At 70.0% G+C, this 109,915-nt stretch carries 112 protein-coding genes and 1 riboswitch (2 of these 113 running past the window's edge); of the genes, 54 read left to right on the forward strand and 58 right to left on the reverse strand.

The window, feature by feature from the left end; genetic code table 11:
* On the forward strand, positions 1-1,181 hold the 3' portion of the coding sequence (locus SY84_RS14330) for a glutamine synthetase III (protein ID WP_046844565.1). It extends 976 nt beyond the left edge of the window; the window shows 1,181 of its 2,157 coding nt (coding positions 977-2,157); its start codon lies beyond the left edge, outside the window; its stop codon occupies positions 1,179-1,181.
* A gap of 130 nt (positions 1,182-1,311) precedes the next feature.
* A complete protein-coding gene (locus SY84_RS14335) occupies positions 1,312-2,124 on the forward strand; it encodes an AAC(3) family N-acetyltransferase (RefSeq protein ID WP_046844566.1) in 813 nt (270 codons plus the stop codon).
* Positions 2,125-2,188: 64 nt separating this feature from the next.
* Here SY84_RS14335 and SY84_RS17045 read toward each other — a convergent pair whose 3' ends face one another.
* The 5 genes from SY84_RS17045 to gyrA all read right to left on the reverse strand — a co-directional run bounded on the left by SY84_RS17045 (position 2,189) and on the right by gyrA (position 8,435).
* Complete coding sequence (locus tag SY84_RS17045; protein WP_281174732.1) at positions 2,189-2,314, reverse strand: hypothetical protein; 126 nt, start codon at positions 2,312-2,314, stop codon at positions 2,189-2,191.
* 11 nt (positions 2,315-2,325) lie between these two features.
* Entirely contained in the window at positions 2,326-3,468 is a 1,143-nt protein-coding gene (locus tag SY84_RS14340; protein ID WP_046844567.1) for a hypothetical protein, read from the reverse strand.
* Positions 3,469-3,563: 95 nt separating this feature from the next.
* Positions 3,564-4,925, reverse strand: a complete 1,362-nt coding sequence (locus tag SY84_RS14345; RefSeq protein ID WP_046844568.1) for an FAD-dependent oxidoreductase — start codon at positions 4,923-4,925, stop codon at positions 3,564-3,566.
* A 145-nt stretch (positions 4,926-5,070) separates the two neighbouring features.
* Complete coding sequence (locus SY84_RS14350) at positions 5,071-5,685, reverse strand: helix-turn-helix domain-containing protein (RefSeq protein ID WP_046844569.1); 615 nt, start codon at positions 5,683-5,685, stop codon at positions 5,071-5,073.
* Between the two features lie 314 nt (positions 5,686-5,999).
* Positions 6,000-8,435 (reverse strand): DNA gyrase subunit A, encoded by a 2,436-nt coding sequence (gyrA, locus tag SY84_RS14355; RefSeq protein WP_046844570.1) that lies wholly within the window; start codon positions 8,433-8,435, stop codon positions 6,000-6,002.
* A 226-nt stretch (positions 8,436-8,661) separates the two neighbouring features.
* Here gyrA and SY84_RS14360 point away from each other — a divergent pair, with 226 nt between their 5' ends.
* The 9 genes from SY84_RS14360 to SY84_RS14400 all read left to right on the forward strand — a co-directional run bounded on the left by SY84_RS14360 (position 8,662) and on the right by SY84_RS14400 (position 13,461).
* Entirely contained in the window at positions 8,662-9,351 is a 690-nt protein-coding gene (locus SY84_RS14360) for a tyrosine-protein phosphatase (protein WP_046844571.1), read from the forward strand.
* Positions 9,352-9,444: 93 nt separating this feature from the next.
* Positions 9,445-9,795 carry a roadblock/LC7 domain-containing protein gene (locus SY84_RS14365; protein ID WP_046844572.1) on the forward strand — a complete coding sequence of 117 codons (351 nt, stop codon included), beginning with the start codon at positions 9,445-9,447 and terminating at the stop codon, positions 9,793-9,795.
* Entirely contained in the window at positions 9,792-10,127 is a 336-nt protein-coding gene (locus SY84_RS14370; protein ID WP_046844573.1) for a roadblock/LC7 domain-containing protein, read from the forward strand. The genes SY84_RS14365 and SY84_RS14370 overlap by 4 nt, the downstream gene beginning before the upstream one ends.
* Positions 10,124-10,444, forward strand: a complete 321-nt coding sequence (locus SY84_RS14375; protein ID WP_046844574.1) for a roadblock/LC7 domain-containing protein — start codon at positions 10,124-10,126, stop codon at positions 10,442-10,444. The genes SY84_RS14370 and SY84_RS14375 overlap by 4 nt, the downstream gene beginning before the upstream one ends.
* Before the next feature lie 94 nt (positions 10,445-10,538).
* Positions 10,539-11,540 carry a porphobilinogen synthase gene (gene hemB, locus SY84_RS14380; RefSeq protein WP_046844575.1) on the forward strand — a complete coding sequence of 334 codons (1,002 nt, stop codon included), beginning with the start codon at positions 10,539-10,541 and terminating at the stop codon, positions 11,538-11,540.
* 58 nt (positions 11,541-11,598) lie between these two features.
* Complete coding sequence (locus SY84_RS14385) at positions 11,599-12,138, forward strand: cyclin-dependent kinase inhibitor 3 family protein (RefSeq protein WP_046844576.1); 540 nt, start codon at positions 11,599-11,601, stop codon at positions 12,136-12,138.
* Between the two features lie 13 nt (positions 12,139-12,151).
* A complete protein-coding gene (locus tag SY84_RS14390; RefSeq protein WP_046844577.1) occupies positions 12,152-12,454 on the forward strand; it encodes an antibiotic biosynthesis monooxygenase family protein in 303 nt (100 codons plus the stop codon).
* Positions 12,455-12,482: 28 nt separating this feature from the next.
* The gene (locus tag SY84_RS14395; protein WP_046844578.1) at positions 12,483-12,977 is read left to right on the forward strand and encodes a hypothetical protein; all 495 of its coding nucleotides are present in this window, start codon (positions 12,483-12,485) and stop codon (positions 12,975-12,977) included.
* A 133-nt stretch (positions 12,978-13,110) separates the two neighbouring features.
* Positions 13,111-13,461, forward strand: a complete 351-nt coding sequence (locus SY84_RS14400) for a hypothetical protein (protein ID WP_081424618.1) — start codon at positions 13,111-13,113, stop codon at positions 13,459-13,461.
* Between the two features lie 4 nt (positions 13,462-13,465).
* On the opposite strand, the gene SY84_RS14405 is transcribed toward SY84_RS14400, so the two are convergent.
* The 5 genes from SY84_RS14405 to sdhC form a co-directional block, all read right to left on the reverse strand.
* Entirely contained in the window at positions 13,466-14,848 is a 1,383-nt protein-coding gene (locus tag SY84_RS14405) for a cytochrome P450 (RefSeq protein WP_046844579.1), read from the reverse strand.
* Positions 14,849-14,925: 77 nt separating this feature from the next.
* Positions 14,926-15,690: a succinate dehydrogenase iron-sulfur subunit gene (locus SY84_RS14410; RefSeq protein WP_046844580.1), complete on the reverse strand. Its 765-nt coding sequence runs from the start codon at positions 15,688-15,690 to the stop codon at positions 14,926-14,928.
* A 19-nt stretch (positions 15,691-15,709) separates the two neighbouring features.
* The gene (gene sdhA / locus SY84_RS14415; RefSeq protein ID WP_046844581.1) at positions 15,710-17,467 is read right to left on the reverse strand and encodes a succinate dehydrogenase flavoprotein subunit; all 1,758 of its coding nucleotides are present in this window, start codon (positions 17,465-17,467) and stop codon (positions 15,710-15,712) included.
* A 52-nt stretch (positions 17,468-17,519) separates the two neighbouring features.
* Entirely contained in the window at positions 17,520-17,897 is a 378-nt protein-coding gene (locus tag SY84_RS14420) for a succinate dehydrogenase hydrophobic membrane anchor subunit (protein WP_046844582.1), read from the reverse strand.
* Positions 17,897-18,253, reverse strand: a complete 357-nt coding sequence (gene sdhC / locus SY84_RS14425; protein WP_046844583.1) for a succinate dehydrogenase, cytochrome b556 subunit — start codon at positions 18,251-18,253, stop codon at positions 17,897-17,899. The genes SY84_RS14420 and sdhC overlap by 1 nt, the downstream gene beginning before the upstream one ends.
* A gap of 199 nt (positions 18,254-18,452) precedes the next feature.
* On the opposite strand from sdhC, the gene SY84_RS14430 reads away from it, so the two are divergent.
* A complete protein-coding gene (locus SY84_RS14430) occupies positions 18,453-18,854 on the forward strand; it encodes a hypothetical protein (RefSeq protein ID WP_046844584.1) in 402 nt (133 codons plus the stop codon).
* 117 nt (positions 18,855-18,971) lie between these two features.
* On the opposite strand, the gene SY84_RS14435 is transcribed toward SY84_RS14430, so the two are convergent.
* From SY84_RS14435 to SY84_RS14445, 3 genes are all read right to left on the reverse strand, one after another.
* Positions 18,972-19,526 carry a YcjF family protein gene (locus SY84_RS14435; RefSeq protein WP_046844585.1) on the reverse strand — a complete coding sequence of 185 codons (555 nt, stop codon included), beginning with the start codon at positions 19,524-19,526 and terminating at the stop codon, positions 18,972-18,974.
* A gap of 269 nt (positions 19,527-19,795) precedes the next feature.
* Positions 19,796-21,277: a cysteine--tRNA ligase gene (gene cysS / locus SY84_RS14440; protein WP_046844586.1), complete on the reverse strand. Its 1,482-nt coding sequence runs from the start codon at positions 21,275-21,277 to the stop codon at positions 19,796-19,798.
* A 126-nt stretch (positions 21,278-21,403) separates the two neighbouring features.
* On the reverse strand, positions 21,404-22,360 hold the full coding sequence (locus SY84_RS14445; RefSeq protein ID WP_046844587.1) for a LysR family transcriptional regulator: 957 nt from the start codon (positions 22,358-22,360) through the stop codon (positions 21,404-21,406).
* 293 nt (positions 22,361-22,653) lie between these two features.
* Here SY84_RS14445 and SY84_RS16070 point away from each other — a divergent pair, with 293 nt between their 5' ends.
* Positions 22,654-22,956 carry a hypothetical protein gene (locus SY84_RS16070; RefSeq protein ID WP_052751191.1) on the forward strand — a complete coding sequence of 101 codons (303 nt, stop codon included), beginning with the start codon at positions 22,654-22,656 and terminating at the stop codon, positions 22,954-22,956.
* A gap of 192 nt (positions 22,957-23,148) precedes the next feature.
* The gene (locus SY84_RS14455) at positions 23,149-23,736 is read left to right on the forward strand and encodes a phosphate signaling complex PhoU family protein (RefSeq protein WP_046845285.1); all 588 of its coding nucleotides are present in this window, start codon (positions 23,149-23,151) and stop codon (positions 23,734-23,736) included.
* Positions 23,737-23,797: 61 nt separating this feature from the next.
* Here SY84_RS14455 and SY84_RS14460 read toward each other — a convergent pair whose 3' ends face one another.
* The 4 genes from SY84_RS14460 to SY84_RS14475 all read right to left on the reverse strand — a co-directional run bounded on the left by SY84_RS14460 (position 23,798) and on the right by SY84_RS14475 (position 28,145).
* Positions 23,798-24,925: an LLM class flavin-dependent oxidoreductase gene (locus SY84_RS14460; RefSeq protein WP_046844588.1), complete on the reverse strand. Its 1,128-nt coding sequence runs from the start codon at positions 24,923-24,925 to the stop codon at positions 23,798-23,800.
* A gap of 79 nt (positions 24,926-25,004) precedes the next feature.
* Entirely contained in the window at positions 25,005-25,856 is an 852-nt protein-coding gene (locus SY84_RS14465; RefSeq protein ID WP_046844589.1) for a carbohydrate ABC transporter permease, read from the reverse strand.
* Positions 25,853-26,776 carry a carbohydrate ABC transporter permease gene (locus SY84_RS14470; RefSeq protein WP_081424619.1) on the reverse strand — a complete coding sequence of 308 codons (924 nt, stop codon included), beginning with the start codon at positions 26,774-26,776 and terminating at the stop codon, positions 25,853-25,855. The genes SY84_RS14465 and SY84_RS14470 overlap by 4 nt, the downstream gene beginning before the upstream one ends.
* A 133-nt stretch (positions 26,777-26,909) precedes the next feature.
* Positions 26,910-28,145: an ABC transporter substrate-binding protein gene (locus SY84_RS14475; RefSeq protein ID WP_052751192.1), complete on the reverse strand. Its 1,236-nt coding sequence runs from the start codon at positions 28,143-28,145 to the stop codon at positions 26,910-26,912.
* A 188-nt stretch (positions 28,146-28,333) separates the two neighbouring features.
* On the opposite strand from SY84_RS14475, the gene SY84_RS14480 reads away from it, so the two are divergent.
* A complete protein-coding gene (locus SY84_RS14480; RefSeq protein WP_046845288.1) occupies positions 28,334-30,103 on the forward strand; it encodes a M3 family oligoendopeptidase in 1,770 nt (589 codons plus the stop codon).
* A gap of 69 nt (positions 30,104-30,172) precedes the next feature.
* On the opposite strand, the gene SY84_RS14485 is transcribed toward SY84_RS14480, so the two are convergent.
* Positions 30,173-31,783 carry a S49 family peptidase gene (locus tag SY84_RS14485; RefSeq protein ID WP_046844590.1) on the reverse strand — a complete coding sequence of 537 codons (1,611 nt, stop codon included), beginning with the start codon at positions 31,781-31,783 and terminating at the stop codon, positions 30,173-30,175.
* 183 nt (positions 31,784-31,966) lie between these two features.
* A complete protein-coding gene (locus tag SY84_RS16585; protein WP_157883009.1) occupies positions 31,967-32,146 on the reverse strand; it encodes a hypothetical protein in 180 nt (59 codons plus the stop codon).
* Positions 32,147-32,333: 187 nt separating this feature from the next.
* On the opposite strand from SY84_RS16585, the gene rbfA reads away from it, so the two are divergent.
* The 3 genes from rbfA (at position 32,334) to SY84_RS14500 (ending at position 33,541) form a co-directional block, all read left to right on the forward strand.
* Positions 32,334-32,624, forward strand: a complete 291-nt coding sequence (gene rbfA / locus SY84_RS14490; RefSeq protein WP_046844591.1) for a 30S ribosome-binding factor RbfA — start codon at positions 32,334-32,336, stop codon at positions 32,622-32,624.
* 77 nt (positions 32,625-32,701) lie between these two features.
* The gene (locus SY84_RS14495) at positions 32,702-33,052 is read left to right on the forward strand and encodes an acyl-CoA thioesterase (RefSeq protein ID WP_245621445.1); all 351 of its coding nucleotides are present in this window, start codon (positions 32,702-32,704) and stop codon (positions 33,050-33,052) included.
* Between the two features lie 12 nt (positions 33,053-33,064).
* Entirely contained in the window at positions 33,065-33,541 is a 477-nt protein-coding gene (locus SY84_RS14500; protein ID WP_046844592.1) for an NUDIX domain-containing protein, read from the forward strand.
* Positions 33,542-33,596: 55 nt separating this feature from the next.
* Here SY84_RS14500 and SY84_RS14505 read toward each other — a convergent pair whose 3' ends face one another.
* A complete protein-coding gene (locus SY84_RS14505) occupies positions 33,597-34,262 on the reverse strand; it encodes a c-type cytochrome (protein ID WP_046844593.1) in 666 nt (221 codons plus the stop codon).
* A 100-nt stretch (positions 34,263-34,362) separates the two neighbouring features.
* On the opposite strand from SY84_RS14505, the gene SY84_RS14510 reads away from it, so the two are divergent.
* Positions 34,363-35,097, forward strand: coding sequence for a helical backbone metal receptor (locus tag SY84_RS14510; RefSeq protein WP_046845290.1), 735 nt, complete (start codon positions 34,363-34,365; stop codon positions 35,095-35,097).
* A 50-nt stretch (positions 35,098-35,147) separates the two neighbouring features.
* Here the strand turns inward: SY84_RS14510 and SY84_RS14515 are convergent, their stop codons facing one another.
* A complete protein-coding gene (locus SY84_RS14515) occupies positions 35,148-35,987 on the reverse strand; it encodes a chlorite dismutase family protein (protein ID WP_046844594.1) in 840 nt (279 codons plus the stop codon).
* A gap of 147 nt (positions 35,988-36,134) precedes the next feature.
* A complete protein-coding gene (locus SY84_RS14520; protein WP_245621353.1) occupies positions 36,135-36,710 on the reverse strand; it encodes a hypothetical protein in 576 nt (191 codons plus the stop codon).
* 25 nt (positions 36,711-36,735) lie between these two features.
* Here SY84_RS14520 and SY84_RS14525 point away from each other — a divergent pair, with 25 nt between their 5' ends.
* Together SY84_RS14525 and SY84_RS14530 are read left to right on the forward strand one after the other, a co-directional pair.
* Positions 36,736-37,092: a VOC family protein gene (locus tag SY84_RS14525; RefSeq protein ID WP_046844595.1), complete on the forward strand. Its 357-nt coding sequence runs from the start codon at positions 36,736-36,738 to the stop codon at positions 37,090-37,092.
* 59 nt (positions 37,093-37,151) lie between these two features.
* Positions 37,152-37,718: an RBBP9/YdeN family alpha/beta hydrolase gene (locus SY84_RS14530; protein ID WP_046844596.1), complete on the forward strand. Its 567-nt coding sequence runs from the start codon at positions 37,152-37,154 to the stop codon at positions 37,716-37,718.
* Between the two features lie 139 nt (positions 37,719-37,857).
* On the opposite strand, the gene trxA is transcribed toward SY84_RS14530, so the two are convergent.
* Entirely contained in the window at positions 37,858-38,193 is a 336-nt protein-coding gene (trxA, locus tag SY84_RS14535) for a thioredoxin (protein ID WP_046844597.1), read from the reverse strand.
* Positions 38,194-38,325: 132 nt separating this feature from the next.
* Between trxA and SY84_RS14540 the strand changes: the two genes are divergently transcribed.
* From SY84_RS14540 to SY84_RS14555, 4 genes are all read left to right on the forward strand, one after another.
* Complete coding sequence (locus tag SY84_RS14540) at positions 38,326-38,688, forward strand: DUF309 domain-containing protein (RefSeq protein WP_046844598.1); 363 nt, start codon at positions 38,326-38,328, stop codon at positions 38,686-38,688.
* Positions 38,689-38,794: 106 nt separating this feature from the next.
* Complete coding sequence (locus SY84_RS14545; RefSeq protein ID WP_046844599.1) at positions 38,795-39,373, forward strand: NYN domain-containing protein; 579 nt, start codon at positions 38,795-38,797, stop codon at positions 39,371-39,373.
* Positions 39,373-40,386 (forward strand): phosphate acyltransferase PlsX, encoded by a 1,014-nt coding sequence (gene plsX, locus SY84_RS14550; protein WP_046844600.1) that lies wholly within the window; start codon positions 39,373-39,375, stop codon positions 40,384-40,386. Before SY84_RS14545 ends, plsX begins: the two co-directional genes overlap by 1 nt.
* A gap of 109 nt (positions 40,387-40,495) precedes the next feature.
* Positions 40,496-41,680, forward strand: a complete 1,185-nt coding sequence (locus SY84_RS14555; RefSeq protein WP_046844601.1) for a mechanosensitive ion channel family protein — start codon at positions 40,496-40,498, stop codon at positions 41,678-41,680.
* Positions 41,681-41,779: 99 nt separating this feature from the next.
* Here the strand turns inward: SY84_RS14555 and SY84_RS14560 are convergent, their stop codons facing one another.
* From SY84_RS14560 to SY84_RS14580, 5 genes are all read right to left on the reverse strand, one after another.
* Positions 41,780-42,913 (reverse strand): cysteine desulfurase family protein, encoded by a 1,134-nt coding sequence (locus tag SY84_RS14560; RefSeq protein WP_046844602.1) that lies wholly within the window; start codon positions 42,911-42,913, stop codon positions 41,780-41,782.
* A 7-nt stretch (positions 42,914-42,920) separates the two neighbouring features.
* Entirely contained in the window at positions 42,921-44,546 is a 1,626-nt protein-coding gene (locus SY84_RS14565; RefSeq protein ID WP_046844603.1) for a PASTA domain-containing protein, read from the reverse strand.
* Between the two features lie 61 nt (positions 44,547-44,607).
* On the reverse strand, positions 44,608-44,904 hold the full coding sequence (locus SY84_RS14570) for an AzlD domain-containing protein (protein ID WP_052751193.1): 297 nt from the start codon (positions 44,902-44,904) through the stop codon (positions 44,608-44,610).
* Entirely contained in the window at positions 44,901-45,632 is a 732-nt protein-coding gene (locus SY84_RS14575; RefSeq protein ID WP_046844605.1) for an AzlC family ABC transporter permease, read from the reverse strand. Before SY84_RS14575 ends, SY84_RS14570 begins: the two co-directional genes overlap by 4 nt.
* 67 nt (positions 45,633-45,699) lie before the next feature.
* Complete coding sequence (locus SY84_RS14580) at positions 45,700-46,596, reverse strand: zinc-dependent alcohol dehydrogenase (protein WP_046844606.1); 897 nt, start codon at positions 46,594-46,596, stop codon at positions 45,700-45,702.
* A gap of 21 nt (positions 46,597-46,617) precedes the next feature.
* Between SY84_RS14580 and SY84_RS14585 the strand changes: the two genes are divergently transcribed.
* Positions 46,618-47,448, forward strand: a complete 831-nt coding sequence (locus SY84_RS14585) for a MerR family transcriptional regulator (RefSeq protein ID WP_245621354.1) — start codon at positions 46,618-46,620, stop codon at positions 47,446-47,448.
* 20 nt (positions 47,449-47,468) lie between these two features.
* On the opposite strand, the gene SY84_RS16075 is transcribed toward SY84_RS14585, so the two are convergent.
* The 3 genes from SY84_RS16075 to SY84_RS14600 all read right to left on the reverse strand — a co-directional run bounded on the left by SY84_RS16075 (position 47,469) and on the right by SY84_RS14600 (position 51,383).
* Entirely contained in the window at positions 47,469-48,470 is a 1,002-nt protein-coding gene (locus tag SY84_RS16075; RefSeq protein ID WP_052751195.1) for a helix-turn-helix transcriptional regulator, read from the reverse strand.
* 67 nt (positions 48,471-48,537) lie between these two features.
* Entirely contained in the window at positions 48,538-49,929 is a 1,392-nt protein-coding gene (locus SY84_RS14595; RefSeq protein ID WP_046844607.1) for a hypothetical protein, read from the reverse strand.
* A 758-nt stretch (positions 49,930-50,687) separates the two neighbouring features.
* A complete protein-coding gene (locus SY84_RS14600) occupies positions 50,688-51,383 on the reverse strand; it encodes an amino acid ABC transporter permease (protein ID WP_046844608.1) in 696 nt (231 codons plus the stop codon).
* Between the two features lie 213 nt (positions 51,384-51,596).
* Here SY84_RS14600 and SY84_RS14605 point away from each other — a divergent pair, with 213 nt between their 5' ends.
* Positions 51,597-51,986 (forward strand): DMT family transporter, encoded by a 390-nt coding sequence (locus SY84_RS14605; protein WP_046844609.1) that lies wholly within the window; start codon positions 51,597-51,599, stop codon positions 51,984-51,986.
* A complete protein-coding gene (locus tag SY84_RS14610; protein ID WP_046844610.1) occupies positions 51,983-52,306 on the forward strand; it encodes an SMR family transporter in 324 nt (107 codons plus the stop codon). The genes SY84_RS14605 and SY84_RS14610 overlap by 4 nt, the downstream gene beginning before the upstream one ends.
* Before the next feature lie 90 nt (positions 52,307-52,396).
* On the opposite strand, the gene SY84_RS14615 is transcribed toward SY84_RS14610, so the two are convergent.
* Positions 52,397-53,164, reverse strand: coding sequence for an ABC transporter substrate-binding protein (locus tag SY84_RS14615; RefSeq protein ID WP_046844611.1), 768 nt, complete (start codon positions 53,162-53,164; stop codon positions 52,397-52,399).
* 44 nt (positions 53,165-53,208) lie between these two features.
* On the opposite strand from SY84_RS14615, the gene SY84_RS14620 reads away from it, so the two are divergent.
* The gene (locus SY84_RS14620) at positions 53,209-53,670 is read left to right on the forward strand and encodes a TlpA family protein disulfide reductase (protein ID WP_046844612.1); all 462 of its coding nucleotides are present in this window, start codon (positions 53,209-53,211) and stop codon (positions 53,668-53,670) included.
* Here SY84_RS14620 and SY84_RS14625 read toward each other — a convergent pair.
* From SY84_RS14625 to SY84_RS14650, 6 genes are all read right to left on the reverse strand, one after another.
* Complete coding sequence (locus SY84_RS14625; RefSeq protein WP_046844613.1) at positions 53,667-54,779, reverse strand: permease prefix domain 1-containing protein; 1,113 nt, start codon at positions 54,777-54,779, stop codon at positions 53,667-53,669. The genes SY84_RS14620 and SY84_RS14625 overlap by 4 nt on opposite strands.
* Positions 54,776-55,105: a PadR family transcriptional regulator gene (locus tag SY84_RS14630; RefSeq protein ID WP_046844614.1), complete on the reverse strand. Its 330-nt coding sequence runs from the start codon at positions 55,103-55,105 to the stop codon at positions 54,776-54,778. Before SY84_RS14630 ends, SY84_RS14625 begins: the two co-directional genes overlap by 4 nt.
* A 186-nt stretch (positions 55,106-55,291) precedes the next feature.
* Positions 55,292-55,765: a hypothetical protein gene (locus tag SY84_RS14635; RefSeq protein ID WP_046844615.1), complete on the reverse strand. Its 474-nt coding sequence runs from the start codon at positions 55,763-55,765 to the stop codon at positions 55,292-55,294.
* A 126-nt stretch (positions 55,766-55,891) separates the two neighbouring features.
* On the reverse strand, positions 55,892-57,031 hold the full coding sequence (locus SY84_RS14640; RefSeq protein WP_046844616.1) for an NAD(P)/FAD-dependent oxidoreductase: 1,140 nt from the start codon (positions 57,029-57,031) through the stop codon (positions 55,892-55,894).
* A gap of 187 nt (positions 57,032-57,218) precedes the next feature.
* The gene (locus SY84_RS14645; protein WP_046844617.1) at positions 57,219-58,451 is read right to left on the reverse strand and encodes an MFS transporter; all 1,233 of its coding nucleotides are present in this window, start codon (positions 58,449-58,451) and stop codon (positions 57,219-57,221) included.
* 53 nt (positions 58,452-58,504) lie between these two features.
* The gene (locus SY84_RS14650) at positions 58,505-59,737 is read right to left on the reverse strand and encodes a GAF domain-containing protein (protein WP_157883010.1); all 1,233 of its coding nucleotides are present in this window, start codon (positions 59,735-59,737) and stop codon (positions 58,505-58,507) included.
* Positions 59,738-60,047: 310 nt separating this feature from the next.
* Here SY84_RS14650 and SY84_RS14655 point away from each other — a divergent pair, with 310 nt between their 5' ends.
* From SY84_RS14655 to SY84_RS14665, 3 genes are all read left to right on the forward strand, one after another.
* The gene (locus SY84_RS14655; protein WP_046844618.1) at positions 60,048-60,533 is read left to right on the forward strand and encodes a (2Fe-2S)-binding protein; all 486 of its coding nucleotides are present in this window, start codon (positions 60,048-60,050) and stop codon (positions 60,531-60,533) included.
* Between the two features lie 74 nt (positions 60,534-60,607).
* Positions 60,608-62,998, forward strand: a complete 2,391-nt coding sequence (locus SY84_RS14660; protein WP_046844619.1) for a xanthine dehydrogenase family protein molybdopterin-binding subunit — start codon at positions 60,608-60,610, stop codon at positions 62,996-62,998.
* 90 nt (positions 62,999-63,088) lie between these two features.
* Positions 63,089-63,883 (forward strand): FAD binding domain-containing protein, encoded by a 795-nt coding sequence (locus tag SY84_RS14665; protein ID WP_046844620.1) that lies wholly within the window; start codon positions 63,089-63,091, stop codon positions 63,881-63,883.
* A gap of 52 nt (positions 63,884-63,935) precedes the next feature.
* On the opposite strand, the gene SY84_RS14670 is transcribed toward SY84_RS14665, so the two are convergent.
* Positions 63,936-64,592 (reverse strand): DUF1345 domain-containing protein, encoded by a 657-nt coding sequence (locus SY84_RS14670; RefSeq protein ID WP_046844621.1) that lies wholly within the window; start codon positions 64,590-64,592, stop codon positions 63,936-63,938.
* A gap of 74 nt (positions 64,593-64,666) precedes the next feature.
* Between SY84_RS14670 and SY84_RS14675 the strand changes: the two genes are divergently transcribed.
* Positions 64,667-65,038 carry an MliC family protein gene (locus SY84_RS14675; RefSeq protein ID WP_052751197.1) on the forward strand — a complete coding sequence of 124 codons (372 nt, stop codon included), beginning with the start codon at positions 64,667-64,669 and terminating at the stop codon, positions 65,036-65,038.
* 214 nt (positions 65,039-65,252) lie between these two features.
* Here the strand turns inward: SY84_RS14675 and SY84_RS14680 are convergent, their stop codons facing one another.
* The gene (locus tag SY84_RS14680) at positions 65,253-66,146 is read right to left on the reverse strand and encodes a C39 family peptidase (protein WP_081424620.1); all 894 of its coding nucleotides are present in this window, start codon (positions 66,144-66,146) and stop codon (positions 65,253-65,255) included.
* A 197-nt stretch (positions 66,147-66,343) separates the two neighbouring features.
* On the opposite strand from SY84_RS14680, the gene SY84_RS14685 reads away from it, so the two are divergent.
* Positions 66,344-69,487: a DEAD/DEAH box helicase gene (locus tag SY84_RS14685; protein ID WP_046844622.1), complete on the forward strand. Its 3,144-nt coding sequence runs from the start codon at positions 66,344-66,346 to the stop codon at positions 69,485-69,487.
* 673 nt (positions 69,488-70,160) lie between these two features.
* Here the strand turns inward: SY84_RS14685 and ftsH are convergent.
* Complete coding sequence (gene ftsH, locus SY84_RS14690; RefSeq protein ID WP_046844623.1) at positions 70,161-71,990, reverse strand: ATP-dependent zinc metalloprotease FtsH; 1,830 nt, start codon at positions 71,988-71,990, stop codon at positions 70,161-70,163.
* Positions 71,991-72,074: 84 nt separating this feature from the next.
* Here ftsH and SY84_RS14695 point away from each other — a divergent pair, with 84 nt between their 5' ends.
* Entirely contained in the window at positions 72,075-72,563 is a 489-nt protein-coding gene (locus SY84_RS14695) for a DUF4384 domain-containing protein (protein ID WP_046844624.1), read from the forward strand.
* A 62-nt stretch (positions 72,564-72,625) separates the two neighbouring features.
* Here SY84_RS14695 and SY84_RS14700 read toward each other — a convergent pair whose 3' ends face one another.
* Positions 72,626-73,525 carry a hypothetical protein gene (locus SY84_RS14700; RefSeq protein ID WP_157883011.1) on the reverse strand — a complete coding sequence of 300 codons (900 nt, stop codon included), beginning with the start codon at positions 73,523-73,525 and terminating at the stop codon, positions 72,626-72,628.
* An 80-nt stretch (positions 73,526-73,605) separates the two neighbouring features.
* Between SY84_RS14700 and SY84_RS14705 the strand changes: the two genes are divergently transcribed.
* From SY84_RS14705 to SY84_RS14715, 3 genes are read left to right on the forward strand one after another with little or no spacing between them, the layout of a single operon-like run.
* On the forward strand, positions 73,606-73,971 hold the full coding sequence (locus tag SY84_RS14705; RefSeq protein WP_046844626.1) for a nucleotide pyrophosphohydrolase: 366 nt from the start codon (positions 73,606-73,608) through the stop codon (positions 73,969-73,971).
* Positions 73,968-74,501 carry a YfiT family bacillithiol transferase gene (locus SY84_RS14710; RefSeq protein ID WP_157883012.1) on the forward strand — a complete coding sequence of 178 codons (534 nt, stop codon included), beginning with the start codon at positions 73,968-73,970 and terminating at the stop codon, positions 74,499-74,501. Before SY84_RS14705 ends, SY84_RS14710 begins: the two co-directional genes overlap by 4 nt.
* Before the next feature lie 19 nt (positions 74,502-74,520).
* A complete protein-coding gene (locus SY84_RS14715) occupies positions 74,521-75,006 on the forward strand; it encodes a Nudix hydrolase (RefSeq protein ID WP_046844628.1) in 486 nt (161 codons plus the stop codon).
* A 4-nt stretch (positions 75,007-75,010) separates the two neighbouring features.
* Here the strand turns inward: SY84_RS14715 and SY84_RS14720 are convergent, their stop codons facing one another.
* The gene (locus SY84_RS14720; RefSeq protein WP_245621447.1) at positions 75,011-76,723 is read right to left on the reverse strand and encodes a phosphodiester glycosidase family protein; all 1,713 of its coding nucleotides are present in this window, start codon (positions 76,721-76,723) and stop codon (positions 75,011-75,013) included.
* A 281-nt stretch (positions 76,724-77,004) separates the two neighbouring features.
* On the opposite strand from SY84_RS14720, the gene SY84_RS14725 reads away from it, so the two are divergent.
* Positions 77,005-77,490 carry a roadblock/LC7 domain-containing protein gene (locus SY84_RS14725; RefSeq protein ID WP_046844629.1) on the forward strand — a complete coding sequence of 162 codons (486 nt, stop codon included), beginning with the start codon at positions 77,005-77,007 and terminating at the stop codon, positions 77,488-77,490.
* Positions 77,491-77,546: 56 nt separating this feature from the next.
* On the forward strand, positions 77,547-78,137 hold the full coding sequence (locus SY84_RS14730) for a GTP-binding protein (RefSeq protein ID WP_046844630.1): 591 nt from the start codon (positions 77,547-77,549) through the stop codon (positions 78,135-78,137).
* 281 nt (positions 78,138-78,418) lie between these two features.
* Here the strand turns inward: SY84_RS14730 and SY84_RS14735 are convergent, their stop codons facing one another.
* Positions 78,419-80,473, reverse strand: coding sequence for a hypothetical protein (locus SY84_RS14735; protein WP_046844631.1), 2,055 nt, complete (start codon positions 80,471-80,473; stop codon positions 78,419-78,421).
* A 231-nt stretch (positions 80,474-80,704) separates the two neighbouring features.
* A riboswitch (SAM riboswitch) is annotated at positions 80,705-80,799 on the forward strand.
* A gap of 132 nt (positions 80,800-80,931) precedes the next feature.
* Between SY84_RS14735 and SY84_RS14740 the strand changes: the two genes are divergently transcribed.
* Complete coding sequence (locus SY84_RS14740) at positions 80,932-82,269, forward strand: O-acetylhomoserine aminocarboxypropyltransferase/cysteine synthase family protein (RefSeq protein WP_046844632.1); 1,338 nt, start codon at positions 80,932-80,934, stop codon at positions 82,267-82,269.
* A complete protein-coding gene (locus SY84_RS14745; RefSeq protein WP_081424621.1) occupies positions 82,266-83,297 on the forward strand; it encodes a homoserine O-acetyltransferase family protein in 1,032 nt (343 codons plus the stop codon). Before SY84_RS14740 ends, SY84_RS14745 begins: the two co-directional genes overlap by 4 nt.
* Positions 83,298-83,369: 72 nt before the next feature.
* Here the strand turns inward: SY84_RS14745 and SY84_RS14750 are convergent, their stop codons facing one another.
* From SY84_RS14750 to SY84_RS14770, 5 genes are all read right to left on the reverse strand, one after another.
* Positions 83,370-83,921, reverse strand: coding sequence for an MOSC domain-containing protein (locus SY84_RS14750; protein WP_046844633.1), 552 nt, complete (start codon positions 83,919-83,921; stop codon positions 83,370-83,372).
* 21 nt (positions 83,922-83,942) lie between these two features.
* Positions 83,943-84,581, reverse strand: a complete 639-nt coding sequence (locus tag SY84_RS14755; RefSeq protein ID WP_046844634.1) for a ribonuclease HII — start codon at positions 84,579-84,581, stop codon at positions 83,943-83,945.
* 65 nt (positions 84,582-84,646) lie between these two features.
* Positions 84,647-86,350, reverse strand: a complete 1,704-nt coding sequence (gene crtI, locus SY84_RS14760; protein ID WP_046844635.1) for a phytoene desaturase family protein — start codon at positions 86,348-86,350, stop codon at positions 84,647-84,649.
* Between the two features lie 57 nt (positions 86,351-86,407).
* Positions 86,408-87,241 carry a phytoene/squalene synthase family protein gene (locus SY84_RS14765; RefSeq protein ID WP_081424724.1) on the reverse strand — a complete coding sequence of 278 codons (834 nt, stop codon included), beginning with the start codon at positions 87,239-87,241 and terminating at the stop codon, positions 86,408-86,410.
* Positions 87,242-87,367: 126 nt separating this feature from the next.
* Complete coding sequence (locus SY84_RS14770) at positions 87,368-88,063, reverse strand: class I SAM-dependent methyltransferase (protein ID WP_046844636.1); 696 nt, start codon at positions 88,061-88,063, stop codon at positions 87,368-87,370.
* A 61-nt stretch (positions 88,064-88,124) separates the two neighbouring features.
* Between SY84_RS14770 and SY84_RS14775 the strand changes: the two genes are divergently transcribed.
* Together SY84_RS14775 and SY84_RS14780 are read left to right on the forward strand one after the other, a co-directional pair.
* Positions 88,125-88,883: a phage holin family protein gene (locus SY84_RS14775; protein ID WP_046844637.1), complete on the forward strand. Its 759-nt coding sequence runs from the start codon at positions 88,125-88,127 to the stop codon at positions 88,881-88,883.
* Between the two features lies 1 nt (position 88,884).
* Positions 88,885-89,529, forward strand: a complete 645-nt coding sequence (locus SY84_RS14780; RefSeq protein WP_046844638.1) for a hypothetical protein — start codon at positions 88,885-88,887, stop codon at positions 89,527-89,529.
* 143 nt (positions 89,530-89,672) lie between these two features.
* On the opposite strand, the gene SY84_RS14785 is transcribed toward SY84_RS14780, so the two are convergent.
* On the reverse strand, positions 89,673-89,933 hold the full coding sequence (locus SY84_RS14785) for a hypothetical protein (protein WP_046844639.1): 261 nt from the start codon (positions 89,931-89,933) through the stop codon (positions 89,673-89,675).
* Between the two features lie 162 nt (positions 89,934-90,095).
* Positions 90,096-91,184 carry an aminopeptidase gene (locus SY84_RS14790; protein WP_046844640.1) on the reverse strand — a complete coding sequence of 363 codons (1,089 nt, stop codon included), beginning with the start codon at positions 91,182-91,184 and terminating at the stop codon, positions 90,096-90,098.
* 101 nt (positions 91,185-91,285) lie between these two features.
* On the opposite strand from SY84_RS14790, the gene purU reads away from it, so the two are divergent.
* Positions 91,286-92,173: a formyltetrahydrofolate deformylase gene (purU, locus tag SY84_RS14795; RefSeq protein ID WP_046844641.1), complete on the forward strand. Its 888-nt coding sequence runs from the start codon at positions 91,286-91,288 to the stop codon at positions 92,171-92,173.
* 132 nt (positions 92,174-92,305) lie between these two features.
* A complete protein-coding gene (locus tag SY84_RS14800; RefSeq protein WP_046844642.1) occupies positions 92,306-92,749 on the forward strand; it encodes a hypothetical protein in 444 nt (147 codons plus the stop codon).
* Positions 92,750-92,820: 71 nt separating this feature from the next.
* Here the strand turns inward: SY84_RS14800 and SY84_RS14805 are convergent, their stop codons facing one another.
* From SY84_RS14805 to SY84_RS14815, 3 genes are all read right to left on the reverse strand, one after another.
* The gene (locus SY84_RS14805) at positions 92,821-94,071 is read right to left on the reverse strand and encodes an NAD(P)/FAD-dependent oxidoreductase (RefSeq protein WP_046844643.1); all 1,251 of its coding nucleotides are present in this window, start codon (positions 94,069-94,071) and stop codon (positions 92,821-92,823) included.
* Positions 94,068-95,192 carry a hypothetical protein gene (locus SY84_RS14810; RefSeq protein ID WP_046844644.1) on the reverse strand — a complete coding sequence of 375 codons (1,125 nt, stop codon included), beginning with the start codon at positions 95,190-95,192 and terminating at the stop codon, positions 94,068-94,070. Before SY84_RS14810 ends, SY84_RS14805 begins: the two co-directional genes overlap by 4 nt.
* Positions 95,193-95,557: 365 nt before the next feature.
* Complete coding sequence (locus SY84_RS14815) at positions 95,558-96,574, reverse strand: NADPH:quinone oxidoreductase family protein (protein ID WP_046844645.1); 1,017 nt, start codon at positions 96,572-96,574, stop codon at positions 95,558-95,560.
* Positions 96,575-96,719: 145 nt separating this feature from the next.
* Between SY84_RS14815 and SY84_RS14820 the strand changes: the two genes are divergently transcribed.
* Positions 96,720-98,804, forward strand: a complete 2,085-nt coding sequence (locus SY84_RS14820) for a 3-hydroxyacyl-CoA dehydrogenase NAD-binding domain-containing protein (protein WP_046844646.1) — start codon at positions 96,720-96,722, stop codon at positions 98,802-98,804.
* 10 nt (positions 98,805-98,814) lie between these two features.
* Complete coding sequence (locus SY84_RS14825; protein ID WP_046844647.1) at positions 98,815-99,210, forward strand: hypothetical protein; 396 nt, start codon at positions 98,815-98,817, stop codon at positions 99,208-99,210.
* Positions 99,211-99,279: 69 nt separating this feature from the next.
* Here SY84_RS14825 and SY84_RS14830 read toward each other — a convergent pair whose 3' ends face one another.
* Complete coding sequence (locus tag SY84_RS14830) at positions 99,280-100,584, reverse strand: glycosyltransferase family 2 protein (protein WP_046844648.1); 1,305 nt, start codon at positions 100,582-100,584, stop codon at positions 99,280-99,282.
* A gap of 146 nt (positions 100,585-100,730) precedes the next feature.
* Between SY84_RS14830 and SY84_RS14835 the strand changes: the two genes are divergently transcribed.
* The 3 genes from SY84_RS14835 to deoD all read left to right on the forward strand — a co-directional run bounded on the left by SY84_RS14835 (position 100,731) and on the right by deoD (position 104,077).
* Entirely contained in the window at positions 100,731-101,933 is a 1,203-nt protein-coding gene (locus SY84_RS14835; protein WP_081424622.1) for a glycosyltransferase family 4 protein, read from the forward strand.
* Positions 101,926-103,107: an acetyl-CoA C-acyltransferase gene (locus tag SY84_RS14840; RefSeq protein WP_046844649.1), complete on the forward strand. Its 1,182-nt coding sequence runs from the start codon at positions 101,926-101,928 to the stop codon at positions 103,105-103,107. The genes SY84_RS14835 and SY84_RS14840 overlap by 8 nt, the downstream gene beginning before the upstream one ends.
* A gap of 262 nt (positions 103,108-103,369) precedes the next feature.
* Positions 103,370-104,077 carry a purine-nucleoside phosphorylase gene (deoD, locus tag SY84_RS14845; RefSeq protein WP_046844650.1) on the forward strand — a complete coding sequence of 236 codons (708 nt, stop codon included), beginning with the start codon at positions 103,370-103,372 and terminating at the stop codon, positions 104,075-104,077.
* 67 nt (positions 104,078-104,144) lie between these two features.
* Here deoD and SY84_RS14850 read toward each other — a convergent pair whose 3' ends face one another.
* Together SY84_RS14850 and SY84_RS14855 are read right to left on the reverse strand one after the other, a co-directional pair.
* On the reverse strand, positions 104,145-104,669 hold the full coding sequence (locus SY84_RS14850; RefSeq protein WP_046844651.1) for a hypothetical protein: 525 nt from the start codon (positions 104,667-104,669) through the stop codon (positions 104,145-104,147).
* Positions 104,670-104,748: 79 nt separating this feature from the next.
* A complete protein-coding gene (locus SY84_RS14855; RefSeq protein WP_046844652.1) occupies positions 104,749-106,344 on the reverse strand; it encodes a GMC family oxidoreductase in 1,596 nt (531 codons plus the stop codon).
* A gap of 71 nt (positions 106,345-106,415) precedes the next feature.
* Here SY84_RS14855 and argJ point away from each other — a divergent pair, with 71 nt between their 5' ends.
* On the forward strand, positions 106,416-107,570 hold the full coding sequence (argJ, locus tag SY84_RS14860; RefSeq protein WP_046844653.1) for a bifunctional glutamate N-acetyltransferase/amino-acid acetyltransferase ArgJ: 1,155 nt from the start codon (positions 106,416-106,418) through the stop codon (positions 107,568-107,570).
* 61 nt (positions 107,571-107,631) lie between these two features.
* Here argJ and SY84_RS14865 read toward each other — a convergent pair whose 3' ends face one another.
* Positions 107,632-108,630 (reverse strand): hypothetical protein, encoded by a 999-nt coding sequence (locus SY84_RS14865; protein ID WP_046844654.1) that lies wholly within the window; start codon positions 108,628-108,630, stop codon positions 107,632-107,634.
* A gap of 114 nt (positions 108,631-108,744) precedes the next feature.
* On the opposite strand from SY84_RS14865, the gene SY84_RS14870 reads away from it, so the two are divergent.
* Complete coding sequence (locus SY84_RS14870; RefSeq protein ID WP_046844655.1) at positions 108,745-109,530, forward strand: hypothetical protein; 786 nt, start codon at positions 108,745-108,747, stop codon at positions 109,528-109,530.
* Positions 109,531-109,597: 67 nt separating this feature from the next.
* Positions 109,598-109,915, forward strand: partial view of a tryptophan-rich sensory protein gene (locus SY84_RS14875; protein ID WP_046844656.1) — the 5' end (the start) only. The gene runs 435 nt beyond the window's last position; only the first 318 of its 753 coding nucleotides appear in the window; the start codon lies at positions 109,598-109,600; the stop codon falls past the right edge of the window.

Below are 109,915 nucleotides of genomic sequence, written 5' to 3' on the forward strand. Positions count from 1 at the left end.
GCAAGTACGGCCTCGTCGCGCTGCTGCACGAGAAACCCTTCGCGGGCGTGAACGGCTCGGGCAAGCACTGCAACTGGAGCATGAGCACCAACGCCGGTGAGAACCTGCTGGAGCCCGGCGACACCCCGCACGAGAACCTGCAGTTCCTGTTCTTCACGTCGGCCGTCATCAAGGCCGTGGACGAGCACCAGGACCTGCTGCGCATCAGCGTCGCCAGCGCCAGCAATGACCACCGCCTGGGCGCCAACGAGGCGCCGCCCGCAATCATCAGCATCTTCCTGGGCAGCGAACTGAGCGACATCTTCGACCGCCTGGAAAGCGGCCAGGGTGGACGCGGCGCCGAGGCCGGCCTGCTGGGCCTGGGCACCAGCGTGCTGCCCCCCCTGCCCCGTCACGCCGGGGACCGCAACCGCACCAGCCCCTTTGCGTTCACCGGGAACAAGTTCGAGTTCCGCGCGGCGGGCAGCAGCCAGAGCATCTCCTTCCCGATCACGGTCCTGAACACCATCGTCGCGGACGCCGTGAGTGCCCTGGCGGCCGAGCTGAAGGCCAAGCTGGAGGGCGGCGCGGACCTGAACAGCGCTGTGGCGGACATCGTGAAGGCCACCTACAGCGCCCACAAGCGCATCGTCTTCAACGGCGACGGCTACAGCGACGAGTGGCACCAGGAAGCCGAGCACGACCGGAAGCTGCTGAACCTGCGCACCACCCTGGACGCCGTGCATCACCTGACCGACGCGAAGAACGGCGCCCTGTTCGAGAAGTTCAAGGTGCTGTCCGACCGTGAACTGGCCGCCCGCCAGGAAATCATGTACGACATCTACTTCAAGACGGTGAACATCGAGGGCGAGACCACCGAGTACATGGCCCGCACCATGATCCTCCCCGCCGCCGTGAAGTACCTCTCCGAACTGCACGCCGCAGGGGGCAGCAAGGCCGTCAGGGGCGTCGCCGCCGAGGTCGAGGCCGCCGCGGACGAACTGTTCGACGCTGTGCAGGCCCTCAGCGCCCAGAACACCGCCACCGGCGGGGACGAGGTGCACGAGAAGGCCCACCACATGCGTGATCAGGTGCTGCCCGCCATGACCGCCGTGCGCAAGGCCGCCGACAAGCTGGAGAAGGTCGTTGCCGAGCAGCACTGGCCCCTGCCGACCTACCGCCAGATGCTCTTCGTCAAATAAAGCCAGCTGTGAATGGGGGGCGGCGCGTGGGGTGACCTGCGCGCCGCCCCCCGTGGGTGGCCCGGCGGGCGGGCAAGGGACTGTGCGCCTTTCCTCCCGCCCCGCAGGCCCACCGCAGTAGACTGGGGGCGTGCTGAACCTGCTGCGCCGCCCCGCCGTGACCCCCGCCGAACTGGACGAGGGCCTGCGCGCACTGGGACTGGACGGCACCGGGCACGTGATCGTGCACGCCAGCCTGAAATCCTTCGGTCAGCTTGAGGGTGGGGCGCGTACGGTCGTGGACGCCCTGGAACGCGCGAGCGCCACGGTGGTCGCCCCGGCCTTCACGTACTCCACGCTGCTCTCGCGGACCACCGCGACCCCCCACGCGCGCTTCCACCGGGACTCGCGGGTCAGCCGGGACATCGGGCGGGTGCCGCAGGAACTCGTGGAACGCGCCGACGCGCTGCGATCCTTCCATCCCACGCTGAGTTTCATCGCGCTGGGGCAGGAGGCGCGCCGCATCACCGAGGCGCAGTCGCTGAGCAGCCCGTACCAGCCCATCGGGGCGCTGTACGACCTGGACGGCTTCGCGCTGCTGATGGGCGTGGATTTCGGCAGCAACACCAGCGTCCACTACGGCGAGCACCTCGCGGGCCTGCCGCTCCTGACGCGGTACGTGCCGCTGGACGGGCAGGTCGTGCCGACTGCGTTTCCGAACTGCTCGGCGGACTTCGACAACCTCGCGCCCGAGGTGCACGCCCGCGCCCGCAGCGTGCAGGTCGGCCAGAGCACCCTGCGCCTGTACCGCGTACGGGACCTCGTGGACAGCACCGTGCGCCTCCTGAACCGCGACCCGGAGGGGCTGCTGTGCACCTACCGGGGCTGCCGCTGTCAGGAGGTTCGGGCGCTCGTGCGGCAGCAGGGCCTCAGGCCCCGCGTGCATACCGGCCTGATCAGCTGAAGCCGCCTGTCAATGCAGGCCGGACGCCTGGGGGTGACCCGGCGTCCGGCCCATGTGGCTCCGGTCAGAACTCGACGCGGCAGTTGTTCTCCTGTTGCCGTTTGCCGCCTGCGAGGAGCACCGCGTCACCGCTGAGGCTGCCGCCCAGGGCCCCCTGAGCCTGTTCGGGCAGGACGCAGCTGAAGGTCACGCCGCCCAGCGTCAGTCCAGTTTCAGGCCGGTCGCGAGCCACGTCAGGCGGTAGGTCCAGTCGGTCGGGAGTTTCTCGGCGGTGCCGTTCCCGGTCAGGGTGGCGCGGCCACTCCAGCCGTCGGGTTCAGCCCGGTCGAAACTCAGGCGGTACGTGAGTTGGAAGGTGCTGAACGTCCAGGTCTGCCCGGCCTTCGGGACGCGGTTCACGCCGTCCAGCCAGCGGGGCGGTTGCGCCGCGCCGACGCTGCTGCCGGGTGCCAGGGCACCCAGCGTGAGTTCGCACAGCGTGTCGGTCAGCAGGGCGCGGCCCAGCACGGTGCGGCCCGGCGTGTACCCGTTGCTGGCGAAGCTGAACAGGCATACGACCGCGCGCGGGTCGCGGTCCTCGCCGATCTGCACGGCCAGCGTGTCCGGGTACTGCCGGTCGCTGCGGTCGAAGTACTTGAATTCGGCGGGCGCGCTGCTCAGCCCGGTCGCCTGTCCCTGCCCGGCGCCGCCGCTGGCCGTGTCCACCCGGACGTTCCATTTCGCGGTGGGGGCCGAGAAAGCCGGGCGGGTCTGGAGCGTCCAGTTCTGCCCGGCCTGCGGCAACACCTGCCACCCCAGCGCCTGCGGCGTGGCGGGCCGCGTGAAGGTGGTGGGCGTGCCGGTCTCCCGGGTGGCGGTGCAGCCGACGCCGGTGTCCTGCGCGGGTCGGTTCAGGCTGGCGGCGTACGCACGGCCCGTGAGGGTGTTCGGCGCGCTGCCGGGGGCGGGTGGTCCGGATACGACGCACAGCAGGCGGGTGTAGGCGCCGCTGCCGATGATCTGGCCGTTGTCGGGTTCCACGGCGAACAGCGCGTACTGGTTCAGGTTCGGCAGGCCGTCCACGATGCCGGTAGCGCGGTCCCGTCCGGCCTTCAGGTCGTCCGGGGTGAACATGAACGCCGCGGCGCGGTTCCCGGCGGTGCGGCTGGTGGCCGTGCCGGTCAGCTGGCGGCCCTTCACGGCGCCGGTGGTGGTCAGTCTGAACGTCCAGTTGCCGATGCCCTCGTCGAACCGCACCTGCCAGGTCTGCGGGCCGTCGAAGGTGAGCGGCAGGCTGAGGGTCTGGGCGTGAGCGGCCCCCAGCGTGAGGCTGGCCGCGGCGGTCAGGGAGGTCAGGCGTCTCATCGACCTCCATCTAAATCACATTCCTGAGCGGCTGGCCAGCCGGGATGGGGCGTGCTGCCCCGGCACCCGCCAGGACGGCACGCGGGGGATGCGGGTCAGCCTTTGCGGTGGCCGAGCATCAGGTCGCGGTGCACGACCTTGGCGCGCGGGCGGCCCTGCGCCTGCCCCTCGGCGAGTTCGTGCGCGTCGAGGACCTGCCAGTCGTGGAAGGAGTAGACCTGCACGCCCTTCCCGCGCAGCAGGGCGTCCACGGCCTCACGGGTGGGGTGGGCGGCGCCGGGTAGCTTACCGTCCTTCGCGTCGGCCAGCAGGTGCGCGACGGTGTCGGTGGCGTCCTTGCGGTTCGTGCCGACCACGCCGCTGGGGCCGCGTTTGATCCACCCGGCGGTGTACTCGCCCACGCGGCCCACCACGCGGCCCTCGTCGTTGGCGATCACGCCGCGTTTCTCGTCGAAGGGCACGCCGGGCAGCGCCACGCCGCGGTACCCGACCGAGCGGAGCACCATCTGCACTGGCAGCACCTCGAACTCGCCGGTACCGACGGCGTTGCCGTTCTCGTCCAGGCGGTTGCGCTCGACCTTCAGGCCGCCCACGCGGCCCTGGCCGTCGTCGAGGATCTCGACGGGGGAAACCAGGAAGCGCAGGTGCACGCGCCGCGCCTTGCCCTCGGCTTCGCGGGAGGCGAAGTCCCGCAGGACCTCCACGTTCTTCTTCTTGGTGTTGTCGGTGATCGCGGCCTCCTCGGCCTCGCTCAGCGCGATCTCCTCCGGCTTCACGACGGGTTCCGCGGCATGCAGTTCCCCGAACTCGCGCAGTTCCTTGGTGGTGAAGGCAGCCTGCGCGGGCCCGCGGCGGCCCAGCACCCACACGTCCTGCACGTGGCTGGCGTCCAGCGCGGTCAGGGCGTGCGCGGCGATATCGCTCTCGTGGAGCTCCTGCGCGGTCTTCACGAGGATGCGGCTCACGTCCAGCGCGACGTTGCCCACGCCGACCACGGCGACGCCGCTGGCGCTGAGGACCATCTCGCGCGCGGCGGCGTCCGGGTGGCCGTTGTACCAAGCGACGAACTCGGTGGCGCTCATACTGCCCGTCAGGTCCTCGCCGGGAATGCCCAGGCGGCGGTCGCTGCTGGCCCCGACGGTGTACAACACGGCGTCGTAGTGGGTCAGGGCATCCTCGTGGGTGAGGTCGGTGCCGAATTCCACGTTGCCCAGGAAGCGCACGCGCGGGTCGCCGAGCGTCTTCTCGAAGCCGCGCGTGACGCTCTTGATCGTCAGGTGGTCGGGCGCCACGCCGTAGCGCACCAGGCCGTAGGGGGTGGGGAGGCGATCGTAGACGTCCACCTGGGCGGGCAGGTCGGTCTGTTTCAGGAGGGCTTCGGTGGCGAAGATGCCGCTGGGGCCGCTGCCGATCACGGCGACGCGCAGGGGGCGTTCGGGGATGTAAGTCTGGGTCATCGCCCGAGTCTATGCACACGCGGGGCGCGCTGGGAATGCCAACCGTCCAGGATTCGTGTCACATGTACAGAAACAGGGCTGGACAGGGGAGGGGTACGAAAGCCGCCGCTCCCGGGTGGGGGCGGCGGCGCGGTGACGCTGAGGGTTACGCGGCGGCGATGTCGGCCAGGGCCGATTCGTTCTTCAGGGTGATCTTGCCGTAGCCGGCGCTGATCACGCCCTCGCGCGAGAGCTCCCCGACGACCTTGGTGACGGTCTCACGGACCGACCCGACGGCGGCGGCCAGTTCGTCGTGCGTGGCGTAGATCATGGTCTCGCCGCTGTCGAGCTGGGTGGCCAGCGCGGTGTCCTTGAGTTCCAGCAGTTCCCCGGCGATGCGGGCGCGCAGTCGCTTGCCGACGAGGCGGTAGATGCTCTCGTAGGCGCGCTCCAGGGTCCGCACGAGGTGGGTGGTGACGTGCAGGTTGTCCTCGGCGCTCATCAGGGCGGGGTTGATCACGTCGATGCTGGAGTCGGTGACGGCCTCGGCGAAGTAGGCGCGGTTCACGCCGGCCAGGGCTTCCTCGCCGAAGTACTCGCCGGGTTTGACGTAGCGCAGGGTCAGGCCGTTGCCGTCGTCGTCCATGGTGTGCACGCGCACGAGGCCGGTGGAGACGCGGTAGAGCATGTCGCTCTTGCCGGGGTAGAGGATGACGGCGCCGGGGCGGTAGGTCACGGTGTCCACGAAGGTCCGGGTACTGGTGCGGGTGTTGGTAAGCATTCGTGTCGCCTCCTTGGGCGGGGGTGAGGTGGGTTCGCGGGTGCCGGGGGGCGGGGCAGGGCCCCTTTCCCGACGTGCTCACAGTGTAACTCAATCTCACTTTTTTGTAAACAGTTTTGTTTCTTTAATCTGGCTTTAGATTACAGATTCTCGCCTGGGCCTCCGTCGCACAGACCCGCACCAGCACGGCGTGCACCGCCGCAGTGTGCGCCGCCGCGCCTCACCGGCCCCTCACGGCGCAGCGAATAAAGACAGCGGGAATAAAGAAACCGGGGTGGGCGGTGACGCCGCACCCCGGTTCCGGTGTCAGGGGGTTACAGTTCGTCTTCGCGGCGGATCGGGAAGGCGCTGATCACGCAGTCCTTGTCGCCGATGTTGATCACCTTCACGCCCTGCGCGTTGCGGCCCGTCACGCGGACCTCCTCCACGCGGGTGCGGATCACGGTGCCCTTCTCGGTCAGAACCATCAGTTCCTCGTTGCCGCCCACGCGCGCCAGGGTCACGAGCTTGCCGGTCTTGTCGGTCACGTCCAGCGTGATCACGCCCATCCCGCCGCGGCCCTTGGCCGGGTAGTCGCCCACCGGGGTGCGCTTGCCCAGCCCGCACTCGCTGACCGCGAGCAGTTCGCTGTCCACGTCACTGCCGGGCACCAGCGCCATGCTGACCACCGCGTCGTCCTCACCGTCGCGCAGGCGGATGCCGATCACGCCCTGCGTCGCGCGGCCCGTCTCGCGCACCTCGCCGCTCTCGAAGCGCATCGCCTTGCCGTTGCGGGTCGCCAGGACCACGTGGTCGCCGTCCTGCACGATGCCCACCCCGATCAGCTCGTCACCGGGCTGCAGGTTGATGGCGATCAGACCGGCGGACGTGATGTTGCCGTACTCGGTGATCAGCGTCTTCTTCACGATGCCGTTCTTCGTGGCGAAGATGAAACACCCGGCCTCCTCGAAGCCCTTCACGCTCAGCACGCTGGCGACGTTCTCCTCTTCACGCAGGCTGGGCAGCAGGTTGCGGATGTGCGTGCCCTTCGCGTCGCGGCCCGCTTCCGGCAGGTCGTAGATCTTCTCGTGGAACACGCGGCCCTGATCGGTGAAGAACAGCAGGTAGTCGTGCGTGCTTCCCACGAACACGCGGGTGTTCACGTCCTCCTCGCGCAGCTTCCCGCCGCTCGCGCCGCGTCCGCCACGACTCTGGGCGCGGTAGGCGTCCAGCTTCGTGCGCTTGAGGTACCCGGCCTTGGTCATGGTGATGACCATGTCCTCCACGGCGATCAGGTCCTCCTTGGTGATGTCCTCCTCCAGCAGCGTGATCGCGCTGCGGCGCTCGTCACCGTAGTTGTCGCGGACCGCGCGGATCTCCTTCTTGATCTCGCGCCACAGCAGCTTCTCGTCGCCCAGGATGGATTGCAGGAACGCGATGGTCTTCTGCAGCTCGTCGTACTCGCCCTGGAGTTTCTCGCGTTCCAGACCCACCAGACGCTGCAGGCGCATGTCCAGAATCGCCTGGGCCTGCACCTCGGTCAGGCCGAAGCGGGCCATCAGCGAGTCGCGCGCCTCGGCGCCCGTGTTGCTCGCGCGGATCAGCGTGATGACCTCGTCGATGTGATCCAGGGCCTTCAGCAGCCCTTCGAGGATGTGGGCGCGTTCCTGCGCCTTGTCCAGGTCGTACTGCGTGCGGCGGGTCACGACGTCCTGGCGGTGGTCCAGGAAGTAGCGCATGGTGTCGATCAATGGCAGCACGCGCGGCTCGCCGTGCACGATGCTCAGGTTGATGATCGTGAACGTGCTCTGCAGCTGCGTGTACTTGTACAGCTGGTTCAGCACGAGGGTGGGGATCGCGCCGCGCTTGAGGTCGATCACGATGCGCACCGGGTCCTTGCGGTCGGACTCGTCGCGCAGGGCGCTGATGTCCGGGATCTTCCCGGCCTTGTACATCGCGCTGATCGTCTGGATCAGGTTGGTCTTGTTCACCTGATACGGGATCTCGCTGATGATGATCTGGTTGCGGCCGTTCTTCTCGTCGATACGGGCCTTGCCGCGCACCTTCAGCCCGCCGTGCCCGGTCGCGTACGCCTCACGGATGCCCGCGCGGCTGATGCGCCCGCCGGTGGGGAAGTCCGGGCCCTGCACGTGCGTCATCATCTCGTCCAGGCCGATGGTCGGGTCCTCGATCAGGGCGAGCAGGCCGTTGCAGATCTCGGTGAGGTTGTGCGGCGGGATGTTCGTCGCCATGCCCACCGCGATGCCCGACGCCCCGTTGATCAGCAGGTTCGGCACGGCGCTGGGCAGCACCGTGGGTTCCTCGGTGGTCTCGTCGTAGTTGGGCTTGAGATCCACGGTCTTCTTTTCCAGGTCGGCCAGGACTTCCTCGGCGACCTTGGTCATGCGGGCCTCGGTGTAGCGCATCGCGGCCGGCGGGTCGCCGTCGATGGACCCGAAGTTGCCCTGGGGGTGCACCATCGGGTAGCGCATGTTCCACCACTGGCCCAGGCGGACCATCGCGTCATAGATCGACGAGTCGCCGTGCGGGTGGTACTTCTTCATGACCTCGCCCACCACGGAGGCGGACTTGGCGTGCTTGACGTTCGAGTACAGGCCCTCGAGCATCATCGCGTACATGATGCGGCGCTGCACGGGTTTGAGACCGTCGCGCACGTCGGGCAGCGCGCGGTCCACGATCACGTTCATGGCGTAGTTGATGAAGTTGGTCTTGACTTCACTGGTGATGTCAACGGGGTGAATTCCAGTCATGTGGCTCCAGTCGTGAGGCTGCTGCGGCCCGGCAGTGGCGCCGCGTCAGCCTGAAATGTCGAGGCCCGGCCTGTCCGGGAATGGATTGATTCTACCACACCCATTCTGCTATTGGCGTAATAGAACCGGCTCCCTCAATGACCCCATTGTACCCCAGAATTCCCGCGCCACACCGTCACTCCCGCCACCCCGACCCCGGTGGCCGACCCGTCAGACTGCACCCTCCATGACCCCCTCCGAACAGCCACCCGGCGGGCTCCTCAATTTCCGCCGCAGCCTCCCCGGCCTGTCCCGCAGCGATACCCTCAGCCGCCTCACGCCAGACGGTCGGCGCGACCTGAAGGCCCTGAACTTCAGCCGCATCATCGACCTGCGCAGCCGCACCGAACGCGCGGCCGATCCACCCCCGTTCCTGGGCCACCCCGCCTACCTGAACCTGCCCCTGCTGCCGTGGCGCCACCGCGCCCTTAACGAAGCCAGCGCCGCCGCCCGCAGTAACGCCGACCACATGACCGCCACGCTCGACCACGCGCCCAACCAGATCGTGACGGTCCTGGGCGTGATCCTCGACGCCCCACCCGGCCCCGTCCTCATCCACTGCCACGCAGGCAAGGACCGCACCGGCCTGATCGCCGCGCTGTGCAGCGAACTGGCCGGGCAGACCCGCGACCAGACGGCCGCCGACTACGCCGCCAGCGGCCCCGCCCTGCGCGACTTCTACCGGGACCAGCAGACCCGCCGCACGCCCGAGCAGTGGGCGCAACTCGCCCCGTTCGTCCCGACCCGCGCCGACGACATCCGGCACACCCTGACCCACATGGACCATCACTGGGGCCATCTGGACGCGTACCTGAACGCACACGGCCTGCCGCCCGCCGACCTGACCGCCCTGCGGGGCCGCCTGACCCGGACGTGAAAAACCACGCACGGCGCGGGGGGGGGCGCGCCCCCACCGCCCGGTCCGGCCCGCCGCACGCCCCGCGGCCCAGCGGCATATGATGCGGGGCAGATGCTCGATCAACTCACACAACTGGTACGGGACGTCGATGGGGCCTGGGCCGCCGCCATCGCGGGCCTCGACGGCCTCCTGATCGAAGGGCACGCCACGCTCGACGCCGACCTGAGCCTGCTCGTCGCCGAGCACGCGGGCCTGTACCGCGCGGCCCACACGGTCTACACCGACACCCTCCAGGGCGGCGCGCCCCGTGAACTGTACCTGCGCGGCGAGCGCCTCAGCGTGTACCTGCACCCCATCAAGACCGAGTACTTCCTGCTGCTCGCCGTGGATGGCCGCAGCAACCTCGGGCAGGCCCGCCTGTACGGCCGCGACGCCGCCCGCAAACTGGAGGCCACGCTGTGATCCTCGACCCCCTGCGCACCCTGCCCGGCGTGATCGCCGCCGCCCTCGTCGGCCCGGACGGCCTGGCCATCGAAGCGCACGGCGACGGCGGCGACGGCCTGGCCGCCGAACTCGCCTCGCTGCGCCAGGGCATGGACCGCACCGGCCGCCGCCTCGGGACCGGGGACGTCACCCGCCTCGCCTTCACCAGCGAACGCGTGGAAGTCGTGGCCGTCACCACCGGCCCCTACACCGTCGGCGCCGCCATGACGCGCGGCAGCGACACCCGCACCGCCCAGCAGACCCTCGCGCGCCTCGCACTCGACATCAGCCTTCCCAGGGAACAGGCGTGATCGAAAGTCTCATGGACGTGCGCGGCGTGCGCCACACCGCCCTGGTCGGCCCGGACGGCAAGATCGTCGCCAAGGCCGGCCTGACCGAGACCGACCTGCCCGCCGAACTGACCCTGGTCGCCGCCGGACGCGCCGTGATCGGCAGCCTCCAGAGCAACCTGAACACCCCCGACTGGCAGGAACTGCTGCTCGACGTGGACGGCGGCCCGGTACTGCTCACCCCGCACGGCAATCAGGTGCTCCTGACCGCCTTCGACGACGTGGCGAACCTGGGTCGCGTGCGCTTCGCCGTGCGCCGCCTGCTCGGCACCGTCTGATTCCACTCCACGGAGGCTCCCCACCCCGGGGAGCTTTTTCATGCCCCGGAGGTCCGTTGCATTCGTCCCGCCGCGCGCGCGGTAGCGTACGGGCATGGACCGTCCCCGCCGCCTGCGCCGCACGCCCGCCCTGCGCGCCCTGACCCGCGAGGTGCACCTGCACCCCAGCCAGTTCATCCACCCGATCTTCGTGCACGAGCGGGATACCGTGACCGACATCGCCACCATGCCCGGCGTGCAGCGCCACTCCATCGAGAGTGCCGTCCAGCAGGCCCGCGAGGCTCTGGCCCTGGGCGTGCCCAGCGTGATCCTCTTCGGCATTCCCGACCACAAGGACGCCGTGGGCACCCAGGCGTACGCCGAGGAGGGCATCATCCAGCGGGCCACCCGCGCGATCAAGGCCAGCGTGCCCGGCATCAACGTCATCGCGGATACCTGCCTGTGCGAGTACACCGACCACGGCCACTGCGGCCCGCTGTGCGAGGTGCCCGGCCTGAGCGGCGCGGACGCCTGGACGGTCGACAACGACGCCAGCCTCGCCCTGCTCGCGCAGACCGCCGTGTCCCAGGCCCGCGCGGGCGCCGACGTGATCGCGCCCAGCGCCATGATGGACGGACAGGTCGCCGCGATCCGCGCGGCGCTGGACGACGCGGGCTTCACGCACGTACCCGTCATGAGCTACGCCGTGAAGTACGCCAGCGCCTACTATGGCCCCTTCCGCGACGCGGCCGGCAGTACCCCCAGTGTCGGCAACCGCGCCACCTACCAGATGGATCCCGCCGGAGGCTACCGCGAGGCCCTGCGCGAGGCCCGCCTGGACGCCGAGCAGGGCGCGGACACCCTGATGGTCAAACCCGCCCTGGCGTACCTGGACGTCCTGAACCTCCTCAAGCGCGAATTCGACCTGCCCGTCGTGGCGTACAACGTCAGCGGCGAGTACTCGCTGATCAAGGCCGCCGCCGCCGCCGGGTTCATGGACGAACGCCGCACCGTCCTGGAAACCCTGACCGGCATGCGCCGCGCCGGCGCGGACGCCATCATCACGTACCACGCCATGGACGCCGCCCGCTGGCTGGCTGAGCAGGTCATCCTGTGACGGCGAATCAAGAAAGGCGAGGGGCCGCCCCCGAGCCTGTGGCCACCGGAGGCCGCGCGTGACCAGCGCCGTCAACCCCATCCGCGTGGACTGGATTCCCACCGGCCTGTGGCCCGGCCGTCTGGGCCTGACCTTCGCGCCCGGCAAGAAGGGCGGCAGCGTGTACCAGCCGGGCGTCACCCACGACCGCAGCGTCGAAGAGGACATGCAGACCCTCGCGCAGCAGGGCACGAACGTCATCGCGCCGCTGATCGAGGACTTCGAGTTCGACCTGCTCGGCATGGACGGCTACCACGACGCCGCCCACGAATACAGCATCGAGGTCGCGCCGTACCCCATCCCCGACGGGCACGCGCCGCACGACCCGCGTGACTTCGCCGCGTACGTGGACGAACTCATGACCCACCTGCTCGACGGGCGCAGCGTCGTCGTGCACTGCCGGGGCGGCCTGGGCCGCGCGGGCCTGACCGCCGCGTGCCTGCTCGTGCAGGGTGGCCTGAACGCCGAGGGCGCCATCGCCCTGGTCCGCGAGACCCGCAGCCCGAACGCCATCGAAACGGCGCAGCAGGAACAGTTCATCCACGACTTCGCCCAGTGACTGGAGGGCTCCCATGATCAGCGTTGCTAACCGCATCCACGTGAAACCCGAGTACCACGACGCGTTCGAGGCGCGTTTCCGCGAGCGGGCCGGACTGGTGGACGGCATGCCCGGCTTCATCGCCAACCACGTCCTGCGCCCCACCCGGGACGGCGACCCGTTCGTGGTGCTGACGTTCTGGGAGTCCCACGAGGCCTTCGAAGCCTGGACGACCAGCGACGCCTTCCGGCAGGGGCACGCCCGCAGCGGCACCCTCCCCAAGGACGCCTTCAGCGGTCCGAACGTCCTGGAAATCCATGAGGTTGTCGCCCGCTGAGCGGAACCGTCAGGGCTACACTGGACGCATGAAGCCTCCTGCCCTGCTCGGCGCGGCCCTGCTCGCCTCCGTCCTCGGCGCGTGCGCCCCGGCCGTGACTGCCCCGCAGACCGGGCGCATCGTGAATACCCGCACGGGTGAGGAGGGCACGGTGACCTTTACGCGCGGGACCCTCACGCCCCGCCTGGGTGACCCGTTCGCGCCGGACAACGCGACCATCCGCATCGGCGGGCGCACGTACGTGGGCCGCACGTACCTGCTCGGGGGCGGCGCGCTGCCCGGCGGGCTGGGCTTCAGCGTGGCGTTCGGCGCGAGCAGCGGTACGGACGGCAGCACCTTCACGGGTGGCGGCACCCGCGTCGAGGGGGGCCGCCCGGTGCCCGCCTTCACCGGGAACCTGATCGCCCGAGCCGAGGGTGATCCGCCCGCCCTGCTGACCTGCACCCTGACCGTGGACGCTCAGGAGCGCGGCATCGGCGAGTGCTTCGACGGGGTGGGCACCCGCTACGCCCTCCAGTTCTGAATGGAGCCTCCGGTTGAAAGGTTTGCAGAATCGTTCAACCCGAGCGGATGCGAGTGGGAGTGAGGCGGCATCTGGGAATGAAGACGACAACCCGGTGGGGTGCCGGGTGGTCGTCAAAGTGGACGGATGCCGAATGAGCGCATTGGTGGGGGAGAGGCCGCGCGTGGTGTGCCTGTGCGGCAGCGTGCGCTTCCTGGCCGAGTTCGATGCGGCGTCGCTGGCCGAGACGCTGGCAGGCCGGATCGTCCTGAGTGTCGGCAGTCACCGCCAGCGCGACGAGGACGCCCTGGCGCACCTGAGCAGCGCCGAGCGGGCCGCCGCGCTGGAGCGCCTGGGTGAACTGCACCTGCGCAAGATCGACCTCGCGGACGAGGTGCTCGTCGTCAACCCCGGCGGGTACGTGGGGGAGTCGACCCGCCGGGAGATCGCGTACGCGCGGCAGGCGGGGAAGCCTGTGCGGAGCCTCGAACCGCTGAGCGTGTAGGGGTTCAGGCGAGCAGACTGACCGCCGGGTGCCGCACGCCCGTCACGCGCAGGGTCAGGCGGTCGTCGGGGGTAGCGGTGGGGCGGGCCACCTCGCGCAGCACGTAGGTGGGGTCGCCGCGCAGATCCAGGGTGCGCAGGATGGCCGCGAGGTTCAGCAGGATCAGGCCCTCCGCCATGCCGCTGCCCGCGCAGATGTGGGTGCCCAGTCCGAACGGAGCGAAGACCCCGGGGCGTCGGTGTTCCATTCGGCCCGGCGCGAAGCGTTCCGGGTCGAAGGTGCCCGCGGCCGTGAAGCACTCGTCCAGCTCGTGCGGGACGGTCGTGGCGACGATCACCCGCCGCCCCTGCGGCACGCGGTAACCTGCGAACTCGAAGTCCTGCGTGACCGTGCGGGTCATGGCAGGTGCGATGGGATGCAGGCGCAGGCACTCCAGCATGAACCGGTGCAGGTGCGGCAGCGCGCCGAGCGCCTCCAGACTGGGCGGTCCGTCCTGGAATGCTGCGTCCGCCTCGGTGACCAGTGCGGGCACCAGGCCCGGGTGTTGCCCGATCCGGTACAGCACGAACGCCAGGGTGTTCGCGGCCGTGTCCATCCCCGCGATGAACGCGCCCATGGCGGCCATGCGCAGGTCCAGGTCCGACCAGAACGCCGGGTCGGCCGCCTGCGCGGCCAGCAGGTCGTCGATCAGGTCCGGGTCGCGCCCGGCCTGTTCGGGTGGAACGCGGCGGTGCTCCTCGATCAGGGCCTCCACCATGCCCAGGCTCCGCGCCCGCGCCCGGCGGAAGCCCGGCAGATGCTCGACCAGCGGCGGACGCTGCCGGGTCACGCGGACCATCAGGGTGTTCTGCACGAAGCTCAGCAGGTCGCTCAGGTACGGGCGCGCCGTGCCGTTCACGACCACCCGCGCCAGTTGCTCGGTGATCACGGCCTTGCAGAACGCCGCCACCGGCAGGTCATCCCCCGCCCGCAGCGGCGCCAGATCTTCCGCCACGACCGAGAGGGCCCGGTGCCGGTTGGCGCCCAGGTACGAGCGGGTGTACGTGCGCGACTCGGCCCGGCGGAAGGTGCGGTGCTCCGGGCCGTCCACGCTGATCATGGAGCGCTGCACCCCGAACGCCTGATCGTTCGGCCGCCACGCCTCCAGGGAACGCAGGTGGCGGTGCCCGTCCTTCACGGTCCACACGTTCGCTTCCGGCCCGGCCAGCACCGTGTACGTCTGTCCCAGGCCCGTCACGTTGAACACCGGGCCATGCTCGCGGTACGCGGCGGTCAGGAAGGCGCGCAGCCGGTGCGGGAACAGCTGCGTGATGCTGCCGATCACGGGCGGGCCGGGCACGGTGGGAATGACGCGCGGGGAGGACGGCCGGGGCAGGGCGTCGGTCATGACCCACGGTACACTCCCGCACCGCCCACGAAAAAGCCCCGCCTGCCGACAGGCGGGGCGGGGCTCAGAAGGTCAGATTACGCCTGGCCGTACATGACGGCGCGTTTGACTTCCTCGATCAGTTGCGTGATCGGGATGTCGCGCGGGCAGGCTTCCGTGCAGTTGTACGCGGTGCGGCAGCGCCACACGCCGGTGTTCTGGTTCATGATTCCCAGGCGCTGCTGCGTGGCCTCGTCGCGGGTGTCGAAGATGAAGCGGTGCGCCTGCACGATCGCGGCGGGGCCCAGGTACGAGCCGTTCACCCAGAAGATCGGGCAGCTGGTCGTGCAGCACGCGCACAGAATGCAGTTCGAGGAGTGCGCCATGCGCTCGGCTTCTTCCTCAGACTGGATGCGCTCGGCGGCAGGGGCCGGGGACTCGTTGATGAAGTACGGCATGATCGCCTTGTAGGAGTCGAAGAACGGCTCCATGTCCACCAGCAGGTCCTTCTCGACCTTCAGGCCGCGGATGGGTTCTACGGTGATGGTCCCGCCGCTCTTGGCGACGTCGCGCACCAGGGTCTTGCAGGCGAGGCGGTTGCGGCCGTTGATGAGCATGGCGTCGCTGCCGCAGATGCCGTGCATGCAGGAGCGGCGGAACGTCAGGCTGGGTTCGAGGTACCACTTGATGTGGTTGATGACGTCCAGCACGCGGTCGCCCGCCTGGGCTTCCACGTCGTACGTCGTCCAGTACGCCTTCTTGTCCTTTTCAGGGTCGAAGCGCAGGACTTTGACTTTCAGTTGCAGCATGGGCACGCTCGCGCTGACGGGCGCGCTGCTGGCTTGTGCATGGGTCTGGGTCATGGAGATTCCTTCCACCGCGTCAGTACACGCGGGGTTTGGGTTCAAAAGCCCGCGTGAAGCCCTTCAGGGCCACGGGCTTGTACCCGATGATGACGTCGTCGGCCTTGTTCAGGTTCTTGTACGCCATGGTGTGCTTCAGCCAGTCCGCGTCGTTGCGCTCGGTGTAGTCCTCGCGGTCGTGCGCGCCGCGCGACTCGGTGCGGTTGAGGGCGCTGGCGGTCATGGCCTCGGCGCAGTCGAGCATGAAGCCCAGTTCCATCGCCTCGACCAGTTCGCTGTTGTAACGGCGGCTCGGGTCGGAGACCGTCACGCCCTGGTAGCGGGCCTTGAGTTCCTTGATGATGTCCACCTGCGCGGCCATGTCCTTCCCGTTGCGGAAGATGCCCACGTTGTTCATCATGGATTCCTGCAGTTCCTTGCGGATCGCGGCGGCGTTTTCCTTGCCGCTGCCGTTGCGCAGGCGCTCGAACAGGTCCACGCTCTCGCGCTGGGCGTCCCCGGCTTCGGGCATGTCGGGGTACTCGACCTGACGGGCGTACTTCGCGGCGGCGATCCCGGCGCGGCGGCCGAACACCACGAGGTCACCGAGGCTGTTTGTGCCCAGGCGATTGGCGCCGTGCAGGGACACGCAGGCCTGCTCACCGGCCGCGTACAGGCCTTCCACGGTGCCGCCGGACCCGTCGCTGAGGCACAGGCCGTCGAGGTTCGTGGGGATGCCGCCCATCGCGTAGTGCGCGGTCGGCTGGATCGGCACGAGGTCCTTGACGGGGTCCATGCCCAGGTACGTGCGGGCCAGGTCGGTGATCTCGGCCAGTTTGCCCTCGATCACTTCACGCGGCAGGTGGGTCAGGTCGATGTTGACGGCGTCCTTGTCGCGGCCCACGCCGCGGCCCTCGCGGATCTCGGTGATGATGCTCCGCGACACGATGTCACGCGGCGCGAGGTCCTTGATGGTCGGCGCGTAGCGTTCCATGAAACGCTCGCCGCTGTCGTTGCGCAGGATGCCGCCCTCGCCGCGGATGCCTTCCGTGACCAGGATGCCCAGCTTCGCCAGACCGGTCGGGTGGAACTGGTAGAACTCCATGTCCTCCAGCGGCAGGCCCTTGCGGTAGTAGATGCTCATGAGGTCGCCCGTCAGGGTCAGCGCGTTCGAGGTGATCTTGAACACGCGCCCGTAGCCGCCTGCCGCGAGAATCACGGCCTTCGCGTGGAAGGTGTGCAGTTCGCCCGTCGAGAGTTCGTACGCGACGAGGCCCTGGCAGCGCCCATCCTCGATCAGCAGGTCCGTGACGTGGAACTCGTTGAAGAACGTCGTCCCCGCCTTCACGTTCTGTTGGTACAGGGTCTGCAGGATCATGTGACCCGTGCGGTCCTTCGCGTAGCAGCTGCGCTCGACGGCGGCCTTCCCGAAGTCACGGGTGTGCCCGCCGAACTTACGCTGCGCGATCTTGCCTTCCGGCGTGCGCGAGAAGGGCAGGCCCATGTGCTCGAGCTCGTACACGGCGTCGATGATGTCCTTGGCGAACACCTCGGCAGCGTCCTGGTCGGTCAGGTAGTCGCCGCCCTTGACGGTGTCGAACATGTGCCATTCCCAGTGGTCTTCCTGCACGTTCCCGAGCGCCGCGCCGATCCCGCCCTGCGCCGCGCCGGTGTGCGACCGCGTGGGGTACAGCTTGCTGATGCAGGCCACGCTTACGTTGCCTTTCGCGGCGTACAGCGCCGCCATCAGGCCAGCGCCGCCCGCCCCCACCACCAGAACGTCATAACGATGATGCATAGTCAACTTCCTTTACGGGCTGCGCCAGACAGCGGCAGCCCAGAACAAGAACTCAGATGGAGAACAGGCCCACCGTGCCGAACGTGAACAGCAGCGCAATCACGGTGTAGAACACACCCTTCACCCACGCGCGGTTCGGGCGGCTGCGCACGTAGTCCTCGATGGAGTACCGGGCGCCGTTCGCGCCGTGCAGCAGCGACAGTGTCAGGATCAGCCAGTCGTAGAACTTCCACGCGGGGCTCGCCAGTTTGTTCACGACCGCGTCGAAGGTCGCGTCGGACTCACTGACCTGAATGAACGTCATGTAGATGTGCCCCAGGATCAGGAACACCAGGATCAGACCGCTGATCCGCATGAAGATCCACCAGTTCAGTTCCGCGTTGCTGTGCGCCTGCTGACGCGCGTCCGTGAAGGTCCGGGCGCGGATCATCAGTACCCTCCTAGGATGCGCGGCACGACCACCCACGCCGAACCCACGAAGGCCAGCACGCTGATCGCCAGCACGCCGTACCACATCTGCCGCTGGTACGCCACGCCGAAGCCCGTGAAGTCCATCATGATGATGCGCAGCCCGTTGAACGCGTGGTACACCACGCCCGCCGTCACGAACAGCAGCCCGATCCGGAACGGAACGAGGTCGTACGTCTCGTGAATCGCCATGTAGAAGCGCTCACCGAACATGAACGACCCGATGCTGAACACGTGCAGCATCAGGTAAAACAGAATTGCCAGCCCCGACAGGCGGTGAAGCAGGAACGCCCACTGCCCCTCTCTTCCTCGGTACATCCAAACCTCCTCGACGTCTCAGCCCCGTCTCGCCAACACAGTAGGGCGAACGTTACGCCGTGTGGGTGACCATTCACACCACGCTTTCAGACAGAAAACAGAATACCACCCGTGCGGTAAGCTGCGCCCCCTCCCGGCCCGCAGCGCAGAACGCCTGATGTCACCGCGTGGGGAGCAGTCGCGCGCTACCCTAAAGGGCATGACCGGCCCCCGCAAGACCTCCGCCGCCCCCAAAGACCCCGCCGTGGAAGCCGAATTTCTCCGCAAGACTGTCCTCGGCATCCTCAGCGTCCTGGAAACCAAGGGCCTGCTCAGCACCCAGGAGGTCGACGGCATCCTCCGCGCCGCCCGCGCCGCCGCCACCCCACCCCCCACCCCCCGCCTCGGTGGACCCGCCGCGACCGCCCAGTGGACCCGCCCCGGCCAGCCCCATCAGCCCATGGACCGCAGCGGCCCCGTCGCCATCCCGAACGTCCTGCGGGCGGCGCCCGCGGGCGCCGCGTCCAGTGACGCACCGACCGAAGCCAGCGCCCAGCAGGAGACGCCAGAAGAGCCCGGCGCCGCACAGAAACCTCCCGTCATGGACTTCGACCTGCAGTAAGAGCACCGCCGTAAGCAGGAGCGGAGCGAAGGATTCTGCCCCTGCCAAAAGGGACGAGCAGGATCAGGCCGAGGGGTGTGTGGTGTCGGCCACCCCTCGGCCGCGCTGCTGGAGAGTCTATTTCTTCTGCTCGGCGCGTTTTCTGAGTTCGCTGGCAAGGTCGCTGAAGTCCTGTGCGGTGGGGAGCACCTTTCTGGCGTCGCGTTTGGCTTCCTGCACGACCTGCACCTGCGCCTGCCGGCTGTCGGGGAGGCCCTGGAGGCGGCGTTCGAAGTAGTTCTGCGCGAGGCGGCCCAGTGCGAAGGTCCAGCCGTACACGGCGGGCGCGGTGATCAGGCCGCCGATGACCGGCAGGGCCAGTTTGGCCAGGCCGCGCATGACCTGCCGCGCGGCGATGCCGTACGCGACGGTCACGCCGAGTTCCCGCGCGATTTCCAGGGCGCGTTCGGGGCTGATGTCGTGCCCGTAGATCTTGCCGATGTGGAGGACCATCTTGGCCTGGATGGGTGTGATGAGCAGGATGTCCGCGAAGGGGATCGGTTCGACGCTGATCGCCCCGGCGAGCAGGGCGGCGCTCTTGATGACGTCCTCGGTGTTCTCCTCGCGGCTGAGGTCGGGGTCGACGTCGAAGTTGAAGTTGTCGAGCACCTGTTTGACGAGCGGGGGCAGCATGATCCGGAGTGTACTGCTCGCCCCTGCGGGCAGGTGAGGGCAGGCTGGGGGCGGGTTTACCTTCCGGGCGCGGCATGAAGAAGGGCACGCCCAGGGGGGGAGGTGGCGTGCCCGTCGGAGGGAAGGATGAGGGTGGTGTTGGTCACCGCTCGCCTTTCATGGTAAGGGAGCAGGCTTGCAGATTCCTGACAGTCGGGTCAGCCTGAATGGGGGGCTTCTGTCATGGCCGACTCATGCGGCGTGGCCACTCTTCAGGAATGGCTGTGCGGTTAACGTTTCCAGCGGACACCGTCCTTGGTGTCCTCGACGGTCACGCCGACCCTCGCGAGGGTGCCGCGTAGTTCGTCGGCCTCGGCGTACTGCTTGTTCAGTCGGTAGTTCTGTCTCGCCTTCAGGACCAGATCCATCAGGGCGCTGACGACCTGCGAGTCGTCGCTCTGCGCGGGGCCGCTGCCGCCCGCAAAGAGGCCCAGGACCTCGCCGCCCAGGTCGCGGTAGGCGGCGTGGGCGGCCTCCAGCGTGCCGCGTGGGACCTCGCCGGTGTTCATCGCGGCGTTCAGGTCAGTGGTCAGGCCGAACAGCGCTGCGACGGCCTTGGGCGTGTTGAAGTCGTCGCGCAGGGCGTCCTCGAACGCCTGGACGTGCGCGGCGATCCTGGCGTCCAGCGCGGCGTTCTGCCCGGCGGGTGCGTTCGGGATGCGGCGTTCGACCTCGTGCAGCGCCTCGGTCAGGCGGCGGTAGCCGCTGCGGGCCGACTCGAAGGCGGCGTCGCTGAACTCGGTAATCGAGCGGTAGTGGCTGCCGACCAGCAGGAAACGCACCACCATCGCGTCGTGCTGCGCCAGGACATCCTGAATGGTCAGGAAGTTGCCCTTGCTCTTGCTCATCTTCTCGCCGCCGATGGTCAGCATGTTGTTGTGCATCCAGTAGCGTGCAAACGCGTGCCCGGCGGCCTCGGCCTGCGCGATCTCGGCCTCGTGGTGCGGGAACTGCAGGTCCAGCCCGCCGCCGTGAATGTCGAAACCCTCGCCCAGGTACTTTAGGCTCATGGCGGAGCACTCGATGTGCCAGCCGGGGAAGCCCACGCCCCAGGGGGACTCCCAGCGCATGATGTGCCCGGGTTCGGCGTTCTTCCACAGCGCGAAGTCGCGCGGGTCGCGTTTCTCCTCGCGGACCGCCTCGCGCACGCCTTCCTCCTGGTCGTCCAGCTTGCGGCCCGACAGCTTGCCGTACTCGGGCCAGGAGCGCACGTCGAAGTACACGCTGCCCGCCGACTCGTAGGCGTGCCCGCGCGCGATGAGTTCCTCGATCAGCGCGATCTGCTCGCCGATGTGTCCGGTCGCGCGGGGGTTGATGCTGGGCTTGAGGACGTTCAGGGCCTCCATGTCCTTCACGAACGACCACATGTACTTGTCCGCGACCTCCATGGGTTCGAGCTGCTCCAGGCGGGCGCGGGCGAGCATCTTGTCCTCGCCGTCGTCGGAGTCGTTCTGGAGGTGGCCCACGTCGGTGATGTTCGCCACGTACCGCACCTTGTACCCGAAGTGCGTGAACGCCCGGCGGATCACGTCGAACGCCACCTCCTTCTTCGCGTGGCCCAGGTGCGCGTCGCTGTACACGGTCGGGCCGCACAGGTACATGCCGACCCGGCCGGGCGTGGTCGGTTCGAAGGTGACCTTCTGGCGGGTCAGGGTGTCGTACAGGACGATGTTCGGATCGGGCAGGCGGGCTTCGCTGGGACGCTGGGTCATGGAGTCTCCTGTAGGACGAGTAAATACCGGCAATAAAAAGACCGCGCCACACAGTCGGGGGCGCGGTCACGGACGCTGGGCTGCGCGTGGGCCGCTAGCGGAGGCAACACAGGGTCGTCATGCGCTTCAATGTAGCAGAGAAGCCCCACCCGGCAACGCGGCCGCCGGGTCCGGCGCGGGCGCGTGGGGCCGGTGCAGCGCCGCGAGCAGCGCGTCCGTGAACGCCCGGATCACCGGCAGGTTCGCGCGGTGCGGCAGGGTCGCCAGTGCCAGCGGCCGCATCAGCCGCTCGGGCAGGGGCAGAGCCACCAGCCCGTCGGGCAGCGGTTCCAGCGCCAGCCGGGGCATCACACTGACGCCCAGCCCGTGCGCGACCATGCCCAGGATCACGCTGTCCTCGCCGATCTCGGTCACGCGCCCCGGCTGCACGCCGCAGCGGCGCAGGTACCCCATCACCCGCAGGTTACAGGAGTTCGGCCCCGGGGCCAGCAGCAGCGGCCCCCCCAGGTCGTCCGGCGTGACGGGATTCGTGCCCCGGTGGGCGGGCGCCACGAAGAGGTACTCGTCCATGACCAGCGGGGTCAGGCGCAGGTCGGTCCAGTTCTCCTCGATCACGATGGCGGCGTCCGCCTGCCCGCGCCGCACGAGTTCCTGCCCGCCACCCTCCGTCTCGCCGTCCATCAGGCGGACGGTCACGCCCGGATGTTGCGCCCGGAACGCCGCCAGCGCGGGCGGCAGCAGGTGCGTGGCCGTCGAGCGGAACGACGCCACCCGCAGTACGCCGCGCAGCTGCGTGTCCTCCTGCGCGGCCAGCAGTGCGTCGCCCGCCGACTGCACCGCCGCGCGGGCGTGCGTCAGCATCCGTTCGCCCGCCGGGGTGGGGACCGTGCCGGTGCGCCCCCGGCGCAGCAGGGGCCGCCCCGCCAGCGCCTCCAGTTTGCTGATCGCCTCGCTGAGCGTGGACTGCGACACGCCCAGTTCCGCCGCCGCCTCGCTGAAGCCCCCGGCGTCCGCCACCGCCAGCAGGGCGCGCAGCTGCGCCAGCGACGGCAGGCCGGTGGGGGAGGGGCGCGCGGAGGTCATACGGACTCCGATGGAATGGGCTGCAAAGACCATTCCATCCGAGCGGATGCGAGTAGGAGAGAAGCGGGTTCCGGACGTGGAGCCGGCAATCCGGTGAAGTTCCGGATTGTTGGCGAAACAAACGGAATCCGATGCATACCCCAGTGTAGGCCGCGCCCACCCTGCCCGGCATCGGGAAAACCGATGCAAGGGGGCAGCGGCAGCGTCCCCACCGATGGTCAGGCCCCCCTGCACAGGCGCACGCTGGAGGCATCACCGGCCACCCCCGGCCGCGCCCCCCACGAGGTCCCCCCATGACTGCCACCCTGCGCCCCACGGCCCGCTTCCCCCTCACCCCCGACCTCCAGCCCCTCGCCCGGCAGACTCACCCTGCCGCCCCCGGGCCCGACCTGCCCCTGTACAGCCTGGAAGTCATCGCCCCCAGTGGACAGGCCCCGCAGCTCGACGGCTGGACGGTGCAGAGCTGGCCCGTCGCCAGCCTCGGCGACCTCACCCTCCAGGCCCGCCCCCATCACGCCGCCACCCCGGACGACCTGCGCGCCGCGCTGCGCGCCGCCGGATACACGCCCCTGGGGCCCGTCCGCACCCACCGCTGACCACCCGCCCCTCCACCCCCACCGGCGGGGGAGGTCCGCATCGGTGAACGCCACGTCAGCCCTGCCTTGACCACCTCATCACAACGCGGCAGGATACTGGGCGGCATGGACGGCGGCGCATCCCCCACCCCCCACCCGACCGGCGCACCCGCGACCGGCCCGGTGGCCACCATCACCGCGCGCTTCCTGCGGATGCTCAGCATCACCCTCGAGCAGCTCGACGCTGTCCGGGACGCGAACGAACGCGCCGAATTCGCCGGGCTCACCGCCCGCGCCGAACGCCTCGAGGCCGAGACCGACGCCCTGGAACGTGAACTGGAAGACCTGTGCCTCCAGGCCTTCGCCACCCCCTTGACCGAGGACGACCTCGCGTTCCACCTCATGGTCTTCCGCAGCCTGACGAACCTTGAGCGCGTGGGCGACTACGCCTTCAACGTCGCCCGCGACCTGGAGACCTTTGCGCCCCGCACCCGCAGCGCCACCCTCCAGGACGCCCTGCCCCTCGTGCGACTGCTGACGCAGATGCTCGAACGGCTCTCGTACGCCTTCGCGGAACGCGACCTGCACGCCGCCCGCGACGTCATGCGCCTGGACTTCGAACAGGTGGACGCCCTGTACGAACAGATGCAGCGCGCCAGCCTCACCCGCCTGCTCGAACGGCCCGAGGACACCGACGTCGCCCTGACCGCCGGCCGCATGGCCCGCAACCTCGAACGGCTCGGCGACCACCTCGTGAACGTCGCCGAACGCCTCGAACACATCATCCTGCGCGCCAGCTGACGCCAGAGATAAGGGGAGCCCCGGTCGCATATGACCGGGGCTCCTGCTGAACTGACCTGGGTCAGGCGACCGGCGCGACCCTGTCCGTGTGAATCGCGCGTTCCTCGCGCGTCCCGCCCTTCAGAAGTGGCATGACCAGTTCCCCGAAGCGGCGCGCCTCCTCCAGATGCGGGTAGCCGCTGAAGATGAACGAACTGAAGCCCATGTCCTCGTAGCGGCGGATCTTCGCCGCTACCTGCTGCGGATCGCCGACGATGGCGACGCCCACGCCACTGCGGGCCATCCCCACGCCCGCCCACAGGCCGGGTTCGACCATCAGGTCCGCGTCCAGGCCCTTCAGCATGTCGATCTGGCGTTTCTGGCCCACGCCGTCCACGTGCGCGTGACTCGCCACGAACGCCGCCCGCACCTCCGGGTCCACGCGGCTGATCAGACGCTCGGCGGCTTTGCGGGCCTCGGCTTCCGTCTCGCGGACGATCACGTGCGTCCGCAGCCCGTAGCGCAGCGGGCGGCCCGTCTGCGCCTCCAGCGCCCGCATCTGGCTCAGGCGCTCCTGAAGCATGTCCTCGCGCTCACCCCACATCAGGTACACGTCCGCCAGATCCGCCGCGATCCCCTGCGCCACCGGGGACGCCCCGCCGAAGTACAGCGGGATCGGCTGCACGGGCGCCGGGTCCAGCACCGCGTTCTCGAAGGCGTACAGGTCACTGCTGAACGACTGCGGCGGCGCCGCAGTCCACAGCTGCCGCAGGATCTGCATGAACTCCCGCGTCCGCTCGTAGCGCCTGCCGTGATCCTCGCGGTCCCCGTACATGGCGTTCTCGGCGGGACTGCTCCCGGTCACGATGTTCACCCGCACCCGACCCGGGAACAGGTTCTGCAGCGTCGCGAGCATCTTCGCGTACATCGCCGGATGGAACATCCCCGGCCGCACCGCGATCAGCAGCGCCGGATCGGTCGGCGCACTGCGCGCCAGCGCCGCCACCGCCGCCGTGTAGTTCTCGTGCTCACTGTGATAGTTCGTGGCGGTCAGCAGCGCCTCGAACCCCGCCTCGCCCGCCGTGCTGATCAGCGACTGCAGGTAAGCCAGGGTCGGCTTACGCGGCGGTTTCTCCTTTGTCCCGATGAACTCGCCGTCACGCGACAGCTGAAGAAACCACAGGAATTCGGACTGGGAAGGATTGGTCATAGGTCACCTGAAGGGGAGGGCAGTGGGTTGTGGGCAGTGGGGAGTGGGGTGGGTCCATTGACTATGAACCATCTCCCGGCTACGCCTTCACGCCGCCGGCGGTGAGGCCCGCGACGAAGCGGCGCTGGAAGATGGCGATCAGCAGCACGAGGGGCACAGTGGCGACGACGACGGCGGCGGCGATCAGTGGCCAGGGGAACGCGAATTCGCCCTGGTAGAGGGTCACGCCGACGGACACGGTGCGCATGGACAGTTTGGTGTTGAAGCTCAGGGCGAGCAGGAATTCGTTCCAGGAGTTCACGAAGACCAGCAGCGCGGCCGTGACGACGCCGGGCGTCGAGAGGGGCAGGACGACGCGGGTCAGCGCGCCGACGCGGGTGGTGCCGTCCACCATGGCGGCCGCTTCGAGGTCGCGTGGGATGGCGCTGAAGAACGCCACGAGCGTGAGGATGCCGATGGGGAGGCTCAGGGCGGCGTAGGGCAGGATCAGCGCGGGGTAGGTGTTCAGCAGGTTCGCGCCGCGCATCAGGCGGAACATGGGCACGAGCAGGCTGACGACCGGGAGCATGCTGAACGTCACGACGGCGGTCATGAGCAGCCCACGCCCGCGCAGGTTCAGGCGGGCCAGGGCGTACGCGGCAGGCACGGCGGCGGCGATGCACAGCACGGTGCTCAGCAGGCTGACGGTCAGGGAGTTCAGGAAGAACTGCGCGAACGGCTGCTCGCTGAACACCCGGGCGTAGTTGCTGAAGTCCAGTGTTGACGGGAGGTACTGCACCGGGAACTTCTGGAGTTCGCCCTCGGATTTCAGGCTGGTGAGGACCATCCAGATGAACGGGAAGAACCCGCCGACGATCAGGGCGGCCAGCGCGGCGTACCGTCCGGCACGCTGCGCTGGCGTGAGGCGCTGGGGGCTGGTGTCGCCACTCACGAGTTGCCTCCGTCCCGCACGAAGCGGACGTACACGGCGGTCACGGCCAGGCTCAGTGCGAACAGCGCCACGCTGAGCGCGGCGGCGTACCCGAAGTCCAGGAACTCGATGCCCGTGCGGTAGATGTACACGCCGAGCGTCTCCAGCAGGCCCTGCGCGGGCGCCTGCTGGATGAACGTGTAGGGAATGTCGAAGACCTGCACGGCGCTGATGGTGCGGAAGATGAACGCCACGGCGAGGCTGGGGGCCAGCAGCGGCAGGATCACCCGGAAGAACGTCTGGGTGGGGGTCGCGCCGTCCACCTGCGCCGCCTCGATCATCTCCTTCGGGATGCCCTGGAGGCCGCCCAGGACGATCAGCGCGACGAAGGAACTCGTCTTCCAGACGATGGTGAGGACCATCGCCAGGACGCTCAGGCCGGGCGTGCTGAGCCAGCGCAGCGGTTCCTGAATGATGCCCGCGCGGACCAGCAGGTCGTTGAACACGCCGTACTGCGCGTTGAACAGCCACGCGAAGATCAGGCCCGTGATGACCGGCGGCATCGCCCAGGGGAGTAGCAGGGCCACGCGGGCCACGTCCCGCGCGCGGCTGGGCAGGTGCGCGGCCAGCGCCATGGGGACGCCCACCAGGAACGACCCGCCGACCGTCAGAACGCCGAAGAACAGCGTGTTGCGCAGCGCCGCGCCGAAGCGGGCGTCGCCGAGCATCTGCGCGTACTGCTTGAGGCCCACGAAGCCCGTGAGCCACGGTTCGGTCAGCTTGTTCAGGTACAGGCTGTCGCGGAAGGTGGTCAGCATGGGAAACAGCAGCACACCCAGCAGGAGCGCCGCCGCCGGGAGCAGCAGGAAGAAGGCCAGCAGGCCCTCGCCGGGTTCACGGCGAACCCGGCGGGAGGGAGTGGGATTCAGGGGTGGGGTCATACGGACTCCGATTGAATGGTTTGGAAAAACCGTTCAATCCGAGCGGATGCGAGCAGGAGCGGTGAGGATTCCGGGCGTGGAGTTGACAGATCGGTGTAGTGCCGATCTGTCAAAGAAACAGACGGAATCCGAATCACTTCAGCAGCGGTTCCAGGTCACGCTTCATGTCGTTCAGCGCGGCGTCCACGCTCTTGCTGCCCGCGACGGCGGCGGAGACGTTGTTGCGGATGATCTCGCTGACGCGCGGGTAGGCGGGCGTGACGGGGCGCGGGCGGGCTTTCGTGACGATAGGGTACAGCGCCTTGAAGTGCGGGTTGGCGGCCAGCACGGCCTTGTCGTTGTACAGGCTCTTGCGCACGGGCAGGTACGCGCCCTTGACGGCCATCTCGCGCTGCACGTCGTTGCTGGACATGAACTGCAGGAGTTTCACGGCGGTGGCCTTGTTGCGGCTGTAGGCGTTCAGGCCCCATTCCCAGCCGCCGGTGCAGGTGGCGCTGGCGTTCTTCCCGAAGGCGGGGAGTGCGGCGACGCCCACGTCACCCTTGACCTTGGTGGGCTGGGGGCTGTTGCCCTGGAAGTGCGCCCAGGCGTAACTCCAGTTCAGGCCGAACAGGACGTTCCCGGCCTGGAACTGCTGGCGGGAGTCATCGGTCTTCATCTCGGCGCTGGCGGCGGGCGCAAGCTTGGTCTTCACGGCGTTCACCAGGAACCCCAGGCCCTGCTTGGCGGCGGGGCCCGTGACGTCGCCCACGCTGCCGCCGCCGGTCCAGGTCATCTCCAGGAAGTTGCACACGGTGCCCTCGATGGGCGCGCCCTGGAAGTTGAAGCCTTGCAGGCTGCCGCCTTCGGCCTTCTGGATGCGCGCGGCGGTCGCGGCGAGTTCATCCCAGGTTCTGGGCACCTTGGCCTTGTACTTCTCGAGGAGGTCCTTGCGGTAGTACAGGAACTGCGCGTCGGTGAAGGCGGGCATGGCGTACAGCTTGCCGCCCACGCTGGCGGCGGCGACCGGGCCGGGCAGGAAGGCTTTCAGGTACGTGTCCTTGCTGGGCAGGTACGCGTCGAGCGGTTCGGCCCAGCCGGCGGCGGCGAAGGTGGCGGTGCGGACCACGTCGATCAGGAAGAGGTCGAGGGTGTTGTCCTTGGCGGCCAGCACGGTGGTGAGATACTGGTTCTGGGCTTCGCTGGTGGCGCCGCCGGTCTCGATCTTGATCCTGACATTGGGGTTCTGTTTCTCGAAGCGGTCGAAGATGGGCTGGAATATCTCGGGGCGCTGCTGGCTGCCCATGAAGACGGTCAGGGTGGTGGCGGCGTGGGCGCTGCCGAGCGCGGCGAGGGCCAGGGTGGCGGTCAGGGTGAGTCGGGTACGCATGGGAACCTCCGGAAAAAGTGGACTTGTTTTATCAACTAATGCCCCGCTGTTCCAGTCGCCACCGGCGACGCTGTACAGACCACGAACTGAAGACCTCACCAGCATGGCACGCCCGCTCCCGGTGCGCCAATTGGCTTACCGCCGCGCCAGGGGGGCGCCGTACACTCCGGAACGTGACCACAACCGAGATGCCCCGCTGGCGCACCGACGACCTGTACGCCAGCCTGAACGACCCGCAGCTGGAGCGCGACCTGAGCACCCTGGGCCAGGACGTGCAGGCCCTGGAGGCCCTGTTCGACGCCCACGCCGTGCGCGCCGGATCGCCCGTCACCCCGGGCGCGGTGGACGCGGTGATGGGCGACCTGAACGCCGTCCTGACCCGCCTGGGCCGCCTGCGCGCCTACGTGTACGCCTTCGTGACCACCGACAGCCGCGACGAGGCGGCGCAGGCCCGCATGGCCGCCCTGACCACCCTGACCCTGCCGCTAGGCCCGCTGGGCTCGCGCCTGACCGCGTGGCTGGGCGGCCTGGACGACGCGGCCCTGACCGACCTGCTGGACCAGAGTGCCGCCGCCCGCGCGCACGAACACCGGCTGCGCCGCGCCGCGCAGCTCGCCCGGTACCAGATGACCCCACCAGAGGAGGACCTCGCCGCGCGGCTGCACCCGGCCAGCGGCGGCGGCTGGAGCAAACTGCACGGCAACGTCTCCAGCACCCTGTCGGGCGAGTACCGCGGCCAGTCCCTGCCCGTGACCGCCCTGCGCGCCCTGGCCAGCGACCCCGACGCAGGCGTGCGCGAGGACGCCTACCACGCCGAGATCGCCGCCTGGAAAACCCAGGAGACCGTTTTCGCTGCCTGCATGAACGGCGTGAAAGGGGAGGAGGGCACCCTCGCCGCCCGGCGCGGCTTCACGGACGTCGTCGCGCCCAGCCTCCTGAGCAACGGCATCGACCGCGAGACGCTGGACGCCATGCAGGCCGCCGTCGTCCGCTCCCTGCCGGACTTCCGCCGTTACTTCCGCGCCAAGGCCCGCCACCTCGGCAAGACGCAGCTGGACTGGTGGGACCTGTTTGCCCCGGTGGGCCAGAGCGACACCCACTGGGACTACGCCGCGGGGGAGGCGTTCGTGGAACGCCAGTTCCGCGCGTACAGCCCCGCCCTGGGGGACTTCGCCGCCCGCGCCTTCGGTGAGCGCTGGATCGACGCGGGCCCCCGCGACGGCAAACGCAGCGGCGCGTTCTGCATGAAGTGGCAGGGCGCCGACAGCCGCATCCTGATGAACCACGACCCCAGCCTGGACTCGGTCAGCACCCTGGCGCACGAACTGGGCCACGCGTACCACAACGTGCAGCTCGGCGGCCTGGACCCCCTCCAGCAGGAGACGCCCATGACCCTCGCGGAGACCGCCAGCATCTTCTGCGAGACGATCATCCAGAACGCCGCGCTGCAGAGCGCGCAGGGCCCGGAGCGCCTGTACGTTCTGGAAACGCAGCTGATGGGTCACGCGCAGGTCGTCGTGGACATCCACAGCCGCTTCCTGTTCGAGAAGGCCGTCTTCGAACGCCGCGCCGCGGGCGACCTGAACCCCAGCGACTTCAACACCCTGATGGTGCAGGCGCAGCGCGACACGTACGGCGACGCCCTGAACACCCCCCACCCCTACATGTGGGCCGTCAAGCCGCACTACTACGGCCGCAGCTTCTACAATTACCCGTACACCTTCGGGCTGCTGTTCGGCCTGGGCCTGTACGCTCAGTACGAGCAGGCCCGCGCCCAGGGGCAGGAGGCGGACTTCCAGGCCCGCTACGACGCCCTGCTGGCCGCGACCGGGCAGGCCACGCCGCTGGCCCTCGCCGCGCGCTTCGGCATCGACCTGCACGCCCCGGACTTCTGGGAGGGCAGCCTGAACGTCATCCGCCGCCAGATCGACGCGTACGAGGCCACCACGCAGGCGTAAACGGGAAGAGGTGAGTGGGTCGGGGGTATCGCCCTTCCACTCACCACTTCCCACTCCCTACTGCCCGCGTCAGCGCACTTTGATCTCCTGATCGAACCACGTCAGCACGCGTTCCCCGCCGAATGGCCAGACGGTGACGCGGGCGGCCTGCGCGGCCTCCTGCGCGAACTCCGGGAGGGGCCCGTGGTTCTTCGGCGTGACGTTCCACGCGGGCGCGTCCGCAGGGAGGCCCGCGAGTTCCCGGGCGCGGGTGAGGCCGGTGCGCAGGTCGCCCAGTTCGTCCACCAGCCCGCGATCCAGCGCGTCCTGTCCGCTCCAGATGCGGCCACGGCCCAGCTCGTTCACACGCTCCTTGCTGAGGTTGCGGCCCTCGGCGACGCGGGTCGTGAAGCGGTCGTACACCTCCAAGATGCCCTTCTCGACGTGTTCACGCTCGTCGTCGCTGTAGGGGCGCGCCGGGGAGAACATCAGGGCGCGGTCGCGGCCGACCCGTTCGGGGTTCAGGCCGTGACGGCGGTTGAATTCCGTCAGGACGGGCTTGCCGCTGACCACGCCGATGCTGCCGGTCAGCGTGTACGGCGACGCGACGATCGTCTTGGCGTGCGTGGCGACGTAGTACCCGCCGGACGCGGCGTACTCGCCCATGACGACCACGACCGGCTTCTCACTGGTCGCGACCTCGCGCCAGATCAGGTCGCTGGCCAGGGCGCTGCCGCCCCCGCTGTTCACGTACAGGACAATCGCCTTCGTGGTCTTGTCCCCCTTGGCGCGGCGCAGCGCCGCCACGACCGTGTCCGACCCGGCCATCGGGCCCCCCAGCAGCGGCAGCGGGATGGGATTGGTGCGGCTCTTGCCGGTGATGATCGCCCCGACCAGCGGCACGACCGCCACCCGCCCCGCCTTCGCCGCCTTCCCGGGCCGCGCGGGCAGCAGCAGGTCCGCGACCGCCGCGAACGGTCGGCTGGCTGGGCCGATTAGTTCGTCCTCGTAGGCGACCTTCGTGATCAGGCCCGCCTCCAGCGCCGCCTGCGCGCTCGTCAGGTCCGCCGCGAGCCATCCGGCCGCCACGTCCTCGGAGACACCGCGCGCCGCCGCGAGGTCCCGCACCCACGCGCCCTCCAGGCCCGACAGGTAGGCCTGAAGCTGCTCGCGGTTGTGGTCGTCCATCCGCTCCTCGGAGAAGCGCGTCAGGGCCGCCTTGTACTCGCGGATGCGCAGGTTCTCGAACTCTATCCCGCGCTTCTTGAGGAACTCGCCCAGGAACGTGCTCTCCAGCCCGAAGCCGCTGACGTTCACCTCGGCGGACTCCGGCGACACGAGTTCTCCTGCGCCGCTCGCCGCGATCAGGGACAGCATGTTCAGCTGCGGCAGGTACGCCACCACCCGCTTCGTTTGTTTCAGGTCGGCCAGCAGGCCCCGGATCGCGTGCGCCGTCGCGGGCGCGGCCGTGAACTCCCCGAACCGCACCAGCACGCCATGCAGCCACGACGCGCCGCGCAGTTTCTCGATGCGCGCCGCCAGGGCCTCCAGCGACTCCGTACGGCTGAGCAGCCCCGCCACCGGATTCGTCGGCTGACGCTCCGGGTAGGGGCCACTCAGGTCCAGCACCACCCAAGTCGGGCGGGTCACGCCGCCGGGCAGCGCGTCATCACTCTTCAGGAACGGCAGGTTCAGGTTCATGCTCCACGCTACGCGCGCCCCGGCTGAGAAGTTCCGGTCACAGCGTTTTCCGGCTTCATTGAGCGTCTGACAACACGCCCCTTCCAACCGCTGTTTTTCTCGGAGACTCGCTCCTCTCGATTCAGAGGGATGGAGGGTGTCACTTCATCCCTCTGAATTCTGCGGTCACTCCTTCCGGAGCACTCAGTTGCGCGGCACAGTCAGGTCGCCGTCCGCGACGTGCAACTGCACCGGTTGCAGGTCGCACACGAGCGCCGAGTGCCGCCCCGCGTCCCGGGACACCCGAAACGTCCGGCCCTGCCCGTCCACGCCCGCGCGACCCGGGGTCCACCCAGCGCGTTCCAGCCTTCCAGTCCCCAGCACGAGTCTCCCTCCGGTCACCGCGCCTGAAAGTGGTGCGGGCGGTGACTGCACCCAGGGTGCGCGCCGGGGCGTGACCGGCCCGTGCCCGAACCGTGACCACGAGGCGCGCATGAAGGTCAGGGCGGACCCGGATGCCGTAGCATGCCGGGATGCCAGTCCCCACCCCCCCTGCCCCCCGGAGCGGCGCGTGAAACCCGAACAGATCCAGTCGCAGCTGACCCGCGTGATCAGCGACGCGATCGGCGGCCTGCGCGACCCGCGCGTGCCCATGATCGTGACCGTCGAGCGCGTGACCGTCACCGCCGACTATTCCCTGGCCCGCGTATACGTGAGCGCCATGACCGGCGACATGGAAGACCTGCTGGACGCCCTGAGCGGCGCGCGCGGGTACCTGCAGCGGCAGGTGGCCGATCACGTGAAGCTGCGCCGCACGCCCGTGCTGGAATTCCACGACGCCAGCGACCGCCCCCCCCTGTGACCGTGCCCGAAACCGGGTCCGAGACGGCGCCCTGGCCACCCACCATCATCCGCGTGCGCTACGCGGAAACGGACGCGATGGGCGTCGTGCACCACGCCACGTACCCCGTGTGGTTCGAGGTGGCCCGAACCGACCTGATGCACCACCTGGGCCTCCCGTACCGGGAGGTCGAGGCGCGCGGGTACTACCTGATGCTCTCGGGTCTGAACGTCGAGTACCGCCGCGCCGCCCGCTATGACGACGAACTCCGCATCGTGGCGCGGCTGAGCAGCGTCCGCTCGCGCACCATGACCTTCACGTACGAGGTTCTGCGCGGGGAGGAACTGCTCGCCACCGGCGAGACCCGCCACATCGCCACCGACCGGCAGTACCGACCCGCCCGCCTGCCCGACGACGTCCTGAGCCTGCTGCAGGGCCAGTCGCGCTAGACTGCCCGGCACATGAGCCACCTGTCGCGCACCCTGCCCATGAAACGTGCCGCGCACGTGTACCTCGTCCGGGACGGGCACCTGCTGCTCGTCGAGGAACGCATGGACGATGGCAGCATCTTCTATGGCCTGCCCGGCGGCAAGGCCCTCCCCGGCGAGACCCTCGGTGACGCCGCCGTCCGTCAGGTGCTCGTCGAGACCGGCCTGACCGTCACGGACCTGATGTTCGTCAGTCTGCTGGAGGGCGAACTGTTGACCGGCACCCGCAACGAGTGCTACGCCCTTTTCGGGCGGTTCACCGCGACCTTCCACGGCGAGATCGACCCCACCGACCCCGAGGTCGTGGGTGTCAAGTGGGTGCCGTTCGCGCAGGTGGAATCCCTGGTGCGCTACGGCCCACCCCCGGAAGTCGAGGAACGCAACCCGCTGATCTGGGTCCCCACCCGTGATTTCGTGCAGGGTCAGCCCCGCGCGTACTACCCCATCTGACCTCACCGCGCAGGGAAAGGCGGCCCCGGGAATCCGAGGGCCGCCTCTGACCGGTTCAGTTCAGGGTCTTGATGTACGCCTGCACGTTCGCGATGTCGCTGTCGGTCAGCTGCGCGTCCGAGAAGCGGGGCATGGTGGGGGCCAGTTCCTTCTCGGGGGTTTTGCCTTCACGCAGCGCCGTGGTGAACTGCGCCAGCGTCCAGTCCTTGGGGCCATTGGCCGCCACGAGGCTGGGCCCGATGTTCCCCTCGCCGTTCGCGCCGTGGCACCCGGCGCAGTTGGACGCAAAGAGCTCCTCCCCGGCGCTGACATCACCCTGCGGCTCGGCCGCAGCGGCCGTCTCTTCGGGCTGCTCACCAGTCGAACCGGCGGTGTCGGTGTCGGTGGATGATCCCTCCTGACTGGCGACCGTCTCGTCTCCGGTGACGGCCTCGCCACTGGCGGGCGCCGCGCCGTTCTCGCCGGTCTGCGCGCCGCCCTCATTGTCGGCCTTCACGTCCCCCAGGGCACCCTCGGCCCCGGCGGCGCCGGTCGCGGCGCTGTTCGCGCTGGGGCCCTCCTGGCTCATGGGAGCGCCGCTCTCGCTGTGGCCGCCTTTCTCCTCGCCGTGGCCGCCCTTCTCGCTGTGGTGGGGAGTGGTGGCGATGTTGTACCCGACGACGGAACCGCCGATGGTCAGGGCCAGCAGCAGCGTCATGGTGACGGCGAACGTGTTCTTCATATACCCCCGAGCCTACCATACGGTCAGGGGGCGTTTGCCCGTTCCAGCGCGCACTTCCGTCCTGCGCGCCCCGCGCCCTAGACTGCCGGGCATGCCCTCCATGCGCCTCGCCAGCCTGACGTGCAGCAACACCGACATCCTGCACGCCCTGCACGCCACGGACCGGCTGGTGGCGGTGGACAGCCACAGCGACGCCCCCGGCATCGAGCACGCCGTCCGGCTCGGCCCGGACCTCAACATCGACGTGGACGCCCTGACCCGCGCCCGCCCGGATCTGGTGCTCGCCAGCCTGAGCGTGCCCGGCATGGAGCGCGTCGTGCAGGCCGTGCAGGACGCTGGGCTGAACACCGTGATCCTCGACCCGACCAGCGTGCCGGGCACCGCCGCCACCATCCGGCAGGTGGGTGCGCTCCTGGGCCTGCCGGAACGCGGAGAGGAGGTCGCCGCCGCGCTGGAGGCCGAACTGGCCGCCCTGCACCGCCCCAGCCCAGCCCCGGCGCGCGTGCTGGTCGAGTGGTGGCCGAAACCCATCATCGCCGCCACCCGCGACTCCTGGGTCACCGACCTGCTGAGCAGCCTGGGCGCCATGAACGCCCTGGCCGGGCGGGCCGGGCGCAGCAGCCCCCTCACGCTGGACGAGGTCCGCGCCGCCCGCCCGGACCTGATCGTCTGCTCGTGGTGCGGCGCGAAGAAACTGCGCCCCGAGGTCATCGAGGCGCGCGGCCTGGGCGTGCCTGTCGTCGCCGTTCCCGAGAGTGGACTGGGCCGCCCCGGCCCCCGCCTGATCGAGGGCGCCCGGCAGATCCGCGCCGCCCTCGACGCGCGGGGCCACTGACGGCAGCAGAAGGGGAGAGGCCACCCGACCTCCCCCCAGATCACCCGCGCTTAAGCGAGGTCGTCCAGCGTCTCCTGCAGGTCCTTTTTTACGCAGGTGAACATCGGGGTGTCTTGCAGCGTGTAGTTGCTCGCCTCGGTGTAGCGCAGGCGGTGCACCAGATCCACGAATTCCTGCGGGTGGTCGCTGTCGAAGCTGACCACGAACTCCTGGTCGTCGATGCCGTAGGAGTAGCTGGTGTTGATCCGCACGCCCTTGAACGGCTCGGAGGCGTAGATGTGCTCGTCCATCATGCCCTGGCGGGCGTGGGGGGTCAGGTCGTACCACGCGCGGGTTTTGATGAACGGGTAGATGAACAGGTAGCGGCCCTGCCCGGGCAGGATTTCCAGGCCGTGCCCGCTGCCCTCGACGCGGTTCACGTACTGGCTGCGTTTGTTCATGCTGGTGTACGTGTACGGCTGGGTCAGGTAGCCCATCAGGCGGGTGCGGTTCAGGCGGGCCTGGGAGTCCTGGAAGTCGCGGACGTCGAAGGCCATGCGCCAGATCATGAAGTCCACGTCGCCGCGCACGCCGACCAGCGAGTAGCTGCGCTGGATGAGGCCCTTCGCGGCGGGCGCGTCGGCCTGCCACGCGTCGGCGGCGGCCATGAACTCGGCCTTGATCTCCTCGCGCTCGGCGTGCGGCAGGCGGCGGAAGGCGGGGTCGAGCTTGAAGAACGAATAATTCATGAACTGCCGGCCCGAACGGTCGGGTTCACGCTGCGTGACCTGCCCGCTGGGGTCGAGGTCCACCATGCGCTTGCGGGCGGGGCGACCGGCGGGCGCGCCCTGGGCGGGGGCTCCGTGAGTGGGAGCGGCGGGCGGGGTGTTCGTGTCGGGCTGTTCGCTCATGGGTTCACCGGGGCGCGCAGGGCGCCGAAGTCAGGAGGAGTGGGGGAGAGGGGGCCCGGGTACCCACTGCGCGGGGCAGGTGGGGTGGGGGCGCACGCGCTGAACTATCTCACCCGCCGCGCGGGGCGCATGACCCCGAACGACCGGTCAGGCAGGCCGCACGCGCGCAAGGGGGAACATCATCCGGAAGTCGGGTACAGCCACCGTCAGCAGCGGTCGACGGTGCAACAGGGCCGGGTGGACGTCCCCGCCGATCACGCTCAGCCGCGCGGGCTGCACCCAGCCGGACGCCGAGACCGTCGTCAGCAGCGACGCCCGGTCCTCCGCTTCCGGCAGGGGCGGCTGCGTGAGTGTCCGCCACGCGGCCGGCACCACCGCCGTCGTCACGGGCACCGAGGGCCCCCAGGCCTGCACGCTCAGGTAGGCCAGCAGCCGCCCATCCTGCGTGACCCGCACCTGCTCGCGCCCCGGCACGCCCTCCCACGCGAAATCCGCCCGTGACTTGGGAATCGCCCAGTTCCGGCGGCCCCACACCACACTCTGCTGCGTGCTCACCACGATCCGCGTCACCTGCGGCTTGCCCGTCAGCGACACCCACAGCAGTTCGTCATAGGGGCCCACGCCGGACTGCGCGTAGCGCACGAGCATCAGCGCCCCCACCTCCCGGCCCCCGTACACGGCGACCACTCCCCGACCCGACAAGTTCCACGGCGCTCCCGTCACGACCGGCAGCGTATACCCTGCACGCATGCTCAAGCACGTCTCCTTCCTGACCCGTGACATCGGCGCGACCGTCGCCTTCTACGAACGCCTCGGCGCGACCACCGAAAAGAACCTCACCACCCCCGAGGGCCACTGCCGCGCCGTGCTGCGTCTCGGGGACGGCCTCCTCCAGTTTTTCCAGATCACCGGTGAGACCCCCGCCCCGCACCCCCACTGGGCCGAACACATCGCCCTGCACGTCACCGGCCTGCGCGCCCTCCTTCCCATCCTGAAAGAGGGCGGCGTGATCGTCACCCGCGGCCTCCAACCCAGCCCCAGCGGCCGCGACATGGCCTTCGTGCAGGACCCCGACGGGCGGCAGGTAGAACTCCTCGAAGCCTGACCCGACCTGGGGCTGCACATCGGCCGCACCGGCCGCCCCCCGCACGCTAGCCTGAACGCATGACGCCGACCATCGTGATCGTGCCGGGCCTGGGGGACAGCGGCCCGGAGCACTGGCAGAGCCTCTGGACCGGGAAGTTCGGCGCGGCGCGCGTGCAGCAGGACGACCCGGACCGGCCCACCCCCGAGACGTGGTCGGCCCGCCTTCAGGAGGTCATCGACGCGACGCCGGGCGATCTGGTCCTGATCGGGCACTCGTGCGGCGTGCTGAACATCGTCCACTGGGCGCGCCTGACCGGCGGGCACCCGCGCGTGAAGGGCGCGATGCTCGTCGGCCCCACCGACGCCGACCGCGCGTTCGAGGAATACCCGACCGTGGCGGACATGGCCCCCGTCCCCATGCAACCCCTGCCGTTCCCGGCCCTGGTGGTCGCCAGCGAGAACGACCCCTTCGCCAGCTTCGAGCGCGCACAGGCGTTCGCAGACGCCTGGGACGCCGAATTCATCTCGGCAGGCGAGGCCGGGCACATCAACGTCGCCAGCGGGCACGGCGACTGGCCCGACGGCGAGGTGCTTCTCAGTGAGGCCCTGCACGCCTGGACGCCACCGGACATCGTGAGGATGTGACGAGGGGAGTGGGAGGAGAGGCAGTGAATCGTGACACTCGGGCAACCACACCCGGCAGCGCGACCACTGATCCCTCCAGCCCAATTCCCACAACGGAACGCGCCCCAGGTCACTGCCTGGAGCGCGTCGTCGTGTGGGTTCAGGCGCTGGCGGTTTCGGCGCTACTGTACTTGTCCAGCAGCGCTTCGAAGGCGCGTTTGGGCTGAGCGCCGACGACGCCCTCGACGGGCTGGCCGTCCTTGAAGAGGATCAGGGTGGGGATGCTCATGACGCGGTACTGGCCCTGCGTGACGGGGTTCTCGTCGACGTTCAGTTTCGCGATCTTGACCTTGCCTTCGTACTGCCCGGCGAGTTCCTCGATGACCGGGGCGATGATGCGGCAGGGGCCGCACCAGGGGGCCCAGAAGTCCACCAGGGTCAGGCCCTCGCTGATCTCGGTGTTAAAGTTGCTGTCCGTGAGTTCCACAGGCTTCATGCCTTCGACTATACCCCTGGGGGGCAGGGTAGGGATATGCCGCGCGTGGGTGTTCCCTCACCGGTTGTTTAACCGTGGTGAGGCGGGTCGCAGTTGGGGCGCCGGTGGTGGGGACGCGCTAGCCTGCCGGGCATGACGGTCACGGAGTCCGGCGATTTCCGGCGCGGCGCGGCGCTGTTCGCACGCGGCGAGTGGTGGGAGGCGCACGAGGCCTGGGAGCGCCCCTGGCTGACGGCGCGGGGAGACGACCGGGCGTTCCTGCAGGCGCTGATCCTGCTCGCGGCGGCGCTGCACAAACGCTGGGCGCATGGCAGCCTGACGCACCGGAATTACGGCAAGGCCCTGCGGTACCTGGACGCGCTGCCGGGTGAGTACGCGGGCGTGGATCTCGCGCGGCTGCGGGCCGACGTGTGGGACGCCCTTCAGGGTCCGTCGCGGCCGGAGTCCGGGCTGCCCGCGCTGCGTGTGGTGGGGGGTGGGCTGTTTCCCGCGTGACGGTCCGTCAGGTATCCTGAGCCGCGAACGCTCAGGGCCACCAGCAGGTGTGCCGGGCGTCCGCCGCCGCCCGCCCCATGGCAGGCGCGGCCCCAGGAGATCCCAGATGGAACGCATTGCACTCTTTATTGACGGCGCGAACGTGTACGCGGCAGCCAAGCGACTCGGGTGGAACTTCGACCACCGCAAGATCCTGGAGCACTTCGCCGCTCCGGGCCGCCTGTACAACGCCTTCTACTACACCGCCGTCCCCACCCCCATTGACGACAAGCAGAAGCGCTTCACCGACGCCCTGACGTACATGGGCTACACGGTGCGCACCCGCCCCCTGCGCGAGGCGACCGACGACAGCGGCGACACATACCGCCGCGCCAGCCTGGACATCGAGATCGTCACGGACCTCCTGACCACCAGCGAACAGTACGACACGGCGGTGCTGCTGACCGGCGACGGGGACTTCGAGCGCCCGGTCGAGGTGCTGCGCGCGCGCGGCAAGCGCGTCGTGGTGGCCAGCATCGCCGAGATGACGAGCTACGAGCTGCGCAACGCCGCCGACCTGTACGTGGACTTCAAGGACATCCGCGAGCACGTCGAGCGTCCCGGCTACCGCCTGCCCAGCGAGCAGCGCGGGCAGGAGACCCGGCCCTTCTACACGTCCGCCGCGCTCGACGGCGACGACCGCTGATGAGCCTGCCGGTCGCGCTGGACGCCATGGGCGGCGATCACGGCGCCCCGCCGAACGTCGAGGGGGCGGTGCAGGCCGCCCGCGCGGGCGTGCCCGTGATTCTCGTGGGGGACCGCGTGAAACTGCACGCGGAACTCGGGCGGCACGCGGGCAGCGCAGGTCTGCCCATCGAGGTCGTCGAGGCGACCGACGTGATCGGCATGGACGAGCACGCCAGCGACGTGCGCAGCCGCACGCAGGCAAGCATCAACGTCGCCTCGCGCCTCGTGAAGGAAGGCCGCGCGTCGGCGGTCGTCAGCATGGGCCACAGCGGCGCGACCATGGCGTCCGCGCTGCTCACCCTGGGCCGCATCAAGGGGGTCGAGCGGCCCGCGATCCTCACGCACCTGCCCGCGAAGGGCGGCTTCACCACCCTGCTCGACGCCGGGGCGAACGCCGACGTGAAGGCCACGTACTACGCGCAGTGGGCGCGGCTGGCCAGCGTGTACCTGAAGGTGGTCGAGGACCGCGACAATCCCACCGTGGGCCTGCTGTCCATCGGCGAGGAGGACCACAAGGGCAGCGCCCTGGTCCTTGAAGCACACGGCCTGCTGCGCGCCCTGCACGGCCGGGGCGTGAACTTCCACGGGAACGTGGAGGGCCGCGACATCTTCCGCAACACCACCGACATCGTCGTGACCGACGGCTTCACCGGAAATGTCGTCCTGAAACTCGCCGAGGGTGAGGCGAAGGTGCTGTTCGGCTGGGTCAAGGAGGCCCTACAGAGCAGCCTCAAGAGCAAGCTGGGCGGCCTGCTCGTGCGCGGCGCGCTGCGCGGGCTGGCCGAACGGATGGACCCCAGCACGTACGGCGCGAGCCTCCTGATCGGCGTGCGCGGCCTGGCGTTCATCGGGCACGGCAGCGCCGACGCCCGCGCCGTCAAGAACGCCCTGCTGCGCGCCGCGCGCGCGCACGAGGCGAACCTGATCCCCCGCCTCGAGGCGGCCTTCACGGAACAGCAAGCCTCCAGCTGATCCCACGTTCCTCCGCACCCGCCCGGGAGACCACCTGGGCGGGTGCCGGTGTTCCAGGGCTGCGCCACGCCTCTTGGCACACTCACCACCTCATGAGAAGGTGTGGGTCATGTTGCAGGAACTCAGTGTCCAGATCGTCAAACCACAGGTGTGGGTGGGGCTCGCCCTGACGGCGGTCGCCGCGTACGCCATCTACCGCTTCGGCCGGCTGCTGATCAGCACGCTTGAACCGCACGTGCCCGCCCGCCTGCGCCCCGCCCTGAACGGGCTGTGGGCCGTGGTCGTGATCATCGGCTGGCTGGCCGTCGCCACCGCCGTCGCGTATCTGCCCAGCGTCCCGGTGCTGTTCAGCCTGGGCCGCGACATCATGGACGGCTTCCGCCACAGCGCCGGGCAGCTCGTCGTGGTGATCGCCATGGCCCTGATCGCCTGGAACCTGATCGGCACACTCGCGCAGCGCATCGTGGCCGAACAGGAATTCAACCGCCGCAGCGTCCGCGTGCAGACCCTCAAGGGCGTGGTGGAGAGCACCCTGCGGGTCGTGGTCGTCATCCTGAGTGTCATCGCGGGCCTCCAGGCGCTCGGCGTGAACGCCACCAGCCTCCTGGCCGGGGTGTCCGTGCTGGGCCTCGCCGTGGGGTTCGGTGCGCAGAGCCTCATCAAGGACGTCTTCAACGGCTTCTTCATCCTGCTCGAAGATCAGTACGGCGTGGGTGACGTGATCACCGTGAACACCGGGCAGCTGTCCGGCGGCGTCGAGCGCCTGAACCTGCGCGTCACCGCCCTGCGCGCCCTGGACGGTACCGTGCACATCATCCCCAACGGGCAGATCGCCACCGTCAGCGTCAGCAGCAAGGACTGGTCGAGGGTGGTCGCGCAGGTGGACGTCACGTACGCCGCGAACATCGACGACGCCCTGCGCGTCCTGGAACAGGTCAGCACCGAGATCTACGAGGCCGACGAGTGGAAGCACTTCTTCCTGGAGGCGCCCGAGCAGCAGGGCGTCACGCAGCTCGCGCCGGACGGCGTGACCCTGCGCGCCCTGTTCAAGGTGCAGCCCAAGAGCCAGTACGCCATCGGGCGGGAATTCAACCGCCGCATCAAGATCGCCATGGACGAGGCCGGCATCGAGATTCCCTTCCCGCAGCGCAGCCTGAACTTCGGCGGTTCACCCATCGAGATCAAACTGACCCGCGAGGATCTGGGCCGCGACCCGCGCGGCGGTCAGGACCGCGACCATGCGCCCGTGAAACCCACCCTGACCCGCGACCCCGAAGAGAACGAGAACACCTGACGTGGGGAACCGGTGAGGGGTGGGAGAGGAGACCCGCCCACTCACCACAGAGAGGCGGCCAGGTCAGTCCCGGCCGCCTCCCTGTTACGGGGTAGCCCGCTAGGCGCGGCTCCAGGCGGCGGCCTGCGTGAGGGCCTGCGCCGCCGCGCTGACCTCGGCGGGCGTGGTGGCCGCACCGAAACTGAAACGCAGCGACGCGCGGGCCTGCGTGTCGCTCAGGCCTACGGCGGTCAGGACGTGGCTGGGCTGCATGGTGCCCGCGCTGCACGCACTCCCGGCGCTGGCCGCCACACCCAGCATGTCGAGGTTCATCAGCAGCGCCTCACCGTCCGCGCCGCCCACCGTGACGTTCACGACCTTCGGACTGCTGTCCGGCGCGTGATTCACGCTCAGGTCCGGGATGCCCGCGACCTCCCGCATGAACTGCTCCCGCAGCGCGCTCAGGTGCGCCAGCGTCGCAGGCTGCGCCGCTGTGGCGTGACTCAGGGCCACGCCCGCCGCGTACACCCCGGCGGTGTCCTGCGTGCCGGGGCGCACGCCGCCCTCCTGCCCACCACCCAGCGTCACGGGGGGCAGCTCGGTGCCCCGGCGGACGTACAGGAAGCCCACGCCGCGCGGGCCGCCCCACTTGTGTGCGCTGAAGGTTGCAAACGTCACGCCCCATCCCGGCAGGTCCACCGGCAGCACGCCGGGCGCCTGCACGGCGTCCGTGTGGTACGGCACGCCCCGTGCGGACGCCAGAGCCGCCAGAGCCGGGGTGTCCTGCATCGCGCCCACTTCGTTGTTCGCGTGGTGGATGGACACCAGCGCCGTGTCGCTGCGCAGCGCGCCTGCCAGCTCCGCCGGGTCGTAGCGTCCGAAGCGGTCCGGCGTCAGGAATGTCACCGCCCAGCCCTGAGCCGCCAGGGCCCGCGCGGGGCCCAGCACCGCCGAGTGCTCGGTCGGCGTGGTGATCAGGTGCCCCGGCAGACCGTGCGCCTCCTGCCACGCCCGCGTGACCCCCAGCAGCACGTGATTGTCGCCCTCTGTGCCGCCGCCGTTGGCGATCAGCGTGCGTGGGTCCACCCCGAACGCCACCGCCACCCGCGCGCGGCCCTCCTCGAGCCGCTCACGGGCCGCCTGGCCCGCCGCGTGCACGCTGGCCGGATTGCCGGGCAGCGCCGCCGCCTGCGCGTACGCCGCCAGGGCCTCCGGGGTCATGGGGTGCGTCGCCGCGTAATCCAGATAGATCATGCGGCCCTCAGGGCGTGACGAGCGCGAAGTCCTGCCCGTCCCGCCGGATCACGAACACCGCGTCCCCCTGCACGCTGGCCACCGTGCTGATCTGCTTCCCGGCCAGCGCCCCGGCGTCCGCATTCAGGTCCAGTGCACGCTCGCCACTGTCGTCCCGCACCGCCAGCGTGTACGTCCCCTGCGGCAGGTCGCTGGGGAACGTGTACCGCAGCGTCACGCTGCGCGGCGCGGGCGCCGACACCTGCGGCGCCGTGTCCTGTGCGGGCACGGCCGGGATCTCCTGCGGCGCCGTGACCTGCGGGTCCGGCGTGACCGGCTCGGGTTCAGGCGCCGGTTCCGGTTCCGGCGCCGCGACAGGCGGCGGCAGCGGCAGGCTGCCCGCCGGGCGGCTGGGCGCGCTGTAGCGCGGCGCGGCGACCGTCAGGGTCACGGGGCTGCCGACCGGCACGCTCTTGAACGCCGCGGGCGTCTGCTCCAGCACCGTGCCCTCCTTCTTGTCGCTGGGTTGCGGCGTGACCTTCGTGACGACCAGGCCCGCGTCCCGCACGAACTTCCGGGCGTCCTCGTACTGAAAGCCCCGCAGGTCCGGCAGCCAGGTCTTCTTGCCCACGATGCCCGTGCTGACCATCAGCTGCACCGGCTGCCCCTGCTGCGCCGTCGAGCCCGGCTCGGGCAGCTGCGCCACGATCCGACCCTCCGGTGTGCCGGTCAGGGTGCCGTCCACCTTCACGATCTTCCCGACCGTCATGGCACTGCCTTTCAGGGCGTCGCGCGCCTGATCGGGCGTCATCTCCTCCAGGCGCGGTACCTCGATCGCCGGGGGGTTGTTCACGGTCAGCGTCACCAGACGCCCCACTGGCAGGGTCGAGCTGCCCGCCGGGTCCTGACGGATGACCGACCCGATCGCGCGCCCTGCTGCCTGCCCGGTCGTGTACTCCACCCGGAAGCCCTCACTGGTCAGCTGCCGCGCCGCGTCCTTCGCCGCCTGACCCACGACGCTGCTCACGGGACGCACCGGGGGGTTCAGGTAGATCTGCACCGCCTGCGCGCCCAGGTACGTCGCGCCGCCCAGCAGCAGCAGGCCCGGGATGAATGTCAGCCACGCGCCCGGCTCACGGCGGCGCTTCACGCGCGCGCCCTTCAGCGGGGCGAGCGTCACGGCGTTGCGCGCCGCGATGTCCTCGGCGGTGCGGGGCGTGCCGAGCGGCGTCAGGTAGGCGACGCGCGGCTCGTTGCCCTCGACGAGCACCTGCGCGTCCTCCAGCGCGTACCCGTGCTCGGCCAGGGAGACGGCCAGCGCCTGCACCTGATCTACGAGCTCCTGAGGGACGCCCTTGTGCGCCAGCGCGGCCTCCAGCGGCTGGCCGGTCACGGGCTGCCACACCGCGTAGAACGCGCCGGGCCGCGCGACCACGTCCGTCAGGCCCGCCGGGTTCAGGGCGCGCAGCGCCGTCCGGTACGCGTGGAAGGCCTGCCGGTCGGCGGGCGTCGCCACGTTGAACCAAGCCACCTGCCGCGTGACGCCCTCCGCCGCGCGGACCTCGGACAGCGTGACCGGGCCCTGCACGGACACCTCCCGCAGCACCTCGTACTTGCCGTCAATGACTTTCACCCTGCCCACCTGACCCGTCATGCGCCGTTCAGCATAGCGCGCGCCTCGCCCTGCACGCCGCAGCCCGCCTCACAGGGCCCTGTTACGCGCCCAGCAGCCGCGCCGCCCAGTACGCCGCGAAGCCTCCCAGGATGCCCAGCGCGAGGTTCCGAGTGCGCCACAGCAGCGCCCCGCCCACGGCGGCCCCGATCAGCCGCCGCGCCCACTCGGGGCTGCCCAGCACGTCCGGGACGATCAGCGCCGCGAACACACTGACCGGCACGAACCGCAGGAACGCCAGCCAGAAGGGCGGCAACTCCAGGCGACCCAGGCTGAGACCCACGAAGCGCGCCGCGTACGTCACGGCCCACATGAGCCCGATGACTAGCCAGCCGCTCACGCGCGGACCTCCGCCCGCCGCGTGCTGATCAGCGCGCCCAGCAGCGCCCCACCCACCCCGATCAGCAACACGACCAGTCCGCCCGGGAGCACCCGCCCCAGACCCCACGCGCCCAGACCGGACACGAGCGCCACGAGCACCGCCACGCGGCCCACCAGTAGCGGCACCAGCAGACCCAGGAACGCCAGCGGGAAGATCACGCCCACACCCAGCGCGTCCGGGTCGGGCAGCGCGGCGCCCGCCAGTGCGCCCAGCAGCGTCGCCGCGTTCCACGCCGCGAACAGGCTCAGTTCCGCGCCCAGCAGGAACCCCACGCTCAGGCCGCCCGGATCGCGCGGGCCCGCCACGAGCACCATGCCGTACGCCTCGTCCGTCAGGAACTGCGCCGCCACGGCACGCTGAAGGGGGCTCAGCGGCAGCTGACGCGACAGGCTCAGGCCATACAGCACGTGCCGCGCGTTCAGCACGAACGTCGTCCCCACCAGCGTCAGCGCCGCCGCCACGCCGGGCACGCCCCCACCCACGAACTGCCCCGCCGCCGCGAACTGACTCGCCCCGGCGAACACCGTGACGCTCATCAGGCACGTCTCCCACACGCTCAGGCCCCCCGCGCGGGCCGTCACCGCGTACGCCACCGCGAACGGCACCACGCCCGCCCACAGCGGCACCATCACCCGGAAGCCGCGCCCGAACGCGCCCCAGTCGAACCCCCGCCCCTGACCTGTCATGCCGCGCAGGCTACCGGGTCGGCACCGGCAGATGCGCGCCCGCCCTGCACAGCGCAGTGGCAGCGTTCTAGAGAAGGGGGGTCATCTCCCAGTCCACCAGCACGCTCACGGGCCGGTCCGGACTGTCCAGGCGGGCGTACAGGCCCGGCAGGTCGGTGGCCGCCACGGTCAGCGGGTACATCGCCTCCAGCACCGGGCTGACGTGCCGCCACCACCAGCGGGCGTGCGCGGCGTAGTCCTCGCCGTCACTGGAGGCCACGACGCTCAGCTCCTTGCGGTGAAAGTCCGGCGTCAGCGTCAGTGCGCCCCAGTTGCCGTCCGAGAGCACCACGCAGCGCCCACATGGCCGCAAGGCACCCAGCAGCGCGGCGAATCCGGCGGGGGCGGCGCTGCACTCCACGCCCACGTCGAAGGCGTCACTTGGCGCATCCTGTGGGGCGTAGACCTCGCGTGCGCCAAACTGCCGGGCGAGGGCCTGCCGATCGGCACGCGGCTCGATCACGCTTACGTCGTGAACGCCCGCGCGGGTCAGGTTGACCACGCTCAGCAGCCCCAGCAGGCCCGCCCCGGCCACCAGCACCCGCTCGTGCGGGGCAGGCTGCACGCGGCGCAGGCCCTTGGCGGTCTCCTCGGCCAGGATTACGCTCAGCGCCGCCCGGTCCGGCACGTCGTCCGGGACGGGAATCACCCGCGCCGCGCCGTGCACGCCCCACGCCGCGTGCCCCAGCGTCGTCACGACCCGCGCGCCCACCGGCAGCGTCACGCCCGGCCCGGCTGCCGTGACCGTCCCCAGCGTCTGATACCCCAGCGGGGACGGAAACGGCCCGCCCTGCAGCACGCTCAGTTCCGAGGCGACACTCAGGGCACTCAGGCGCGTCTGGACGCGCACCTCGCCCGGCCCGACCTCGCGCGGCGCGAGCGGCTCCCAGCGCGGCGTGAAGGGCGACGCGGCAATCAGGCGCATGTGCCCAGTCTGCCATCCCGCTTGACCCTCACGTGGCGGGAGGGCCTACGCTGCCCCTCAGGAGGTTCCACCCTGGACGAGACGCGCTGGACGGTGGGGGAGGTCGCGGCCCTGACGGGCGTGAGCGTGCGCACCCTGCACCATTACGACGAGATCGGGCTGCTGCGCCCCGCCGAGCGCAGCGGGAGCAATTACCGCCTGTACACGCTGGGCGATCTGGCGCGGCTGCGGCGGGTGCTGACATGGCGGGCGCTGGGCGTGCCGCTCGCGGAGGTGGCGGGCGTGTTGGACGCCCCGCCGGACCTGGAACGCGAGGCCCTGCGCGCGCACGCCGCGCGGCTACGCGAGGACCTGCGCCGTGCCGAGCACACGCTGCGCCAGGTGCAGGCCCGCCTGGACGCCCTGGACGGCAGGGCAGAGGAGAGCACCATGAACAACGAGGACGTGAAGGCTGTTTTCGACGGGTTCGATCCCGCGCTCTACGAGACCGAGGTCCGTGAACGCTGGGGCGACACGGACGCCTACCGCCAGAGTGCCGCGCGCACCGCCCGGTACAGCAAGGCGGACTGGGGGCGCATCCGAGCGGAGATGGACGGCATCACCGCCGGGTACGTGGACCTGATGGACGCGGGCGTGCCCCCCACGGACGGGCGGGCGCAGGCGGTCGCGGCGCGGCACCGCGCGCATATCAGTGGGGCGTACTACGACGCCTCGCCGCAGATGATGCGCGGACTGGCGCAGATGTGGGTGGCGGACGAGCGGTTCACACGCAACATCGACCGGGCGCGGGCCGGACTCGCCGCGTACCAGAGTGCGGCGGTGACCGCTTGGGCCGACGCGCAGGACGGGTAAAGGGGACCCCTGCCCGCCGGTCAGGCCGCGCCGTGCTGCATGAAGCGGGTGGGGGTCTGCGCGGCGACCTCGGCAGCCTCGCGCGTGAGGCGCTGCCACGCGGCGCGCACCCCGTCCGGGCCGAGCACCTGCACCTGCGGCCCCCAGGACAGCAGCCACGGGAGGACGCTGCGGGGCACGCCCCCGGCGTCATGCGGGACGAGCAGGGGCGCGTCCACGCTGCCGTCGGGGTTGATGCTCGGCTCGCCCAGGCAGGCGTGCCCGCCTTCCAGCACGCGGAATGCCGCCTCGCCCATGAAGCGCAGGGTGACCGTCACACTGTCCGCTGCCTGGGTAGGTAGCGGCGTGACGGGCAGCGCGGGCGTCTGCCCCGGGTCGAGGAGATCGGGCGTGAAGGTGCCTGCCTCGGGCGTGACGTGCAGCATCCGGCTCAGGCGGTACGTGCGGACCTCGCCCGCGTGTTCGGGGTCGCGGCCCACGACGAGCAGGTCGCCGCTGACCGGGTGCGCCTCGATCCGCAGGGGGTGCAGCCGCGCGGCACGCCGCACCCCGGGCTGCCACTCCTGGAAGCGGATGGGGCGGCAGGCCAGCCATGCCTGCGTGACAGCGTTCAGGGCGAGGTCGGAGGCGGCGGGGCGCGCCGTGACGTGCGGGCGGGGCAGGGCCGCGCGGACGTGTGCGGGCAGCGCGTCGGCCAGCGCGGCGCGCAGCGGGGCGAGGCTGGCCGCCGGTTCGCTCCCGCGCGCCGCGAGGGCGTCCAGGCCGCGCAGCAGCGTCAGGCGCGCCGCGTCGTCCAGCTCCGGCGTGCCGATCACGTACCTCTGAGGCGGGCCGGGCAGGACGCGCAGCTCAGGTTCCAGCGTCTCCAGTTCGCGCAGGTCGCGCGCCGTGACGGCCAGGGTCTGCCCGGTGGCCGCCGCGAGTTCCGCGACGGTGTGCGGCCGGGCGCGCAGCAGGCGGGCCAGGAGGAACAGGCGCTGGACGGGGCTCTGGACACGCTCGGGCTGCTCGTCGGAGGTCATGCCCCCAGTCTGCGGAGCGGGTGTCCGCGAAACGTCCATGTTTCTGAGAATTGCTGATCAGTAAAAATTAACCGGGTACTTCAGCCAGCACCCGCTCCTCCCGCCACTCCAGCACCCACGGATCGAAGCGGCCCTCGCAGAAGAAATCCTCCCGCCCCCGCCCCGGCAGCGTCGGTTCCTCCCAGCGCGGCGCGTCCGACAGGCGCAACACGCCCCCGTCCACCGTCAGCGCCCCCGGCCAGCCCAGCAGCTCGCGCAGGGCCGCCACCGCCGCACTCAGCGCCTTACGCCGCGCGGTCGGCGTCTTCCCCGGCAGGTCCAGCGCGTCCAGCGCCCGCTCGCGCGACACCTGCCCGCCCGCCGTCACCAGCAGCGCCAGCAGGCCCGCCTCGGGCCGCGTGGAGCGCAGCGGCAACTCGTCCCCGGACATCCACACCCGCACCGGCCCGGCCAGACTGACCCGCACCGTCCACTCCGGCGGCGCGAACGTCACCACCCCGTAGTGCTCCAGCAGCGCGGGCAGGTACGCGCGCACCCACGACCACCGCAGCGTCGCCAGCTGCGCGCGGATGCCGTCCCCCGGCGGCAGCGGCTCGCCCCCCGCCTGCCGGGCGCACTCCGCGCGGGCCAGCCAGGAGAGGGTCCCTGCATGCTGCGAGTAACTGTCCGCGCGACTCAGGGCCTCCTGGGCGCGTGGCAGATCCCCCGCGTGCAGGTACGCCAGCGCCAGGTGGTTGAGGATCGCGTGCCGACCCGAATCCAGCACCCGGTGCAGCGCGGCTGCTTCCTGCGTCATCAGAACGGCCTCGAACGTCTGCCCCATGAGGGCCAGCGCCTTCGCTCCCATGACCAGCGTTGAGGCCAGCCGATCGGGAGCAGAAATGTGCTCACGGGCTGACATGGCCGTCTTGAGCGTGATGGGATATTGAGCCAGACTCATGGTCAGCGTCGAGGCTGAAAGAAACAACTCCGTCGCCAGGAGGCCCTCTCTTGCCACCGACTCTGCCCTGCGCAGCGCACTCAGAGCAGCGCCCGGCTGATTGGTATCGAGAGCGATAGATACGAGTGACCGGTAGATATAAGTAGAGGACGTCGGGTCGTGCCGCAGGTCACCCAGCGCCCGCGTGAGTTCGGTGGTCGCCTCGCCCAGGTCGTGATGATGTTGCAGGTCGAACGCGAACTGAACGCGGGCCATGCCCCGGTAGAAGGGGAGGGATTCAGTAATCTGAAACCTGTACAGCTCCTTCCAGTGGGGGTGATCGAGCATGGCGGCGGCACCCGCCAGCTGCGTGAGGGTCAGCGACCGGGTGGGGCCATCGGGTGCCTGCAGGACGCTGAAACGCGCGAGGTTCAGGGCCACTTCGCTGCGCCGGTGAATCAGGTGCAGGTGCGCCCGGAACGGCAGGAGCTGTTCGGCAGGTCGGGTTTCCAACAGGTCGTCGAGCTGGCGGTGCTGCATGCCCCGGAAGTAAAGCCAGGCCAGGGCGAGACCGCCTTGCTCACTGCTGATCCAGACCTGCGGCACCTCGGGCAGGGCCGCGATGACCGGGAGTACGTCTGCTGCCCTACGTGCGTGTTGTGCTACCTGGATGAGGTGATTCAGTGTTCCCTCTGCGTCGTCACGGAGCAGCAGGTGACGGAGCGGAATCAGGGGATCTGGCACAGCGAGAGCTTAGCGGGCTTCGACTAGCTTCGGGGGCGATCGTCATCGGTTGCGAGCAGAGGTACGTTCCACGGATGCGCGGTGTCGGTGAACAGGCGGAAGATCCAGATCAAAAAATACGCTGAAAACATAATAAAGCTCCAGTCGCGGCCTGTCCGGTATCCGTGGGATGCCGGATGGTCTGGGCCGACTGTGGGTGGGGGAGGTGGCGCGGCCAGCGAGGCGGGATATCACCCGCTTCGGGCCGCCAGTGGGCGTGGAGCGCCGTTCACCTCAGGCGTAGCTGGGGTGAAGGGTTCAGGTGGAACGTGGATTGAATCGGGAGTTCAGGGTCGGTCAGGGATGTCCTGACGACTATGTAAATTATAGAACAATGTCATGTATTTCGCAAATAGCAGAATGGGGGTAATGGGCAATGCGCCACCTCATGCATCAGCCACACGCCACATCGCCGACCTCACCCCAGGCGTGCAGCAGGCCACAATCCCTACCGCCCCATGAAAAACGGCAGGAAAAAAGGCGGCCCACGCCACCTCGATTCCCCAACCCCGCCTTCAGATCACGCGCCGTTCCGGCAACGTCACGCCCCGGCTCAGGCGCGCCTCCAGCCCGCGCACCACCCGCGACAGCACGAACGTCAGCCCGAAGTACACCAGTGCCAGCACCGCGTACACCTCGAACTGTCGGTAGGTGGCGTTCGTGATGTACCGCCCCTGACTGAACAGCTCCTGCAACGTCACCGCGCTCGCCAGACTGCTGCCCAGGATCAGGCTGATGAACTCGTTCCCCAGCGCCGGCAGCGCCACCCGCCACGCCTGCGGGAGCACCACGAACCGCAGCGCCTGCCCCCGGCTGAGGCCCAGACTGCGGGCCGCCTCCGCCTGCCCCGCCGGAACACTGCTGATCCCACCGCGCACGATCTCACTCGTGTACGCCGCCGAGTACAGCCCCAGCGCCAGCACCGCCGCCGGGAAATCCGGCAGGGTCACGCCCAGCGTCGGCAGGCCGTAATACACCACCGACAGCAGCACGATCAGCGGAATGCCCCGCACCACTGTCACGTACGCGTCGCCCAGCCGCCCCAGCACCGGCACGCGCAGCACCCGCGCGGCCCCCAGCGCCGTGCCGACCAGCACCGACACCACCAGCGCACACACGCTCACCGCCAGGGTCAGGCCCAGACCCGACAGCAGCAGACGTGGGTACTCCCCGGACAGCACCGTCCGGAACCCCTCCAGGACCTCCGTCACAGGCGCGCCCCGCTGGGCACGACACCACTGGAAACCATCACGTGGACCCCTTCACCGCCCCACCATAGGACACAGGCACGCCCACAGGAGCCCCCTCTTCACGAAAGGTGCATCCTCACCCCATCCCCGCCACACGACCCGGTACGCTGAACGGCAGAAGCCCGGGGCGGCCCCGACCACCCCCACGCCCGCCCCACGGAAGGTGATCCACACATGCGCGCCTGGCTGTACCTCCTGACCGCAATTGCCCTAGAGGTCAGCGGCACCCTCAGCCTGAAACACCTGCACGACCAGCCGCTGACGCACACGCTGCTCACGTACGCCCAGCTGACCGGCGCGTTCTATCTGCTCTCCCGCGCGTTCCGGCAGATCCCGGTCGCCGTGGCCTTCGCCACCTGGGAAGCGCTGGGCCTCCTGAGCCTCACCGTCCTGGGCGCCACCCTGCTGGGCGAACACCTGCCCCCCACGCACCTGCTCGCGCTGGGCGGCCTGCTGCTTGGCAGCGCCCTCCTGAGCCGCGGCACCAGGCAGCCCACGACAGACGCGCAGACCACGGCAGCCCAACCGGCCCGCCCCGCGCCCACCGGCGGGCAGCCCGCATGACGGCCACCACCGCCCTCCTGATCCTCGGCGCCGCCGCGCTGGACGTCCTGGCGAACGTCCTCCTGAAACGCAGCGACGGTCTCGCCCGGCCCGCGTACTTCGTGGGTGCCGTCCTGACCGTCCTGGCCGCCTTCAGCCTGATCGGCCTCGCCGCGCGCGACCTGCCGGTTGCTGTCGCCTACGCCCTCTGGGGCGGCCTGGGCATCGTCACCACCGCCCTGCTCAGCAGGCACATCGACGGCGCCCGCCTGACCCCCACCGGCTGGGCAGGCCTCGCCCTGATCCTCGGCAGCCTCGCCGTCCTCAGCCGCACCCCATAACACCGCATCCCACAACGCATCACCCCTCAACACAGCGGGGCCGGAGGTTGGATGGACACCCCACCCCCCCTCCGGCCCCCGCTGACGCCGTTACTTCTGCACGATCCACTTCTTCAGCAGGTTCTGGTACTCCCCGCTGGCCTTCAGGCGCGCCAGGGTCCTGTTCGCGGCGGCCGCGAGATCACTGCCCTTCCTGAACACCATGCCGTAATCCTCGGCGGCCAGGTCCTTCCCGGCCTGCTCGAACTGCCCCGGCAGGCGCTTTTTCAGGTCGTCCACCGTCGGCGCGTCCCCCACCAGCGCCGCGATCCGCCCGGCGCGGACATCCGCCAGTCCCGCCGCGAAATCGTCATACACCTTCAGCGTCGCGCCCCTGGGCTTGAGCGTGTCGTTCGCCACGAACTGCCCCGTCGTGTTCCCCTGCACGCCGATCACCTTCCCCTTCACGCTCGCGGGCCACGCGAACTTCCCGGGGTTCCCGGCCCGCACGATGAACACCTGCGCCGACCGGAAGTACGGCTGGCTGAACGACACCACCTTCGCCCGCTCCGGCGTGATCGTGATGCCACTCATGGCCATGTCCACCCGGCCCGACGTGACCGCCTGCGGCATCAACGCCCCGAAGCCCACCGCGCGCACCTCCAGCCGCACGCCCAGATCCTTCGCCACCGCCCGCGCAATATCGATATCGAAGCCCTGAATCGTTCCGTCCGGCCCCTTGAACTCGAACGGCGCGAACGTCGGATCGGTCCCCAGCACCAGCACGCCCGTCTTCTTCACCTCGGCCACCGTCGCCGCCTGGGACACGCCCGCCACCGCCACGCCCAGCACCGCCGCAATCATCACGAAACGCTTCATGCGCCCAGCATAGGCCTGCCCCGCCCGTCCAGTACGCTGCCTGCATGGATTGGCCCGCCCCCACCGACTTCGTCCACGGCGACCCCCTCCCCCCACCACAGGACTGGACGCGGCCCGGCCTCGTCATGACCTTCAACCTCGAATGCCCCGGCTGCGTCTCCCGCGGCATCCCGTTCCTCAAACGCCTCCACGCCGAGTTCGGCGACGCCGTCCACCTCCTCGCCGTACACACCAGCCACGGCCACCGAAAACTCCCCAGAGAGGACGTCGAACCCACCCTGAAGAAATTCGCGCAGACCTACGCGAAACTCCCGTTCCCCGTCGCCCTCGACCTCAGCGGCACCCTCGCCCGACACTGGCACACCGAAGGCACCCCCCACTGGCTGGCCTTCGCGCCCGGCGGTGACCTCATCCGCAGCGTGTACGGCAGCCAGGAGAATGCCCAGACCAGACTCCAGTACCTCCTGGAAGAATGGACCGGGCGCGGCGCAGAGGATCGGGCTTAACGGGCGTCGGACGTCGCCTGATCGGGCACGAAGATGCCGGACTTCAGGTCGTTCAGAGGCAGGTTCGTGATCCGCACGAGCAGGGCGTTGCGGCGGCCCCCGGACAGGTACGGCCCGAGCTGATCGAGGCTGGAGACGAACTGGAGCTGCCGGTCCCGACTGTGGACGATCAGTTGACCGCGGGCGTCTACCTTGCCCGTGTCCACCATGAAGCTCGTACCGCCGCGACTGGTGACGAGCATGACGGCCTCGCCCGTCTTGAGTCCCGTCGAGATCAGGTGCTCGGGGCTGGTCTTTGTCCCGACAAAGTAGCTTCCCCGGACGGGCTGGCCGACCAGCGCCGACAGGAACACGCTGTTGCTGGAGTTGTAGAACGCCGCGCCGATGTCCTCCGTGCCCGCGTTCAGCAGGAGAGTGGCGTCGCCCACCTGCACGTGGGGAGAGGTGTACCCGCTGAACCGAACGGAACGGGCCTGAGTCAGAAGGTCGACGACACTGCTGGCGTCGAAGAATGTCGCGCCGTCACGGGTAAATCGCGCGTTGACTGAATGGCCCGCCAGGGCCAGCGACCGGCCGTCCCGGCTGAGCGTGACCCCCTGGGCATCCAGGGCTCGGGTGACGTCGGTGCCTTTCAGGAAGACGCCCTGATACATCTTGGCGTCATTGAACGTGTAGCAGGTGATGCCGCCCTTCTCGCTCACGATAGTGATGTCGTTTCCAGAGGGTTTCGTACCGCGCACGCAGCTCGGCTTGACAGGTGCGGCTCGGATAACGGTGAGGGTCGTACTGGTGGCGCCGCTGCCCGCAAGGGCGTAGAGTCCGGCGCTGATGCCGAGGGCGAGGGTTGCGGCGGTCAGGATGAGTTTCGGCATGGTGTACACCTGTGCCATGCCCAGGGTCACGTGGGCGGGTGGACCGAGTTCGTGGATCGCCTGGGCGGTGGCCTGAGTGGGGGTGAGGCCGGTCAGGGTCAGGTGGTCGGCGCGCGTCAGAATGTGCTCTTCGAGTTCGTCCCAGAGTTCCTGGCGGCGCGCTTCGGGGAGGCCCCAGGTGGCGCGGGTCAGGTACGCGGTCAGCGCGTGGGGGGTGGTGTGGGCGGCGGTGGTCACGTGCCGGTCCCGCCGAGGCTCTGGACGGCGCCGGTGAAGGCGGCGAATTCCTGGCGTTTGGCGTTCAGGGTGTCGCGGCCCCGGTCGGTGAGGGCGTAGTACTTGCGGGGTTTGCCGTTGCGGCCGGTTTCGCCGTGCTGCGCGGCGAGGAGGCCTTCGGCTTCCAGGCGGTGCAGGGCGGGGTAGAGGCTGCCTTCCTTGAAGTCGAAGTACCCGCCGGTGCGGTCGCGGGCGGCCTGGATGATCGCGAAGCCGTACAGGGGTTGCTGTTCGAGGAGGGTCAGAAGGATCAGGTCGAGGTTGCCGCGCAGCAGGTCTGGGTTCATGGGTGCTCCGGGTGGGGCTTTGGCCGCGTGGCGTCCCGCGTGGTTGCCGCCCCTGCATAGCTATGTCTATCTACATAGTCTGTCTTGGTTGGGATTCTGTCAAGCCCAGTCTGTCTATGTAATCCGGTTACAGGAAAGCCCCAGCGCCGGAGTCGGCAGGCTGGGGCCTCGTGGTGACAGCGGTCTTCAGGGGGTCTGTTGCTCGACGTTGACGGTGCTGCTGTCGGTGTCCTCACTGACGACGTCAGGAGCCGTCTCCGTGTAGGTGCCTTCCTGTTCAGCGGCCGCTTCGGCGTCGCCACGGTCCACGTAGCTGAAGGTCTTGCCGTTCAGGCTGGTGACAGTGAGGGTGTAGTCGCTCAGGCGGTTCGGGTCCAGGGTGATGACGCTGCTCTTGATCGTGTCGCCCATGTCCTGGCTGATCGCGTAGTCGCCCAGCAGGGCGGAGGTGCAGGGCTGGCCGTTCAGCCCGGCCGGGAGCTGCTGGGGCGTGGCGGTGGCGCGGGCGCGTTCGAGCGCCTGGATGCACTGCGTGCGGAAGTACAGGGCGTTGTCGATCTTCAGCTGCTCGGCGCGGTCGGCGTTGTGTTTCTCGAACATGCCGCTGCAGGAGGTCAGCGCGGCGGGCAGAGCCAGGATCAGCAGGAGGGGAAGGCGCATGACCCGAGTGTAGAGGCCAGGGGAACAGCCGGAGACCGCAGGTGTGGACGGTAGGCCAGAGGGCCTACAGCGCAAAAGACCCCCGGTGCCACGCGGGGCTCGGGGGTCCTGGGGCATGAACTGGCTTCAGTCGATGCTGATGCGCCAGCGCCATTCGCTCGCGCGTTTCATGACGTGCGCGATGCCGCCGGTGATGGCGAGCTTCTGGTTCCAGGGGAGTTTCATCCAGCCGACGGCCATCAGACCGCCCAGGCTGACGAACTCGCCCAGGGTGGTGGGCTCGTAGGACTCGGGTTCCTCGCCGCGTACGAGGCGCATGATGTTCTTCCCGGTCAGGCGGCCCTGCTGCCCGGCGTGCTGCGCGGTGGTGGGGACGGGCTTGCCTTCCTGGTTCAGCGCGAGGCCCATGTCGCCGATCACGAACACTTCGGGGTAGCCCTTGGCGCGCAGTTTGTCGTCCACGGCGATGCGGCCGCCGGGGCCTTTTTCCAGCTTGCTGCCGCTGACGATGTCGCGGGCCTGGATGCCGCCGGTCCAGATGATCTTCCCGGCGCTGATGGTCTTCTGCTCGCCGCTGGCGGTCTGCACGGTGACGGTGTCGGCGGTGGCCTGCGTGATGCGGTGCCCGACGAGGATGTGAATGCCGTAGTCCTCGAGGGTCTTCTGGGCCTTGGCGCGCAGGGCGTCGTCCAGGATCGGGAGGATCTTGGGGCCGGCTTCCACGAGGTAGATGTTGAAGGGGGGCAGGCCGCGTTCCTTGGTCAGGAGCTGGGCGCGCTGGGCGAGTTCGGTGACGAGTTCCACGCCGGTGAGGCCAGCGCCGCCCACGACGATGTCGCGGTTGCCCTGGTACTCGGTGGTGTAGGCGCGGTTGACGAAGTTGAAGATCTCGTCGGCGTCGCTGAGCTGCTTGAGTTCGGAGGCGTTCTCGGCCAGGCCGGGGATGCGGTAGAAGTTCGTGACGCTGCCCAGGCCCACGACGAGGGTGTCGTAGGTGAGGACGCGGCCGTCCTTGAGTTTGACTTCCTTCTCGTCAAGGTTGACGGCTTCGACCTGTGCCTTTTCGAGGTTTACGCCGGTGCCGCGCAGCAGGGGCGCCAGCGGCAGCGTGACGGGGGTGTTGTGGGCGGCCGCTTCGTGCAGGCGGGTTTCGAAGGTGTGGTAGGCGTTCTGCTCCACCATCAGGGCTTCGAGGCCGGGGGCGGGTTTCATTTTGGTGGCGACGGCAAGGCCGGAGTAACCAGCACCGAGGATGAGGGTCTTCATGTCTCTTTCTCCTGTGAACGAATTCACGAGTCGAGTGGGAGTGCTCCCACCGGCTCATAAACACCGCTGGAAGCCTCCGGCCTCCACACGGCAACAGTGTACATCTTACACCAAATACACCTGAAGGCGCCCACACAGTGTCGTCTCGTCTAGCGAGACCGTTCATGTCCAGCCTTCTCCCGCCCCGCTACCCCCGTCCCCCCGCGATCCGCGCGGCGTCCGGCGTGCCCCGCAGCGCCCGCATCGCCAGCGCGCCCAGCAGCGGCCCCAGAGACCACAGCGCAAACAACCCAGCCCAGCCCAGCCGGGGCAGCAGCAGCGGTACCAGCGCGATCGTCACGGCCGTCAGCGTGAACCCCAGGGCCAGCTGCGCCGTCATCGCCGTCCCCACGTACGGCCCCGGCGCGATCTCACTGATGACCGTGCTGAACTGCGCGCTGTCCGCAACGATCCAGAACCCCCAGAACAGACTCAGCGCCAGCACCACCCCCGGGGGCGGGTCGCCCCACAGCAGCAGCCCGGCCAGAAGCAGCGCCGCGCCGCCCGACAGCCACATGGACAGCTCCGTCAGGCGCGTGCGGCCCCAGCGGTCCCCCAGCACGCCCCCCACCACGCAGCCCAGCGCGCCCACCCCCACCACGCCGAAGGTCGCCAGCGCCGCGCCCCTCAGCGCGTCCGGCTGACCCGCCCCGCTCAGCACCCCGCCGAAGAACAGCGCGAACCACGTCCACATGGCGTACAGCTCCCACATGTGCCCCAGGTACCCCAGGGTCGCCAGGGCCGGGCCACGAGCCGTCAGGACCCGCCACGCCTGCGCCGGACGGAACGGCGGGGCCTTCGTCGCCAGCGGGCCCGGCGGCACCGGCAGTGCCAGCAGCCCGCCCAGCGCTGCCAGCGCACTCGTCACGCCCACGACCACCCGCCAGTCCGCGCCGCCCAGACCGTTCACGAGATGCGGGCTAGCCGACCCCAGTGTCAGCGCCCCCACCATGACCCCCAGCGCCAGCCCCCGCCCCCGCGAGAAGTAGGTGCTCATGGCCCGCAGCGCCGGGGGGTACACGAGCGCCAGCGCCGCCCCCACGCCCGCGCGGGCCAGCAGCGCCCCCCACAGGCCAGGGTGCAGCAGCAGGGCCGCGTTCGCGCCCGCCGCCAGCAGCGCCCCCACCGCGATCAGCACGCGCGGCTGCGCCCGGTCGGCGAGGTTCAGCGCGGCACTCAGCACCGCGCCCAGCACGAAGCCCAGCTGCACCGCCAGCGTCAGCCACGACCCCTGAACGGCGTTCAGGCCCCAGCCCTCACGCAGCTGCGGCAGCGCGGCGGCCGCGCTGAACCACGGGCTCATGCCGAGCACCACGCTCAGGGCCAGCAGGATCAGCGCGGCGGTCGGGGACAGGCGGGCGGCAGGAACAGGTGGGGTCATCGGGCGCCCCCCACCCTACGCGACCCGGACGCCGACGGCCGGGGTCTCGGCGGTCAGGGGGCCGCGTCCAGCGCCGCGCGCCGCGCCCGCACGATCGGGCGGCGGTGATCACCCTCCGGCAGCAGGGTCTCCAGGGTGTCCAGGCACTCCGGGTCGTCGAAGCGCGACGCGTACCGCCACAGCAGGTCCGGGTCCCCCGACCGGCATACCGCCCCCCGCAGCGCCGCGTCCAGGTACTCGCGCCAGTACGTCAGCAGCGGCGACGCCGAGTGCGGCAGCAGCGGCCCGTCGTACAGGTCGGCGGCCTCGCCCACCCGCCCGGCCAGCAACAGCTCCTCGACGCGCTGCACGTCCAGCGTCAGCGGCACGCTCAGGCGGTACGGCCGCGACGCGATCTGCCCGCCCAGCAGCGCGCGCAGCGTGCTCACCTCTGACTTCAGGGTGCTCAGGCTGATCGGCTGATCCCCGTACACATGCGCGTGCAGCGCGTCCAGGCTCAGGCCGCCCGGGTTCAGGGCCAGCACGCACAGCAGTTCATGCTGCCGGGGCGTGAGGTGCAGGTGCTGCCCGCCGAACGTCACGCGCGCCGGCCCGCAGAACGCGAGGTTCAGCGCCGCCGCCGGGCTGCGCGGCCGCCCCCCGATGGCCTGCTCGATCTGCGCGGCGTAGTGCCGGGCGCTCGCCAGTCCCAGCGGCGTGCTGTGCTCCCAGGTGCTGCTGATGTCCAGCACGCCCAGCAGCGCGCCCGTACCGGTGTCGCGGATCGGGCTGGAGTAACACACCCAGTCGTGCACGGTCTGCACGTAATGCTCGGCGCTGAACACCCGCACCGGCTGGCGCGTGCGCAGCGACAGCGCCAGGGCGTTCGTGCCCACGCTGCCCTCGCCCCACTGCCCGCCCGGCACGAAATTCACGCTGCGGGCCAGCCCGGTCATGCGCGCGCTGCCCTGCGTCCACAGCAGCGTGCCGTCCACGTCCCCCACCGCCACGATCAGGTCGGCCTCCTCGGCCAGGCGGCGCAGCTCCGGGATCAGGCCGCGCACGCCGTACTCCAGCGGGCTCTCCTGCCACGCGTGCTGCACGTCCGCCTCGGCCTTCACGGGCGCACTGACCCGCTCGGGCGGCACGGTCAGCGACGAGCGCGCCCAGGACGCCGCGACCTCCTGCGTGACGGGCGTGTCGGCGGGCACCTGCGGGTCGGCGGGAGCAGGCGTGGGCTGCCGGGACACGAAGCGGTGCCAGGCGCGGATCAGGTGCTGCCGTTCCAGCGTCAATCTGTCGTTCATGGCGCGACCTCGTGAGGCGGCCAGCGCCGCGCGGAATCAGGGCGGCCCACCGTGAGGCGCGGTGGAGCGGCGAACAGCGGGTGATGCCCCCACGCTAGCACTCCCGCCGCCCCGGGAGGACACGCGGCCCGGGGCGCGTCTGTACACCCTGGTGGGGGAGGGCAGGCGCCCAGGCGCATGGGGGCAGGGGCAACTGTGCCCGCCCGCGCACCCTTTTCCAACCTTGGTGTGTTTAGATGGGGACGGTCAGACAACTCAGCTTCCACCCCTCTGGAATCCCTTCATTCCACCCCGCCCGTGGGAGGCCCGCATGAACGTCACCCTGACAGTGAACGGCAAGACCTACACCCGTGACGTGGAGCCCAGGACGCTCCTCGTCCACTTCATCCGCGAGGACCTCGGCCTGACCGGCACGCACGTCGGCTGCGACACCAGCCAGTGCGGCGCGTGCACCGTGCACGTGAACGGCGACGCCGTGAAAAGCTGCACGCTCCTGGCCGTGCAGGCGCAGGGCGCCGACGTCACCACCATCGAGGGCCTCGGCACGCCCGGCGACCTGCACCCCCTCCAGACCGGCTTCTGGGAGGAACACGGCCTCCAGTGCGGGTTCTGCACGCCCGGCATGATCATGGCCTCCGCCGAACTCCTCAAGCACAATCCCAACCCCAGCGAGGACCAGATTCGCCACCACCTTGAAGGCAACTACTGCCGCTGCACCGGGTACCACAACATCATCAAGGCCGTGCAGCACGCCGCCGGTGCCATGCAGGGCGCCTCCCAGGCCGCCGACGACTGAGGCCGGGGCTCTGCCCTGAGCTCGCGCGCCACTTCCGACCAGACCACAGCCCACTCCCAGGGAGGCATCACCCCATGAGCGAGACCCGGACGGACAAGTATTTCGGTCAGGCCCTCAAGCGCAAGGAGGACCCGCGCTTTATCACAGGCACCGGCAACTACACCGACGACATGGTGCTGCACGGCATGGTGCACGCCGCGATGGTGCGCAGCCCCTACGCGCACGCGAAGATCACGGGCATCAACACGGACTCCGTGAAGGACATGCCGGGTGTGATCCGCGTGCTGACCGGGCAGGACGTGCAGGACGCCGGGCTGGGCAGCATCCCGGTCGGCTGGCTGCTCCCGGACCTGAAGACGCCCGCGCACCCCGCCATCGCCCTGACGGAAGCGAACCACGTCGGGGACATCGTGGCGGTCGTGATCGCCGAGACGCGCGCGCAGGCCGAGGACGCCGCCGCCGCGCTGGAAGTCGACTACGAGGCGCTGCCTGCCGTGGCGACCACCCACGCGGCGCTGGCCGACGGCGCGCCCCTGGTGCACGACGACGTGCCCGGCAACGTCGCCTTCCACTGGGAGATCGGGGACGAGGCCGCCACCACCGAGGCCTTCAGGGGCGCGGCCCGCACCGTCCGCGTGAAACTGCGCAACCACCGGCTGGTCGCCAACCCCATCGAGCCGCGCAGCAGCCTCGCGCAGTTCACCCCGGCGGGCGGCGACTACCTGCTGTACACCACCAGCCAGAACCCCCACATTCACCGCCTGATCATCGCGGCGTTCGTGATGAGCATCCCCGAACACAAGCTGCGCGTGATCAGCCCCGACGTGGGCGGCGGCTTCGGCACGAAGATCTTCCAGTACCAGGAAGAGGTCATCGTGCTGCTCGCCTCGCGCCTGATCGGCCGCCCCGTGAAGTGGACCGCGCGGCGCAGCGAGGCCTTCGTCAGCGACGCGCAGGGCCGCGACCACGACACCGAGGCCGAACTGGCCGTCAGTGAGGACGGCAAGATCCTGGGCTTCCGCGTGAACACCCACGCGAACCTCGGCGCGTACCAGACGCTGTTCGCTCCCGCCGTCCCCACGTACCTGTACGGCACGCTGCTGAACGGCGTGTACAAGATGCCCGCCATTCACGCCAAGGTCACGGGCGTCATGACGAACACCGTGCCCGTGGACGCCTACCGCGGCGCGGGCCGCCCCGAGGCGACGTACCTCATCGAGCGGATCGTGGACATGGCCGCGCACGAACTGAACATGGACCCGGCCGAACTGCGCCGCCAGAACTTCATCCAGCCCGACGAGTTCCCCTACCAGACGCCCGTGGCGCTCGTGTACGACAGCGGCGACTACGAACCCGCGCTGGATCAGGCCATGCAGTTGATGAACTACACGGCCCTGCGCGACGAACAGGCCCGCATGAAAGGCGGGAAGAAGATCCTCGGCGTGGGCCTGATCTCCTTCCTGGAAGCCTGCGGACTGGCCCCCAGCGCCCTGGTCGGGCAGCTCGGCGCGCAGGCCGGACAGTGGGAATCGAGCCTCGTGCGCGTGCACCCCACCGGGAAGGTCGAACTGTACACCGGCAGCCACAGCCACGGGCAGGGCCACGAGACGGCCTTCCCGCAGATCGCCGCCGACGAACTCCAGATTCCCATCGAGGACATCGAACTCATCCACGGGGACACCGGCCGCATGCCCTACGGCTGGGGCACCTACGGCAGCCGCTCGGCGGCGGTGGGCGGCAGCGCCCTGAAACTCGCGCTGCAGAAGATCACCGCGAAGATGAAGAAGATCGCCGCGCACCTGCTGGAAGCCAGCGAGGACGACATCGAGCACGAGGGAGGCGTGTTCCGCATCAAGGGCGCGCCGGACAAGAGCAAGACCTTCTTCGACATCGCCCTGATGGCCCACCTCGCGCACAACTACCCCGCCGACCTGGAACCCGGCCTGGAAGCCACCGCGTTCTACGACCCGAAGAACTTCGTGTACCCCTTCGGGACGCACATCGCCGTCGTGGAGATCGACACCGACACCGGCCACGTGAAACTGCGCGGCTACGGCAGCGTGGACGACTGCGGGCCCCTCATCAACCCCCTGATCGCCGAGGGACAGGTGCACGGCGGCGTCGCCCAGGGCATGGGCCAGGCGCTGCTGGAAGAGGCCGCGTACGACGAGGACGGCAACCTGCTGGCCGGGACGTACATGGAGTACGCCATGCCCCGCGCGGACGACGTGCCGTTCATCCAGCACGGCCACACCGTCACCCCCAGCCCCCACAACCCTCTGGGCGTCAAGGGCATCGGCGAGGCCGGCACGATCGCCAGCACCGCCGCCGTCGCCAACGCCGTCATGGACGCCCTGTGGCACGAGGCGGGCATCGCGCACCTCGATATGCCCTACACCGCCGAGAAGGTCTGGCGCGCCCTGAAAGACGCGCGGGCCAGCCAGCCGCAGGCCGCCGACGACTGAAGCGTCGATGGGTGAAGGTTGATGGTTGATAGACCATCCCTTCTCCATCGACCATTACCTTTCAACCATCACCCCATCCCGGAGGGATTCATGTATCCAGCCAGTTTCGAGTACCACAAGGCCGAGAGTGTCGATCAGGCCCTCGCCGCGCTTGCCGAGAATCCTGACCTGAAGGTCATCGCGGGGGGGCACAGCCTGCTGCCCGCCATGAAACTCCGACTGGCGCAACCGCCCGCGCTGCTGGACATCTGGGGGATCCAGGAAATGAAGGGCATCACCCGCGACGGAGACCACTGGGTGGTCGGCGCGATGACCACGCATGCGGACGTGCTGCGCAGCGACCTGCCCCTGTTCCCGGAAGTGGCGGGCTGGGTCGGCGACCCCATGGTCCGCAACCGCGGCACCATCGGCGGCTCACTGGCGCACGCCGACCCCAGCGCCGACTACCCCGCCGCCGCCCTGGCGCTGGGCGTGGAATTCGTCATCCGCGGCCCCGGCGGGGAGCGCACCCTGCACGCCGACGACATGTTCCAGGGCATGTTCGAGAGTGCGGTGCAGCCCGGCGAACTCCTGACCCACATCCGCATCCCCGCCACCACCCAGGCGAGCGCGTACGAGAAGTTCCGTCACCCCGCCAGCCACTACGCCGTCGTGGGTGTGGCCGTGGTGCGGCACGCGGACGGCAGCGTGCGCGCCGCGTACACCGGCGCCGCCGAGAAGGCGCACCGCCTGACGAAACTGGAGGACGCCGTGAACGCCTCCCAGAGCGTGCCCACTGGCCTCGTGGACGCGGGCGACCTGCTCGGGGACCGCTTTGCCAGCGCCGAGTACCGCGCGCACCTCGTGGACGTCCTCGCGGCCCGCGCCGTGGGGCGCCTCGGCTGACTTTCATAATGGCGCCCACTCCACGTGCAGGAGTGGGCGCCCGCCGGTCCAGCTACTGGATCAGGCCCGCCACGCCGTTGATCGTCACCGCGATGATCACCGTGCCGAACACGAACGACAGCAGCGCGTGCCCCAGCAGCAGGCGGCGCATGGCGCGGGTGTTCAGGTTCGTGTCGCTCACCTGATACGTCATGCCGATCGTGACGCTCAGGTACGCGAAATCCCAGTACGTGGGCTCCTCCAGGTTGCCCTCCCCGTGCGGGAACAGCACGCCGCGTCCGTCCCGGTAGTAGCGGCGCGCGTAGTGCAGGGTGTACTCGGTCTGCACGAGCAGCCAGCTCGTGGCGACCGTCCCCACCGCCAGGGCCGTGAGCAGCAGCTCCCGGGTGCCCCTGGCGTCGTGCGCGTCGGACAGCAGGAACACCACGCCGATCAGGCTCACCAGGGCGGCCGTCATGGTGATCGTCCCGGCCAGCGCCCGGCTGTCATCCTCGCGCGTGGCGAGTTCCCGCGTCCGGGCGGGCCCCGCGCGCATCATGAGAGGCCACAGCTGCGCCATCACGGTCAGCGTGAACGCCACCCAGCCCAGCAGGATCCGCGCCTCCGGCGGCCAGACGTGGGGCGTGGCGAGGCCCACCAGCAGGCCCACCACGAGCCCGATCAGCAGGCGGCGGGCCGCGTGATGAGGCTGCCGGGCGTTCAGGGTCATGCGCGGAGCCTACACCGGGAGGTTGTCATCCGGCGCTCGTGAAGCGTTCATGGGCGCTGGCTACCGTGGGAAGGATGAAACGAGTGATCTTGGCCGCCGCTGGACTGATGCTGGGCGTGGCGAGCGCCGCGACGCCGCCCGTGCAGGTGAATTACCGCGTGTACCAGTACGCCTGCGCGGGCGGGCAGAACCTCAAGGTTTACTACGTGCAGTTCGGCGACCAGCCCATGTTCGCCATGCTCGACTGGAAGGGCCAGCGACACGGACTGGCGCAGGCCATCAGCGCCAGCGGCGCCCGCTACGCCAGCCTCAGCGGCCCCGCCGGAGCGCGCGGCGGCCTGCAATGGTGGGAACACCAGGGCACGGCAGAACTCAGTACCTTTGTCGGGAACAGCACGACCACCACAAAGACCCTCCTGACCGGGTGCAAGACCTCGGGCCGCTGAACGGCACCCCTCCGGCAAGTGAATGAGAGGGAGGCGCAGGAACAGCGACGCGCCCATCCACCTCCCTGAAGACGATTCTCACAGCAGAATTCAGGAGGATTGAAGGTACCTTCAATCCTCCTGAACGAGCAGAGCGAGCACCTGACAACACCAGCGGTTGGAAGTGGAATTGAAGGGCGTGGTGTTGGCCCCATGGTGGAACTGGAAACCGCTGTCAGTCCGCGGTTGCCTGGGCGAGCAGCGCCTCGATCTCCTTGATGCCGGGCTGCTGCGCGAGGATGCGCTGCGCGATCTCGCGGGTGCGCTCGGCCTGCCCAGTGCGGTTCCAGGCGAGCAGGGCCCCCTGACGGTACCAGTGGTACTGGAGGGGCACGCCGATCTGCACGGCCCGGTCGAAGGCCTGAGCGGCCTCCGGCGCCTGCCCCAGCGACAGGCGCGCCTGCCCCAGGCCCCACCAGTCGAACGCGGTCGCGCCGCCCTTCTGGGTGCGGGCCTGCATCTCGTCACGCAGGCGCGTCCAGTTGGCGGCCTCGTCCCAGTCCCTGCCCAGCAGGCGCTTGACGTCGGCCTCACGGTTGGCGGGGTACGCGAGCAGGTACTCGCCGTTGTAGTAGTTCCAGAGCCGCTCGAACTGCGCCTCGCTGTGGGTGAGTTTCGCGCCCAGCAGCGAGTCGCTGCTCGTCAGGCCCTGCGCGCCGTACCCGTACACCGTGCGGAAGTGGGCGGTGTTGTCCCCGTCCTTCAGGCGCTGCTGCACCACAACGGGCAGTTTTGCGGCGATCAGGGCGCGCAGCAGCTCCGGCGTGCCCCCGTACCGGATGACGGTGCGCAGCCCCTGCCGCTCGAGGTACGCGGCGACCTCCTGAGTGCTGACCTCCACGTCGTTCGGGCCGTCCTTCAGCGCGGCGGCCGCCTGCGCCTGCGTGACCTTCTTCCCGTGGTAACCCAGCACCACGGACGCCGTGACCGGACCGCAGTTGTTCAGCGCCTGATTGTCGTGCCCCACGCCGCTCAGGGTGAGGCTGGCGGGCCGCGCGGTCTGCGCCTCGGACATGCAGGCCCCCAGGGCCGGGGCGAGCAGCAGGGAAACCAGGACAATCCGTTTCATGTCAAGCAGTCTGAAGGGTGCGGCGCGGGACTGCCTTCAGCCCCATTGAAGCGTCCCTGACGCCATCCTTCACCCCTTTCCAACAATGCGGCCCGGCATGCAGACACGGCCCAGGCCCACACAGCGGGCCGCTCTAACGCCTTCTTTAAGTCTTTTCGCTCTCGGTGTTTTCTCGTAGGTGCGCGTACACTCTTCCGGTGACTGTTGCTGCGCCGAACCTGTCGAAACTGCTGCCCGCCGCCCCGCCCGGAAATCTGCTGCTGCTGCCGCAGGTGGCGCGCGCGGCGCTGTTCGCGGCGTTCCCGGGCCCGGCCGTACTGCTGACCACCCCCGACCGCCTGGGCAGTTACGCCACGGCCGGGGTGCTGGGCGCGCCGGTCAGCGTGAACCCGGGCCTGCGCGACTGGGACGCCCGGCACGAGCACGTGGTGCTGGACGTGAACACCGCGCTGGACCTGTTCCCGTCCCGCCCGGAGGACCACGCGCTGACCCTGAAGGTGGGGGCCAGCTACCCGCGTGAGGTCCTGCTGGAACGCCTGGAACGCCTGGGCTACGAGCGCGGCGAGGAGCCGGGCTTCGAGATTCAGGGCGACACGCTGGAACTGCGCCTGTCGGCCGGGTCGGGCCTACCCGCGGAAGCGGAGGAGGGCCTGTGGGTCCGCGCCGAGTTCTTCGGGGATGAGCTGGACACCCTGCGTTTCCTGAAGCCCGGCGCGCTGACGGGCGAGAAGGCGCAGAGCTTCACGCTGGAACCCACCGCCGACTACCTGACGGAGGTGAAGTGGGACGCCACGCGACTGGACCTGCTGCCCGGGCGGGTGTTCCTGGATTCGCCGGAGTTCTACGCGTCCGCGCTGGGCGTCCTGATCGACACCTTCTGGCCGAAACTGGCCGGGCGCGAGGTGACGAGCTTCGGGCGCTCACCGCTGGACCTGCCGGACCTGGACACCGGCCTGACCACTCTGCCGTTCTACCGCGCGCGCCTGAGCGACCTGGAACGCGACGTCAGCGAGTGGCGCGACGCGGACTACCGCGTGATGATCCTCGTCAGGCACGACCGCACCGCCGCGTACCTCGCCGACAAGCTGCTGAACACCCATGAGATCCCCTGGCTGAAGCTTCCCCGCGTCCCGCAAGGAGGCCTGGGTTTCCTGCGTGCGGCAGGGGAGGGCGGCTTCGTCATCCCCGAGCACAAGACCGTCGTCCTGACCGAGGACCTGATCTACGGCTTCCAGGGCGGCAGCGCCCTGCGCGGCAAGCGCCTCAGCGGCAAGCCCGTCACGGACGCGCTGGGCCTGCATGTCGGTGATTACCTGATTCACCCCGAGCACGGCATCGGGCAGTTCGAGGGCCTGGAAACCCGCAAGGTGCTGGGCGTCACCCGCGATTACCTGAACCTCACGTACCGGGGCGGCGCGCGCCTGAGTGTCCCCATCGAGCAGTTGCCCGTCCTGCGCCGCCACCCCGGCACCACCGACGACCCGCCCAGCTTAAGTTCCTTCGACAAGAAGGACTGGGCGAAAGCCAAGGAGAAGGCCCGCAAGAACGCTGAGGCCGTCGCCGCAAAGCTGCTCGTGCAGTACGCCGCGCGGCAGGTCACGCCCGGCAACGCCTTCCCCGCGCAACCCGAATGGGACAGTCAGGTCGAGGCGAATTTCAAGTTCGAACTCACCGCCGACCAGAAGACCGCGCTGAAAGAAACCATGCGCGACCTGGAGAAGGCCAACCCCGCCGACCGCCTCATCTCCGGCGACGTGGGCTTCGGGAAGACCGAGGTGGCCCTGCGCGCCGCGCACCGCGTCGTCGGGCACGGCAAACAGGTCGCCGTGCTCGTCCCCACCACCCTGCTCGCAGAACAGCACACCAGCACCTTCGTCGAACGCTTCAAGGGCCTCCCCGTGCGCGTCGAGGGCCTCTCCCGCTTCACCACCCCCCAGCAGGCCAAAGCCATCCTGGCCGACACCGCCAAAGGCAAGGTCGACATCCTCATCGGCACGCACCGCCTCCTCAGCGGCGACGTGCAGTTCCGCGACCTGGGCCTGATCATCGTCGACGAGGAACACCGCTTCGGCGTCGGCCAGAAAGAAAAACTCCGCGCCCTGCGCGGCCTGCCCGACGTCCCCAAGGACGGCAAGCTCGACATCCCCGAGGACGCCCGCGCCGTCGACACCCTCGCCCTGTCCGCCACGCCCATCCCCCGCACCCTCTACATGAGCATGGTCGGCCTGCGCGACATGAGCAGCATCCAGACGCCCCCCAAGGGCCGCAAACCCATCCAGACCGTCCTCGCCCCCTTCGACCCCATCACGGTCCGCGACGCCATCCTCAGCGAGATCGAACGCGGCGGCAAGGTCTTCTACATCCACGACCGCATCGCCAGCATCGGCGCCCGCAGCCTCTACCTGCGCAATCTCGTCCCCGAAGCCCGCATCGGCGTCGCCCACGGCCGCATGAACGAAGAAGAACTCGAAGAAATCATGCTCGGCTTCGAACAGGGCGCCTTCGACGTCCTCCTCGCCACCACCATCGTCGAAACCGGCCTCGACATCCCCGAGGCGAACACCATCCTCATCGAACGCAGCGACCGCCTCGGCCTCGCCCAGCTCTACCAGCTCCGAGGCCGCGTCGGCCGCCGCGCCCAGACCGCCTACGCCTACCTGTTCTACCCCCCCCGCATGACCGAGAACGCCCAGCGCCGCCTCTGGGCCATCGCCGACCTCCAGGACCTCGGCTCAGGGCACCTGCTCGCCGAGAAAGACATGGAAATCCGCGGCGTGGGCAACATCCTCGGCGAAGAACAACACGGCCACGTCCAGGCCGTCAGCATCGACGTGTACACCGAACTCCTCGCCGAAGCCGTCGCCAAACTCAAAGGCGAGAAGATCGAAGCCCCCGCCACCATCAGCATCGACCTCCCCATCGACGCCCGCCTCAGCCCCGAATACTTCGCCAGTGCCGATGGACAGGGGGACGAAGAAGCCCGCATCGCCACCTACGGCCGCCTCTCCGACAGCCGCACCCTCCAGGCCATCAGCCGCGTCGAACGCGACCTCCGCAAAAAATACGGCCCCCCCACCCCCGAAGTGCAGAACTTCATCGACCTCGCCAAACTCCGCCTCACCGCCGCCGCCCGCCGCGTCCTCAGCATCGGCGAAACCATGACCCAGATCCAGATCACCTTCGCCTACAAAACCCTCGACTACGACGCCCCCGGCCTGCGCGCCTTCCCCTACAAGACCGAAGTCGTCACGTTCCCACCCAGCGTCAAACTCGACAAACGCGGGCTGAAACCCAACGACTACGCGCGCACGCTGATCGACCTGCTCGGGTATTTCGGGTAAACACGCCGGGCTTTCGGGGAGAGGCGGAGCCGCGCCTGAATCCGACGGTGGAAGGTCTGCGCCTGGCGGTAGGTCGCCCTGTTGGAATGGTTGCGCCTGCGGCGGGCTGCCCCACCCCCCAACCCCCTCCCCCAGAGGGGCAGGGGGGCTTACGTTGCACTGGGCAAGAGTTTTGACTCGGGCGGCGTGATTGTGGTGGGCGGTGACGGGTCCGGCTTCGACGCTATCCTCCGCCCCCCGCAAGGCCCGCGCGCTGCGCGCACGACGGCCGGTGGGGGTCTGCGGTCAGGTGATCGGTGGGACGCTTCGCGCCGCTGATCGACTTTCAAAACCACGCTTTTGCCCAAGCGAGAAAAAGTAGAACTTTCCGGCACGCACCACGTTGACTGGCCCCACAACCGTCGCGGCAGCCGAGCCCGTCGTGCGCGCAGCGCGCGGGGCGCCCGCAGCGAACCCGGAGGTTTGCAGACACATCAGTGGCCGTCCCCGCCCGTGACCTACCTAGAAAGCCAGAGAAATACCTGCCGAGCGCAGCGACCGCTCCCCCTGCCCCTCTGGGGGAGGGGGCTGGGGGGTGGGGCAGCCCGCCGCGAGGCGCACCCATTCCAACTCAATTCCGGTAGACACGGCAGTCCGCCCCACGCGCAGCCCCACGACGTCACTGCCGAACGGCTCACCCCGCGAGGCTGGGCGGCGTGCTGGGCGCTGCGGGTGGTAGTGGTTCGAGTGTTTCGCCGTTGAGGAGCGCGGCGAATTCCTCTCCGGTGAGGGTTTCGCGGGTGAGGAGGACGGTGACGATCTCGTGGACGCGGGTGAGGTGTTCGCCGATGAGGTCGGTGGCGCGGGTGTAGGCGGCGTCGATGAGGGTTTTGATTTCGGTGTCGATCTGCGCGGCGGTGTGTTCGCTCATGGGGAGCATCTGGGGGCCGCTGCCGAGGTAGGTGCCCTGGTCGGTGGCGTGGGCGACTTTGCCGATGGTGGGGCTCATGCCCCATTCGGTGACCATGCGGCGGGCGATGCTGGTGGCCTGCTGGAAGTCGTTCTGGGCGCCGGTGGTGATTTCGCCGAAGATGATGTCTTCGGCGGCGCGGCCGGCGAGGGCGACGGCGATCATGTCTTCGAGGGCGGGGCGGGTGACGTGGAGGCGGTCGTCGGCGTCGGGCATCATGTACCCGGCGGCGCGGCCGCGGGGGACGACGGTAAGTTTGGCGACGCGGTTGGCGTGCGGCAGGAGCTGGGCGGCGAGGGCGTGACCGACCTCGTGGTAGGCGGTGACCTTGCGGTCGGCCTCGCGCACGACCATGCTGCGCCGTTCCGGGCCCATCAGCACCCGGTCACGCGCCTCGTCCACGTCCCGCCCCGTGATCCGGGTCCGCCCCGACCGCGCCGCCAGCAGCGCCGCCTCGTTCAGCAGGTTCTCCAGGTCCGCCCCCACCATCCCGGCCGTGCGCCGCGCGATCACCCCCAGGTCCACGCTGGGGTCCAGGGGTTTCTTGCGCGCGTGAATGCGCAGGATCATCTCGCGGCCCCGCACGTCCGGGGCGTCCACCACGACCTGCCGGTCGAAGCGGCCCGGTCGCAGCAGCGCCGCGTCGAGCACGTCGGGGCGGTTGGTGGCGGCCAGGATGATGACCTCCTGCCCACTGCCGAAGCCGTCCATCTCCACCAGAAGCTGATTTAAAGTCTGTTCGCGTTCGTCGTTGCCGCCCTGCATGTTCATGCCGCGTTTGCGGCCGACGGCGTCGATCTCGTCGATGAAGACGATGCAGGGGGCGTTCTTGCGGGCCTGCTCGAAGAGGTCACGGACGCGGGCGGCGCCGACACCGACGAACATCTCGACGAAGTCGCTGCCGGAGATGCTGAAGTAGGGGACGCGCGCCTCGCCCGCGACTGCTTTGGCCAGCAACGTCTTGCCGGAACCGGGGGGGCCGACGAGGAGGACGCCGTGGGGGATGCGGGCGCCGAGCTGGTGGTAGCGGTCGGGGTGGCGGAGGAAATCGACGACTTCCTGGAGGTCGGCTTTGGCCTCGTCGCAGCCGGCGACGTCGCCGAAGGTGAGTTTGATCTGACCCTCGCTGATCACCGCCGCCCGTGACCGCCCGAAGTTCGTGGGGTTCGCGCCGCCCTGCGCGCCGCGCATGGAACGCCACAGCACCACGAGGATCAGCCCGGTCAGGACCAGGGGCAGCAGTTGCCCCAGCCAGCCTAGGGTGCTGCCGCCGCCCGTGACGTTCAGGGGCACGTCGGCGGCGCGGATGCGTTTCAGGGTCGCGCCGTCCGGCGGGACGACCAGCGAGCGGACCCGCAGGCCGCCCGCGTCGTTCAGGGTGACGTTGGCCAGTCCGGCGCTGTTCAGCGTGACGCGCGTCACCTGACCGCCGCTCAGGTCCGCGAAGAAGCGGTTGGTGGTGTACGGTCCGTCCTGGGCGGGGCGGGCAGGCAGCGCGGCCGAAACGCCGAGCAGGGCCAGCAGGAGCAGCGGCAGCGGGCGTGTGGGACGCATGCTCCATCCTACGCCCGGCGGGGGGCGCCACTTCGTGAAAGCGGCACTCAGCTTCCGGTCAGTTTCGCGTCATAGGGTGATCACATGCGCACTGCACTTCTGCTCGGCACCCTGGCCCTGGGCCTCAGCGCCTGCTCCGTCACTATCCGTCCCAACCTGGGGCTCCAGGGGTCCGGCAGCAACCTCATCACCTCGTTCCGGCCGGACCGTGGGGAGGGCAGCACCTACGCCGTAGGCGAGTCGGTGCGGTTCGTGGTGAACACCCGCACGGCCGGGTACGTCACCCTGATCGCCCTGCAGGGCAGCGAGGCCAGCACCATCGTGCGCAACGTATACGTGCCCGCCGGGACGACCGTGTTCCCCCGCGCGCAGGACGGCGTGACGTACAACGTCTCCACGCCGCGCGGCCTGCAGCGCGTCCGCGCGATCTTCACCCGCGTGCGGCCCACCAGTGATCTGGTGCTGCGCGGCACGTACGACGAGGGCCGCTGGAACGCCACGAGCAGCGCGTACCTCCAGCCGTACGCTGTGGAGGACCGCGACGTGCAGGAGACCTACCTGTACATCCGCTGAGCCGCGCCCACATGCCGGAGGCTGCCTGAATCGCAGGGGGCCTCCGGCATGCGCGGTCTGGGTCAGCGGGGCCGTGGCAACCGCGTGCGGCGTGGCGTGCGCGTGGGGTGTTGGTCCTGCTTTCCTTTCCATACCCGGATCAGGGGGCGCAGTCCGGCGTCCGCCAGCCCGCCGGCGCAGATCAGGGCGGCCGCCATGCGTTGCCGCTCGGCGCGGTCCTGGCCCACCAGCACGAGGGCGCGGGCCTGCGCCAGGGCGCCCAGGGTCTCGTCCGACCGACCGGGCAGGGTCAGCGGTGGGCTGGGCCATGCGGGCACCGGGAAGCGTGGCGCCAGTTTCGGGCTATCCTCGACCAGCCAGCTCCACAGGGCCGGGTCGGTCAGGACGCTGCTCGTCTGCACGCGCCGCAATTCCGGCTGTGCCGACCAGCGCCACGCGCCGGGACGGGCATACCCGGCGCGCAGCAGCCCCACGGCGCTGACCCGGCGGGCCACACAGGTCGTGCCCAGGCCATCCTCGGCCGCCCAGTCGCGCAGGACGCGGTGCAACTGCGCGAAGGTGCCGCCGGACGCAACCACGTCCACCAGCGAGGCGCAGCGGTCCTCACGGACCAGATCACCGGGGCTCAGGCCCACCCCGGCCAGCAGGGGCCGTAGGGTGGTCGCCTGCGCCGGGGTCAGTGTCGCGTTCAGCAGCGACACGTTCAGGGCCGAGACTCGCCACGTCACGGCCACGCCGCCCAGCAGGCCACTCAGGTACGCGCGTAGCGGGTCGGGAGAGCGGCCCACGAACACCAGATCCCGCCCGGCGGCGGCCACCAGCACGCCGGCCAGCGCGGCCCGCAGCGTCGGCAGGTACGCGCCTGCCTCGCCCAGGTCGGGGGTTACACCCAGCCCGTCCGGGCGGGTCACGTCCCACACCTGGGGCCCGCTCGACCGGTAGAGGGAGGCTGGACTCGACATGCCGCCATGTTGCGCCGCGCCGGGGGCGGGTCGCATCCGCCACCCGGCGCACCCGGGACTAGGCCGGTTATCCTGCCCGCATGAGCCTCACCTTTCAGGACGCGAGCGCGCGCGTGGACGCTTTCATCTCCCAGTTCAAGGAGGGGTACTTCCCGCCGCTGCTGATGCTGGCCCGCCTGACCGAGGAGACCGGCGAGATCGCCCGTGTCATCGCGCATCAGAACGGCAAGACGCCCAAGGCGGGCGAGGACGCCGGGGATCTGGAGATGGAACTCGCGGACCTGCTGTTTGTGACGATCTGCATGGCGAACGAGCGCGGGCTGGATCTGGAACGCGGCTTCGAGCGGATGATGGCGAAGATCGAGGGGCGGGACGCGACCCGCTGGACGAAGAAGGACGAACCGCAGGACCCGGCGGACCGCGCCGCCGAGGAGGGCGCGCTGTGACGGCCGACCCGCGCTACCCGATCGGGCCGATGCCCACGCCCCTGACCCTGACCCCCACTGAACGGGTCGAGGCGCTGGGTCAGGTGTTCGCGCTGCCCGCGGACCTGTTCGAGGCGGTGCAGGGCCTCTCGGAGGATCAACTGGTCACCCCGTACCGCGAGGGGGGCTGGACGGTGCGGCAGGTCGTGCATCACGTCGCGGAGAGCCACATGAACGCCTTCATTCGCCTGAAGCTCGCGCTGACCGAGGACAACCCGGTGGTCAAGCCGTACGAGGAGGACCGCTGGGCGACCCTGTCCGACCACGAGCTGGTGCCCGAGGTGAGCCTGAACCTCATCGATGCGCTGCACTCGCGGCTGGGGATGTTGTTCGCGTCCCTGGACCCGCAGGGGGACGACTGGGCGCGCCCGTGGACTCACCCGGCGCAGGGCCGCACGTACAGCGTGGATACGCTGCTGGCCATGTACGCGTGGCACGGGCGGCATCACGTGGCGCAGATCACGGCCCTGCGCGAGCGGATGGGCTGGTAGGCGTGCGCGGGGCACGCTGATGCAGTTCGGCCCTGAGCTGCACACCCCTGTAGAGCACCGCGCGGCGGGTGTGGTCGTCCTGAACGAGGCGGGTGACATCCTGCTCGTGCGGGAGGGGGGCGTGCCGGGGCAGCCGCAGAAGGCCGGGCTGTGGCACATTCCCAGCGGCACCGTCGAACCCGGCGAGAACCCGCAGGACACGGCGGTGCGCGAGGCCTGGGAGGAGGCGGGTGTCCGCGCGGGCCTGCTGACGTTCCTCGCGGCGTACCTGGGGCACTTCCCGGACGGCGAGCCGGTGCTGCGGCACGCGTGGCTGGCCGAGGCGCGGCCCGGCTCGACCTTCACGCCCACCGTGCCCGACGAGGTGCTGGAGGTGAGGTTCGTCCCGAAGGCCGAGTTCGACGCGCTGTACGGCGCCGGGCTGATCCGCATGCACCACACGAAACTGTTCTACGAGGACGCCCTGCGCGAACGCGGGCGTCGGGGCGCCACGCCGACCGGCTGACGGGTCAGCGGCGCGCGGCGGGCGAGGCGTCGGCGCGCGGCACGAGCACGATGGCGTTCGGGACGGGGCGGCTCCAGACGGTGTTCAGGTACCCGCCCAGGTTCGCGTACCCGCCGGTGACGAACGCGGTGGCGCTGCTGCCGCTGTCGAGCCGCACGGCGTCCCGCACGCCCGCCCGGGCGAGCGCGGCGGCGAAGGCCTCGGGGCTGCCGTGCGTCAGGAACGCGATGGTGGGCTGACCCGCCAGCGTCCCGAACGCCACCTGCCGGGTGGGCCGCCAGATGCTCGCGGCGGTGTTGAAACCCTCGCGGGCCGGGTCGAGCGCCACGCGGCCCCCCTGCACGAGCAGCGGCCCGGCGCTCAGGGCGTCCGTGGCGGCGTCCCAGCCGCCGTCCGCGCGCCAGTTCAGCGCCGTGCTCAGGGGGGCGCCCGCCGTGCGGGGTAGCTGCGGGAACCGCGCCGGGTCGAAGGTGAAGGCCAGTGTGCCCGCCGGGGGGGTCACCACGCCCGTCAGGGCCGAACCGACTGCGGCCGCGCCGGGCGTCACGAGCAGGGTCGTCAGGCGGTCCGCGCCGACGCGGGTGCGGCCGTCGCCCACGAACCCGGTGAGCAGGTTCGGGTCGGCCTTGGCGCGCACGCTGTTCACGGTCACGCTGAAGCCCGCGCCGCTCAGGACGTAGCGGGGCCGGGGGTAGCCGAAGAGGGTGTCGCCCTGCGCGGTGAAACCCAGCGTGGCGCGTTTTTCCAGGCTGGGCGCGGTCATCAGGCCGCCCGTGGCGACCAGATCCACCGGCAGGTGCGTGCCCGGGTCGAAGTACCCGCCGTTCACGCCCGCCACGCCACCCACGCGCTTGACTAGGTCGGCCACGCCGCTGGCCTGTCCGGTCGGGGCGCTCACCACGCGCGGCTGGTAGACCGCCGGGTCGAAACTCAGCAGGTGCAGGTTCCCCAGCGGCCGGTACGTCACGCCGTCCGGCAGGGCGTCCGGGTCCACGGGCGGCGGCACGCTGCTGTCGAGGTAGGTGGTCGTGTCGATCACGATGCGCTCGGGATTGTTCAGCGTGAAGATCTCGCTGCGCCCGCCCCCGGTCGTGAGGCCCACCGACGCGCCCTGCGGCGTCTGCGTGAGGGTCAGGGTATCGCCCGATTCGAGGGTCTGCGTGCCCGGCGTGACGGCAACGCCACTCAGGGTGACGGTCAGACCGTTCTGGAGGCGTGTGACGGTGCTCTGGGCCGCGCCGCTGAGTTCCAGCACGACCCGCTGCACCTCCACCGTGCGGTGCAGCGTGCGGCTCACGCGGACGGTGTCCAGATTCACGGCGAAGGTCGGCTGCGGCTGGGGTTGCGGCAGGGGAGAGGGAACTGGCACCGGCGCCGGGGTCGTGCCGGGGGCCGCACCTGGCGAAAGCGTCTGCGCCAGATCCGGCGAGGGCGGCAGGGTCGCGGCGGGCGCACTGGCGGGCGCCGCGACGTCCAGCAGGGCGGGCGTGTCCGCCAGGACGGCCAGCCCCAGCGCATTCAGGGCCGCCAGGGGCACGAACAGACTGCCGCCGCTCAGCTGCGGCACGGGCAGTTTCGCGTTCAGCGTGAAGCCCACGGCCCGCCAGCCCGTCGCGGGCGCGTAACGCAGTTCCCGCGTGCCCAGCAGCAGGCGCACGTCCGACGGGTCGTTCCGGACGGTCACGCCCAGACGCGGCAGCGTCCACACGGGCAGCATCTCCCCGCCGGGCAACGTCACGGTCCCCACCGACGCGGACTGCACCACACCGCCGATCGCCACGGGCCGCGCGCCCGCCAGCCCCAGCAGCGCCGAGCCCAGCAGGGCGGCGCTCAGGATCAGGGTAGGTGTGCGGCGGGCAGGTCGGAGGCGGGGCGCGGTCACGCCGGGGAGTGTAGCGCCCCCCTGCGCGCGCGCTGGTGAGCGTCACGTCAGCTTCATGGTTGCCGGTCAGCCGCAGTGACGAGCTTGTATGAAATGTGTTTTTATACTTGAATCATATGATCGAACCTTCACTGGCGCTGTACGGGGACGCCTTCGAACGCGTCGACGGCCTCATTCAGGAACTTCTCGACACCACCGGCGTCCGCTACGGCCTGCTGGTCGACCGCAAGGGGTTCGTCCTGTCGCACAAGGAGGCCCTCTGGGCACCCCGCCCGCCCGCGCTCGACAGCGTCGCCACGCTGGTCGCCAGCAACGCCGCCGCGACCGCCGCTCTGGCGAACATGCTGGGCGAACGGACCTTCAGCGAACAGATCCACCAGGGTGAGAACGGCACCCTGTACGTCGAATCGGTCGGGACGGACTCGCTGCTCACGCTGATCTTCGACGCCAGCGTGCCGCTCGGCAAGGTGAAGGTGTACGCCAAGAAGAGCATCGCGCAGATCGCCGCGATCCTCGACGAACTCAAGGACATCCCACCAGTCCAGCTGGGCGAGGACTTCAGCGCGGGCGCGACCTCGCTGCTCGACGACCTGCTGGGCTGACCCGCCCTCCTCTCCCTGCGACCCCTCAGCCCTCACTGTCACCCCAGAGGAGTTCCATGAGCACCATCAACTTCGCGGCGCGCGAAATCAACTGCAAGATCGTCTACTACGGCCCCGGCATGAGCGGCAAGACCACCAACCTCAAGCACGTGTTCTCCAAGGTGCCCGGCCACCTCCGTGGCGAGATGGTCTCTCTTGCCACCGAGGACGAACGCACCCTGTTCTTCGACTTCCTGCCCCTGGACCTGGGGACCGTGCAGGGCTTCAAGACCCGCTTCCACCTGTACACCGTGCCCGGGCAGGTGTTCTACAACGCCAGCCGCAAACTGATCCTGCGTGGCGTGGACGGCATCGTGTTCGTGGCCGACAGCGCCCCCAACCGCCTGCGCGCCAACGCCGAGAGCATGCGCAACCTCCGCGAGAACCTCCAGGAGCACGGCATTGATGTCCGTGACGTGCCGATCGTGCTGCAGGTCAACAAACGCGACCTGCCCGACGCCCTGCCGCTGTCCATGATCCGCGCCGTGGTCGACCCGAAGCAGGAACTCATGATCTTCGAGGCCGTGTCCGACAAGGGCGTCGGCGTGTTCGAGACCCTCAAGACCGTCAGCCGACTCGTTCTCGAACGCCTCTCGCAGAACAAGTAAGACCTCCCTGCTCCGGGCCGCCCAGCACCTGTGGGTGGCCCGGAGCGCTGTTCGCCGTACCGGAAAGGTTCGCACCCGGTACAGCAGACACAGGAAGGACCCGGCCACCGGGACCGGGTTCCTGACAGCGGTTTCCAGTTCCATTGAGTGATCAACAGCACTGCCCTCAATTTCACTTCCAACCGCTGTCTTTCTCAGGTGCTCGCTCTGCTCGATTCAGCGGAGTCCCTCGATACCTCTGAATTCTGCTGTGAGTTCCGACAATGCGGACGGGTTGGGGCTTACTTCGACAGGCGCAGCTTGCGCTGGTAGGCGGTTTCCTCGGGGAAGGCCACCACGCCGGTCTGGGCCTTGAAGGTCGGGCTGAAGCGCATCTTCGCGCCCTGGCCGACGCTCAGGCCCTCCAGGCCGTTGAGGTTCTCGTACCACTTGTACGCAGTGACGGGCACACCCGCGTTCTTCGCGGCGTTCAGGACGCTGCGGTACCCCTCGTGCGCGAGCTGCGCGGCACCCAGGTAGTCCAGCGCGTCGTACTTCGTCTTGGCCTGCACGAACTTGCTGTCGGCGCTCTGCGCGGCGCTGCTGACGGTGCCCGCCTTGTTCGCGCGGCGCACGAGTTCCAGAATGGCGTTCGTGTTGTTCAGGTACGCGGCCGTCAGGTAGCGGTACTGGCTGTCCAGGTTGAACTGCCCGAAGGTGCGGGACAGGTCATTGTAGGACATGATCGTCGCGCTCTGGTCGCCGGTATTCACGAAGTGGAAGTCGCCGCTGGGGCCGTACGAGATGTTCTGCTCGCTGTCGTACCCGTCGTGCGGGTGGCTCAGGCTGAGGTGGTGCCCGGTCTCGTGCACGGTGGTGTCCGTGAAGCCGTACCCGAAGTCGAACAGGTCGGGCGTGAGGAAGGAGTACACGAAGCTCTGGGTGCCGGTCTCGCCGTCGTCGTACGCGACTCCCAGCAGGCCACCCTGGCTGTTCGTGCTGTCGTTGAACAGATAGATGGGCAGGTTGTACGTCCCGGCGGGCGTGGTCTTGTACGTCTCACGCAGTTCCTTCACGCCGAACTGGAACAGCTTCTCGCCGCTGAAATCGGCGTAGTCCGGCGAGCAGGTGTCCTCACTGACCCCGAAGAAGCACTTGTACACGTCGGCCAGGTCACCGTCGAGCGCGGTGGTCTTGCTGGTCTGCTTGAAGGTCGCGAAGGGCTGGAGGACCTTCACGCGGTCCTGAAGCAGCGTCTTGTTCAGGACCGTGACGGGGTCGGCAGCGCCGTCACCCTGCTCGACATGCACGTCCAGGTTGATGGTGTCGGGCATCTCGGGCGGCGTGAGGGCCGCGCGGTAGATGGGGCTGGGCGTGAACAGCAGGTTGATCGCGGTGTAACGGGCGACCAGCGCCAGGTCCGGGCTGACCTTACGGCCATAGCCGATGCTGGCCTTGCGGGTGCCGTACTCCCAGATGGGCGGCATGCGGTAGTCGGGCGCGCCGTCGCCGTCCACGTCAGCGTTGGTCACGTCGAACGCGTCGGTCCAGGGATCGGGGTTTGCGGACAGGTCGTAGAACCACACGCGCTGCGCAGGGGCGCCGGTGCGGGCGCTGCCGCCCCAGGCGATCAGGCGGCGGCTGCCACGCGCGCCGAAAGGTTCCTTGGTGTCGGTATCGGCGGCGTCCAGGCGGGTGTAGCTGTGAAACTTGAAGTCCGGCCGGTCGTACCAGTTCACGAAGTAGATGGTGTACTCGCCGGGCTTGACGCCCACGCGGCCCACGTTATCCGCCAGCCAGTTCTCGGTCTGCAGCGCGTCAATCTGGTGGTTGCCGGTGATCACGCGGTTGATGTTCCCGGCGGGCGTCTCGCAGTCGGGCACGCCGGTCTCAGGGTTGGCGCCCTGGCAGTTGTACACGCCCTGCTGGACGGTCAGGTTGGCGGCCTTGCCGTTGTCGCTGAGGAACTTGAAGAAGTCATCTTCGAAAGCCTGGTTGGCGAAGACGTAGTTGTAGTCGAAGTCGAAGCTGGTGCCGGTCTTCTCCGTGCGGCCGTACGCGCTGGGGATGCGGTTCACGGCGTCGTAGGTGCCGGGCAGGGTTTGATCGAAGTCGGCGGTGCTGATCTGGCGGGCGGTGGCGACCTGACCGGGCAGGGTCTGGCGGTACCCGACGAACACGATATTCACCTTCAGCTTGGTGTTGATGGTGTCCTGTGTGCCGGGTTTCAGGGCCTGCAGTCGTCCGAATTCTGTCTGGGTGCCGGGCGTGGGATTGGGTGTGGGCGTGCTGGATTTGGTGCAGCCAGCGAGCAGGGCCGCGCCCAGCAGGGCGATAGCGACGAGCTTATGGTTCATGTGACTCCTGAAGGTGAGGTGGGAGTGAAATGGTCCGCGCAGGACCGCGGTGAACGTCGTGTCATGCCCGGGGCCAGCACTGGATGGACACATGGAATTGGGATGACCTGCTCATGCTACTCCGTTTCCCCCGAATGGGTGGGTCGGGATGCGGCTCTGCACAGCTGGACAGCGGCCTTGACCCTCTCGGCGTGGGCACGCTACCCTGCGTGACAGCTCCCGCGTGGAGCGACCCACTTCAGAGCGCCCGAGAGACCTGGCTCGTTGACGGCGCGGCAACCGGACCTCATCACGTCACGGTGCCAAGGCCAGCCCCGCAGGCGGGTCGACGATGACCGCCGCCGGGGAGCAAGAGGGAAGGTCACGCGGTGATATGTCAGCGCCCCTTCTCGAGTCCATCCGAGCAGGGGCGCTTTTTTCGCGCCCCACCGACGTACCCCAGGTCAGGAGGCGCAGTCATGGCGCACAAATTCGAGACGTTGCAGGTTCACGCCGGGCAGAAGCCCGACCCCACCACGGGCGCGCAGCAGACCCCCATCTACCCCACGAACAGTTACGTGTTCCAGTCGCCGGAGCACGCCGCGGACCTGTTCGGCCTGCGGCAGTTCGGGAACATCTACAGCCGGATCATGAACCCCACGAACGCCGTGTTCGAGGAGCGCGTTGCGGCGCTGGAGGGGGGCGTGGGTGCGCTGGCGGTCGCCAGTGGGCACGCCGCGCAGTTCCTGGCGATCACGAACGTCGCGCAGGCGGGGGACAACATCGTGTCCAGCCCGAACCTGTACGGCGGGACCGTGAACCAGTTCCGCGTGACCCTCAGGCGCCTGGGCATCGAGGTGCGCTTCACCAGCCGCGACGAGCGGCCCGAGGAGTTCGCCGCGCTGATCGACGACCGCACGCGCGCCGTGTACCTGGAGACCATCGGGAACCCCGCGCTGAACATCCCGGACTTCGAGGCGATCGCGGCCGCCGCGCACGCGCAGGGCGTCGCGGTGATCGTGGACAACACCTTCGGCGCCGGTGGGTACTACTGCCAGCCCCTCAGGCACGGCGCGGACGTGGTGCTGCACTCGGCGAGCAAGTGGATCGGCGGGCACGGGAACGGCATCGGCGGCGTGATCGTGGACGGCGGGAACTTCGACTGGGGCAACGGCCGGTACCCTTTGATGACGGAGCCGAGCCCCAGCTACCATGGCCTGAACTTCTGGGAGACGTTCGGCACGGGCAACTCGCTGGGCCTGCCGAACGTGGCGTTCATCATCCGCGCCCGCACCGAGGGCCTGCGCGACCTGGGCCCCACGCTGGCGCCGCAGCAGGCGTGGCAGTTCCTGCAGGGCCTGGAAACCCTGAGCCTGCGCGCCGAACGGCACGCGCACAACGCCCTGACGCTGGCGTCCTGGCTGGCCGTGCACCCGGACGTGGCCCGCGTCACCTACCCCAGCCTGAGTAACCACCCGCATTATGACCGCGCGCAGCACTACCTGCCGCGCGGTGGAGGCGCGGTGCTGACCTTCGAACTGCGCGGTGGGCGCGCGGCGGGCGAGGCGTTCATCCGCTCGGTCGCGCTGGCGCAGCACGTGGCGAACGTGGGCGACACCCGCACGCTGGTCATTCACCCGGCCAGCACCACGCACAGCCAGCTGGAGGAGGCCGCGCAGCGCGCCGCCGGGGTCACGCCCGGACTGGTGCGCGTGTCGGTGGGCATCGAGCACATCGACGACATCCGCGAGGACTTCGCGCAGGCGCTGGCTGCCGCGCTGGTCGAGGCGGGCGAAACGGTGGGAGAGGACGCGTGACCGCCCTGACGCACCCCGCCCCTACCCCCTTCCCGCTGACTTCGCCAGACGACACGCCCGACCGATGTCAGGAGGCAGAGCGTCCCCGCCTGCGGGTCGCGCGGCTGTTCTGCACGCAGCCTCTGCTGCTCGACTGTGGCCTGCCTGTCAGTGACGTGCGCCTCGCGTACCACACCTACGGGACGCCGCAGGAGACCGCCACGCTGGTCCTGCACGCCCTGACCGGCACGAGCGCCGTGCACGAGTGGTGGCCGGACTTCCTGGGAGGAGGGAAACCCCTGGATCCCACGCGGGATTACGTGATCTGCGCGAACGTGCTGGGCGGGTGCGCGGGCAGCAGCGGGCCCGCCGACCTGCCCACCCTGAATGGCCAGGACGCCCCGCTGACCCTGCGCGACATGGCCCGCGCGGGCCGCGCCCTGCTGGACCACCTGGGTGTGAAGCGCGTGCGGATCGTGGGCGGCAGCATGGGCGGCATGCTCGCGTACGCGTGGCTGCTCGAATGTCCGGACCTCGTGGAACGCGCCGTGATCATCGGGGCGCCCGCGCGGCACTCGCCGTGGGCCATCGGGCTGAACACCGCCGCCCGCAGCGCCATCCGCGCCGCGCCCGGCGGGGAAGGGCTGAAGGTCGCGCGGCAGATCGCCATGCTCTCCTACCGCAGCCCCGAGAGTTTCGCCGCCACGCAGGCCGGGCAGCGCGCCCCGGGCGTTCCCGCCATCACGTCCTACCTGCACCATCAGGGCGAGAAGCTCCAGGCGCGTTTCTGCGAACGCACGTACGTCGCCCTGACGGGCGCGATGGACGCCTTCCAGCCCAGTGACGCGGAACTGCGGACCATCCGCACGCCCGTCCTGGCCGTGGGGATCAGCAGCGACCAGCTGTACCCGGCCGCCGAGGTACAGGCCAGCGCCGCACTCCTCCCGCACGCGCGGTACGTCGAGCTGAACAGCATCCATGGGCACGACGCGTTCCTGATGGACGCGGGCGACCTGCCGGGGCAGGTTCGCGACTTCCTGCACGACTGAGCCGACCTTCACCCATAGCAGGAAACCGCGCCACGTCCGGACACCACTTCCAGACAGGCGCTTCCGGTGTGCCTACACGCGCCGCAGTGCCTCATGCGGAAGCAGGGGCAGGGTCACGCGGATGGCGTCACCGGGCGTCACCTCGCCGCCCTCCAGCACGATGCCCATCACCCCGGCGAGGAACACCGGGGCGCCCGCGTCGTCCGTGCCGATCAGGCGGCGCATCAGGCCCGGCTGGAACGCGTCGATCTGCGCGCAGGGGTTGCGCAGGCCCGTCACCTCGACCGCCGCGCCGGACGGGAAGGTCAGCCGCGTGCCGCGCGGTAGGGCCAGCAGGTCCAGCCCGCGCGTGGTGATGTTCTCCCCAAGGTCGGCAGGCTGCACCCGGAAGCCGTCCGCCGCGACCTGCTCGAACAGTTCGGCGTGGATCAGGTGCACCTGCCGCAGGTTCGGCTGCGTGGGGTCCGCGCGGACGCGCGAGCGGTGCTGCACTGCCACGCCCGCGTGCGCGTCCCCCTGCACGCCCAGCCCGGTCAGCAGCGTGATCTGCGGACGCGGCGTCTTGCTGAAGCGGTGCGTGCCGTCCCGCGCGACGGCGATGACCTCTGGCTGCTGGTGCGTCATACGCCGAGCGTACCCCGCGCGCTACAGCAGCCGTTCGGGTTCGTTCAGCAGCGCCCGGATCGGCGCGAACGACCGGCGGTGCACTTCACTGACGCCCAGGTCGCGCAGGGCCGCGCGGTGAGCGGGCGCGCCGTACCCCTTGTGCCCCGCGAAACCGTAGCCGGGGTGCTGCGCGTCCAGTTCCAGCATCAGCCGGTCCCGTTCCGTCTTCGCCAGGAGGCTCGCGGCGGCCACCGAGTAACTCAGCGCGTCCGCGCGGGGCGGGGCCGTTAGGGGCAGGTCCGTGCGGAGCTTCAGGTAGTCCGTGACCAGCGCCTGCGGGGCCGGGTCCAGCCGCGCCAGCGCCCGAGCGGCCGCCGCGTGCGTGGCGCCCAGGATGTTCAGGCGGTCGATCTCGTCCGGCCAGGCGTGCTCCACGCCCCAGCTCACCGCGACCTCGCGCACCTGCGCCGCGAATGCCTCGCGCTGCGTGGCGCTCAGCTGCTTGCTGTCCCGGAACGGGTACTCCGCGGCCGTGCCGGGCAGGATCACGGCCGCCACCGTGACCGGCCCCGCCCACGCGCCGCGCCCGGCCTCGTCCACACCCGCCACGCGGAAATACCCGCGCCGCCAGTGCTCGCGTTCATAGGACCAGTCGGGGGTGACGGAGGGCACGCTCATCGGGCCGCACCATAACGCACGCGCCGCCCGAGAGATTCAGGGGCGGCGCGTGTCAGGGGATTGGCTCAGTCGGCGGCGAGTTCTGCTGGGCGGGATTCCGGCACGCCGTCGCGGACGCTGGGGTGAATCCCGAAGTCCTGCGCGATCAGGCGGGCGGTCATCTTGGCGCTCATCATGACGCTGGGCGTGCCGCCGCCGGGCTGCGCGCCCGCGCCGACCATGTAGAGGTTGCGGACGTCCTCGCTGCGGTTGTGCGGGCGGAAGTACGCGCTCTGCGCCAGGATCGGCTCGGGTCCGAAGGCATTCCCGAGGTAACTGTCGAGGGTTCCCTCGAAGTAGTCGGGCGTGATGAACTCGCTGTGCGTCAGGCGGGCGCGCAGGTTCGGGATGTACCCGCGTTCCTCCAGGAAGTCGTAGACCCGCTCGACCAGTTTGGGTCCTTCCACGTTCCAGTCGAGGCCGCTGGCGTTGTGCGGCACCGGCACCAGCGTGTACGCGGCGTGGTGCCCTTCGGGGGCCAGGGTGGGGTCGGTCAGGGTGGGCACGTGCAGGTACTGGCTGAAGTCACGGCCCAGCACCTTCTTCCCGAAGATCTCGGTGAGCAGCTCCTCGTAGCGTGGCCCCAGGATGATGTTGTGGTGGCGCAGGTTCAGCTCCGGGCCTTCCCGGCGGAACCCGAAGTAGATGACCAGCAGGCTCATGCTCTGCCGGGCGGCCTTGACGCGCACGTCGCTGTTCACGAGGCGCGCGGCGGCGGGCACGCGCTTGAGGTACGTGTTCGCCCAGTCGCCGTTGCTGACCACGATGTCCGCGTGCAGTTCCTCACCGCTTTCCAGGCGCAGGCCGCGCGCCACGCGCTTCCCGCCGGGACGGCGCACCGGGCGGCCCTGGTCGTCGGTTACGAGGATCTCCTGCACGCCGGCGTTCAGGCGTAGCGTGCCGCCCAGTTCCTCGAACTTGCGCACGAAGGCGTCCACGAGCGCACCCGTGCCGCCCATCGCGTAGTGGATGCCCCAGGTCTTCTCCACGAAGTGAATCATCGCGTAGATCGCCGGGACGCTCAGGGGGTTCCCGCCGACCAGCAGCGTCTCGAACGAGAACACCTGCCGCATCTTCGGGTTCCGGAAGTACTTGCTGGTGAACGAGAACAGCGTGCGGACCGCGTCCAGGCGCATCAGGTCCGGCACGACCCGCAGCATGGTCGGCATGTCCCCGAAGTGCGTGTACCCCAGTTCCAAGAAGCCGCGCTCGAAGATCGCCTGCGCGTCCGCGTGGAACCGCTCGTAGCCCGCGAGGTCCTCCGGGGCGAGGTCCGCGATCTGACGGCGGGTACTGACCGGATCGCCGTCGTAGTCGAAGAAGGTACCGTCATCGAAGTAGATGCGGTAGAACGGCAGGATCGGCACGAGCTTCACGTAGTCGCGGGTGCGTTCGCCACCGCTCTCGCCCTCGCGCACGCGGGCGTCCGGGGCGAGCACCTGCGCGGGGTAGTCGGCCTCGCCCAGCATGCCCTTGTCGCGTTCCAGGGCGAACAGTTCCTCGATGAAGTGCGGCACGGTGATCACGGTGGGGCCCATGTCGAACACGTACCCGTCGGCGGTGCGCTTCTGGTACGCGCGCCCGCCCGGCTGGTCCAGGCGTTCCACGATGGTCGTGTCGAAGCCCAGCGACTGCAGGCGGATACCCAGGGACAGGCCCCCGATCCCCGCCCCGACGATCAGGGCGGTCTTGCGGGTGGCGGCGGGCGTGGCAGTGAGGTCAGGGGTCATTCGTGGCAACCTCCCGCCGCCCCGGACCTGCGGGCGGCGCGGTAGTGAGTCAGGGATTCAGGAGAGGCTGGCGGCCGCGGTGCGCAGTTCCCACCATGCCTGCGGCAGCATCAGCAGTTTGCGCGGGCCGCTCACGTGCGCGCGGCGGCCGAAGTTGTCGAAGTCGTTCCGGGCGAGGTCGTCCAGGATGCCCTCGTAGGCGCGGGCGGCGGTCGCCACGGCCAGCCGGGCGCTGCCGTGCAGGCAGGGGATCCCCTGGCGACCCTCGGCGTACCACTCGCGGGCCAGGGCGCTCAGGTGACGCATCAGCGCGCGGTACTCCGGGGTCACCACGCCGCGCTCCAGGTCGGCGCGGCTCACGTGGAACTCGGCCAGCAGCTCTGAAGGCAGGTATACCCGGCCGCGCGTGAGGTCCTCGCCCACGTCCCGCAGGATGTTCGTGAGCTGCATGGCCTGCCCCAGCATCAGCGCGGCGTGCAGGGTGCGCTCGCCGCCGCTGTACCCGCTGACGGGCGCGATCATGAACCCCACCACGCCGGCCACCCGTCGGCAGTACAGGATCAGGTCGTCCATGGAGTGGTACTCGTGCCCGCGCAGGTCCATGCGCAGGCCCTCATGCAGTTCCTCGAACGCGGACAGGGGGATGGGGTACTCGCGGGCCGCCCAGGCCAGCGCCATGTCGATCGGGTGGTCGCCGGGACGGCCGGCGAACGCGCCCTGCACGCGCGCCCACCACAGGTCCAGGCCCAGCTGCGCGGCGGTGCCGCCCAGTTCGTCCACGGTGTCGTCCCCGTCGCGGCACGCGGCGTACACGGCCCACACGGCGCGGCGCTGCGCCATGGGGAAAAAGCGTGACCCCAGGTAGAAGGTCTTGCTGTGCTCCCGCGTCACGTCCTGACAGTGCGCCACGGCCCGGTCGAGTCCGGGGGGGGATGCGGAGGTGAAGGTCAGGTCAGTCACGTTGGGTTCCTTTGCAGGGAGTGTACGGGGGGCCGGGCGGCGAAACGTCACGGATTCTTACAGAGTCCGGCCTGACCGTACAAACCGGTCAAACTGCACGGCGCCCACCCCCAGGCCGTCCGTGCGGACGCAGCCGGGCAGCTGCCGCGCCACCCACGCCGGATCGGGGAAGGTCAGGCCGCCCAGCGCCGGGCGGGCCAGCAGGTCCTGCACCGGCCCGGCGGTGCGGCGCAGGTACATCAGCCACAGCTGCCCGCCGGGCCGCAGCAGCCGCTCCAGCTCGGCCAGTAGCCGCGCCGGGTCGTGCGTCTCGTTCAGGGTCGCGCCCACCGTGACGCCGTCGAAGCTGGCGTCCGGCAGGCCACTGGCCTCCACGTTCAGGTTCACCCAGGTGATTGCGGGATCCGGCTCCCGCCGCGCCGCGACCGCCAGCATCGCCGGGCTCAGGTCGGCCGCCGTGACCCGCGCGCCCGCGCGGGAGAGCACCCCCGCGTAGAAGCCCGCGCTGGTCCCCACGTCCAGCCAGCGCTGCCCGGCACCGGGGCGGCACAGCGCGGTGAACAGGGCCGCCTCGCGTTTCAGCGTGAAGCCGCGCGCGCCCAGCAGCGCCAGGGACCGCGCGCGCCACCACGCGTACCCCCACGCCGTCACGGGCGAGAGGTTGCTGCGCTGGGCGGCGCTCAGGGCCGGCGCGGGATGTGCGTCCGGATTCAGGTTTTCTTTCGCCTGCGCGGCATGGGGCACGCGGTTCATTATGCTGGGGGCACTTCACGCCCCCCGTTCATGAAACGTGAGGGCTTCACCCGGAGGAAGCATGGAAGAACGCAAGAGTATGGGAGGCGCCCTGGTCGACGTATTCGACGCGGGCGTGACCCTCGTCAAATCAGAGATCACGGCCGTCGCCCGCAAGGCCGGTCAGATCGCCAAGGCCAAGGGCATCGGCGCGGTGCTGCTGCTCGCCGCCACCGGCCCCCTCATCCTGGGTCTGGTTTTCATCATCCTGGCCGTGTTCTACGGCCTGATGCGCCTGGGCCTGGGCGCCTGGGCCGCCGCGCTGATCATCGCGATCCTGAGCTTCATCGTGACCGGCGCGCTGATCGTCATGGGCATCAAGAAACTCGGCGCGGACGTCCAGATAGACGAGCCCCGCCACCGGAGGGACAGCATGGACGACACGGAGTACACCCCCACCCAGCCCGTCAGCCCCAGCGGCAGCGCTGCGCCCACCCCCACCGGCAGCAACGCCGCGCGCGACTCGCACAACACCAGCGGCCCCAAGGTCGAACTGCGCCGCGACGCGCAGGAGCACGCCGCCGGTGAAAACCGCGTCCTGCGCGAAGCTGACGGCGTGGCCGTCGTCCGCACCGAGGAAGGCCCCCAGAGCGTCCCCGTGTACGAGAGCAAACCCGGCGGGGAAGCCGCCAACTACGGCAGCGGCCTGAACAAGAAACTCTCCGGCCACCACGACCACGACCCCAACCTTCAGGAGCCCAGGGTCCTGAAGGACGCCCCCGGGATCAGCGTCAGCACCACCCCCACCTTCCGCGAGGACATGCAGAAAGGCGGCAAGTGACATGGCCGAGTACCTCACGGAACGCGAGGAAGCCCGTCAGCGCCTCAAAGACAGCGTGGACGCACTGACGCAGCAGGCCAGCCTGCACGCCCAGATGCAGAAAGACCCCCTGAAGATGCTCGGCGGCGCCTCGGCCGTCGGCGCGCTGATGGGCATCGTTGTAGGCCGCCAGTTCCGCCGCAGCCGCAAGATCTACGTGGACGCCCAGAGTCCCGCCAAGCACCAGAAGGCCCTGATGAAAGCCCAGAAGAACCAGAAGGGCGGCGGAGGCGTCGGTGGCGCGCTCGTCGCCACGCTGGGCACGCTGGCCGTGAAGACCCTGATGGACAAGGTCATCACGCCCCGCCTGGAAACCTTCGCGGACGGCCTGCTCGACAAGGCCGGTCAGCCCCGCGACCGCGCCGCGCAGCCCGGCACCGTTCAGAAGGGTCCCGGCGGGCAGGTCAGCCCCAGCTACAGCAGCGGCGTGGGCGCGTTCACCCGCACCGCACCCGCCGCCAGCGCCCAGAGCTACACCCAGCAGGCCTCCGCCGAGGGTAGTGCCGCCCCCGCTCCCACGAGCAGCGCGCCCGTCAGCACCGTGAAGGCAGCCGCCGAGGGCAGCCCCATTGCCCCGGACGACCTGAGCAATCCCAACAAACGCTGATCCACGCAAACAGGCGGCTCCCAGCTGGTGGGGGCCGCCGCTTTCATGAGCCCGGTGGGCGGGAATTCAGGGCAGCCAAGGGTGACGTCGCCTGGGCCATACCTGTTGGCCTGTGCGAACGGCAATGTATGCCCCCCGTGTGCTCAGGCGGAGGCGGGCCGGGCGTGCATCTGCGCGACCTGCATCGCCAGTCCACAGACCCACGCGCGCGCAGGCAGTTCAGAGCGGAACCAGCAGTCGCGTTCCTGTACCACCCGGCTCAACACCTGGTACGCGAAGTCCTCCGGGTCGGGGAGGGCGTGCCGCCGAGCCAGGGCAAAAAGCAGCGGCGCAGCGGCAGGCACCAGCAGCGGCACCTCGATCGTTGGGAGGCGCAGGCAGGCGTCCAGGGGGCAGCGGCTCATCTTCCCTCAGTGTGTCGCGCTGCCCCGATGTTTGGACGTGAAGCGAATACAGTTGGACCTCATCCAACATTCAGCGCCGCTTCATATCTCTGCACATCACGCTGGTCATGCGCTCCGGCGCCGGTGTCCGTCCGCCGGTTCCATGAACCTGGGGAACACTGGTCAGATCAGGAACTGGCCGTTCTCCTGCACGACCTCGCCGTCAAGGCTCAGGCGGCCGCCCCGGCGCAGGTCCGTGATCAGGTCCCAGTGTACGGCGCTGGCATTCACGCCGCCCGTCTCCGGATAGCTCTTGCCGATGGCGAGGTGCACGGTTCCGCCGATCTTCTCGTCGAACAGGATGTTTCCGGTCGGCACCTGAATGCCGCTGTTCGTGCCGATGCCCAGTTCCCCCAGGCGGCGCGCTCCGGGATCGGTGTCCAGCGCGGCGTGCAGGGCGGACTCGCCCTCGTCCGCGCTGGCGTTCACGACCAGCCCCCCCCGGAATTCTAGGCGTGCGCCGCGCACCATGACCCCCTGGTACTCGGCAGGCACCGTGAAGGTCACGACCCCCTCGGCGCTGTCCTCGTGTGGCCCGGTGAACACCTCGCCGCTGGGCATGTTGCGCTTCCCGTCACTGTTCGCCCAGGTTCGGCCCCCCACGCGCAGGGTCAGGTCCGTGCCGGGCGCCTCGATCCGCACCACGTCCGCGCGGGTCAGGCGCTCGATGATGCGGGCCTGCGTTGCGCGGACCTCGCCCCACGCGACCACCGGATCGGCGCGGTCGAGGAACATGGCGCGCATCACGAAATCCCCGAACTGCGCCTCACTCATGCCCGCCTGCGCCGCCGCGTACGCGGTCGGGTACAGCGTGAGGCTCCACTTCTTCCGCGCGCGGGCTGACGCGACCGGCGCGTTCGCCGCGAGCAGCCGCGCCCGCCGAGCGGCGTCCACGCGCCTCGGCTCGGCGGGCGTCAGGACCCGCAGGCTGCTGTCCAGCGCCTCCACGTCCGACAGGTCCGCCGGGTGGATGGCGTCCAGCACCGCGTCACTGGCCAGTTCCGCGAAGTCCTCCAGCTGCCCCGGGTAGTCCACGCGCACCACGGGGCGCGCGCCGCGCGTGAGCAGCGCCCGCGTCACCGCGCGGATCAGCGGCGTCGCCTCCTGCCCCCCGGCGACGAGCAGCCGCTCGCCCGGCGCGGCCGACAGGCAGTAGTCGGCCAGCAGGGCCGCGTGAAGGTCCGGGGCGTAGGGCAGCAGATCTGTACTCATGGCCGCGAGCCTAGCACCGCGCGCCCCCACGGCGTCCCGCCTCGCCGTCGGGCAAGACAGGGGTCGGTGCCTTCAGCGGGCGTGCGGTATCCTCGCCGGATATGACGGTGCCTGTCCCAGCCGCGCTCGACCCCCTGAACACCGCAGTCCTGACGATCACCTGCCCCGACCGGGGCGGGATCGTCGCGGCGGTCTCGCAGTTCCTGCACAACCACGGCGCGAACATCCTGCACAGCGACCAGCACAGCACCGACCCGGCGGGCGGCACGTTCTTCATGCGCATGGAATTCCACCTCGCGGGGCTGGACCTCGCGCGGGACCAGTTCGAGCGGGCCTTCGCGACCGTGGTCGCCGCGCCGTTCGGCATGGAGTGGCGCGTCTCGTACACCACGCAGCCCAAACGCATGGCGCTGCTGGTCAGCCGCTACGACCACTGCTTCCTGGATCTGCTGTGGCGCAAGCGCCGCGGCGAACTGAACATCGAGATCCCGCTGATCATCAGCAACCACGACGACCTGCGCCGCGACGCGGAGATGTTCGGCATTCCCTTCCACGTCGTGCCCGTCACGAAGGACACCAAGGCCGAGGCGGAAGCCGAACAGGTCCGCCTGATGCACGAGGCGGGCGCGGACTTCGCCGTGCTGGCCCGCTACATGCAGATCCTCAGCGGGGACTTCCTGCGCAGCTTCGGACGGCCCGTGATCAACATCCATCACTCGTTCCTCCCGGCGTTCGTCGGTGCGAACCCCTACCGCGCGGCGTTCAACCGGGGCGTGAAACTCATCGGCGCGACCAGCCACTACGTCACCGAGGAACTCGACGCCGGGCCGATCATCGCGCAGGACGTCATTCCCGTCACGCACCGCGAGACGCCTGACAGCCTGATGCGCATCGGGCGGGACGTGGAACGGCAGGTGCTGGCCCGCGCCGTGAAAGCGCACGTGGAAGACCGCGTGCTCGTGTACGGGAACAAGACCGTCGTGTTCTGAGCGGAGGCTCTGAAGCTCTTGGCTCTGAGCTGCAAGAAACACCGGCCGTCAGGGATCCTCCTGCTCAGAGCTCACGGCCCAGAGCTCCACTGTCCCTTGAGCTTACCGATCGGTCAGGTTAGGCTGTCGGGCATGGCGACCCTGTACCTCGTGCTCCTGACCCTCCACAACCTCAACCGCTGGCTGATCCTCATTGCGGGCATCTGGACCCTGATCCGCAACGTGCCCGGCGCGTCCGGCGGGCGGACCTTCACGCCCGCCGACCGCCGCCCGGTCGTGATGTTCATGGGCAGCCTGCACCTGCAGGTCGTGCTGGGCCTGCTGCTGTTCGCGTTCATGGGCATGCAGAACATCCCCGTGTTCGCGGGCGCGCCGCGCACCAGCTTCCAGTGGGAACACCTGGGCCTGGGCATCATCGCCGCCGCATTCGGCACCCTGGCCAGCGTGCAGGCCCGCAAGGCCGCCACGGACCAGGGCAAGTTCCGCGCCGCGACCCTCTGGACCGCGCTGAGCCTCGTGACCATCCTGCTCGCCATTCCCTGGTGGCGGCCCCTGCTGCGCTTCTTCACGCAGTAAGGGGGTGTAGGAGGTGGGCTGTGGGTCGTGGACAGGTGCCACGGGGCCCGCAGCCCACCAGTCGTGGTCGGTCAGTCGGCGGCGCTCATGGCTTCGGGGACGGTCAGTGGGGCGTGCGGGGGAACGGGTGGCCGCAGCAGGTCCAGCAGCACCCGGGCACCCTGCGCCCGGCTGGGCATGAACCACGTGAAGAACAGCAGGCGCATCAGCCACGCGACCGGCCCGGTGAAGGTCACGCCGCGCAGTTCGGTGATGGCGTTCCAGCGGCCCAGGCTGGCACTCTGCCCCAGCCCGCCGTACCGGAAGGGCCGCAGGGGCAGGCGGCGCACGCTGCGGGCCACATTCCGGCCGATACACAGGCCATGTTTCATGGCGTACAGGGCGTTCGCCGGGGACTCGCCGAGCGGCTGGCGCACGCACGCGGCGTCCCCGCCCGCCCAGACGTTGTGGCAGCCCGTCACGCGCAGGAACTCGTCGGTCAGCAGGCGGCCCCGCTCGTCGCGTGGCAGTTCCTCCGTGCCGGGCAGGGTGGTGTGCGCGATCCCGGCGGCCAGCAGCGTGAGGTCCGCGCGGCGCAGCGTGCCGCCCTCCAGGCGCGCGCCGAGCGGTTCGACGGCCTGCACGCGGGTGTGTTCGTGCAGCTGCACGCCCAGCGCCTCCAGGGACGCGCGGGCGTGGGCGCGCAGCCCCGCCAGTTCGGGCGGGAGGGTGTCCAGCACCCCTCCGGCGCTGATCAGGTGCACGTCGCCCGGCAGGCCCTCGCGCCGCTGGCGTTCACGCAGGGCGGCGGCCATCTCGACGCCGGCGTACCCGCCGCCGATCACGTTGATCGTCGTGGGGGTGCGCGCCGCGAACCGCGCCCCGACCTGCGCGCGGAACGCCTGCATGTCCTGCGGGCGTTTCAGGGTCCAGCCGTGCTCGCGCAGGCCCGGCACGCGCCCGAACGGGTCTGCGGAGCCCATGCCCAGGATCAGGTGATCGAACGGCAGCCACGTTGCGTCCGCGCCGGGGACGCGCACCTGCACGCGCTGCATGGTCAGGTCCACCCGCGTGACCGTGCCCTGCACGACCACTGCGCCGGGCAGCAGGGGCTTCAGGGGCGTCAGCGTGCGCGTCAGGGCCAGCTGCCCGCCCAGCGCCTCGCCCGTGAACCCGTGGAAGGTGTGGTACGGGGTGGGGTTCACGACCGTGACCTGCACCTCGCCCTGCGCCAGCTGACGCCGAGCGCCGCGCCGCAGGGCCCGGCAGGCGTCCAGGCCCACGTACCCGCCGCCCACGACGACCACCCGCGTGACCGGACTGCCGTGACCGGGGGCGTTCACGCGATCACCTCGCCCCGCGGGGCGACCTGGGGCGGCGTGACGGGCGGGTGGTTCGGCAGGGGCGACTCGAAGCGGCGAGTCACGGTGACCGGCTGCCCGAACGAGTGCGGGGCCGCCAGCGTGAACCCCAGGTGCCGCGCCTGCCGCGCCACGTCCAGCAGCAGCGTCGCCTGCTCGGGACTGGGGCTGCCCAGCGAGTAGTGCCCCCGGTGCCCACTCAGGCCCAGCAGGAGCGTCTCGGCGAGGCACGCGTACGCCACGCCGGGCGGCAGGCCGATGAACCCGCGCCGCTGCACGCCGGGCACGCTCACCAGTCCGCCGTCCACGATCCGCACGTCCGGACGTTCCAGCAGCAATTCCGGGCGGGTGTTGCGGGGCTGGGTGTCGTCCAGGACGGCCGCGCCGCGTTTCAGGTGCCGGGAGCCCAGCAGGGCGTCCTCGGCGCTCGTCAGCAGGATCACCAGGTCCGCGTCCCGCACGCGGTCCAGGTCGGTCGTGGCGACCGCCCGCCCGGCCGGGAGGCTGGCCCGCAGGGACCGCAGCCGCGCCTCGTTCCGCGCGACGAGCAGCAGCGGGTTCGGGGTGCGCTGCGCGAGGAGGCGCGTCAGGCACCCGCCGACGCTCCCGGTCGCGCCCACGACAGCCACCAGCGCGTCGCCCGGCAGGTCGTCCAGCAGCCGCTGCGCGCCCAGCAGGGTCATGGCGGCCGTGAATGCGTTCCCGTTCGTCACGCCGATATCCGTCCGGTGGCGCAGGGCCGCGCCGCCCGCCGTGGCCGGAGCGGTCAGGGCGCCCAGCCCGACCGTTCGCGCGCCGAGCTGCGCGGCGCGGTCCACGGCCCGCCCGATGATCCGCTGCGCGCGCCGCCCGCCACTCAGCAGGTCGCGGGGCGTCAGGGGCACCGTGATCAGCCACCCGGCGGTGCGGGCCGGGTCGTCCGCGAAGCGCAGCGTGCCCGTGACCGGGCTGGGAAACTCCACGCGGCGCAGCGCGGCCGCGTACACGCCGTTCGGCACCCAGCCCAGCGGGCGGCAGATGCCGCCCAGATCGGCGGCGACGTCGGTGCGCGGGTGAACGAGGAACGCGACGGGGTGACGGTCGGGGAACAGGGTGGGGATCATGGCAGGGACGCTCCGGATGGATGAGAGGACGAGTGAGACCGAGTGTGCCCGCCCGCGCGTTATGGGCGCGTTAGCGGGGCTGGCCTGCACTGTGCCTCCCGGGGCATGATCAACCCGTGATCGGCCGCGTAACGGTCGGCCGAGCCCAGAGGCCGGGACCGGAGGCGGAGAACAGCAGAAGACGCCCCCCGCGTGGGAGGGGCGCCGTGCATTTCGCTGGGTGGTAATACGGATTCCGTTTGTTTCGTGAACAGATCGGAAGATCACCGATCTATTCACTCCACGCCCGGAACCCGTTTCTCTCCTGCTCGCTCCGCTCGGGTTGAAAGGTTTTGCAAACCTTTCAACCGGAGTCCATTTAGGGCTCAGCGGCCGGGTTCGATGATGACCTTGCCGGTCGTGCGGCGGTTCAGGAGGTCCTCGAAGGCCTGCACGCTCTGATCCAGGGCGTAGGTGGGGCCGACCTGCGGGATGACCTGGCCGCTGCCGACGAGTTCAGCCAGGGCGCGGGCGGCTTCCTGGGTGGCGGGCGCGTCGCTCATGAGGCTGGTCAGCCACAGGCCCGTGACGGTCAGGTTGCGTTTCATGAGTTCCACGGGGCGCAGGTTGGCCTGTTCGCGGCTGGCGTTGCCGATCACGATGATCCGGCCGCGGCTGGCGGCCATGTCGAGGCTCTCCTGGAAGCGTTTGCCGCCCACGACCTCCAGGATCAGGGGCACGCCTTTGCCGCCTGCCGCGTCGCGGACTTTCTTCACGCGGTCCGGGTCGTCCTGGAGGATGGTGACGTCCGCGCCCAGGGTGCGGGCGATCTCCAGTTTCTCGTCGGTGCTGGCCAGCGCGATGACGTTCAGGCCCATGGCCTTGGCGAGCTGGATGCTGGCGGTGCCCAGCGCCCCGGCGGCGGCCTGCACGAGCACCCACTCGCCCGCCTCGCCGCGCCCGAGGGTCTTCAGGCCGTGGTACGCGGTGAAGTACGACACGGGGAACGCGGCGGCCTGCGCGCCACTGAGGCTCTGCGGGACGGGGATCAGAGCGGCGGCGGGCACGGTGGCGTACTCGGCCATGGCGCCGCTGCCGCCCAGCGCGGCGACCCGCGTGCCGACCTGCACGCCCTGGACACCCTCACCCAGCGCGTCCACGATGCCCGCGAATTCCATGCCGGGCGTGTACGGCACGCGGGTGCGGGTGAGGTACTCCCCGGCGACGGCCAGCGCGTCGGCGAAGTTGATCCCGACCGCCTCGACCCGCACGCGGACCTCGCCGGGGGCGGGGGAGGGGACGGGCGCGTCCTGAAGCTGCATGACGTCGGGCGGCCCGAGGCGTTCCACGCGGATGGCGCGCATGCTGGCCTGCGGGGTGGCGGCAGTCTGACTGTCGGTCATGCCCGGCAGCATACCCCGCCCCCGCGCGAAAGTGAACGTCAACGTACACTCTGAACGTGAACGTGTTTGACCGTCCCGGCCTTTCATGGAAAGCTGGGGCCGCAGACCCGCACCCCCAACCCAACCGCCCCGCAGGAGGCCCCGCATGAGCACCGAGAACATCGTCGCGCAGTCCCGCCAGGACGACGTCCTGATCCTGACCATCCAGAACCCGCCCGTGAACGCCTTCAGCCCCGGCGTGCCCGAGGGCCTCAAGGCCGGACTGGACGCCGCCGCCGCAGATGACAGCGTCCGCGCGGTCGTGATCATCGGGGGCGGGCGCACCTTCGTGGCCGGGGCGGACATCAGGACCTTCAACCTGCCCCGCGAGCAGGCGCCGGACCTGCGCGGCACCATCGAAAAACTGGATGCCTTCCCCAAACCCACCGTCGCCGCCATCCACGGCACCGCCCTGGGCGGCGGGCTGGAACTCGCCATGGGCTGCACGTACCGCGTGGCGACCCCCGACGCGCAGCTGGGCCTGCCCGAGGTGAAACTGGGTGTCCTGCCCGGCGCGGGCGGCACCCAGCGCCTTCCGCGCGTTGTGGGCGCCCAGAAGGCCCTGGAGATGATGCTGGGCGGGAATCCCATCAAGGCCACCGAAGGGAAAGAGGTCGGCCTCATCGACCGCCTGATCGACGGGGACCTCCTGAGCGGCGCGGTCGCCTTCGCCCGCGAGGTCGCCGACGCCCGGCCCCTCCCGCGCATCAGTGAACGCGGCGTGGACGGTGCGGGCCCCGAGGTCTTCGCCGCCGCCCGCCAGGGCATCAAGAAATCCCACCGCGGGCAGCTGTCCCCGGAACTCATCATCGACCTCGCCGAGATGGCCGCCACCGCCCCCTTCGAGGAGGGCTGGACCGCCGAGGCGACGAAGTTCATGCAGGCGAAGGACTCCCCGCAGTCCCGCGCGCTGCGCCACGTGTTCTTCGCCGAGCGCGAGGCCGCGAAGATCCCCGGCCTGGGCAAGGACACCCCCACGCTGGAGATCCGCCGCGCCGGGATCATCGGGGCGGGCACCATGGGCGGCGGCATCGCCATGAACTTCCTGAACGCCGGCATTCCCGTGACCATCGTCGAGACCACCCAGGAGGCGCTGGACCGGGGGCTGGGCGTCATCCGCCGCAACTACGAGAACACCGCGAAGAAGGGCCGCATGAGCCAGGACGACGTTGAGACCCGCATGAACCTGCTGACGCCCAGCCTCGACATGGGCAGCCTCGCGGACGCCGACATCATCATCGAGGCGGTGTTCGAGAACATGGACGTGAAGAAGGACATCTTCACGCGGCTCGACGCGATCGCCAAGCCCGGCGCGATCCTCGCCACGAACACCAGCACCCTGGACGTGAACGAGATCGCCGCCGTCACCAGCCGCCCCGAGAGCGTCATCGGCCTGCACTTCTTCAGCCCCGCCAACGTCATGAAACTGCTGGAGATCGTCCGCGCCGACAAGACCAGCGACATGGTCCTGGCGACCAGCATGGCCCTGGCCCGCAGGATCAAGAAAGTCGGCGTGGTCGTGGGTGTGTGCGACGGGTTCGTCGGGAACCGCATGGTGCACCGCTACGGCGAGGAAGCCCGCCAGCTCGTCGAGGAGGGTGCCCGCCCCGAGGACGTGGACGCCGCCATGAACGCCCTGGGGCTCCCCATGGGCCCCTTCCAGATGAGCGACATGGCCGGACTCGACATCGGCCACGCCATCCGCGTGCACCGCGCCAAGGTCAGCGGCGAACCCGAACCGGACGGCTGGCTCGACCGGATCGTGAAGACCGGCCGCAAGGGTCAGAAGACGGGCGGCGGCATCTACGACTACGACGAGACCCGCAAGCCCCGCCCGAACGCGGACGTGCAGGCCCTGATCGACACGTACCGCACCGAGAAGGGCGTCACGCCCCGCGACATCAGCACCGAGGAACTCACCAAACGCCTCGCGTACACCCTGGTGAACGAGGGCGCGCAGATCCTCGACGAGGGCATCGCCGCGCGGGCCGGGGACATCGACGTGATCTACCTGTACGGCTACGGCTTCCCCGCCTACCGCGGCGGCCCCATGCAGTACGCCGACGAGATGGGCCTGGGGAACGTCGTGGCGGACCTGGAACGCTACGGGCAGACCCCCGCGCCCCTGCTGAAACGCCTGGCCAGCGAGGGCGGCAGCTTCGCGGGCCTCGACGCCAGCCGCGGGCGCTGAGACCAGGGCCATGAGCGTCACCCCGTACATGGCCCACGCGCTCCTCCCGGCAGGCACCGACCTGACCGGGCTGGGCGCGCGGGTTGCTCGGCACGCCGGAGGGGAGGTCAGCCTGCGCCCCGGTGACCGGGCCGGGGAGGTCGCGTTCGGCGGGTACCGTTTCTTCATCACGCTGGACGACGGCACAGGCGAGGGCAGCGAATTGAGCGGGCTACGTGACGTGATCCTGACGGTTGCCACCGACGACGAACGCGGGCAGACGTTCGGGGCGGTGCTGACCTTCGGGGGGCTGAGCCCCGACCCGGACCTGGATCACTTCAACGACGCCGCCCTGCTCCTGGACGCGGTCGAGGCGCTGTGCCCCGGTGCGGTCCTGTTCGACCCGCAGTCCGGCGAGCGGATCTAGCCCCCAGCGGGAACGGGAAACGGGCCGGAGGCGTGCACGCCTCCGGCCCGTCTCCTGTCCCTGCTCCGCTCAGCCGGCGGTGCCGGAGGCGGTCAGGGTGCCGTCGGTGGGTTCGTCGTGCCGGACGCTCTTGTACCAGCCGCGCCGCCCGGTGAAGTGGTTGAACAGCGCCAGCGGCAGCGACCACAGCGTGATCGCGCTGAATACCGGCAGGGTCAGCATGATGTACCCGACCACCCAGAGCGGCAGTCGGCGTTCGGCGCGGTAGCGCAGCGCCCAGTTCAGCTGGAACGCCAGGGGCAGCAGCGTGAACACGGTCGCCACCCACGCGGGGGACGTGAAGCCGTGCCAGCCGAATGCGCGGCGTAGCGGCTGGGACAGCAGGCTGATGATCATCAGGGTGTTCAGCCACGGCCCGAGGATCAGGTACGTGAAGTCCGCCAGGGTGACCGGGTGGGCGCGGGCGCCCCACAGGCGGCCCAGGTACCGCAGGCACTGCATGGTGCCCTGGATCCAGCGGGCGCGCTGGCGCATGAACGGCACGGGGCTGATCATGCCCTGCTGCCCGACGTGCGCGGTCAGGAGCGCGATGCGGGCCCTGGGGTCGTGCAGGCGGATTTCCAGGGCGCTGCCGAAGTCCTCGAGCAGCACGTCCGGCCAGGGCTCCACGCCGCGCGCGAGCTGCCCGGCGACGTAACTGGCGCGCATGCACTGGCCGTTGCCGGTCAGGGACGCGGTGCCCGCCCAGTGCCGCACGCGCTGGTAGTGACCCAGGATGAAGTTCTCGAGGTCCTGCTGGATGAGCAGCACACGCGCCAGGGCGCCCTGCAGGCCCGGGAGTTCACTGGTCGTCTGGCGGTAGCGCATCCAGCCCTGCGCGGCCAGGACGTGCGGGTCCTGGAATGCGCCGCGCACCTGTGGGACGAAGTCGCCCCCGAGGCGGCCGTCGGCGTCCAGGCCCACGAAGACGTGTTGCGTGAGGTCCTGGCCGTGCATCTCCGGTTCGGCCAGGAGGCGCGTGACGGCCCAGTTCATGGCCCGGCCCTTGTTCTGCCGCGCTTCGGGGAACTCGCGGCGCAGGAGGCGCACGCCGGGGTCGCGCTGCGCGAACGCCTGGACGATACGGTCAGTGCCGTCGTCGCTGGCGTCGTCGATGACGATCACGCGGGTGTCGGGGGCGACGTTGCGGACGTTCTGGAGGGTCGCCTCGATGACCTGCGCCTCGTTCAGCGCGGGAATCAGGAACGTGACGTGCACGCCGCTGTGGCTGTGTGGGATGCGCCGGGGGCGCATCAGGGCGCTGGCGGTCTGCTGCACCACGTACAACGCGAACAGGACGAGGCCGAGAATGTCAAGGAAGGCGAGGAAGTTCATCAGTGGGGGCTCCGGGTGGGGACGCGGGCGTCCCAGCAGGTCACTATGACATTAACCCGGTCTTCATGCCGGGAAGTTGAGGCGCGTTCGGTGCGGCGGGGGCGGCCGCGCGGGACGCGACCCACAGGAGACGCTAAACTCGGTTCATGAATATTCCGCTGGGGGAAGCTGTCCCCGACGTCGGAACGCGGGCCGATCCCGTGGTGGCACCGACGCTGCCGGTCCTGCGGCTGGCGGTCCTGACCGACGCGCCGCGCGTGGCGGGCAGTGAACTGTGGCTGCTGTACGTCCTGCCGCGCCTGCTGCCGGGCGGCGTGCGGCCCACCGTGTTCCTGCGGGTGGGGGAGAGCCTGGACCGGCTGGCCGCGCAGTTCGGGGAGGCCGGGATTCCGGTGCGGCGCTACGCGGACCTGACGGGGCTGCCGGACCTGACCCGCGACTTCGACCTGCGCCTCCTTCAGGCCTGGGACCCCGGCACGTACCTGCGCCTTCTGCCCGGGTTGTCCGCGCCGACGCTGGTCGTGTCGCACGATCAGCTGGACTACCACTACGCGCCGCCCCTGCGCGCGCTGTACCGCGAGACGTACCGCTTGACGAAGGCGATCCCCCTGCGCCGCGCCGGGCACCTGCTGACCGTGTCGCGCTGGGGCGCCGCGTTCCTGCGCGGCCCGATGGGGCTGCGGGACACGACCTTCGTCACGAACGGCGTGGACCCCGGGCAGTTCCGCCCCGCCACCCCCGAGGACCGCGCGGCGCTGCGTGAGTCGCTGGGCTTCACGCGCTTCACGGTCCTGATCCCGGGCCGGTTCACGCCCGAGAAGAACCAGTGGGCGAGCGTGCGGGCGGCCCGGCACGCCCCGGACCTGGACTTCGTGTTCGTCGGGGACATGGACTCCAGCGTGGGCACGCTGGCGCAGGCGTACGCGAAGCGCCTGGGCCTGCGCAACGTCCGGTTCCTGGGCCGCCGCTGGGACATGCCGGAGCTGTACCGCGCGGCGGACGCACTGCTGCAACCCACCCTGGCGGAGAACCAGTCGCTGGTGACCCTGGAGGCGATGTCGTCGGGCCTCCCGGTCGTGACCACGGACATTCCGGCGCAGGCGGAACTCGTGCAGGACGGCGTAACCGGCCTGACCGTGCCCGCGCAGCCGGACGTGCTGGCCCGCGCGCTGCGGGCCCTCGCGGCGCACCCGGAGCGCACAGCTGCCTTCGGGCGGGCTGCGCGGCAGTTCGTCCTCGACCACCACACCACCGACCACACCGCCGCGCTCGTCCTGGCTGAACTGCGGCGCCTCGTCTCCCACCCCTCACCTGCGGCGCACGCCGCGAAGGAGCACCCCCATGCCTGAAGCTGTCATCGTCTCCACCGCCCGCACCCCCATCGGCAAGGCCTACCGCGGCTTCCTGAACGACACGCACGGCAGCGACCTGGGCGCGCACGCCGTCACGCACGCCATCGCCCGCGCGGGCGTGGACCCCGCCGAGATCGAGGACGTCATCATGGGCGCCGGGAACCCCGAGGGCGCCACCGGCAGCAACATCGCCCGGCAGATCGCGCTGCGCGCCGGACTGCCCGTCAGCGTGGCGGGGCAGACCGTGAACCGCTTCTGCTCCAGCGGCCTGCAGACCATCGCCACCGCCGCGAACAGCGTCATGGCCGGACAGGGCGACGTGTACGTCGCGGGCGGCCTGGAGAGCATCACCCTGACTCAGAACGAACACGCGAACAAGTACCGCCTGCGCGGCGAGTGGCTGCAATCGAACAAGCCCGCCATCTACATGCCCATGCTGGAAACCGCCGAGATCGTCGCCAGGCGCTACGGCATCACGCGCGAGCAGCAGGACGAGTACGCGTACCACTCGCAGATGCGCACCGCCCGCGCCCAGCAGGCCGGGCTGTTCGAGCACGAGATCGTCCCCATGACCGCTGCGATGAAGGTGCAGGACAAGGCCACCGGCGAGATCAGCGACCAGACCGTCACCCGCACCCTGGACGAGGGCAACCGCGCCGACACCACCCTGGAGGGCCTGGGCAAACTCAGGCCCGTGTTCGAGGGCGGCGTGATCACCGCCGGGAACGCCAGCCAGCTCAGCGACGGCGCGGCCGCCGTGGTCGTCATGAACGCCGACGTGGCCCGTGAACGCGGCCTGGCCCCGCTGGGCCTGTTCAAGGGCTTCGCCATCGCCGGGTGCGAACCCGACGAGATGGGCATCGGCCCCGTGTTCGCCGTGCCGAAACTCCTCAAGCGCCACGGCCTCAGCGTGGACGACATCGACCTGTGGGAACTGAACGAGGCGTTCGCCGTGCAGGCCCTGTACTGCCGCGACCACCTCGGCATCGACCCCGAGAAGTACAACGTGAACGGCGGCTCCATCAGCATCGGGCACCCCTACGGCATGAGCGGCGCACGCCTGACCGGGCACGCCCTGCTGGAAGGCAAACGCCGCGGCGCCAAGCACGTCGTCGTGACCATGTGCATCGGCGGCGGCATGGGCGCGGCGGGCCTGTTCGAAGTGCTCTGACGGCGTTCAGGGCCGCGCCCTGAACCGGGTGGAACGGCGGCGGTGGGACGTGGAGGGTGCAGGAGTGCCATTCTCCCGTGACCGGAACTGGACACCACCGCCAGGGAAGTGGGGAGTGGGCCGCGGGTGTGACCCTGCGGCCCACTGCCTGTGCCGAGCCCGTCACGACCCTGACAGGCAGGGGGGACGCAGGGAGCGGACGCGCTGAACGGGACGGGCAGTCCATTCACAGCCGCGCCGGAACTTGATAGGCTCAGGGGTCATGAGTATTCACCTGAACGCCGAACCCGGCCAGATTGCCGAAACCGTCCTGCTGCCCGGCGACCCGCTGCGCGCCAAGCACATCGCCGAGACCTTCCTGACCGACCCGGTGCTGCACAACACCGTGCGCGGCATGCACGGCTACACCGGCACGTACAAGGGCAAGCGGGTCAGCGTGCAGGGCACCGGCATGGGCATCGCCAGCTCGATGATCTACGTCAGCGAACTGATCACGCAGTACGGCTGCAAGAACCTCATCCGCGTCGGCACGGCCGGCAGCTATCAGGCGGACGTGCACGTGCGGGACATCGTGCTGGCGCAGGCGGCCTGCACGGACAGCAACATCAACAACATCCGCTTCGGCGCGAAGAACTTCGCTCCCATCGCCGACTTCGACCTGCTGATGCGCGCCTACCAGATCGCCCGCGAGCGCGGCCACGCCACGCACGTCGGCAACATCATGAGCAGCGACACCTTCTACCACGACGATTTCGACCAGTACAAGATCTGGGCGGACTTCGGCGTGCTCGCCGTCGAGATGGAGGCCGCCGGGCTGTACACCCTGGCCGCCAAGCACGGCGTGAAGGCCCTGACCGTCCTGACCATCAGCGACCACCTCGTCACGCGCGAGGAGACCACCGCCGAGGAACGTCAGCTGACCTTCAACGCCATGATCGAGATCGCGCTCGACGCCGCGCTGGGCGAGTAACCGCAGACAGGCAACGGGGCGTGCGCCTGGGTTGATCCCCAGGCGCACGCCCCCGTATCGGTGAAGGTCAGTTGACGCGGACGCTGTTCGTCAGGGTGCGGACCACGGCCTCGTTCTTCGCGTAGTCCTTCATGTTCCCGGCGATGGTCACGACGAGCATGCGGCCCCCGGCGCTGGTGACTAGGAGTTCGCGGCGCAGTTCGTCACCCTGGCTGGGCGTGGTGAAGATGAACTGCGCCCAGGGCGTGCCGCTGACCTGCAGCAGGTTCGCCTTGAGGGTCTTCACGTTGGGGACCTGCGCGCGGATGACGCTGGGGAACTGCTCGACGAGCTTGCCGACCTCGGTCCTGTTCAGTTTGCTGTCCCGCCACTCGAACGCGACGCTGACCTTGCGGTCCTCGGTCATGAAGACGGCGTCGGGGCGCCCGGCGGCACTGGGAAACGCGGTGCGGATCCCGGCGGCACTCAGGGTCAGGAGTTTGGCGTTCGGTTCGACGGTCACCGGCACGCTGCCCAGCTTCACGGGCACCGCGCTGGCGGCGCCCACGGTCAGGGTGGCGGCGAGCGTCAGGAGAAGGGAGCGGGGCTTCATGTCAGTGTCACCCTAGCGTGAGAGGTGAGAACGCTCGTGAACCGAGCATGAGGACTGTGCGGTTGGTATCAATCTCAAGTCAGCTCATCCCGGCAGTCCTCAGCGCGAAGGTCGCGGCCCGCGCGCCGATCATCATGCTCGTCGCGTTCGTGTTCGCGTGGATGATGCGCGGCATGACGCTCGCGTCCCCCACCCACAGGCCCCGCACGTCCCGCACCGCCAGTTCGCGGCTCACCACGGCGTCCTCCCCGTCGCCCAGCGCTGCCGTGCCGACCGGGTGGTACAGGGTCGCGCACTCGCGCGCCACATGCTGGCGCAGCGCCGCGTCACTGCGGTGCCCCTCGCCCGGCAGGACCTCCGCGCCGCGTAGTTCAGTCAGGGGAGGGGTGGAGGCGATCTCGCGCGCCTGCCGCACGCCCGCCACGAGACTCTGCGCGTCCCGGTCGTCCGTCAGGTACCCTGGGTCGATGACTGGCGCAGCCAGTGGGTCAGGCGACGCCAGCGTCAGGCGGCCCCGGCTGTGCACATCCACGAGCACCGGGCCCACCGTGAAGTGGTTCCCCGGCTCGGTGCGGAACCCATGATCCCGGAAGTACGCCGGGCCGAAATGAAACTGGATGTCCGGGTCGTCCTGCGCGCCCAGGCCCGCGCGGGCGTGCGTGAACGCACTGGCCTCCGCGACGTTGCTGCTCAGCGGGCCGCTGCGGTTCCACAGGTACCGCGCCAGCGCCTCGCCCTGCGGCACCCGGTCCAGACTGGTGATCCGCGAGCGGCTGATCACCGGCACCGCGAGGTGATCCTGTAGCCCCCCACCCACGCCCTCCAGCGCCACGCGTACCGGGATGCCGTGCCGCTCCAGTTCCGCGCGCGGCCCGATCCCCGACAGCATGAGCAGCTGCGGCGTCTGCACCGCGCCCGCCGTGAGGATCACCCCGCCCGACGGGGCGTCCAGCGTCCGGCCCCGCCAGCGCAGCCGCACGCCCGCCGCGCGCTGGCCCTCCCACAGTAGTTCCAGCACGTGCGCGCCCGTCAGGACCGTGAGGTTCGGGTGGTCCAGCACCGGTCTCAGGAACGCCCGGAACGCACTGAACCGCTCGCCCCCCTGATGGTTGCTCTCCAGCAGGCCCGCGCCGTCCAGCACGCCGTCATTGAAGGACTCGACGACCGGCAGACCCAGCCCCACCGCCGCCGCCTTCACGAACGCGTGACTCAGCTCGTGCGACGCGCCGCGCGCCCCGGCGGGCATCGGGCCGTCCATGCCGCGCGTCTCGGACGCCGGGCCCCGGTACGACTCCAGCGCGCGGAACTCCGGGAGCACGTCCTCCCAGGTCCAGCCGTCGCCCCAGCTGTCGTAATCCCGCCGTGATCCACGAATCCAGATGGTCGCATTGATCGCGCTGCTGCCGCCCAGCACCTTCCCGCGCGGCCAGTAGAAGGACCGCCCCGCCGCGCGCGGCTGCGGCACCGTCGTCAGGTTCCAGTCCACCGCCGTGCGGAACAGCTTGTTGAACGCGCCCGGCGCGCGGATCAGCGGGTGCGAGTCCGGCCCACCCGCCTCCAGCAGCAGCACCCGCGCGCCCGCGTCCAGCAGCCGCCGCGCCGCCACGCAGCCGCCCGACCCGGCCCCCACCACGATGAAATCCACGCGCCCCTGCCCTGCGTCCCGGCTTGTCATGTGCCCCGAGTATAGACGCCCGTCCCGCGCGCCCTCCCGGTCCGGGCGGGCCGCCCGGTACACTCCCCTACATGAGCCTTACCTTCCCCACTGGCTTCACTGCCGCCGCCATGGCCGCCGGGATCAAACCCAGCGGCAAGACCGACCTGAGCGGCGTCACCAGCAGCACTGACTGCACCTGGGCGTTCGCGGGCACGCGCAGCACCACCGCCGCCGCGTGCGTCACCCGCAACCGCGACCTGTACGCGCAGGGCGCCCCCATCCGTGCCCTGCTCGTGAACGCCGGGAACGCCAACGCCGCCACCGGCACCCGCGGCGCTCATGACAACGCCGACATGGCCGACGCGTTCGGCAGCGTCCTGAACGTGCAGCCCGACGCGGTCCTGACCGCCAGTACCGGCATCATTGGGCACCTGCTGCCCATGGACAAGGTCCTCAGCGGCATCGAGCACCTGCCCGACGAACTCGGCAGCGGCGCGGACGCCTTCGCCAGCGCCATCATGACCACCGACACCCGCCCCAAGACCGCGTCAGCCACCCTGAGCAGCGGCGCGCGGATCGTCGGCACCGCCAAGGGCAGCGGCATGATCCACCCCGACATGGCCACCATGTTCGCCTTCGCGTTCACCGATGCCCAGATCGACCAGACGGCGCTGCGCGAGGCGTTCCCCGCCATCGTCAACCGGACCTTCAACGCCGTCACCGTCGACGGCGACACCAGCACCAACGACATGGCTGTCGTCCTGTGCAACGGACAGGCCGGGGTCGCCGACCTCACCGAATTCCTGACCGCGCTCGAAGGCGTCATGCGCGACCTCGCCCGGCAGATCGCCGCCGACGGCGAGGGCGCCACCAAACTCCTGACCGTGCAGGTCAGCGGCGCCCGCACCGAAGCCGAGGCGCTGGCCGCCGCCCGCACCTGCTGCGTCAGCCCTCTGCTGAAAAGCGCCGTGCACGGCAACGACCCCAACTGGGGCCGCGTCATCATGGCCGTCGGCCGCAGCGGCGCGGGCGTGAACATCGAGAAACTCCGCGTCACCGTGCAAGGCCATCCGGTCTTCCAGGGCAAGCCCCTTCCGTACGACGACGCGCAGGTCAGCGCCAGCATGAAAGCCGAGGAGGTCGTCTTCACCATCGATCTCGGCGTCGGCGACGCGCGCGGCGAGGCCTGGGGCTGCGACCTCAGCGCCGAATACGTCAGCATCAACGCCGACTACACGACCTGAACCGGGGAGGTGGTGCGCGGGGGGCGGGACACGGTGCCTGCCCCCCGCGCCATGTGCCGGGTCACTCCGGCAAGCTGGACAGCGCGTCGAATCGGGCATGGTGCCGCTGCGTGCGCTCAATCCACGTTTTCAGGACCCATGGCGTCGCGGTGTACGACAGGGCGGTGAACGTCAGCACGGTCAGCGCCGCGCCCTCCAGCGCCGCCGCCTGCACCTTGTGATGCCCATCTACGATCACGTTCACGGACAGGGTCAGGTTCGACAGCGGCGTCCCCTCCCACTGACTATTGCTGTCCCGCTCCTCGATCACTTGCAGGCAGACTGCCGTGGGCCGCTCCCGGGCCCGGAACTGCTCACGGTAGAACGCCACCCTCCGCGCATCCAGTGACTCTGCCCCCTGAGTGGGCAGCAGGACGGATACGCCTGCATCCTCGCCCGGCACCTGCCGACCGTCGGCATACGTGATCACGCCCGGCGCCCCCCAGCCCGGCGCGCGGTAGGACAGGGCAGGTGGTGCCGTGGGCACGTCCGCTCCGGGCCAGGAGCCCTGCCGACGATCACCCGGCCAGTACCGCTCCCGCTCGTGCGTCATGTAGTCGAGAGGGCCGCCCGGCACCACCACGGCCGGGCGGGTCGTGACCAGACTCGCCACGTACCACCCCGGCGGGAGGACCGACGCCAGCCGCGTGACAGCCGACTGGTCGAGGGCCCGCAGGCCACCTGCCAGGGCGTCCTGCAGGGCATCCACCGCGGCCAGGGCAGGACGCCGCGTCAGGGGCAGCGCGTGAAACAGCGCGGGCAGCGTGGCCGACCCCATCCCGATCAGCGCCGCCACCTCCCCGTGCACGCGCAGCGCGGCGCCAGAGTATCCCCGTCCCTCCCAGCGCAGCGGCACCTGATCCTCCGCCTGCCCCGCCGCGACCAGCGCGAAGGGAACACGCCCCACCTGACCCTTCACCCACGCGGGATCAGGCGTGACCGCCGACCTGTCCAGCATCGGCGCCAGCGGCGCCCGCGTGTGTGGGTCGGACGTAGTGAACCACAGCGGCGTCTCGCTCATGCCGCTCAATCTGACACCGGCGTCCCGTCCAACTCCCCTCATGTGCCACTCGCGCTGCTCAGCATTCCTTACCGATTGCCCCGCCCGACCGGCGGTGGAGGGTAGGGTGCGGACATGAGTGCCGAATCTCCCCTTCGCCCGGCTGCCTCCCGTTCGGCGCTGGCGCGTCCGCTGGACTTCACGTACCTGTCAAACCGCGTGGCGGCGCTGGGACTGCTGGGGACGGTGGCGCTGGCCCGCCTGCGCGGGCGGGGCTGGGCGGACGCGGTGGGTGCAGGGGGCGCGGCGTTCCTGGCGTGGGCGACCGCGCGGGAACTCGACCCGGACCACCCGGCGACGGCGAACGCGGCGCTGCCCGTGGCGGCGGTGGCCGGACTGGTCAGCCGCGGCGGGGGGCTGGCGCCGCTGTTGCCCGCGGTGGCGGTGCTGTCCGGCCTGCGGGGGATCGCGGGGACGACGGGGGAGACCCTGACCCGCACCGACCACCTGGGTCTGCTGGCGCAGTCGCTCGCGGCGGCCGGGGCGGGTGGCACGGTGGGTGCACTGGTGGCCGCTGCGGCGCCCCTCCTGACCGAAGGTGGGCGGAGCGTGACCCCACTGATGGGTGCGCTGCTGCCCCCGCTGGCCCGCGCGCGGGGCGGGTCGTGGACGGGCGCGCTGTTGTCGGCGGCTGCCCTGCCGCTGGCCCGTGACCTGACCGCGCCGGAACCCGTGCAGAGCGCCTGCGACCGCGCCCCCCGCGCCGTGCGTGCCGAGGAGGTGCGCCGTGCCCGGCAGGTCGCCGCGCTGGCCCTGGCCGCCGGGCTGCTCACGCGGCAGTCGCGGGGGCTGCTCCCGCTGGCCGCCGCGTGCCTGACCGTCGCCGCCCGCCGCGCCGGGGCGAACCTCAAGAACACCTGAAGCCCCGCGCGTGCAGACTGGGCGCCCGGCGACAGCCCCAGGAAGGGTCGCCTCCTACGCTGAACGCATGACCGGACTCCCCAGGCAGATCACGCTGCTGCTCGCCACGATCCTCACGCTCGTGATGAACTACCTCAGCAACGCCCTCCCGCTCTTCGGCAACTCCAACAAGGAGGTCAGCGACGCCCTCCCGAACGCCTTCACGCCCGCCGGACTCACCTTCGCCGTGTGGGGCCCCATCTTCCTGGGCCTGCTGGTCTTCGCCGTGTACCAGGCGCTGCCCGCCCAGCGCGGCCCCCGGTACGACCGGCTGTTCTGGCCGTTCCTGCTGGGCAACCTGCTGAACGTCTCGTGGCTGCTGGCCTTCCAGAGCCTCAACTTCGGG

Source organism: Deinococcus soli (ex Cha et al. 2016), assembly GCF_001007995.1.
Lineage (GTDB): Bacteria > Deinococcota > Deinococci > Deinococcales > Deinococcaceae > Deinococcus > Deinococcus soli.

What these genes read in the sequence shown, in the direction of transcription:
- SY84_RS14435 (WP_046844585.1), bottom strand. Translation starts at nt 19,526, where the DNA reads ATGCTGCCCCCGCTCGTCAAACAGGTGCTCGACAACTTCAACTTCGAC.
- SY84_RS14665 (WP_046844620.1), top strand. Translation starts at nt 63,089, where the DNA reads ATGTATCCAGCCAGTTTCGAGTACCACAAGGCCGAGAGTGTCGATCAG.
- SY84_RS14800 (WP_046844642.1), top strand. Translation starts at nt 92,306, where the DNA reads ATGGCGACCCTGTACCTCGTGCTCCTGACCCTCCACAACCTCAACCGC.
- SY84_RS14395 (WP_046844578.1), top strand. Translation starts at nt 12,483, where the DNA reads ATGAAGCCTCCTGCCCTGCTCGGCGCGGCCCTGCTCGCCTCCGTCCTC.
- SY84_RS16070 (WP_052751191.1), top strand. Translation starts at nt 22,654, where the DNA reads ATGACTGCCACCCTGCGCCCCACGGCCCGCTTCCCCCTCACCCCCGAC.
- SY84_RS14645 (WP_046844617.1), bottom strand. Translation starts at nt 58,451, where the DNA reads ATGACCCCACCTGTTCCTGCCGCCCGCCTGTCCCCGACCGCCGCGCTG.
- SY84_RS14595 (WP_046844607.1), bottom strand. Translation starts at nt 49,929, where the DNA reads ATGCAGCACCGCCAGCTCGACGACCTGTTGGAAACCCGACCTGCCGAA.
- SY84_RS14810 (WP_046844644.1), bottom strand. Translation starts at nt 95,192, where the DNA reads ATGATCCCCACCCTGTTCCCCGACCGTCACCCCGTCGCGTTCCTCGTT.
- SY84_RS14630 (WP_046844614.1), bottom strand. Translation starts at nt 55,105, where the DNA reads ATGAACCCAGACCTGCTGCGCGGCAACCTCGACCTGATCCTTCTGACC.
- crtI (WP_046844635.1), bottom strand. Translation starts at nt 86,350, where the DNA reads ATGACCCCTGACCTCACTGCCACGCCCGCCGCCACCCGCAAGACCGCC.
- SY84_RS14620 (WP_046844612.1), top strand. Translation starts at nt 53,209, where the DNA reads ATGGATTGGCCCGCCCCCACCGACTTCGTCCACGGCGACCCCCTCCCC.
- SY84_RS14755 (WP_046844634.1), bottom strand. Translation starts at nt 84,581, where the DNA reads ATGAGCGTGCCCTCCGTCACCCCCGACTGGTCCTATGAACGCGAGCAC.
- SY84_RS14495 (WP_245621445.1), top strand. Translation starts at nt 32,702, where the DNA reads ATGGGCGTCGTGCACCACGCCACGTACCCCGTGTGGTTCGAGGTGGCC.
- SY84_RS14825 (WP_046844647.1), top strand. Translation starts at nt 98,815, where the DNA reads ATGAGCGTCACCCCGTACATGGCCCACGCGCTCCTCCCGGCAGGCACC.
- SY84_RS14365 (WP_046844572.1), top strand. Translation starts at nt 9,445, where the DNA reads ATGCTCGATCAACTCACACAACTGGTACGGGACGTCGATGGGGCCTGG.
- SY84_RS14575 (WP_046844605.1), bottom strand. Translation starts at nt 45,632, where the DNA reads ATGACAGGTCAGGGGCGGGGGTTCGACTGGGGCGCGTTCGGGCGCGGC.
- SY84_RS14615 (WP_046844611.1), bottom strand. Translation starts at nt 53,164, where the DNA reads ATGAAGCGTTTCGTGATGATTGCGGCGGTGCTGGGCGTGGCGGTGGCG.
- SY84_RS14360 (WP_046844571.1), top strand. Translation starts at nt 8,662, where the DNA reads ATGACCCCCTCCGAACAGCCACCCGGCGGGCTCCTCAATTTCCGCCGC.
- sdhC (WP_046844583.1), bottom strand. Translation starts at nt 18,253, where the DNA reads ATGTACCGAGGAAGAGAGGGGCAGTGGGCGTTCCTGCTTCACCGCCTG.
- SY84_RS14430 (WP_046844584.1), top strand. Translation starts at nt 18,453, where the DNA reads ATGACCGGCCCCCGCAAGACCTCCGCCGCCCCCAAAGACCCCGCCGTG.
- SY84_RS14790 (WP_046844640.1), bottom strand. Translation starts at nt 91,184, where the DNA reads ATGAGTACAGATCTGCTGCCCTACGCCCCGGACCTTCACGCGGCCCTG.
- ftsH (WP_046844623.1), bottom strand. Translation starts at nt 71,990, where the DNA reads ATGCGTCCCACACGCCCGCTGCCGCTGCTCCTGCTGGCCCTGCTCGGC.
- SY84_RS14405 (WP_046844579.1), bottom strand. Translation starts at nt 14,848, where the DNA reads ATGACCGACGCCCTGCCCCGGCCGTCCTCCCCGCGCGTCATTCCCACC.
- gyrA (WP_046844570.1), bottom strand. Translation starts at nt 8,435, where the DNA reads ATGACTGGAATTCACCCCGTTGACATCACCAGTGAAGTCAAGACCAAC.
- SY84_RS14770 (WP_046844636.1), bottom strand. Translation starts at nt 88,063, where the DNA reads ATGAACCGCGTGCCCCATGCCGCGCAGGCGAAAGAAAACCTGAATCCG.
- SY84_RS14865 (WP_046844654.1), bottom strand. Translation starts at nt 108,630, where the DNA reads ATGAGCGAGACGCCGCTGTGGTTCACTACGTCCGACCCACACACGCGG.
- SY84_RS14715 (WP_046844628.1), top strand. Translation starts at nt 74,521, where the DNA reads ATGCAGTTCGGCCCTGAGCTGCACACCCCTGTAGAGCACCGCGCGGCG.
- SY84_RS14555 (WP_046844601.1), top strand. Translation starts at nt 40,496, where the DNA reads ATGTTGCAGGAACTCAGTGTCCAGATCGTCAAACCACAGGTGTGGGTG.
- SY84_RS14660 (WP_046844619.1), top strand. Translation starts at nt 60,608, where the DNA reads ATGAGCGAGACCCGGACGGACAAGTATTTCGGTCAGGCCCTCAAGCGC.
- SY84_RS14680 (WP_081424620.1), bottom strand. Translation starts at nt 66,146, where the DNA reads ATGAAACGGATTGTCCTGGTTTCCCTGCTGCTCGCCCCGGCCCTGGGG.
- SY84_RS14870 (WP_046844655.1), top strand. Translation starts at nt 108,745, where the DNA reads ATGAGTGCCGAATCTCCCCTTCGCCCGGCTGCCTCCCGTTCGGCGCTG.
- SY84_RS14720 (WP_245621447.1), bottom strand. Translation starts at nt 76,723, where the DNA reads ATGCTGCCCGTGTGGACGCTGCCGCGTCTGGGCGTGACCGTCCGGAAC.
- SY84_RS14850 (WP_046844651.1), bottom strand. Translation starts at nt 104,669, where the DNA reads ATGAAGCCCCGCTCCCTTCTCCTGACGCTCGCCGCCACCCTGACCGTG.
- SY84_RS14505 (WP_046844593.1), bottom strand. Translation starts at nt 34,262, where the DNA reads ATGAAGAACACGTTCGCCGTCACCATGACGCTGCTGCTGGCCCTGACC.
- SY84_RS14580 (WP_046844606.1), bottom strand. Translation starts at nt 46,596, where the DNA reads ATGCGCCTGATTGCCGCGTCGCCCTTCACGCCGCGCTGGGAGCCGCTC.
- SY84_RS14545 (WP_046844599.1), top strand. Translation starts at nt 38,795, where the DNA reads ATGGAACGCATTGCACTCTTTATTGACGGCGCGAACGTGTACGCGGCA.
- SY84_RS14655 (WP_046844618.1), top strand. Translation starts at nt 60,048, where the DNA reads ATGAACGTCACCCTGACAGTGAACGGCAAGACCTACACCCGTGACGTG.
- SY84_RS14610 (WP_046844610.1), top strand. Translation starts at nt 51,983, where the DNA reads ATGACGGCCACCACCGCCCTCCTGATCCTCGGCGCCGCCGCGCTGGAC.
- SY84_RS14420 (WP_046844582.1), bottom strand. Translation starts at nt 17,897, where the DNA reads ATGATCCGCGCCCGGACCTTCACGGACGCGCGTCAGCAGGCGCACAGC.
- SY84_RS14730 (WP_046844630.1), top strand. Translation starts at nt 77,547, where the DNA reads ATGAGCACCATCAACTTCGCGGCGCGCGAAATCAACTGCAAGATCGTC.
- SY84_RS14410 (WP_046844580.1), bottom strand. Translation starts at nt 15,690, where the DNA reads ATGACCCAGACCCATGCACAAGCCAGCAGCGCGCCCGTCAGCGCGAGC.
- argJ (WP_046844653.1), top strand. Translation starts at nt 106,416, where the DNA reads ATGAGCCTTACCTTCCCCACTGGCTTCACTGCCGCCGCCATGGCCGCC.
- SY84_RS14695 (WP_046844624.1), top strand. Translation starts at nt 72,075, where the DNA reads ATGCGCACTGCACTTCTGCTCGGCACCCTGGCCCTGGGCCTCAGCGCC.
- SY84_RS14460 (WP_046844588.1), bottom strand. Translation starts at nt 24,925, where the DNA reads ATGACCAATCCTTCCCAGTCCGAATTCCTGTGGTTTCTTCAGCTGTCG.
- SY84_RS14650 (WP_157883010.1), bottom strand. Translation starts at nt 59,737, where the DNA reads ATGAACGACAGATTGACGCTGGAACGGCAGCACCTGATCCGCGCCTGG.
- hemB (WP_046844575.1), top strand. Translation starts at nt 10,539, where the DNA reads ATGGACCGTCCCCGCCGCCTGCGCCGCACGCCCGCCCTGCGCGCCCTG.
- SY84_RS14670 (WP_046844621.1), bottom strand. Translation starts at nt 64,592, where the DNA reads ATGACCCTGAACGCCCGGCAGCCTCATCACGCGGCCCGCCGCCTGCTG.
- SY84_RS14540 (WP_046844598.1), top strand. Translation starts at nt 38,326, where the DNA reads ATGACGGTCACGGAGTCCGGCGATTTCCGGCGCGGCGCGGCGCTGTTC.
- SY84_RS14640 (WP_046844616.1), bottom strand. Translation starts at nt 57,031, where the DNA reads ATGAAGACCCTCATCCTCGGTGCTGGTTACTCCGGCCTTGCCGTCGCC.
- plsX (WP_046844600.1), top strand. Translation starts at nt 39,373, where the DNA reads ATGAGCCTGCCGGTCGCGCTGGACGCCATGGGCGGCGATCACGGCGCC.
- SY84_RS14340 (WP_046844567.1), bottom strand. Translation starts at nt 3,468, where the DNA reads ATGAGACGCCTGACCTCCCTGACCGCCGCGGCCAGCCTCACGCTGGGG.
- sdhA (WP_046844581.1), bottom strand. Translation starts at nt 17,467, where the DNA reads ATGCATCATCGTTATGACGTTCTGGTGGTGGGGGCGGGCGGCGCTGGC.
- deoD (WP_046844650.1), top strand. Translation starts at nt 103,370, where the DNA reads ATGAGTATTCACCTGAACGCCGAACCCGGCCAGATTGCCGAAACCGTC.
- SY84_RS14480 (WP_046845288.1), top strand. Translation starts at nt 28,334, where the DNA reads ATGCCCCGCTGGCGCACCGACGACCTGTACGCCAGCCTGAACGACCCG.
- SY84_RS14835 (WP_081424622.1), top strand. Translation starts at nt 100,731, where the DNA reads ATGAATATTCCGCTGGGGGAAGCTGTCCCCGACGTCGGAACGCGGGCC.
- SY84_RS14740 (WP_046844632.1), top strand. Translation starts at nt 80,932, where the DNA reads ATGGCGCACAAATTCGAGACGTTGCAGGTTCACGCCGGGCAGAAGCCC.
- SY84_RS14475 (WP_052751192.1), bottom strand. Translation starts at nt 28,145, where the DNA reads ATGCGTACCCGACTCACCCTGACCGCCACCCTGGCCCTCGCCGCGCTC.
- purU (WP_046844641.1), top strand. Translation starts at nt 91,286, where the DNA reads ATGACGGTGCCTGTCCCAGCCGCGCTCGACCCCCTGAACACCGCAGTC.
- SY84_RS14560 (WP_046844602.1), bottom strand. Translation starts at nt 42,913, where the DNA reads ATGATCTATCTGGATTACGCGGCGACGCACCCCATGACCCCGGAGGCC.
- SY84_RS14470 (WP_081424619.1), bottom strand. Translation starts at nt 26,776, where the DNA reads ATGACCCCACCCCTGAATCCCACTCCCTCCCGCCGGGTTCGCCGTGAA.
- SY84_RS14565 (WP_046844603.1), bottom strand. Translation starts at nt 44,546, where the DNA reads ATGACGGGTCAGGTGGGCAGGGTGAAAGTCATTGACGGCAAGTACGAG.
- SY84_RS14830 (WP_046844648.1), bottom strand. Translation starts at nt 100,584, where the DNA reads ATGAACTTCCTCGCCTTCCTTGACATTCTCGGCCTCGTCCTGTTCGCG.
- SY84_RS14840 (WP_046844649.1), top strand. Translation starts at nt 101,926, where the DNA reads ATGCCTGAAGCTGTCATCGTCTCCACCGCCCGCACCCCCATCGGCAAG.
- SY84_RS14820 (WP_046844646.1), top strand. Translation starts at nt 96,720, where the DNA reads ATGAGCACCGAGAACATCGTCGCGCAGTCCCGCCAGGACGACGTCCTG.
- SY84_RS14530 (WP_046844596.1), top strand. Translation starts at nt 37,152, where the DNA reads ATGACGCCGACCATCGTGATCGTGCCGGGCCTGGGGGACAGCGGCCCG.
- SY84_RS14605 (WP_046844609.1), top strand. Translation starts at nt 51,597, where the DNA reads ATGCGCGCCTGGCTGTACCTCCTGACCGCAATTGCCCTAGAGGTCAGC.
- SY84_RS14350 (WP_046844569.1), bottom strand. Translation starts at nt 5,685, where the DNA reads ATGCTTACCAACACCCGCACCAGTACCCGGACCTTCGTGGACACCGTG.
- trxA (WP_046844597.1), bottom strand. Translation starts at nt 38,193, where the DNA reads ATGAAGCCTGTGGAACTCACGGACAGCAACTTTAACACCGAGATCAGC.
- SY84_RS14525 (WP_046844595.1), top strand. Translation starts at nt 36,736, where the DNA reads ATGCTCAAGCACGTCTCCTTCCTGACCCGTGACATCGGCGCGACCGTC.
- SY84_RS14510 (WP_046845290.1), top strand. Translation starts at nt 34,363, where the DNA reads ATGCGCCTCGCCAGCCTGACGTGCAGCAACACCGACATCCTGCACGCC.
- SY84_RS14390 (WP_046844577.1), top strand. Translation starts at nt 12,152, where the DNA reads ATGATCAGCGTTGCTAACCGCATCCACGTGAAACCCGAGTACCACGAC.
- SY84_RS14750 (WP_046844633.1), bottom strand. Translation starts at nt 83,921, where the DNA reads ATGACGCACCAGCAGCCAGAGGTCATCGCCGTCGCGCGGGACGGCACG.
- SY84_RS14515 (WP_046844594.1), bottom strand. Translation starts at nt 35,987, where the DNA reads ATGAGCGAACAGCCCGACACGAACACCCCGCCCGCCGCTCCCACTCAC.
- SY84_RS14345 (WP_046844568.1), bottom strand. Translation starts at nt 4,925, where the DNA reads ATGACCCAGACTTACATCCCCGAACGCCCCCTGCGCGTCGCCGTGATC.
- cysS (WP_046844586.1), bottom strand. Translation starts at nt 21,277, where the DNA reads ATGACCCAGCGTCCCAGCGAAGCCCGCCTGCCCGATCCGAACATCGTC.
- SY84_RS14700 (WP_157883011.1), bottom strand. Translation starts at nt 73,525, where the DNA reads ATGTCGAGTCCAGCCTCCCTCTACCGGTCGAGCGGGCCCCAGGTGTGG.
- SY84_RS14400 (WP_081424618.1), top strand. Translation starts at nt 13,111, where the DNA reads ATGAGCGCATTGGTGGGGGAGAGGCCGCGCGTGGTGTGCCTGTGCGGC.
- SY84_RS14485 (WP_046844590.1), bottom strand. Translation starts at nt 31,783, where the DNA reads ATGAACCTGAACCTGCCGTTCCTGAAGAGTGATGACGCGCTGCCCGGC.
- SY84_RS14855 (WP_046844652.1), bottom strand. Translation starts at nt 106,344, where the DNA reads ATGACAAGCCGGGACGCAGGGCAGGGGCGCGTGGATTTCATCGTGGTG.
- SY84_RS14815 (WP_046844645.1), bottom strand. Translation starts at nt 96,574, where the DNA reads ATGACCGACAGTCAGACTGCCGCCACCCCGCAGGCCAGCATGCGCGCC.
- SY84_RS14675 (WP_052751197.1), top strand. Translation starts at nt 64,667, where the DNA reads ATGAAACGAGTGATCTTGGCCGCCGCTGGACTGATGCTGGGCGTGGCG.
- SY84_RS14635 (WP_046844615.1), bottom strand. Translation starts at nt 55,765, where the DNA reads ATGCGCCTTCCCCTCCTGCTGATCCTGGCTCTGCCCGCCGCGCTGACC.
- SY84_RS16075 (WP_052751195.1), bottom strand. Translation starts at nt 48,470, where the DNA reads ATGACCTCCGACGAGCAGCCCGAGCGTGTCCAGAGCCCCGTCCAGCGC.
- SY84_RS14500 (WP_046844592.1), top strand. Translation starts at nt 33,065, where the DNA reads ATGAGCCACCTGTCGCGCACCCTGCCCATGAAACGTGCCGCGCACGTG.
- SY84_RS14455 (WP_046845285.1), top strand. Translation starts at nt 23,149, where the DNA reads ATGCTCAGCATCACCCTCGAGCAGCTCGACGCTGTCCGGGACGCGAAC.
- SY84_RS14785 (WP_046844639.1), bottom strand. Translation starts at nt 89,933, where the DNA reads ATGAGCCGCTGCCCCCTGGACGCCTGCCTGCGCCTCCCAACGATCGAG.
- SY84_RS14775 (WP_046844637.1), top strand. Translation starts at nt 88,125, where the DNA reads ATGGAAGAACGCAAGAGTATGGGAGGCGCCCTGGTCGACGTATTCGAC.
- SY84_RS14445 (WP_046844587.1), bottom strand. Translation starts at nt 22,360, where the DNA reads ATGACCTCCGCGCGCCCCTCCCCCACCGGCCTGCCGTCGCTGGCGCAG.
- SY84_RS14725 (WP_046844629.1), top strand. Translation starts at nt 77,005, where the DNA reads ATGATCGAACCTTCACTGGCGCTGTACGGGGACGCCTTCGAACGCGTC.
- SY84_RS14780 (WP_046844638.1), top strand. Translation starts at nt 88,885, where the DNA reads ATGGCCGAGTACCTCACGGAACGCGAGGAAGCCCGTCAGCGCCTCAAA.
- SY84_RS14705 (WP_046844626.1), top strand. Translation starts at nt 73,606, where the DNA reads ATGAGCCTCACCTTTCAGGACGCGAGCGCGCGCGTGGACGCTTTCATC.
- SY84_RS14735 (WP_046844631.1), bottom strand. Translation starts at nt 80,473, where the DNA reads ATGAACCATAAGCTCGTCGCTATCGCCCTGCTGGGCGCGGCCCTGCTC.